The organism is Mycobacterium branderi (assembly GCF_010728725.1).
Classification (GTDB): domain Bacteria; phylum Actinomycetota; class Actinomycetes; order Mycobacteriales; family Mycobacteriaceae; genus Mycobacterium; species Mycobacterium branderi.
Map to the genome: position 1 here is coordinate 49,130 of NZ_AP022606.1, position 108,365 is coordinate 157,494.

General features: G+C 66.0%; 131 protein-coding genes, 1 other RNA gene and 2 pseudogenes (2 of these 134 running past the window's edge). 61 read left to right on the forward strand and 73 right to left on the reverse strand.

Going from position 1 to position 108,365, the window contains the following annotated elements:
- The 7 genes in view from G6N47_RS00365 to G6N47_RS29470 are tightly spaced (each overlapping or abutting the next) and all read right to left on the reverse strand, a layout consistent with a single transcriptional unit that may run on beyond the window.
- A protein-coding gene (locus tag G6N47_RS00365) for a hypothetical protein (RefSeq protein WP_163659486.1) crosses the window boundary here: on the reverse strand, positions 1-135 show its start. It extends 228 nt beyond the left edge of the window; 135 of the gene's 363 nt are visible here — the first part of the coding sequence; it begins with the start codon at positions 133-135; the stop codon falls past the left edge of the window.
- Positions 57-329, reverse strand: coding sequence for a hypothetical protein (locus tag G6N47_RS00370; protein WP_163659488.1), 273 nt, complete (start codon positions 327-329; stop codon positions 57-59). Before G6N47_RS00370 ends, G6N47_RS00365 begins: the two co-directional genes overlap by 79 nt.
- Positions 326-664, reverse strand: a complete 339-nt coding sequence (locus tag G6N47_RS00375) for a hypothetical protein (protein ID WP_003921289.1) — start codon at positions 662-664, stop codon at positions 326-328. Before G6N47_RS00375 ends, G6N47_RS00370 begins: the two co-directional genes overlap by 4 nt.
- On the reverse strand, positions 661-1,500 hold the full coding sequence (locus tag G6N47_RS00380) for a hypothetical protein (protein WP_083129694.1): 840 nt from the start codon (positions 1,498-1,500) through the stop codon (positions 661-663). The genes G6N47_RS00375 and G6N47_RS00380 overlap by 4 nt, the downstream gene beginning before the upstream one ends.
- On the reverse strand, positions 1,497-1,781 hold the full coding sequence (locus G6N47_RS00385) for a WhiB family transcriptional regulator (protein WP_003921291.1): 285 nt from the start codon (positions 1,779-1,781) through the stop codon (positions 1,497-1,499). The genes G6N47_RS00380 and G6N47_RS00385 overlap by 4 nt, the downstream gene beginning before the upstream one ends.
- The gene (locus G6N47_RS00390; protein ID WP_157139271.1) at positions 1,778-1,933 is read right to left on the reverse strand and encodes a hypothetical protein; all 156 of its coding nucleotides are present in this window, start codon (positions 1,931-1,933) and stop codon (positions 1,778-1,780) included. Before G6N47_RS00390 ends, G6N47_RS00385 begins: the two co-directional genes overlap by 4 nt.
- On the reverse strand, positions 1,930-2,337 hold the full coding sequence (locus tag G6N47_RS29470) for a hypothetical protein (RefSeq protein ID WP_232080082.1): 408 nt from the start codon (positions 2,335-2,337) through the stop codon (positions 1,930-1,932). The genes G6N47_RS00390 and G6N47_RS29470 overlap by 4 nt, the downstream gene beginning before the upstream one ends.
- 196 nt (positions 2,338-2,533) lie before the next feature.
- Between G6N47_RS29470 and G6N47_RS29475 the strand changes: the two genes are divergently transcribed.
- Positions 2,534-2,752 carry a hypothetical protein gene (locus tag G6N47_RS29475; protein WP_232080083.1) on the forward strand — a complete coding sequence of 73 codons (219 nt, stop codon included), beginning with the start codon at positions 2,534-2,536 and terminating at the stop codon, positions 2,750-2,752.
- 163 nt (positions 2,753-2,915) lie between these two features.
- Here the strand turns inward: G6N47_RS29475 and G6N47_RS29110 are convergent, their stop codons facing one another.
- The 34 genes from G6N47_RS29110 to prfB form a co-directional block, all read right to left on the reverse strand.
- Positions 2,916-3,089: a hypothetical protein gene (locus tag G6N47_RS29110; protein ID WP_169717227.1), complete on the reverse strand. Its 174-nt coding sequence runs from the start codon at positions 3,087-3,089 to the stop codon at positions 2,916-2,918.
- A complete protein-coding gene (locus G6N47_RS00400) occupies positions 3,089-3,691 on the reverse strand; it encodes a hypothetical protein (RefSeq protein WP_083129696.1) in 603 nt (200 codons plus the stop codon). The genes G6N47_RS29110 and G6N47_RS00400 overlap by 1 nt, the downstream gene beginning before the upstream one ends.
- Positions 3,691-3,909, reverse strand: coding sequence for a hypothetical protein (locus G6N47_RS00405; protein WP_083129697.1), 219 nt, complete (start codon positions 3,907-3,909; stop codon positions 3,691-3,693). The genes G6N47_RS00400 and G6N47_RS00405 overlap by 1 nt, the downstream gene beginning before the upstream one ends.
- Complete coding sequence (locus G6N47_RS00410) at positions 3,906-4,088, reverse strand: hypothetical protein (RefSeq protein WP_163659459.1); 183 nt, start codon at positions 4,086-4,088, stop codon at positions 3,906-3,908. The genes G6N47_RS00405 and G6N47_RS00410 overlap by 4 nt, the downstream gene beginning before the upstream one ends.
- On the reverse strand, positions 4,085-4,261 hold the full coding sequence (locus G6N47_RS00415; protein ID WP_163659490.1) for a zinc finger domain-containing protein: 177 nt from the start codon (positions 4,259-4,261) through the stop codon (positions 4,085-4,087). Before G6N47_RS00415 ends, G6N47_RS00410 begins: the two co-directional genes overlap by 4 nt.
- Positions 4,258-4,500: a DUF3310 domain-containing protein gene (locus G6N47_RS00420; RefSeq protein WP_139799360.1), complete on the reverse strand. Its 243-nt coding sequence runs from the start codon at positions 4,498-4,500 to the stop codon at positions 4,258-4,260. The genes G6N47_RS00415 and G6N47_RS00420 overlap by 4 nt, the downstream gene beginning before the upstream one ends.
- A 113-nt stretch (positions 4,501-4,613) precedes the next feature.
- On the reverse strand, positions 4,614-5,438 hold the full coding sequence (locus tag G6N47_RS00425; RefSeq protein ID WP_163659461.1) for a DUF2303 family protein: 825 nt from the start codon (positions 5,436-5,438) through the stop codon (positions 4,614-4,616).
- 10 nt (positions 5,439-5,448) lie between these two features.
- Positions 5,449-5,790 (reverse strand): hypothetical protein, encoded by a 342-nt coding sequence (locus tag G6N47_RS00430; protein WP_139799291.1) that lies wholly within the window; start codon positions 5,788-5,790, stop codon positions 5,449-5,451.
- A complete protein-coding gene (locus tag G6N47_RS00435; RefSeq protein ID WP_083129700.1) occupies positions 5,783-6,919 on the reverse strand; it encodes a recombinase RecT in 1,137 nt (378 codons plus the stop codon). The genes G6N47_RS00430 and G6N47_RS00435 overlap by 8 nt, the downstream gene beginning before the upstream one ends.
- Positions 6,916-7,476 carry a PDDEXK family nuclease gene (locus tag G6N47_RS29480; protein ID WP_232080084.1) on the reverse strand — a complete coding sequence of 187 codons (561 nt, stop codon included), beginning with the start codon at positions 7,474-7,476 and terminating at the stop codon, positions 6,916-6,918. The genes G6N47_RS00435 and G6N47_RS29480 overlap by 4 nt, the downstream gene beginning before the upstream one ends.
- Before the next feature lie 70 nt (positions 7,477-7,546).
- Positions 7,547-7,792: a YqaJ viral recombinase family protein gene (locus tag G6N47_RS29485; RefSeq protein WP_232080085.1), complete on the reverse strand. Its 246-nt coding sequence runs from the start codon at positions 7,790-7,792 to the stop codon at positions 7,547-7,549.
- 8 nt (positions 7,793-7,800) lie between these two features.
- The gene (locus G6N47_RS00445; protein ID WP_083129702.1) at positions 7,801-8,082 is read right to left on the reverse strand and encodes a hypothetical protein; all 282 of its coding nucleotides are present in this window, start codon (positions 8,080-8,082) and stop codon (positions 7,801-7,803) included.
- Entirely contained in the window at positions 8,079-8,429 is a 351-nt protein-coding gene (locus G6N47_RS00450) for a DUF7368 family protein (protein WP_428839051.1), read from the reverse strand. The genes G6N47_RS00445 and G6N47_RS00450 overlap by 4 nt, the downstream gene beginning before the upstream one ends.
- Positions 8,426-8,995, reverse strand: a complete 570-nt coding sequence (locus tag G6N47_RS30245; protein ID WP_372517489.1) for an NUMOD4 motif-containing HNH endonuclease — start codon at positions 8,993-8,995, stop codon at positions 8,426-8,428. The genes G6N47_RS00450 and G6N47_RS30245 overlap by 4 nt, the downstream gene beginning before the upstream one ends.
- On the reverse strand, positions 8,926-9,114 hold the full coding sequence (locus tag G6N47_RS00460) for a hypothetical protein (protein WP_163659465.1): 189 nt from the start codon (positions 9,112-9,114) through the stop codon (positions 8,926-8,928). The genes G6N47_RS30245 and G6N47_RS00460 overlap by 70 nt, the downstream gene beginning before the upstream one ends.
- 6 nt (positions 9,115-9,120) lie before the next feature.
- Complete coding sequence (locus G6N47_RS00465; protein ID WP_163659492.1) at positions 9,121-9,585, reverse strand: hypothetical protein; 465 nt, start codon at positions 9,583-9,585, stop codon at positions 9,121-9,123.
- Positions 9,582-9,722, reverse strand: a complete 141-nt coding sequence (locus G6N47_RS00470) for a hypothetical protein (RefSeq protein WP_163659467.1) — start codon at positions 9,720-9,722, stop codon at positions 9,582-9,584. Before G6N47_RS00470 ends, G6N47_RS00465 begins: the two co-directional genes overlap by 4 nt.
- A complete protein-coding gene (locus G6N47_RS00475) occupies positions 9,719-10,030 on the reverse strand; it encodes a hypothetical protein (protein ID WP_083129706.1) in 312 nt (103 codons plus the stop codon). The genes G6N47_RS00470 and G6N47_RS00475 overlap by 4 nt, the downstream gene beginning before the upstream one ends.
- A 243-nt stretch (positions 10,031-10,273) precedes the next feature.
- The gene (locus G6N47_RS00480; RefSeq protein WP_197945461.1) at positions 10,274-10,531 is read right to left on the reverse strand and encodes a helix-turn-helix domain-containing protein; all 258 of its coding nucleotides are present in this window, start codon (positions 10,529-10,531) and stop codon (positions 10,274-10,276) included.
- A 76-nt stretch (positions 10,532-10,607) separates the two neighbouring features.
- Positions 10,608-10,862 (reverse strand): phage antirepressor KilAC domain-containing protein, encoded by a 255-nt coding sequence (locus tag G6N47_RS00485; protein ID WP_163659494.1) that lies wholly within the window; start codon positions 10,860-10,862, stop codon positions 10,608-10,610.
- On the reverse strand, positions 10,817-11,413 hold the full coding sequence (locus tag G6N47_RS00490; protein ID WP_163659496.1) for a BRO family protein: 597 nt from the start codon (positions 11,411-11,413) through the stop codon (positions 10,817-10,819). Before G6N47_RS00490 ends, G6N47_RS00485 begins: the two co-directional genes overlap by 46 nt.
- Positions 11,394-11,522, reverse strand: coding sequence for a hypothetical protein (locus G6N47_RS30030; RefSeq protein ID WP_269476092.1), 129 nt, complete (start codon positions 11,520-11,522; stop codon positions 11,394-11,396). The genes G6N47_RS00490 and G6N47_RS30030 overlap by 20 nt, the downstream gene beginning before the upstream one ends.
- The gene (locus G6N47_RS00495) at positions 11,522-11,758 is read right to left on the reverse strand and encodes a helix-turn-helix domain-containing protein (protein ID WP_083129709.1); all 237 of its coding nucleotides are present in this window, start codon (positions 11,756-11,758) and stop codon (positions 11,522-11,524) included. The genes G6N47_RS30030 and G6N47_RS00495 overlap by 1 nt, the downstream gene beginning before the upstream one ends.
- A gap of 686 nt (positions 11,759-12,444) precedes the next feature.
- Positions 12,445-13,038 (reverse strand): tyrosine-type recombinase/integrase, encoded by a 594-nt coding sequence (locus G6N47_RS30125; RefSeq protein WP_332108264.1) that lies wholly within the window; start codon positions 13,036-13,038, stop codon positions 12,445-12,447.
- Positions 12,951-13,904 carry a tyrosine-type recombinase/integrase gene (locus G6N47_RS00505; protein WP_332108265.1) on the reverse strand — a complete coding sequence of 318 codons (954 nt, stop codon included), beginning with the start codon at positions 13,902-13,904 and terminating at the stop codon, positions 12,951-12,953. Before G6N47_RS00505 ends, G6N47_RS30125 begins: the two co-directional genes overlap by 88 nt.
- An 86-nt stretch (positions 13,905-13,990) precedes the next feature.
- Positions 13,991-14,359: a transfer-messenger RNA gene (gene ssrA, locus G6N47_RS00510) on the reverse strand.
- Between the two features lie 163 nt (positions 14,360-14,522).
- Positions 14,523-15,338 (reverse strand): maleylpyruvate isomerase family mycothiol-dependent enzyme, encoded by an 816-nt coding sequence (locus G6N47_RS00515; protein ID WP_139799292.1) that lies wholly within the window; start codon positions 15,336-15,338, stop codon positions 14,523-14,525.
- A 22-nt stretch (positions 15,339-15,360) separates the two neighbouring features.
- Positions 15,361-16,209 (reverse strand): EamA family transporter, encoded by an 849-nt coding sequence (locus G6N47_RS00520; RefSeq protein ID WP_083129712.1) that lies wholly within the window; start codon positions 16,207-16,209, stop codon positions 15,361-15,363.
- Positions 16,206-16,700 (reverse strand): SsrA-binding protein SmpB, encoded by a 495-nt coding sequence (gene smpB / locus G6N47_RS00525; RefSeq protein ID WP_083129713.1) that lies wholly within the window; start codon positions 16,698-16,700, stop codon positions 16,206-16,208. Before smpB ends, G6N47_RS00520 begins: the two co-directional genes overlap by 4 nt.
- Positions 16,701-16,702: 2 nt before the next feature.
- Positions 16,703-17,596, reverse strand: a complete 894-nt coding sequence (gene ftsX / locus G6N47_RS00530) for a permease-like cell division protein FtsX (RefSeq protein WP_083129714.1) — start codon at positions 17,594-17,596, stop codon at positions 16,703-16,705.
- Entirely contained in the window at positions 17,597-18,286 is a 690-nt protein-coding gene (gene ftsE / locus G6N47_RS00535) for a cell division ATP-binding protein FtsE (RefSeq protein WP_083129715.1), read from the reverse strand. It lies immediately after the preceding gene.
- A gap of 45 nt (positions 18,287-18,331) precedes the next feature.
- Positions 18,332-18,799 (reverse strand): hypothetical protein, encoded by a 468-nt coding sequence (locus tag G6N47_RS00540; protein ID WP_083129716.1) that lies wholly within the window; start codon positions 18,797-18,799, stop codon positions 18,332-18,334.
- Entirely contained in the window at positions 18,796-19,752 is a 957-nt protein-coding gene (locus G6N47_RS00545) for a mechanosensitive ion channel family protein (protein WP_083129717.1), read from the reverse strand. Before G6N47_RS00545 ends, G6N47_RS00540 begins: the two co-directional genes overlap by 4 nt.
- Positions 19,742-20,848, reverse strand: a complete 1,107-nt coding sequence (gene prfB, locus G6N47_RS00550; protein WP_083129718.1) for a peptide chain release factor 2 — start codon at positions 20,846-20,848, stop codon at positions 19,742-19,744. Before prfB ends, G6N47_RS00545 begins: the two co-directional genes overlap by 11 nt.
- A 69-nt stretch (positions 20,849-20,917) precedes the next feature.
- On the opposite strand from prfB, the gene G6N47_RS00555 reads away from it, so the two are divergent.
- The 6 genes from G6N47_RS00555 to G6N47_RS00580 all read left to right on the forward strand — a co-directional run bounded on the left by G6N47_RS00555 (position 20,918) and on the right by G6N47_RS00580 (position 30,182).
- On the forward strand, positions 20,918-22,285 hold the full coding sequence (locus G6N47_RS00555) for an FAD-dependent oxidoreductase (protein ID WP_083129719.1): 1,368 nt from the start codon (positions 20,918-20,920) through the stop codon (positions 22,283-22,285).
- Positions 22,286-22,483: 198 nt separating this feature from the next.
- Positions 22,484-26,164: a nitrate reductase subunit alpha gene (locus G6N47_RS00560; RefSeq protein ID WP_083130449.1), complete on the forward strand. Its 3,681-nt coding sequence runs from the start codon at positions 22,484-22,486 to the stop codon at positions 26,162-26,164.
- Positions 26,164-27,711, forward strand: coding sequence for a nitrate reductase subunit beta (gene narH / locus G6N47_RS00565; protein WP_083129720.1), 1,548 nt, complete (start codon positions 26,164-26,166; stop codon positions 27,709-27,711). The genes G6N47_RS00560 and narH overlap by 1 nt, the downstream gene beginning before the upstream one ends.
- On the forward strand, positions 27,708-28,346 hold the full coding sequence (narJ, locus tag G6N47_RS00570; protein ID WP_083129721.1) for a nitrate reductase molybdenum cofactor assembly chaperone: 639 nt from the start codon (positions 27,708-27,710) through the stop codon (positions 28,344-28,346). Before narH ends, narJ begins: the two co-directional genes overlap by 4 nt.
- Positions 28,334-29,083 carry a respiratory nitrate reductase subunit gamma gene (gene narI / locus G6N47_RS00575; protein WP_232080086.1) on the forward strand — a complete coding sequence of 250 codons (750 nt, stop codon included), beginning with the start codon at positions 28,334-28,336 and terminating at the stop codon, positions 29,081-29,083. Before narJ ends, narI begins: the two co-directional genes overlap by 13 nt.
- Positions 29,070-30,182, forward strand: coding sequence for a tellurite resistance/C4-dicarboxylate transporter family protein (locus G6N47_RS00580; protein WP_264007069.1), 1,113 nt, complete (start codon positions 29,070-29,072; stop codon positions 30,180-30,182). Before narI ends, G6N47_RS00580 begins: the two co-directional genes overlap by 14 nt.
- Here G6N47_RS00580 and G6N47_RS00585 read toward each other — a convergent pair.
- Complete coding sequence (locus G6N47_RS00585; RefSeq protein ID WP_083129723.1) at positions 30,106-30,426, reverse strand: hypothetical protein; 321 nt, start codon at positions 30,424-30,426, stop codon at positions 30,106-30,108. The two genes, G6N47_RS00580 and G6N47_RS00585, sit on opposite strands and share 77 nt — an antisense overlap.
- Before the next feature lie 23 nt (positions 30,427-30,449).
- On the opposite strand from G6N47_RS00585, the gene hisN reads away from it, so the two are divergent.
- The 4 genes from hisN (at position 30,450) to G6N47_RS00605 (ending at position 35,055) form a co-directional block, all read left to right on the forward strand.
- A complete protein-coding gene (hisN, locus tag G6N47_RS00590; protein WP_083129724.1) occupies positions 30,450-31,232 on the forward strand; it encodes a histidinol-phosphatase in 783 nt (260 codons plus the stop codon).
- A gap of 23 nt (positions 31,233-31,255) precedes the next feature.
- On the forward strand, positions 31,256-32,344 hold the full coding sequence (amrS, locus tag G6N47_RS00595; protein WP_083129725.1) for an AmmeMemoRadiSam system radical SAM enzyme: 1,089 nt from the start codon (positions 31,256-31,258) through the stop codon (positions 32,342-32,344).
- Positions 32,345-32,436: 92 nt separating this feature from the next.
- Complete coding sequence (locus tag G6N47_RS00600; RefSeq protein ID WP_083130451.1) at positions 32,437-33,819, forward strand: acyl-CoA dehydrogenase family protein; 1,383 nt, start codon at positions 32,437-32,439, stop codon at positions 33,817-33,819.
- A gap of 27 nt (positions 33,820-33,846) precedes the next feature.
- Entirely contained in the window at positions 33,847-35,055 is a 1,209-nt protein-coding gene (locus G6N47_RS00605; RefSeq protein ID WP_083129726.1) for an acyl-CoA dehydrogenase family protein, read from the forward strand.
- Between the two features lie 22 nt (positions 35,056-35,077).
- Here the strand turns inward: G6N47_RS00605 and G6N47_RS00610 are convergent, their stop codons facing one another.
- The 7 genes and pseudogenes from G6N47_RS00610 to G6N47_RS00640 all read right to left on the reverse strand — a co-directional run bounded on the left by G6N47_RS00610 (position 35,078) and on the right by G6N47_RS00640 (position 40,396).
- Positions 35,078-35,365: a WXG100 family type VII secretion target gene (locus G6N47_RS00610; protein WP_083129727.1), complete on the reverse strand. Its 288-nt coding sequence runs from the start codon at positions 35,363-35,365 to the stop codon at positions 35,078-35,080.
- A 52-nt stretch (positions 35,366-35,417) separates the two neighbouring features.
- Entirely contained in the window at positions 35,418-36,356 is a 939-nt protein-coding gene (locus G6N47_RS00615) for a fumarylacetoacetate hydrolase family protein (RefSeq protein WP_083129728.1), read from the reverse strand.
- On the reverse strand, positions 36,353-37,483 hold the full coding sequence (locus G6N47_RS00620; protein WP_083129729.1) for a VOC family protein: 1,131 nt from the start codon (positions 37,481-37,483) through the stop codon (positions 36,353-36,355). Before G6N47_RS00620 ends, G6N47_RS00615 begins: the two co-directional genes overlap by 4 nt.
- Positions 37,480-38,490 (reverse strand): 4-hydroxy-2-oxovalerate aldolase, encoded by a 1,011-nt coding sequence (dmpG, locus tag G6N47_RS00625; protein WP_083129730.1) that lies wholly within the window; start codon positions 38,488-38,490, stop codon positions 37,480-37,482. The genes G6N47_RS00620 and dmpG overlap by 4 nt, the downstream gene beginning before the upstream one ends.
- Before the next feature lie 11 nt (positions 38,491-38,501).
- Positions 38,502-38,939, reverse strand: a pseudogene (locus G6N47_RS00630) (acetaldehyde dehydrogenase (acetylating)); the annotation flags it as partial.
- A gap of 39 nt (positions 38,940-38,978) precedes the next feature.
- Positions 38,979-39,764: a 2-keto-4-pentenoate hydratase gene (locus tag G6N47_RS00635; RefSeq protein ID WP_083129732.1), complete on the reverse strand. Its 786-nt coding sequence runs from the start codon at positions 39,762-39,764 to the stop codon at positions 38,979-38,981.
- Positions 39,761-40,396, reverse strand: a complete 636-nt coding sequence (locus G6N47_RS00640; protein WP_083129733.1) for a TetR/AcrR family transcriptional regulator — start codon at positions 40,394-40,396, stop codon at positions 39,761-39,763. The genes G6N47_RS00635 and G6N47_RS00640 overlap by 4 nt, the downstream gene beginning before the upstream one ends.
- 83 nt (positions 40,397-40,479) lie before the next feature.
- Between G6N47_RS00640 and G6N47_RS00645 the strand changes: the two genes are divergently transcribed.
- The 5 genes from G6N47_RS00645 (at position 40,480) to G6N47_RS00665 (ending at position 45,389) form a co-directional block, all read left to right on the forward strand.
- Entirely contained in the window at positions 40,480-42,003 is a 1,524-nt protein-coding gene (locus G6N47_RS00645; RefSeq protein WP_083129734.1) for a bifunctional 3-(3-hydroxy-phenyl)propionate/3-hydroxycinnamic acid hydroxylase, read from the forward strand.
- Positions 42,000-42,872 carry an alpha/beta fold hydrolase gene (locus tag G6N47_RS00650; RefSeq protein WP_083129735.1) on the forward strand — a complete coding sequence of 291 codons (873 nt, stop codon included), beginning with the start codon at positions 42,000-42,002 and terminating at the stop codon, positions 42,870-42,872. Before G6N47_RS00645 ends, G6N47_RS00650 begins: the two co-directional genes overlap by 4 nt.
- Positions 42,869-43,867, forward strand: coding sequence for a VOC family protein (locus G6N47_RS00655; RefSeq protein ID WP_083129736.1), 999 nt, complete (start codon positions 42,869-42,871; stop codon positions 43,865-43,867). The genes G6N47_RS00650 and G6N47_RS00655 overlap by 4 nt, the downstream gene beginning before the upstream one ends.
- Before the next feature lie 12 nt (positions 43,868-43,879).
- The gene (locus G6N47_RS00660; protein ID WP_083129737.1) at positions 43,880-44,911 is read left to right on the forward strand and encodes an amidohydrolase family protein; all 1,032 of its coding nucleotides are present in this window, start codon (positions 43,880-43,882) and stop codon (positions 44,909-44,911) included.
- A gap of 61 nt (positions 44,912-44,972) precedes the next feature.
- On the forward strand, positions 44,973-45,389 hold the full coding sequence (locus G6N47_RS00665; RefSeq protein ID WP_083129738.1) for an EVE domain-containing protein: 417 nt from the start codon (positions 44,973-44,975) through the stop codon (positions 45,387-45,389).
- Here G6N47_RS00665 and G6N47_RS00670 read toward each other — a convergent pair.
- On the reverse strand, positions 45,384-45,983 hold the full coding sequence (locus tag G6N47_RS00670) for a TetR family transcriptional regulator (protein ID WP_083129739.1): 600 nt from the start codon (positions 45,981-45,983) through the stop codon (positions 45,384-45,386). The two genes, G6N47_RS00665 and G6N47_RS00670, sit on opposite strands and share 6 nt — an antisense overlap.
- Positions 45,984-46,065: 82 nt before the next feature.
- Here G6N47_RS00670 and G6N47_RS00675 point away from each other — a divergent pair, with 82 nt between their 5' ends.
- The 4 genes from G6N47_RS00675 to G6N47_RS00690 are packed head-to-tail and all read left to right on the forward strand — an operon-like array spanning position 46,066 to position 49,947.
- The gene (locus G6N47_RS00675; RefSeq protein WP_083129740.1) at positions 46,066-46,896 is read left to right on the forward strand and encodes a mycofactocin-coupled SDR family oxidoreductase; all 831 of its coding nucleotides are present in this window, start codon (positions 46,066-46,068) and stop codon (positions 46,894-46,896) included.
- Positions 46,893-47,696, forward strand: coding sequence for a mycofactocin-coupled SDR family oxidoreductase (locus G6N47_RS00680; RefSeq protein WP_083129741.1), 804 nt, complete (start codon positions 46,893-46,895; stop codon positions 47,694-47,696). The genes G6N47_RS00675 and G6N47_RS00680 overlap by 4 nt, the downstream gene beginning before the upstream one ends.
- On the forward strand, positions 47,693-48,496 hold the full coding sequence (locus tag G6N47_RS00685; protein ID WP_083129742.1) for a carboxymuconolactone decarboxylase family protein: 804 nt from the start codon (positions 47,693-47,695) through the stop codon (positions 48,494-48,496). The genes G6N47_RS00680 and G6N47_RS00685 overlap by 4 nt, the downstream gene beginning before the upstream one ends.
- Positions 48,493-49,947 (forward strand): aldehyde dehydrogenase family protein, encoded by a 1,455-nt coding sequence (locus G6N47_RS00690; protein ID WP_372517490.1) that lies wholly within the window; start codon positions 48,493-48,495, stop codon positions 49,945-49,947. Before G6N47_RS00685 ends, G6N47_RS00690 begins: the two co-directional genes overlap by 4 nt.
- Here the strand turns inward: G6N47_RS00690 and G6N47_RS00695 are convergent.
- On the reverse strand, positions 49,940-50,779 hold the full coding sequence (locus G6N47_RS00695; protein ID WP_083129744.1) for a mycofactocin-coupled SDR family oxidoreductase: 840 nt from the start codon (positions 50,777-50,779) through the stop codon (positions 49,940-49,942). The two genes, G6N47_RS00690 and G6N47_RS00695, sit on opposite strands and share 8 nt — an antisense overlap.
- A 63-nt stretch (positions 50,780-50,842) precedes the next feature.
- Complete coding sequence (locus G6N47_RS00700; protein ID WP_232080291.1) at positions 50,843-51,388, reverse strand: TetR/AcrR family transcriptional regulator; 546 nt, start codon at positions 51,386-51,388, stop codon at positions 50,843-50,845.
- Positions 51,389-51,523: 135 nt separating this feature from the next.
- Here G6N47_RS00700 and G6N47_RS00705 point away from each other — a divergent pair, with 135 nt between their 5' ends.
- Both G6N47_RS00705 and G6N47_RS00710 read left to right on the forward strand, forming a co-directional pair.
- The gene (locus G6N47_RS00705; protein WP_083129746.1) at positions 51,524-52,816 is read left to right on the forward strand and encodes a cytochrome P450; all 1,293 of its coding nucleotides are present in this window, start codon (positions 51,524-51,526) and stop codon (positions 52,814-52,816) included.
- Between the two features lie 22 nt (positions 52,817-52,838).
- Positions 52,839-54,041, forward strand: coding sequence for a cytochrome P450 (locus G6N47_RS00710; protein WP_083129747.1), 1,203 nt, complete (start codon positions 52,839-52,841; stop codon positions 54,039-54,041).
- Here G6N47_RS00710 and G6N47_RS00715 read toward each other — a convergent pair.
- On the reverse strand, positions 54,021-55,352 hold the full coding sequence (locus tag G6N47_RS00715; protein ID WP_083129748.1) for an amidohydrolase family protein: 1,332 nt from the start codon (positions 55,350-55,352) through the stop codon (positions 54,021-54,023). The genes G6N47_RS00710 and G6N47_RS00715 overlap by 21 nt on opposite strands.
- 12 nt (positions 55,353-55,364) lie before the next feature.
- A complete protein-coding gene (locus G6N47_RS00720; protein WP_083129749.1) occupies positions 55,365-55,919 on the reverse strand; it encodes a pyridoxamine 5'-phosphate oxidase family protein in 555 nt (184 codons plus the stop codon).
- A gap of 155 nt (positions 55,920-56,074) precedes the next feature.
- Here G6N47_RS00720 and G6N47_RS00725 point away from each other — a divergent pair, with 155 nt between their 5' ends.
- Positions 56,075-56,671, forward strand: a complete 597-nt coding sequence (locus G6N47_RS00725; RefSeq protein WP_232080087.1) for a TetR/AcrR family transcriptional regulator — start codon at positions 56,075-56,077, stop codon at positions 56,669-56,671.
- A 27-nt stretch (positions 56,672-56,698) separates the two neighbouring features.
- On the opposite strand, the gene G6N47_RS00730 is transcribed toward G6N47_RS00725, so the two are convergent.
- Together G6N47_RS00730 and G6N47_RS00735 are read right to left on the reverse strand one after the other, a co-directional pair.
- Positions 56,699-57,136, reverse strand: coding sequence for a type II toxin-antitoxin system VapC family toxin (locus G6N47_RS00730; protein WP_083129751.1), 438 nt, complete (start codon positions 57,134-57,136; stop codon positions 56,699-56,701).
- Positions 57,133-57,387, reverse strand: a complete 255-nt coding sequence (locus G6N47_RS00735) for a ribbon-helix-helix protein, CopG family (protein ID WP_062539743.1) — start codon at positions 57,385-57,387, stop codon at positions 57,133-57,135. Before G6N47_RS00735 ends, G6N47_RS00730 begins: the two co-directional genes overlap by 4 nt.
- Before the next feature lie 66 nt (positions 57,388-57,453).
- Between G6N47_RS00735 and G6N47_RS00740 the strand changes: the two genes are divergently transcribed.
- Positions 57,454-58,452 carry an acrylyl-CoA reductase family protein gene (locus tag G6N47_RS00740; RefSeq protein ID WP_083129752.1) on the forward strand — a complete coding sequence of 333 codons (999 nt, stop codon included), beginning with the start codon at positions 57,454-57,456 and terminating at the stop codon, positions 58,450-58,452.
- Here the strand turns inward: G6N47_RS00740 and G6N47_RS00745 are convergent.
- Entirely contained in the window at positions 58,449-58,931 is a 483-nt protein-coding gene (locus G6N47_RS00745; protein WP_083129753.1) for a hypothetical protein, read from the reverse strand. The genes G6N47_RS00740 and G6N47_RS00745 overlap by 4 nt on opposite strands.
- A 158-nt stretch (positions 58,932-59,089) precedes the next feature.
- Here G6N47_RS00745 and G6N47_RS00750 point away from each other — a divergent pair, with 158 nt between their 5' ends.
- From G6N47_RS00750 to G6N47_RS00785, 8 genes are read left to right on the forward strand one after another with little or no spacing between them, the layout of a single operon-like run.
- Entirely contained in the window at positions 59,090-60,181 is a 1,092-nt protein-coding gene (locus G6N47_RS00750) for a homogentisate 1,2-dioxygenase (RefSeq protein WP_083129754.1), read from the forward strand.
- A gap of 12 nt (positions 60,182-60,193) precedes the next feature.
- Positions 60,194-61,369: an alpha/beta hydrolase gene (locus tag G6N47_RS00755; RefSeq protein ID WP_372517509.1), complete on the forward strand. Its 1,176-nt coding sequence runs from the start codon at positions 60,194-60,196 to the stop codon at positions 61,367-61,369.
- The gene (locus G6N47_RS00760) at positions 61,366-62,565 is read left to right on the forward strand and encodes a CaiB/BaiF CoA transferase family protein (protein ID WP_083129756.1); all 1,200 of its coding nucleotides are present in this window, start codon (positions 61,366-61,368) and stop codon (positions 62,563-62,565) included. Before G6N47_RS00755 ends, G6N47_RS00760 begins: the two co-directional genes overlap by 4 nt.
- On the forward strand, positions 62,562-63,455 hold the full coding sequence (locus G6N47_RS00765; RefSeq protein WP_083129757.1) for a hydroxymethylglutaryl-CoA lyase: 894 nt from the start codon (positions 62,562-62,564) through the stop codon (positions 63,453-63,455). Before G6N47_RS00760 ends, G6N47_RS00765 begins: the two co-directional genes overlap by 4 nt.
- On the forward strand, positions 63,455-64,066 hold the full coding sequence (locus tag G6N47_RS00770) for a TetR/AcrR family transcriptional regulator (protein ID WP_083129758.1): 612 nt from the start codon (positions 63,455-63,457) through the stop codon (positions 64,064-64,066). Before G6N47_RS00765 ends, G6N47_RS00770 begins: the two co-directional genes overlap by 1 nt.
- Positions 64,067-64,078: 12 nt before the next feature.
- Positions 64,079-65,317 carry an acyl-CoA dehydrogenase family protein gene (locus tag G6N47_RS00775; protein WP_083129759.1) on the forward strand — a complete coding sequence of 413 codons (1,239 nt, stop codon included), beginning with the start codon at positions 64,079-64,081 and terminating at the stop codon, positions 65,315-65,317.
- A 14-nt stretch (positions 65,318-65,331) separates the two neighbouring features.
- On the forward strand, positions 65,332-66,291 hold the full coding sequence (locus G6N47_RS00780; RefSeq protein ID WP_232080292.1) for a phosphotransferase family protein: 960 nt from the start codon (positions 65,332-65,334) through the stop codon (positions 66,289-66,291).
- Positions 66,288-66,623, forward strand: a complete 336-nt coding sequence (locus G6N47_RS00785; protein ID WP_083129761.1) for a DUF6285 domain-containing protein — start codon at positions 66,288-66,290, stop codon at positions 66,621-66,623. Before G6N47_RS00780 ends, G6N47_RS00785 begins: the two co-directional genes overlap by 4 nt.
- Here the strand turns inward: G6N47_RS00785 and G6N47_RS00790 are convergent.
- Positions 66,620-67,327, reverse strand: a complete 708-nt coding sequence (locus G6N47_RS00790) for a hypothetical protein (protein WP_139799293.1) — start codon at positions 67,325-67,327, stop codon at positions 66,620-66,622. The genes G6N47_RS00785 and G6N47_RS00790 overlap by 4 nt on opposite strands.
- Positions 67,324-68,571, reverse strand: a complete 1,248-nt coding sequence (gene thiI / locus G6N47_RS00795; RefSeq protein ID WP_083130453.1) for a tRNA uracil 4-sulfurtransferase ThiI — start codon at positions 68,569-68,571, stop codon at positions 67,324-67,326. The genes G6N47_RS00790 and thiI overlap by 4 nt, the downstream gene beginning before the upstream one ends.
- A 256-nt stretch (positions 68,572-68,827) precedes the next feature.
- On the opposite strand from thiI, the gene G6N47_RS00800 reads away from it, so the two are divergent.
- On the forward strand, positions 68,828-69,289 hold the full coding sequence (locus G6N47_RS00800; protein WP_139799294.1) for an Hsp20/alpha crystallin family protein: 462 nt from the start codon (positions 68,828-68,830) through the stop codon (positions 69,287-69,289).
- Between the two features lie 177 nt (positions 69,290-69,466).
- On the opposite strand, the gene G6N47_RS00805 is transcribed toward G6N47_RS00800, so the two are convergent.
- Entirely contained in the window at positions 69,467-69,901 is a 435-nt protein-coding gene (locus G6N47_RS00805) for an Hsp20/alpha crystallin family protein (RefSeq protein ID WP_083129762.1), read from the reverse strand.
- Between the two features lie 160 nt (positions 69,902-70,061).
- Here G6N47_RS00805 and G6N47_RS00810 point away from each other — a divergent pair, with 160 nt between their 5' ends.
- The 18 genes from G6N47_RS00810 to G6N47_RS00895 all read left to right on the forward strand — a co-directional run bounded on the left by G6N47_RS00810 (position 70,062) and on the right by G6N47_RS00895 (position 87,661).
- Entirely contained in the window at positions 70,062-70,463 is a 402-nt protein-coding gene (locus tag G6N47_RS00810) for a nuclear transport factor 2 family protein (protein WP_083129763.1), read from the forward strand.
- Between the two features lie 71 nt (positions 70,464-70,534).
- A complete protein-coding gene (locus G6N47_RS00815; protein ID WP_083129764.1) occupies positions 70,535-71,068 on the forward strand; it encodes a YceI family protein in 534 nt (177 codons plus the stop codon).
- 10 nt (positions 71,069-71,078) lie between these two features.
- On the forward strand, positions 71,079-71,480 hold the full coding sequence (locus tag G6N47_RS00820; RefSeq protein ID WP_083129765.1) for an Rv3143 family two-component system response regulator: 402 nt from the start codon (positions 71,079-71,081) through the stop codon (positions 71,478-71,480).
- A 184-nt stretch (positions 71,481-71,664) separates the two neighbouring features.
- Positions 71,665-72,042 (forward strand): NADH-quinone oxidoreductase subunit A, encoded by a 378-nt coding sequence (locus G6N47_RS00825; protein WP_083129766.1) that lies wholly within the window; start codon positions 71,665-71,667, stop codon positions 72,040-72,042.
- Positions 72,043-72,050: 8 nt separating this feature from the next.
- Positions 72,051-72,605 (forward strand): NuoB/complex I 20 kDa subunit family protein, encoded by a 555-nt coding sequence (locus G6N47_RS00830; protein WP_083129767.1) that lies wholly within the window; start codon positions 72,051-72,053, stop codon positions 72,603-72,605.
- Positions 72,602-73,288 carry an NADH-quinone oxidoreductase subunit C gene (locus tag G6N47_RS00835; protein WP_083129768.1) on the forward strand — a complete coding sequence of 229 codons (687 nt, stop codon included), beginning with the start codon at positions 72,602-72,604 and terminating at the stop codon, positions 73,286-73,288. Before G6N47_RS00830 ends, G6N47_RS00835 begins: the two co-directional genes overlap by 4 nt.
- Positions 73,288-74,589, forward strand: coding sequence for an NADH dehydrogenase (quinone) subunit D (gene nuoD, locus G6N47_RS00840; RefSeq protein WP_083129769.1), 1,302 nt, complete (start codon positions 73,288-73,290; stop codon positions 74,587-74,589). Before G6N47_RS00835 ends, nuoD begins: the two co-directional genes overlap by 1 nt.
- On the forward strand, positions 74,586-75,341 hold the full coding sequence (gene nuoE / locus G6N47_RS00845) for an NADH-quinone oxidoreductase subunit NuoE (protein ID WP_083129770.1): 756 nt from the start codon (positions 74,586-74,588) through the stop codon (positions 75,339-75,341). Before nuoD ends, nuoE begins: the two co-directional genes overlap by 4 nt.
- Positions 75,338-76,663: an NADH-quinone oxidoreductase subunit NuoF gene (gene nuoF / locus G6N47_RS00850; protein WP_083129771.1), complete on the forward strand. Its 1,326-nt coding sequence runs from the start codon at positions 75,338-75,340 to the stop codon at positions 76,661-76,663. The genes nuoE and nuoF overlap by 4 nt, the downstream gene beginning before the upstream one ends.
- Positions 76,664-76,712: 49 nt before the next feature.
- Complete coding sequence (locus G6N47_RS00855) at positions 76,713-79,100, forward strand: NADH-quinone oxidoreductase subunit G (protein ID WP_083129772.1); 2,388 nt, start codon at positions 76,713-76,715, stop codon at positions 79,098-79,100.
- Positions 79,097-80,323 (forward strand): NADH-quinone oxidoreductase subunit NuoH, encoded by a 1,227-nt coding sequence (nuoH, locus tag G6N47_RS00860; RefSeq protein WP_083129773.1) that lies wholly within the window; start codon positions 79,097-79,099, stop codon positions 80,321-80,323. Before G6N47_RS00855 ends, nuoH begins: the two co-directional genes overlap by 4 nt.
- Positions 80,313-80,840 (forward strand): NADH-quinone oxidoreductase subunit NuoI, encoded by a 528-nt coding sequence (nuoI, locus tag G6N47_RS00865; protein ID WP_083129774.1) that lies wholly within the window; start codon positions 80,313-80,315, stop codon positions 80,838-80,840. The genes nuoH and nuoI overlap by 11 nt, the downstream gene beginning before the upstream one ends.
- Positions 80,837-81,592 (forward strand): NADH-quinone oxidoreductase subunit J, encoded by a 756-nt coding sequence (locus tag G6N47_RS00870; RefSeq protein ID WP_083129775.1) that lies wholly within the window; start codon positions 80,837-80,839, stop codon positions 81,590-81,592. Before nuoI ends, G6N47_RS00870 begins: the two co-directional genes overlap by 4 nt.
- Entirely contained in the window at positions 81,589-81,888 is a 300-nt protein-coding gene (gene nuoK, locus G6N47_RS00875; protein WP_083129776.1) for an NADH-quinone oxidoreductase subunit NuoK, read from the forward strand. The genes G6N47_RS00870 and nuoK overlap by 4 nt, the downstream gene beginning before the upstream one ends.
- A gap of 4 nt (positions 81,889-81,892) precedes the next feature.
- The gene (nuoL, locus tag G6N47_RS00880; protein WP_083129777.1) at positions 81,893-83,767 is read left to right on the forward strand and encodes an NADH-quinone oxidoreductase subunit L; all 1,875 of its coding nucleotides are present in this window, start codon (positions 81,893-81,895) and stop codon (positions 83,765-83,767) included.
- A complete protein-coding gene (locus G6N47_RS00885; RefSeq protein WP_083129778.1) occupies positions 83,761-85,320 on the forward strand; it encodes an NADH-quinone oxidoreductase subunit M in 1,560 nt (519 codons plus the stop codon). Before nuoL ends, G6N47_RS00885 begins: the two co-directional genes overlap by 7 nt.
- The gene (gene nuoN, locus G6N47_RS00890; RefSeq protein WP_083129779.1) at positions 85,317-86,903 is read left to right on the forward strand and encodes an NADH-quinone oxidoreductase subunit NuoN; all 1,587 of its coding nucleotides are present in this window, start codon (positions 85,317-85,319) and stop codon (positions 86,901-86,903) included. Before G6N47_RS00885 ends, nuoN begins: the two co-directional genes overlap by 4 nt.
- Positions 86,900-87,661, forward strand: a complete 762-nt coding sequence (locus G6N47_RS00895; RefSeq protein WP_083129780.1) for an enoyl-CoA hydratase — start codon at positions 86,900-86,902, stop codon at positions 87,659-87,661. Before nuoN ends, G6N47_RS00895 begins: the two co-directional genes overlap by 4 nt.
- A 49-nt stretch (positions 87,662-87,710) precedes the next feature.
- Here the strand turns inward: G6N47_RS00895 and G6N47_RS00900 are convergent, their stop codons facing one another.
- From G6N47_RS00900 to G6N47_RS00925, 6 genes are read right to left on the reverse strand one after another with little or no spacing between them, the layout of a single operon-like run.
- Positions 87,711-88,181, reverse strand: coding sequence for a hypothetical protein (locus G6N47_RS00900; RefSeq protein ID WP_139799362.1), 471 nt, complete (start codon positions 88,179-88,181; stop codon positions 87,711-87,713).
- Positions 88,181-89,434 carry a DUF58 domain-containing protein gene (locus tag G6N47_RS00905; RefSeq protein ID WP_083129782.1) on the reverse strand — a complete coding sequence of 418 codons (1,254 nt, stop codon included), beginning with the start codon at positions 89,432-89,434 and terminating at the stop codon, positions 88,181-88,183. Before G6N47_RS00905 ends, G6N47_RS00900 begins: the two co-directional genes overlap by 1 nt.
- A complete protein-coding gene (locus G6N47_RS00910; RefSeq protein ID WP_083129783.1) occupies positions 89,431-90,390 on the reverse strand; it encodes an AAA family ATPase in 960 nt (319 codons plus the stop codon). Before G6N47_RS00910 ends, G6N47_RS00905 begins: the two co-directional genes overlap by 4 nt.
- Positions 90,387-90,869: a hypothetical protein gene (locus tag G6N47_RS00915; RefSeq protein WP_083129784.1), complete on the reverse strand. Its 483-nt coding sequence runs from the start codon at positions 90,867-90,869 to the stop codon at positions 90,387-90,389. Before G6N47_RS00915 ends, G6N47_RS00910 begins: the two co-directional genes overlap by 4 nt.
- Positions 90,866-91,813, reverse strand: a complete 948-nt coding sequence (locus G6N47_RS00920) for a DUF4129 domain-containing protein (RefSeq protein WP_083129785.1) — start codon at positions 91,811-91,813, stop codon at positions 90,866-90,868. Before G6N47_RS00920 ends, G6N47_RS00915 begins: the two co-directional genes overlap by 4 nt.
- Positions 91,814-91,863: 50 nt before the next feature.
- Positions 91,864-92,490, reverse strand: coding sequence for a TetR/AcrR family transcriptional regulator (locus tag G6N47_RS00925; RefSeq protein WP_083129786.1), 627 nt, complete (start codon positions 92,488-92,490; stop codon positions 91,864-91,866).
- A gap of 78 nt (positions 92,491-92,568) precedes the next feature.
- On the opposite strand from G6N47_RS00925, the gene G6N47_RS00930 reads away from it, so the two are divergent.
- Genes G6N47_RS00930 through G6N47_RS00950 form a run of 5 tightly spaced genes read left to right on the forward strand, consistent with a single transcriptional unit; the run spans position 92,569 to position 98,408 of the window.
- A complete protein-coding gene (locus G6N47_RS00930) occupies positions 92,569-93,984 on the forward strand; it encodes an ABC1 kinase family protein (RefSeq protein ID WP_083129787.1) in 1,416 nt (471 codons plus the stop codon).
- A complete protein-coding gene (locus G6N47_RS00935) occupies positions 93,968-95,389 on the forward strand; it encodes an ABC1 kinase family protein (protein ID WP_139799295.1) in 1,422 nt (473 codons plus the stop codon). Before G6N47_RS00930 ends, G6N47_RS00935 begins: the two co-directional genes overlap by 17 nt.
- Complete coding sequence (locus G6N47_RS00940) at positions 95,376-96,797, forward strand: ABC1 kinase family protein (protein WP_083129789.1); 1,422 nt, start codon at positions 95,376-95,378, stop codon at positions 96,795-96,797. The genes G6N47_RS00935 and G6N47_RS00940 overlap by 14 nt, the downstream gene beginning before the upstream one ends.
- Positions 96,784-97,965: a cytochrome P450 gene (locus G6N47_RS00945; protein WP_083129790.1), complete on the forward strand. Its 1,182-nt coding sequence runs from the start codon at positions 96,784-96,786 to the stop codon at positions 97,963-97,965. Before G6N47_RS00940 ends, G6N47_RS00945 begins: the two co-directional genes overlap by 14 nt.
- A complete protein-coding gene (locus tag G6N47_RS00950) occupies positions 97,962-98,408 on the forward strand; it encodes an SRPBCC family protein (RefSeq protein ID WP_083129791.1) in 447 nt (148 codons plus the stop codon). Before G6N47_RS00945 ends, G6N47_RS00950 begins: the two co-directional genes overlap by 4 nt.
- 4 nt (positions 98,409-98,412) lie before the next feature.
- On the opposite strand, the gene G6N47_RS00955 is transcribed toward G6N47_RS00950, so the two are convergent.
- From G6N47_RS00955 to G6N47_RS00965, 3 genes are read right to left on the reverse strand one after another with little or no spacing between them, the layout of a single operon-like run.
- Positions 98,413-99,189 (reverse strand): PhzF family phenazine biosynthesis protein, encoded by a 777-nt coding sequence (locus G6N47_RS00955; protein WP_083129792.1) that lies wholly within the window; start codon positions 99,187-99,189, stop codon positions 98,413-98,415.
- Position 99,190: 1 nt separating this feature from the next.
- The gene (locus G6N47_RS00960; protein ID WP_083129793.1) at positions 99,191-99,646 is read right to left on the reverse strand and encodes an SRPBCC family protein; all 456 of its coding nucleotides are present in this window, start codon (positions 99,644-99,646) and stop codon (positions 99,191-99,193) included.
- On the reverse strand, positions 99,643-100,296 hold the full coding sequence (locus tag G6N47_RS00965; RefSeq protein WP_083129794.1) for a pyridoxamine 5'-phosphate oxidase family protein: 654 nt from the start codon (positions 100,294-100,296) through the stop codon (positions 99,643-99,645). The genes G6N47_RS00960 and G6N47_RS00965 overlap by 4 nt, the downstream gene beginning before the upstream one ends.
- 39 nt (positions 100,297-100,335) lie before the next feature.
- On the opposite strand from G6N47_RS00965, the gene G6N47_RS00970 reads away from it, so the two are divergent.
- Together G6N47_RS00970 and G6N47_RS00975 are read left to right on the forward strand one after the other, a co-directional pair.
- Positions 100,336-101,652 (forward strand): aminotransferase class I/II-fold pyridoxal phosphate-dependent enzyme, encoded by a 1,317-nt coding sequence (locus G6N47_RS00970; protein ID WP_083129795.1) that lies wholly within the window; start codon positions 100,336-100,338, stop codon positions 101,650-101,652.
- Between the two features lie 9 nt (positions 101,653-101,661).
- Complete coding sequence (locus G6N47_RS00975) at positions 101,662-102,078, forward strand: hypothetical protein (RefSeq protein WP_083129796.1); 417 nt, start codon at positions 101,662-101,664, stop codon at positions 102,076-102,078.
- Here the strand turns inward: G6N47_RS00975 and G6N47_RS00980 are convergent.
- The 3 genes and pseudogenes from G6N47_RS00980 to G6N47_RS00990 form a co-directional block, all read right to left on the reverse strand.
- Complete coding sequence (locus tag G6N47_RS00980) at positions 102,068-102,403, reverse strand: VOC family protein (RefSeq protein ID WP_083129797.1); 336 nt, start codon at positions 102,401-102,403, stop codon at positions 102,068-102,070. The genes G6N47_RS00975 and G6N47_RS00980 overlap by 11 nt on opposite strands.
- Positions 102,404-102,473: 70 nt before the next feature.
- Positions 102,474-103,325 (reverse strand): annotated as a pseudogene (locus G6N47_RS00985) (SDR family NAD(P)-dependent oxidoreductase).
- Entirely contained in the window at positions 103,322-103,924 is a 603-nt protein-coding gene (locus G6N47_RS00990; protein WP_083129798.1) for a TetR/AcrR family transcriptional regulator, read from the reverse strand. The pseudogene G6N47_RS00985 and the gene G6N47_RS00990 overlap by 4 nt, the downstream one beginning before the upstream one ends.
- A gap of 37 nt (positions 103,925-103,961) precedes the next feature.
- On the opposite strand from G6N47_RS00990, the gene G6N47_RS00995 reads away from it, so the two are divergent.
- From G6N47_RS00995 to G6N47_RS01005, 3 genes are all read left to right on the forward strand, one after another.
- The gene (locus G6N47_RS00995) at positions 103,962-105,071 is read left to right on the forward strand and encodes a phosphotransferase family protein (RefSeq protein WP_083129799.1); all 1,110 of its coding nucleotides are present in this window, start codon (positions 103,962-103,964) and stop codon (positions 105,069-105,071) included.
- The gene (locus G6N47_RS01000) at positions 105,071-106,186 is read left to right on the forward strand and encodes a hypothetical protein (protein ID WP_083129800.1); all 1,116 of its coding nucleotides are present in this window, start codon (positions 105,071-105,073) and stop codon (positions 106,184-106,186) included. The genes G6N47_RS00995 and G6N47_RS01000 overlap by 1 nt, the downstream gene beginning before the upstream one ends.
- Before the next feature lie 79 nt (positions 106,187-106,265).
- Positions 106,266-107,627 carry a flavin monoamine oxidase family protein gene (locus G6N47_RS01005; RefSeq protein ID WP_083129801.1) on the forward strand — a complete coding sequence of 454 codons (1,362 nt, stop codon included), beginning with the start codon at positions 106,266-106,268 and terminating at the stop codon, positions 107,625-107,627.
- Here G6N47_RS01005 and G6N47_RS01010 read toward each other — a convergent pair.
- Positions 107,595-108,365: the 3' portion of an alpha/beta fold hydrolase gene (locus G6N47_RS01010; protein ID WP_083129802.1), read on the reverse strand. It continues 186 nt past the right edge of the window; only the last 771 of its 957 coding nucleotides appear in the window; the start codon falls outside the window, past its right edge; it ends in the stop codon at positions 107,595-107,597. The two genes, G6N47_RS01005 and G6N47_RS01010, sit on opposite strands and share 33 nt — an antisense overlap.

Consider the following 108,365-nt stretch of genomic DNA (forward strand, 5'->3'; position numbering starts at 1 on the left):
GACGATCTGCACCGCCGATAGCGGCTCGTAGAGCAGGTGGTTGCGCAGCAGCTCAATCAGATGGTCGACCTGGTGCAGCGTGCCGCAGGTTGGGCATCGGACTTCGGTTGCGTCGCGTGGCGCGACGAGTTGCATGCGCAGGCTTGGCGCCTGGTGACCAGGTGTGGGCATGGGCCGAGGAAGCGTGGGGGTTTGGGCCGGTTGATGCGGTATTCGATGTCGTCGATGAGTTTCTGGATTTCGCGGTAGCACCGGCCGGCGTCTTGGTGTGCTGCGATCGCGGTGACGTTGTCGGCGAGTGTGCGGGCCATCTGGACGGCGGTGGTCACGGCTGGTCCTTTCCTAGGATGGCGAGTGTTTCGGCGTTGCGGTTCACGATTTCGACCCAGCGGGCGAGCATTGCGTGCGCTTCGTTGAGCAGGTCGGATGCGGTCTTGTTGAACGGCAGCGGTGTCGTGTAGTCGGTGGAGTGGCGTACTGAGACGCCGAGCCGGGTTTGGCCGAGTGCGGCGTCGGTGAGGTATTGCAGCCAGCTTGCGCCGCGGTGACCGGATGGGAGCTCTTGGCCTTCGACGAGGCCGCGGAGCATGTCGCGCAGGTCGCTGGTGCAGCTCTGGCAGAGGAAAAGCTGTGCGCGGCAGCCGCAGTGCTGGCATTCGCTCATCGAAACCCCTCCTCGGTGTAGCCGAGGAAACTCAAGCCGGGCGCGAACTCAGGGAAGCGGGTAAGCGTCATATCGGTGACGCCGGTTTCCTCGTCGGTTTCGACGTTGGCCACGGTTCCTGTGATGATGCGGCCGCGGACGTCCACGAAGCTGACACGTGAACCCCGCTGCGGAATCTGCGCAATTGCGCGGCGCTGGTTTTGCGGCACCACGGGATGGGTTACCACGCCGGGCGCTGTCAGCGGCTCCCATGTGCCGCCGATGCTGGGCGCAAAGTCGGCCAGGACGTCGACGACGTTGCCGTTGCGGCGGAGGTGTTCGGCTTTGAACGTCTGCGATGCGTCGCCGACCACCACCGTGAACTCGAATCGCTCCATGTCTTCGGTGATTTCGGCGTTGTCGGGGAGCGTGGTTCGCCACCAGCGGCGGTTCACGTTGAGCTGGAGTTCGGGCGTCAGCGCCAGACGGTAGCCGCTGAGCAGGTCGTGGATGGCTCGTCGGTGCGCGAGGGCGATGTCCCGCTGGATCCACTGCTCGAGCCACTCGAGGCCCGGTGGTATTTCGGCCGGCATGGGTCCGATGAAGTCTGAGCCTTGGCAGAGCACGCGGCTGGTGTCGGTGTCGGCGCGGTAGTCCTCGTCGTAGATCCCATTGGCGTACATCGCGGCGATGCGTTCGGTGATGGGCAGGCCGTGCCAGTGGCGGTCGCAGTGCGGGCAGCGCGGGTAGGTCGGGTCGCCGAAGTCGTAGCCGACGCGTGGTTCGCCATCGGCCATCTGCTCGTCGACGAGCCGGTCAATCTCGTCGAGGATCCGGTCAGCGTCGCGGATCGTCATCGCTGCGGCCGCTTTCCGATGGCGGCTTTGTGCTTGAGCTGGCGTTGGGCGTCGGCGTATCGCCGGGCGCGTTTGCGTTCGGGCACGTAGACGCCTGCGCAGACGACGGTTTCGAGTTGCTCGGACAGCGTGTACCAGGCGCATTGGGCGATGACCGGGCAGCCGTCGCAGATGGCTTGCATTGCCGCCATTTCGGCCGCGTGTGGCTCGCTGGCGGGCGTCCAGGCGGGGTGTGGCCGGCAGGCGGCGTGCTCGGTCCAGGCCAGCAGTGTGGCGCTCATCTGGCCTCCAGTTTGTCGAGCATGGCTTTGAGGCTGGCGATGGCTTTGTCCCAATCGAATTGGGGCTGGTCGCGTTGGTGGCGTTCGCGGGTGGCTTTGGCCGAGTTTCGGCGGGCGTTGGCGATCTGCTGAGCGGAGTGTCGAAAAGTCACTTGGCGCTGCCTTTCGCGAGTGCTGCCCGGACTGCGGCGATGCCGGCTTTGGTGGTTTCGGTTCGGTCGATGTGGTCGCAGACGTGGGCGCCGCGGTAGCCGTTGTCGTCGCAGAGATCGCAGTCGGTGATGGCGAGTTGTCGGTCGACGGCGAGTTGTGCTCGGCGGCTGGCTTCTTCGCGGGCTGCGGCTTGCTGGGCGCGTTTTTGCTCGATGTCGGCGTTGGCTAGCCAGCGGTCGTGTCGCTGCCGGTGCTCCTTGCAGGCGCCGCACGGGTCGAGGTGCCGCCGGGCATGTGCTTTGGGCAGTGTCGGGGTGGGGGGTCGTTCGAGTCGGGTGGCGGTTCGTTGTCGGCGTTGGGTTCGCGCTCGCGCAACGAGAACTACCCAAGGTAACTGATCCATATCCAGATCCATATCCCTGGGGTTCCGTTGGGGTTTCGGAACCGTTCAACCGTTCAGGAACCGTTGCCGGAACCGTTTGCGGGAGGGTTTCGGAAGGGTTCGGCAGGGTTTCGGAACCGTTCAGTTGAGGTTCATCAAAATCGGGCTCAAAACCGGGTGGATCGATCGCGTCTGCAACCTGGTCAGCGTCAGCCTTATGCAGCCGGCGCAGCTCGCCAGCGAGCTCGTGACGCAGCTTCTCCGACGCCACCATGCGGGCGCAGCGCAACGCGTTCTTGAGAATGTTCGGATACCGCGCAACGTCGCAGTGCCGCATATACGAGCGAACGAACAACTCGTCGGTGTCCTCGTCGACGAACACAAACCTGTGCTGCTCGAGCACCTTCAGATCCGCGCACAGATCCTCAGCGGTTAGGTCGTTGCAGCCCTTCGCCCACTTCGCGACCTGCAGCGGCTGTATGCCGGCGCGGTCGAGCTCCTTCTGACTGATCAACTGCACATAGGTGGCCTGCGCGGTGCGCGGCAGCAGGCGCCAATCCTTGTCGCGCCAGATCGACTCCTTCAGCATCCCAGCCGAGTTAGCCACAGACTCCCTCCATCTCTTCGTCGTCGCCAGGCTCGTATCCCGGGCAGTCGCAATCGACATGCCCGAATTTGGTCGCGTATTCGCGAGCTCGGCAGCGCCGGCCGGGGTCGATGTCGGCCGGTGTGTGCTCGCTCTCGTAGTGCAGGCACAGCGCGCATTCAGGCATCAGGCACTACCTACCTCGAACAGCGCGTCCATCTGGGCTTCGAGCGCAGCGGTGCGCGTGCGCTGGGCGGTCTGTGCGTGATGCTCGCGGTGGGCGCTCAGGATTTCGGGCAGTAGTTGGTCGAATGGCACGCGATACGGAGAGAATCGGGAGCGGCTATCGCCTACTGCGCGGTCCGGGTTGTTCAGCGTGCAGGCGTCCGTATCACCGATCACCGCGGTTGGGATGACCCAGGCGTGGATGAGGTCGCGTCGGTCGAGGCCGATCAGGACTACGACGGTCGACGCATTGCTGCGGGAGCTCCCGCGCAGTGAGACGAACCGGAACACCTGGCGAGCGCCTTGGCCGAATCGCATTATGCATTCGGCGGCGAATTTAACCTCGACGCGGATGCTGCCGAGCTGCACGTCCCAGCCGTGTCCTGTTGGCGTGAGCCGGCCGCCAGTGTGTCGTGCGACGACACCTTCCCACAGTCCATAGAACCGTGCTGGGTCTCCAAGCTGGCCGGCGCGGAGCGTCTCCACCGATCGGTATTCCGATGGCGAGAGCACATCGCGAAGCGGAACGCTTAAGCCGCCGCGGTTCTCGGGGCGGATCGGCATCAGCGGCCCTCCCTGATCATCCGCTGCAGCGCGTAGGCGCAGTCGACGTAGGAGTCGCGTTCGGCGATTTCTTCGGCCGTCAGTGGTGGCGCGTTGGGGTTTTGGCGCAGTATCGGCCCGAACGCGCGTAGGCATTCGCCGCATGGCTCACCAACCTGGCCGACAGGGTTCCGGCAGCCGGGCAGTACGCAGCTTGGGAGGGCGAGTTGAGCGGTCATGATGCGCCATCCATGAGGCTTGTTTGTTGCGGTGTGTCGATGTGGTTGCGGCACCAGGCGGCGAAATGCCCGTCGCGCCAGGAGATGTAGCCGATGGCGGGCGCGCCGCATGTGGAGCATGGCGGGGTTGGTGGGAGGCCGGCGCGGGTGCGGGCATCGAGCACGCGGTCGAGTGTCATGCGGTGGATCTCCCGTAGTGGACTATGCGGCCGTGTAGGGGGTGTCCGTTGATGGGCAGGTTTGTGCAGTCGTCGCCTGGCAGGGCGCCGCATTGTTCGCATTTGCGGGTGAGCGCAGCTTGGACGATGTCGCTGTTGCGGTCGCCGAGCTGGTCGAACAGGGGTCGGCTCATGGCGTCTCGCTGGTCGGGTTGTCGAGCCAGTCACGCAGGTACCAGCAGGCTTTTTCGATGTCTTCGCGGTCGTTTGCTTTGCCGCCGAAAGCGACGCGCCAGATGTATTTCATGGCTGTTGCGAGCCGAAAGTCGCTGATGTGGCGGATGACTTCGATGCACTCGACGACTCTGGCGCCGCCAGTCGTCGCCGCTTTGATCCGCGGCCCGCGTGTGTAGTGCGGCGGGTGGTTCACCATGTCAGGCGCCGTGGCGGCGTGTTTCTGGCAGTAGCAGACGTCGCCGCGTTGCACAGGTGCGGCCGTCGGCCGGCCGCACTCTGCGCACTTGCGAAGTTTGACGGTTGGGTTTGTCACGGCTGCGCGTAGACAGGCTTGCCAGTCTGCTCGATGACCTTCGCGGCCAGGTCGAACCAGGCTTTGCGCAGGATCTGCCGGGTGGGCTTGAGCTTGATCGCCAGGAACAGGTCGCCGTCGGAGACACGGACCCGGAAATAGCCGTCTACGGGGTAGGTTTCGTGGTGGCCTTCCCACGGGCGCAGCTCGAGGCCGATGATTTGCGGTACTTCGAGTTGTCCTGTGCGGCCGGCTTTGACGGTGTGTTCTTGCTTGTAGACGAGTCGTTGACCGCCGTTGGCGCGTTCGATGCCTGACTCGAATTCGCCTTTGCTCGAGGCGCGGACGCTGTCGATGACTTCGAGTAGTTCAGCTTGGTCGGGGCTGGTGACAGTGTGCAGCAGTTCCTCGACCTTGTCGCCGAATTCCTCCTGCCGGAAGTACTTGCCCGACAAGGCGTGCCAGGCCGTCCAGTCCTCGTCGGCGGCGAGTTGGAGTTCGAGGCGGTCGTCACGCCAGCCCGCGGTGTCGCCGCGGTGGTCGTTGTAGATGGCGGTGAGTCGGCCGCGCTGCGCGTTACCCCACAGGGTGCCTTCGCTGGCAAGTGGCCGGCGTTCCAGCTCGTCGAGGAACGAGTCGAGCTCGGCGACGGTGCGGGTTCCGCTGACGCGGTACGGGTTCGGCAGCAGGTCTTCACGGGCGACGATTTCGTAGACCTGCATGCCATGCTCGGCCGTGGTCCCGACAGCCCATGAGACGCGGGGTTCATCCGGCTTGCGAACAATGACGATCTGCTGCTGGTCACGCGAGTGCTGAATAATGGTGGGGCCGTTGTCGGTCATGGCGGTCCTTTCAGTTATCTGCGGCGGCGGTCTTGTTGTCGGCGGGTTCCCACAGGGAGCCTTGGTTGGGGTCGTTGCGGTGCAGGCCGCCCTGTTCGTCGGCGAACCACATCGACGTGCGCGGGTCATCGGGGATCTTCGCGGTCACCTTGTCCTCGATGCGGAATGCGTTGGGAATCTTGGGAACCGGCTTGATTGCGAGCTCGACGATCACCTTGGCGTCCTTGCCGGTGCGCTTCACCGCTTCGACGGCCTCGCGCATCTTCTCCGACGCCTCATCGTGGGCGCGGCCTTTCGCGTGCTGGAGCAGCACGGCGGCGAATTCATCTGGGGTGTTGGGTGTTTCAGGCATCGGCGTTCCCTTCGGTGGTGGTGTCCTCTTCCGCGGCGAGTGTTGCGGCGTTGAGGATTTCGGTGATCTGCTGGCCGAGGACGCCTGCCTTGTTCCAGGCGTTCATCTGGTTGACGACGGCGCGCAGCTCGTCGTCGCTGATGGCGTCTCGGTGCTCGATCTCCCCGACCGGCAGGCCGGCCAGCGCGGCGATGACGATGAGCTGGTCCTGGCGGTCGTTGCAGTCGCCTTCGGACAGCAGAGCGAACATGCGGTTCAACCACTTGCGGCGCGCAACGTCTGACATGCCGGTTTGGTCCTGGTCACGCGAGTCGGGGGGAAGAGTGGCGCCCGACGACGGCTCAGCGTCCTGACTCGCGTCGTTACCGCCGTCCTGACCAGGAGCGGCATCATCGGCGCCCAGCGCGGCGCGTAGGCCGTCGACGCCGCGGCGCTGGCTGGGTACGCGGACCGGCGCGCCGTCGCTGTCGATGACCTGTCCTTGGTCGGTGCCTTCGAGGATGATGTCGGAGAAGTCGGCCGGGAAAGCCTTCTTCCATGCCTGCGCCTCAGCGCATTTGGCGAGCTGGTTGGCCGACATCTTGTTCCACATCGAGTTGAGCTCGCCGTTCTTGGTGTACTGGGCGAATTCCTCGAACATGACCGTCGCGGTGTTGGGCGCGCCGTCGACGCGGATGGTGTACTTCGCGGCGACTGGCTTGCCTTCTGACTTCGGCCAAAAGTCGCGCCACACACCGTCTTTGCCGCACCACAGCGGGTCGTCGTTGGAAACCACGACGCCTTCGCGGCGGGCGGCGCGCTTGCCGATGACGCGATAGCCCTCAATTCCGGTCTGGATCGTGTACTTCATCACCCGCTGCTTCTCGATACGGGTGTTGCCGTTGTCGAGTTGCACTCGGACGTTGACGTCGGTTTCGCGGCCGATCATGTAGATCTGGCGGGCGAACGGGTCCAGGCCGGTGCGCCGGCAGTGGTGGAAGAACACCTGCAGGTCGGCGTCGGTGGCGTCCTCGATTCCGATCTGCCGCAGCGCGGCGACCTGGGTTTCGGTGAAACCGGTTTGGCCGCCGGCGATGGCGAGTTCGGTGCTGGCCTGGTCGGCCAGGGCGGGGGCGTGAGCTGTGGTCATGCGATCAGTTCCTCCAGTTCGGGCAGGTTTTTGACGGAAAGGTTGAGCGCCACACTGCCTTTGGCGTGTTGGCGGCGGTCGGCGATGCGGAGCTCGCCGACGCAGGCGTATTGTGCGTTGCCCATCTGGTCCAGCAGCCGGGTCTTCATTCCCCGAAGCCGGGTTTCCATGCTCTTGCCAAGGGCCGATGCTCTGAGCAGAGCCAGCGCATCGTCGGGGTCGACTTGGACCGTCTCGCCGGGGTTGATTTCGGGGTGGAGCTTGCGCACGCACTCGTAAGTTGGCACGGAGTCGTCGAGATCCGGCGGCTCACTGCCCTTCAGGGAATGCCAGAACTCGCTGCAGCGCTTGTGCATCATCGCCACGACCTGCTCGTCGTATTCGATGACGTAGGTGTGCGCCTCGAAATACGGGCCCAACACCATCAGGTGCGCCGGGTGCTTGGTGTAGCCGGTGAACGCCATCAGCGCGAGCACCTGCGCGACATAGTCGGCCGGCGCCTGATCGGTGCCGAAATCTCCCCAATCCTCCAGGCGGCGCGCGGTTTTGAACTCCACGACCCTGCGGGCCCGACCGCGCCGACCGCGGCGGTCCAACGTCGCCGCGGCCGGATAGCCGAACTTGGCGTCAGCGACTATCTGAACCTCGCCGGGCGAGCTGCCAACCCGGGTTGCGGCGCTTCCACATCGCCGCCATCGCCGGCTCGAAGTCGTGGCCCACGTCGAAGATATCCTTTGGCGGCTCGGGGTCAACGAGTCCCTTCATGCGATGCCACAGCCTGTATGGCGACTCCCAGCGCGAAACACCAAGGATGGCCGCCACCTTCGACGACGTGATGATCCGATGCCACTCCGGCGAACCTGGTTCGATCACGACCCCGCTCACTCTGGTTCACCCGTTTCGAAGTCGCAGACGGCCCCCAGGCCCCGGCTGTCGAAACCGGCGACAGGCTCTCCGTGCTCGTCGTAGACGATCGTGGTCTTGACGTGTCGGCGTTCACGCTCATCCCAGAGCCGTTGCCGCATCGCGACTACGTCGTCGAGCGTGTACCCCGGAGCTGGGAGGCCGGCCCGGCGTGGGCGCCATCGACGCCGCAACGCGATCACATTCGCCACGAGCACCACCACCGCAGCGGCGCAGACGAGCACAGTCTCCGCAATCATGCGACAGCCTCGACGTCGCCGCGCAGACCCTCGACCCAGGCCAGCAGTTCGCTCATCGGTCGGTCGACGTCAACCGCGGCCAAGGCGATGACGAGCCATTCGCGCAGCTGCGCGTTGGTGGCGTCGGCCAGCACGTTGTGGAAGGCGTCGAGGTCGTCGCGCAGCTCGGCGGCAAGCCGCATCACATGCGCCGCTGATTCCTCCAGCTCGGCCTGGCGTAGCGAACTCGGCGGCACGGGACGGCGCGACATCGGGCATGGCATAAACGCCGTGTCCACATGAGCTTTCACTATGCCATCAGAGGCCCCGACAACGCGCCAGCAAACCGGGCAATTCAGCTGAATCATGAGGCAGCCTTCAGCTTCCGACGGCCGATGCGTTTACGCTCAGCGTGTTCGGCTTGCTGACGCTCATAACAGATTCGGCAACGCCGCGCCTTCGGGGCGTGTCGCAGCCTGAGTGTGTTCTCGTCGTCGTAGGGATGGCCAGCGGGGCAATGCGTCTTGTTTGCATTCGCATGTGTGCCATGTCGAACCAGGTCGAAGTTGTTCGTAGAGGGGCTGTCCCATCGCAGATTGTCTGCACGGTTGTTCGACGTGTCGCCGTCGTTATGGCAGCCAACAAACCCTGGTGGACAAGGGCCCACGAACGCCTCAAGGACGAGTCTGTGCACCTTGTGTGTGCGGTGATGGCCGTTCTTAGCCAAGGTGACCTGTCGATAACCACCCCTAGGATGGACAGCCTGCTTCAAAATCCGGAAGCGCCGCTTCAAACTGCGAACGCGGCCATCGCTACTAACTTCGTAGAAGCCTTCATAGCCGACAACGGGTAGCCAACGGTCCGTCACGCTGGCACCGCCCAGCGCGCGTCGTCGCGCACGTAGTCGAGTGCTGCGTCGAGCATCTGCGACCACGACGGGTTCAAATCCCTTGGTGTGGCGTCTGTTTCGTGCCAGACGATTTCGGTGAAGTCGAGCAGCACGGCCAGGTGGTCGTCCTGTGCGGGCGGTCTTGCTAAGCTGCTGTCTGACATTGGGAATCATCCCTTCCTGTTGTCGGCGCCCTCGGCCGTGGACCCGGCCGGGGGCGATTTACTGTGGTGGACGATCTGTTCTGCCGCGTCCTCGAGCTGCTTGGACAGCGACCGGCAGTAGTGCGGCGCACCGCATCCGGCGTCGGCGGCCCAATCGCGCAACTGGTGCGCTGCGGCGCGCAGGAGGTTTGGATGCCCCGCCGGAGCAGCGCCGGGAGTGTCAGCGCTGGCGATCTCTCCGGCGGGGCGTTCCGCTGCAGCATCGGGAGGCGTCACCGGCGCAGCGGAAGAATCGGCAAGGTCTCGGATTTCGGCGACGAGGGCGTCGAGTCGATCGAGCGCGCTCTGCACAGCCAGCAGTTCGTCGTAGCTGGGCAGCGTTTCGCGCGGGCAGCAAACGTCCAATCCCATGCCGACACCGCGTAACAACTCGCGGCCGAGAGCGAACGGGAACGTCAACAGGGCTTTCACGCCGCCTCCTTGGTGCGCGCCAACGTGATTCGCATCCCCCGCTTGCAGCGCGGGCATTTGCCGCGTTCGGCCAGCCGGCATTTGTCGCCGCCGCAGCGGCGCCACTGCGCAATCAAGCTGTCGAGAAGAGCGCTCATGGCGCCATCCGATCCGCGTCCCGAAGCGCCCGGGCGGTCGCGAGCTGGTTTTCCAGCCGTGCGTTGTCTGCCGCGAGCTGGTCGGCGCAGGCGCCGTAGTGGCGGCCGAGCCAGCGGTTGAGCGCCGCATACTCCTCCAGCGTCGAATCCTCAGCGAACTCGAACTGGGCCCCACACGGGCAGCTGTAGTAGCCGACCGCAGCGGCGAACGCCTCACGCACCGAGTCGTTTTCGGCGCGCAGCTCATCGACCTGCGCCACCACGCTAGCGATAGAATGCTCCAGCACAACGGTGCGTTGCGTAGTCACCTCATCCTCCTCACTAGTTGGCGTCGCGCATGCTTGCCTTGCTGGCGGCGCGCAAACACCTGGAACTCAGCCGTGTCACGAAACCCGAACACCGCCGCCAGGATTCGACATTCGTCAGCCGTCAACGCCAACGCATCTAAACCAGCCAGGCGCTCACCGGTCACGATGTTCTCCGCAGCCACTCGAACCCGATCAACGACGCCAACGCGGCCAGCAGCGCGGCAACAGCAGTCAAAACATCAATCACGACGCGCTCCTTAGCTTCCGGCGCGACGTCGGAGTAAAAGACAACTGTCTCGACGGCCGCTCAGCCCGAACAGTGGTGTTGCGGTGCTTAGCGATCAGGTCATCGACGTCGTCTTGAGTCATCCGCCACGTGTGGCCGACCTTGTAGCCGCCGATCAACCCGCGCCGCAAACGCCGCTGCAACCAGCGCTCGGAGTCCTTCCACTCCGGCGGCAGCACCATCGCCGCCACCTCAGCCAGCGAATACGTTTTCACCGCGAAACCCCCAGCAAGAAAACAATCAACAGCCCGTACGGCGCCACCGCGGCCAACGTCCACCAGAAATCGCCGCTCATGCGTCGAATCCCTCCGCGGCCAGCTCCCACACCCACTTGCGCAGGAACTCCAACCCGGGCGGCCGAACATAGGTTGTGGCCGTGGGTATCTGCTCCCCGGTTTTGGGGTGCGTGTAGGTTCCTGGCACGACTTTGAAGTGGTGCGCGTAGCGCTGGTAGGGCAGGTTGTTGCCCTGCAGCACGCCGGCTCTGCGCAGTTCGCGCATCATGACGTTGCGGCCCCAGCCGAGGATCTTCGACGCCGCGAGCATGGGTAGGTGCCGTCGGCTTCCATCAGCGCGTCGTAGAACTCGGCCTTGGGCTCGAGCTCGGCGATCCGTTCGTCCTTGGCGGCGAGCATCTTCTGGGCCTCGATGACGGCGTGGGCCAGCAGTTCGGGGCCGGAAAGTGCGGGCGTGACCGTCTCGGCCTCGCGGGTTCGGATCGCGAAATACGCCTGTGCGGCGGCGACTTCGGGCTTGTTCGGGTCGCCGTTCATCGCCACGAGGTAGGCGGCGAAGCGGGACAGCTCGCAATCTTCGGCATCAGGCCCCGACGCTGCGACTTTGCGGGATCGCGCAAAGTGGCGCTGCACGTCGTGTCCTTGGTTCTGCGCGGTCATCATGGCGCGCTGAAGCGGTACGCCGAAGTTGCGCCACGCGCTGTAGCCCATGAGTGGCATCAAGTCGCGAGCCGACCAGTACTCGGAGCCGTCTAGGCGGACGCGGCGGATGCGGTCGAACGGCGATGCGCCAGGCTGCGTCTTTTCCAGCGCGGCGAAGTAGCCGGTCGGCGGCGTGGACTCAGGCATGCGGATGCTCATCTGGCACCGCCTTCGGGGTGGGCCGCGCCAGAGGTGTGAGCCCGAATCTCTGCCCCTGGCGCGGCCCGTCTCCTACGCCCAGCGGGTCGCCGTAGTAGTCGGCGCTCATCACGCAACCTCTTCGGCTGTGAAGCTGGTCGTGATGGCGGCGAGCGGGACGCCGAGGGTATCGGCGATCTTGCGGGCCATCTCCGGGGTGCACCGCTTACGGCCGGCCTCAATGTTGGACAGGTGCGGGTGTGTTGTTCCGATGGCGACGGCGAACTTGCCTAGTTTCCAGCCGTATGCCTCTCGGAGTGCCTTGATTGTGGCCCCGGTCCTCACCGGATCGTCGTTCCGCTCCATGCCGACCAACGGTAGGAACCGATTGGAACTATGTCAAGAACTCGGTGGAAACGATTCCGTGTCGCTCCTATTCATGCTGGTCAGAGCGGAAGTGCAATCCTGTAGTTTCCGGCGTGTGTTTCCGGTCTTGAGTGGTATCTCGCGTAGATCAGCTACTAGATGTTTCTCAATGTTTCCCTCACGATGGGGGGTATGACCGGCGCGGAATGGAAACGGGTGGGTGCGCACATCGTTCAGCGACGCATCGAACTCGGGATGAAGACGACGAAGTCCCTGGCCGAGAGGACGGGCTTGACGCCGCGGATGCTCGGAGACATCGAGAACGCGCGACGAACCAACTACTCAGCGGGAACGATCGCGCAGATTGAACTCGCTCTGAAGTGGCGCCCCGGCAGCATCACCGACATCCTCGCCGGCGGCGAGCCGTCTCCTGTCGAGGAACTGGAGGCAGCTCCGGGGCGTCGTTATGGTTTTCGTGCACGTTCTGAACTTGCGGGTGGGCCCGACCTCGCCACTGTGGAGCAGCTGCTGAGAACGGCTGTGGCGTTCGCTGATTTGGTGGAGAGACTTCATGATGCCGAGTTGTCCGCGCGGTGGAAACAGCTCGACCAAGCCATCACAAAGACCGCTGTCGAACAATTGAGCGACACAGGCAAGCAAACTCAATGGCTGCTGGACCAGCTAGCTCAGCGAATGGCTGATTTACCGCCTGATTGTGACCGTCCGGGTGGCGCGGCGTCGCCGGCGGGATCATCGGACGATGTGGAGTCTGGGCTTGCCGACCGGTTCCGGCGGTGGCGCGCTGGCATACCACACATCGAAGACCGCGATGAGGGCACGTAGCAGTGGTTCCGGCCACGACATGAACGGATGCTGGTCGAGACGGTCCAGCAGTTCGCGGCGCAACACATTGATGTCGGTGTAGTCCACGTGTTGAATAAGCGGCACGGGGGGAAGCTGACGACCGAAGCGGCCCCCGCGGGGGCGCACCTTTGTCGGCGAACATGCGGAGTTTTGTCGGCCAGTGCCGGTAGATAGCTGATCACGCGGTTGGGCCCAGCAGTCTCCCGATCGCATCCGCTGCGGCTTGGGGCGCTGCTGCGGTCCAGGTGCCCGTACAGGTCGATGGTTGTTTTGATCGACTCGTGGCCTAGGTGGCGCTGGATCACCGGCAGCGGAACCCCGGCGGTGATCATCCATGACGCGCACGTGTGCCGCAGGTCGTGGATGCGCGGCCGTGGCGGTGCGAGCTGAGCCCGCTCGACGGCCGGCCACCACACGTTGGCGCGGAAGTTCGGCGCCCGGACCGGGCCGCCTGCGGCGCGCGCCGGCCGCGGCCGGGGTTGGTGAACAGCCACTCGCCGCTGTAGTCGAGGTCGTCGAGCACGGAGGCCGGGACGTCGATGGTGCGCACCGACCGCTTGGTTTTCGGCGCCCCGAGGTGGTAGCCGCCGCCTCCGCGTTTCCATGCCCGGCTGATGCGGACGGTGTGCTCTGTGCGGTTGACGTCGTATGGTCGCAGCGCGGTGACTTCGGAGAGCCGGGCGCCGGAGGCGACGAGGAACCGCACCATCGGCCGCCACGGCTCGGTCACTTCCGCTAGGAGGGCGGCGAACTCGTCGCGGCTCAGGAATCGCATCTCGTCGCGTTCGGTGCGCGGCAGCCTCACGCCAACAGCGGGGTTGGCGGCGATGTGGCCGGCTTCGACGGCCGCGTTGAGTGCCGACGACAGGAAGCCGTGGCGGTTGGCGACGGACTTGCCCGACGCGCCGTCGTCGCGCATCTTCTCTACCCATCGGGCGACGTCGTCGCGCGTCAGCGACGTGAGCGGGATGTGGCCAAGCGTCGGCGCGATGTGGTTGCGCAGGTAGCTGCGATAGTCCTCCGGTGTGCGGCGCTCGACGCCTGAGAGGTGCTCGATGTGGTGCTCAAGCCATTTCGTCACGGTCGGGCCGCCGCGGATCGGGCGATCGATGCCGTGAACCTGCCGCGCCCGGGCACCGCCGACCGCTTCGACGAGGCGGCGGAACTCCTCGGCGTCGTTCGGGTCGTCGAGGGAGGTTGAGGTTTCTTGGCCGTCTACGCGGTAGCGGACTTGCCAGTAGGTGCTGCCGTCGATGCGTTGGCGGCGCCTGATTGTGGCCACGAATATGGACCGTATCACGCCCGAAATGTGGACTGCGGTGTGGACGGCTGCTATTCTCCATTTTTATAGGGTTTGACCTGCGGTTTTGGTGGAGCTGCCGGGAATCGAACCCGGGTCCTACGGCATTCCCTCAAGGCTTCTCCGTGCGCAGTTCGCCTTGCCCTTACTCGGATCTCCCGGTCTCGCGAACTAGCCGGGACGGCGATCCCAGTCGCTGTTTGGTGTCCCGATAGGTCCCGCGACCGAACCTATCGGTTGATCCCTCTAGCTGACGCCAGGCTCCGGGTCGAGGGAGTTCCCGGTCTGACGGACTAGCTGTCGCTTAGGCAGCGAGAGCGTAGTCGCGCTGATGTGAATCGGCGCTTATCTAGTTGCAACGACGCTTACGGTGGTCTCTTGCCTGCACCGGCACGCTTCCCTTGATTCGATGCGCGAAGTCGAAACCGTTCAGCCCCATGTCTTCGAGCATCCCCACCGACTTTCGGCAGGACAATCAATGGTACGCGGTCTACAACACGAAGCCAGCGAATATTCATCCCTCATCGCGGCCGACACTGCGGTTTCGTACGCGACACGCGGCTCAGGCGTACGAAACCGCAGTCTCGACGCGTCGGTGGCTCAGATCACGTAGTTCAGGTGCTCGACGATCCGCGCGCCGACCTCGCGGTCGCCGTCCAGCTCGACCGGAGCGCCGACCACCCGCCCGCCGGCCAGCCGGGTGAACAGCAGCCCGTCCATCCGAAGAGTCGCCGTCGGCTCCAACCCACCGAAGTCCTCGACCACTCGCCCGCGCCCGTCGACAACTACCCGGATAACCCGCGCCAGCGGCCCTGTCAGCTGAATGACAACCCGCGACCCGTCAGGCGCTCCGCCGAGTTTGCCGACCACGTAGCCCATGCTCGCCGCCATCTCGTCCAGCGCCAGCCGCGCCGCCGGCGAAGCCAGCTTCGCCTTGGACGCCGGCAGGCCCAGCGCCTCGCGGATGTCGTGCTCGTGCATCCAGCAGTCGAAGGTCCGGATCCGCATGAACCTGCCGTAGCTGTCCGCCCCCGCCGGCGTCGGCGTCACCGCGTTCCAGTCCTCGTCGGACATGTCCGTCAAACGTTTGCGCCGATCCCGCGTCACCGCCAGGAACCGCTGGTGCAGATCGGCGCCCGGCTCGCCGCTGAAAAACCGCACCCAGCACTCGTTCGTCGCACCAAAGTCGTTGCGAATATGCGCAAGATCCGACACGTCGACGTCGGGCGTGGGCACCCCCGACAGTGCCGACTCGGTACCGATGATGTGCGCGATCACCGCGTGCACGTCCCAGCCGGGCAGCGGCGTCGGGCTTCGCCACTGCTCCTCCGACAGCCCGGTCAGCAACCGGTCCAGCGCATCCCACGACGCGAACAGCCCCGTCAGCACGTCGGATTTGTCGAGTTCGGTGACCACGGCACCTGATGCTAGACGCGCGTCAAGAAGCGGTGATCATCGCCACCGCGACCATCGCCAGCACCATGCCGGTCGCCTGCCAGCGAGTCACTCGCTCCCGCAGCACCACCATGGCCAGCACGACGGTGGCCGCGGGGTACAGCGAGATCAGCATGCTCGCCAACGACAGCAACCACGCGTGCAACGCCATCAGCATGGCGACGTTGGCGAAGGTGTCCAGCGCCGCGGCGGTCATCGCCAGCCGCAGCGGCGTCTTCGTCGGCAACTGAAAATTTCCGGTGGCCGCCGCCACGGCGAATACCAACACGCTCGCCGACGCTCGCGCGAAAAACAGCGGCCACAGCCGGCATTCCACCGGCGCCTGGTGCAGCAGCACGAAGTCCAGCCCGAACGCCACCCCGGCACCGACCGTCAACCAGGCCACCCGCCGGGTGAACCGGTGGGTGCGGACGTCCTCGTCCTCCGGCGATTCCCGGCCGACCAGAAACACCGCGATCATCGCCAGCACGACACCGACCGACGCCGTCTCGCCCGGTCGTTCCCCGAGCGCCACGCCGACCGCGATCGGCACGGCGGCGTTGAGCACCGCAGCCAACGGTGAGACCACCGAGATGGGTCCGGAACTCATCGCCGCGTAGAACCACCACACACCGATCGCTTGGCTGAGCCCATACAGCGAACCCCACAGGATGGCGCCCGGGTGAATCGGACCGCCGGCATGGACCGCCAGCAGGCCAAGAAAGACGGACGCGACGGGATACGAGACCAGCATGACGCGCAACGCAGCCACGCGCCGCGCAGCTACACCCCCGACGAAGTCGCTGACGCCGTAGCTGACCGCGGACAGCTGGGCGTACGCCGCGCCGATCAGTTCATGCCCCTGGCGCGCCGTCCCAGTGCGCGCGCTACCTCACGTTGCGCGTCGCGCCGGGCCAAATCCTGACGTTTGTCGTGCGCCCGCTTCCCACGTGCTAAAGCGAGTTCTACCTTCACTTTTCCCTCGGAGAAATAGAGCGACAACGGCACCAGGGCGAGGTTACCATCACGTATCTTGCCGATCAGGCCATCGATTTGGCGCCTGTGGAGCAGCAGTTTGCGGGTACGACGCGGTTCATGATTTGTCCAGGTCCCGTGGTGATACTCAGGAATATGCAGGTTGCGGAGCCAGACCTCGCCGTCGTCGACGGTGGCATACGCGTCGACCAATGACGCTTTGCCCTCCCGCAGGCTTTTTACCTCAGTGCCGAGCAAAACTATCCCGGCCTCGAACACTTCAAGGATCGAATAGTTGTGCCGCGCCTTGCGGTTGGTCGCCACCACATGCCTGCCACCTGCCTTGGCACCAGAGGGCTTCTTGGCCACCGTTACCGCCGCACGTACACGCGCAAGGTTGCATACGCCGTCAGCCCGGCCATCGCCACGCCCACCAAGAACAGCCACGGCGAGATGTAGAGGATGTCGGCGTAGTCGATCCGGGCGATCAAATTGGCTTGGTAGAACTGGTTGAGCGCGTTCTCCAAGAACATGGCCCGGACCACGATCAGGCCAATAACGGCGATGATCACACCGATGGTTGCCGCCACCATCGCCTCGACCAGGAACGGCAGCTGCGTGTACCAGCGGGTGGCGCCGACCAGTCGCATGATCCCGATCTCGGTACGCCGCGTATAGGCCGCCACTTGAACCATGTTGGCGATCAACAGGATCGCCCCGATCGCCTGCACCAGCGCGACAGCAAACGCGGCATTGGACAGCCCGTCCAACACGGCGAACAGCCGGTCGATCAAATCCTTCTGGTTGAGCACGTTGAGCACACCGGGCTGGCCCTGCATGGCAGCGTCGAAATCCTTGTGCTGCTCCGGGTTTTCCAGCTTGACAATGAACGAGGCCGGAAACGAATCCTTGCCGGCCACGTCTTTGTATTGCGGAAACTTGCGGATCGCGTCCTGATAGGCGTCCTCGCGGTTGAGGAACCGCACCGATTTGACGTCGTTACGCGCCTCGATCTTTTCGCGTAGCGCCTTACACGGGGCGCTGTCGCACGTCGGGTCGTTCGCAGACACGTCGTCGGTCAGGAAGACCTGCGTCTCTACCCGGTCCAGATAGATGTTGCGGGAATTGTCGGCCAATCGGACGACCAACAGACCGCCGCCGAACAGACCGATCGAGATGGCGGTGGTCAGGATCATCGCGACGGTCATGGTGACGTTGCGACGAAGACCGGTCAGGACCTCGTTGAGCAGGAATGTGAAGCGCACTCAGCGGTCCATCCCGTAGACGCCGCGCTGCTCGTCGCGCACCAGCCGGCCCAGTGACAGCTCCACCACCCGCTGGCGCATCGAGTCGACGATGTGGTGGTCGTGGGTGGCCATCAGCACGGTGGTGCCGGTGCGGTTGATCCGCTCGAGCAAGTCCATGATGTCCTGGCTGGTGTCGGGGTCGAGGTTCCCGGTGGGCTCGTCGGCCAGCAGCACCAGCGGCCGGTTGACGAAGGCACGGGCGATCGCCACTCGCTGCTGCTCGCCGCCGGACAGCTCGGCCGGCAGCCGGTTGGCCTTACCGGACAGGCCGACCATCTCCAGCACGTCGGGCACCACCCGGTTGATCACGTCGGGCTTCTTGCCGATGACCTCCAACGCGAACGCGACGTTTTCGAACACCGTCTTCTGCTGCAGCAGCCGGAAATCCTGGAAGACGCAGCCGATCACCTGACGCAGCTTCGGGATGTGGCGGCCGGGCAGCGTGTTGACGTGAAACTTCGACACGCGCACGTCACCGGTCGTGGGATTCTCGGCGCCCAGCAGCAGCCGCATGAACGTGGACTTGCCGGAGCCGGACGGACCGATGAGGAAGACGAACTCACCCTTGTCGATCTTGACGTTGATGTTGTCGAGCGCTGGTCGCGCCGACGACTTGTACTGCTTGCTGACATGGTCGAGGGTGATCATCACGGCACGCCAGTGTAACCGTGCGTTTCGAAAAGGCCGACCACGCTACGGGGGAGGCGGCGCCGGCGCCGGACCTGGCGGCGGTGGCGGCGGCGTCGACGTTGTCGTGGTTCCCGGGCCGAACGGCGGCGGCAGCACCGGCAGCTGGAACGGCGGCGGCGGTGTGGTCGTGGTCGTCGTCGTAGTCGGTGGTGTGGTGGTCGTCGTTGTGGTCGTGGTGGTCGTCGGGGTCCACGTCCGGGTGGGCGGCTGCTGCAGTCTGCTGCGCGGCACCCAGGTGTAGTTGGGGTCGGGCACGTAGCCGGGCGGCACCACCTGCGTGGCGGGCACCTGGGTCGGGGTCGACGACTGGGTGGCGTGCTTGTTGGTGTCGTAGACCCACCACACCGCCACGAACGCGACGACAAGCACCACCGTGGACGTGCGCACATGACCGCCGAACAAGTAGCCCGGCCAGCCGCGCTCGGCGTCCTGGCCGATCTTTTTCAATCGGTCGAGGGAAAAGAACTTCACTTGGTCGGTTCCTGCGTCTCTTGTTCGGCGGTGCTGGCGATCGCGCCGACCGTCGGCCGCGTGTCGACCGCGGTGACGATGCCGGCGCGAGCCAGTGCCCGCACAACCAGCACGCGCAGCTCGCGGCACGCCTGGAATTGCTTGCCGGGCAGCGTGCGGGCCACCAACCGCAGCGTGACCGTGTCGACCTCGATGCTCTCCACGCCCATCACCGTGGGGGCGTCGAGCAGCAACTCCCCCAGCACCTCGTCGTCACGGGCGTGCTCGCACTCCTGGCGCAGCACGTCGTTGACCAGGTTCAGGTCGGACGTGGTGGATACCGGGATATCGACGACGGCGCGCGCCCAGTCCTTGGACAGGTTCACCGATTTGACGATCTGGCCGTTGGGCACGGTGAACACTTCGCCGTCCGGCGAGCGCAGCTTGGTCACCCGCAGCGTGACGTTCTCGACGGTGCCGGCGGCGTCGGTCGGCGACCCCAGGATGGTCAGCTCCACCAGATCGCCGAAGCCGTACTGCTTTTCGGCGATGATGAAGAATCCGGACAGCAGATCCTTGACTAGCTGCTGGGCGCCGAAACCCAGCGCGGCCCCCACCACCGTCGCGGGCGCCACCAGACCTTTCACCGAAATGTTGAGGATGTCGGCCAGCTGGACGACCACCGCGATCGCAATGAGGACGACCGACACCCACGAGATCACCGACGCCACCGCCTGCCGGTGTTTGGTGGCCTCCGACCGCACCAGCGCGTCGCTTTCGGCGAAGCCCACGTCGAGGCGCTCGGTCACCTTTCGGGCCAGCCAATTGACGAACCGGGCCGCCAGCACCGCGCCGATCAGCAGCAAGACGATGCGCAGGCCACTGGTGAGAATCCATTGGCGGATGTCGCCGCGCCAGATGTCATGCCACGGCTGGGCCGCCACTGTCGCGAAAAGCCTTGGATCAGTCGTCATCTCGCCTATTGCGCCACCGGATCCCTGCCTCCAGGAATCCGTCGATGTCGCCGTCCAGCACGGCCGTCGGATTGCCCACCTCGTAGTCGGTGCGCAGGTCCTTGACCATCTGGTACGGGTGCAGTACGTAGGACCGCATCTGGTTACCCCAGGAGCTGCCGCCGTCACCCTTCAAGGCGTCGAGCTCCGCGCGTTCTTCTAAGCGCTTACGCTCCAACAACTTTGCCTGAAGAACCCGCATCGCCGCCACCTTGTTCTGCAGCTGCGACTTTTCGTTCTGACACGTCACGACGATCCCGGTCGGGATGTGGGTCAGCCGCACCGCCGAGTCGGTGGTGTTCACCGACTGTCCCCCGGGTCCGCTGGAGCGGTACACATCCACCCGCACGTCGCCCTCGGGAATGTCGATGTGGTCGGTGGTCTCCACCACCGGAAGCACCTCGACCTCGGCGAACGACGTCTGGCGTCGGCTCTGGTTGTCGAACGGGCTGATCCGCACCAGCCGATGGGTGCCCTGCTCGACGGACAGCGTGCCGTAGGCGAAGGGGGCGTGCACGGCGAAGGTCGCGCTTTTGATCCCGGCTTCCTCGGCATAGGAGGTGTCGAACACCTCGACGGGATAGTTGTGCTGCTCGGCCCAGCGGATGTACATCCGCATCAGCATCTCGGCCCAGTCGGCGGCGTCCACCCCGCCGGCGCCGGAGCGGATGGTGACCAGCGCCTCGCGCTCGTCGTATTCGCCGGACAGCAGGGTGCGGACCTCCATGGCCTCGATGTCGGCGCGCAGCGATTTGAGTTCGGCGTCGGCCTCGGCCAGCTCGTCCGCGCTGCCCTCCTCGGCGGCCAGCTCGTAGAGCACCGGCAGATCGTCGAGCCGACGGCGCAGCTCTTCGACACGCCGCAACTCGCCCTGGGTGTGGGAGAGCTCGCTGGTCACCTTCTGCGCCCGGGACTGGTCGTCCCATAGGTGCGGGTCGGAGGCCTCGTGTTCGAGCTTCTCGATGCGACTGCGCAGACCCTCGACGTCGAGCACCCGCTCCACCGTGGTCAGGGTGGAGTCAAGGGCAGCGATGTCGGCCTGACGGTCGGGTTCCACAGCTGCTCACGTTACCGGCCCTGGCACTCTGCGGGCCTACGCGGTAGTAGCCGTTTAGCATCGGGGTGTATGCGCCCCTACCACGTCGCGATCGTCGGCTCCGGCCCGTCGGGCTTCTTCGCCGCGGCATCACTGTTGAAGGCCGCCGACGCGTCGGACCAGCTCGACGTCGCCGTGGACATGCTCGAGATGCTGCCTACGCCGTGGGGGCTGGTGCGCTCGGGCGTTGCACCCGATCACCCCAAGATCAAGTCGATCAGCAAGCAGTTCGAAAAGACCGCCGACGATCCCCGCTTCCGGTTCTTCGGCAACGTAGTGGTGGGCGAGCACATAGAAGCAGCAGAGCTCGCCGAGCACTATGACGCGGTGATCTACGCCGTCGGCGCGCAGTCGGACCGGTCGCTGAACATTCCCGGCGAGGACCTGCCGGGCAGCATCGCCGCCGTCGACTTCGTCGGCTGGTACAACGCCCACCCCCACTTCGAGCAGATCAGCCCCGATCTGTCCGGTGCGCGCGCGGTCGTCATCGGCAACGGCAACGTCGCCCTCGATGTGGCCCGCATTCTGGTGAGCGACCCCGACGAGCTGGCCCGCACCGACATCGCCGACCATGCGCTGGAATCGCTACGCCCGCGTGGCGTCGAGGAAGTCGTGATCATCGGCCGGCGCGGTCCGCTGCAGACTGCTTTCACCACGCTGGAACTGCGTGAGCTGGGCACTCTGGCCGCATTGCAAGGCGTCGACGTGGTGGTCGATCCAGCAGACCTCGAGGGCATCAGCGACGAGGACGCGGCCGCGGTGGGCAAGACGTGCAAGCAAAACATCCAAGCGTTGCGGGACTATGCGAGCCGCGAGCCCCGCCCGGGTCACCGCCGACTTGTCTTCCGGTTTTTCACCTCTCCGATCGAGATCAAGGGCGACGGCAAGGTCGAGCGGATTGTGCTCGGGCGCAACGAGTTGGTCACCGACGACAGCGGGCGGGTGGTGGCCAAGGACACCGGCGCGCGCGAGGAGCTGCCGGTCCAGCTGGTGGTCCGCTCCGTCGGCTATCGCGGCGTGCCGACGCCGGGGCTGCCGTTCGACGAGCGCAGCGGAACGATTCCCAACACCGACGGCCGGGTGGACGGCAGCCGCAACGAATACGTCGTCGGCTGGATCAAGCGCGGTCCGACCGGGGTGATCGGCACCAACAAAAAGGACTCCCAGGACACCGTCGACACCCTGCTCGACGACCTGTCGCGGGCCAGCCTCGCCGATTTCGGTGCCGACCACGCCGACAAGCTCGCCGAGTGGCTGGCGTCGCGGCAGCCGAAACTCGTCACCGATGCGCACTGGAAGCTGATCGACGAGTACGAGCGCTCGGCCGGCGAGCCGCACGGGCGGCCGCGGGTGAAGCTGCCCAGCCTGGCCGAGCTGTTGCGCATCAGTCACGGTTAAGACGCGCAATCGGCGATCCTGCCAGCACAGGGGGCCGTCCGGTGGTATCACGGACGGGGAGGCGTAGGTGTAATCCATCGTCCCGGGTCGGGCTAGGAGCACAGGCGCGTGGTTGACACGGCAGACGTCAGGACTCAACCGTCGCCCGGTGATGAGCGTGTCGACGCCGCCACCGCCGAGCAGTCGCCACGCGCCTTGCTGGCACCGCTGCTGCCTGGCGGCGAACCCGTCGAATCGCTGCTGCGCAAGGCGCAGTACTTCACCGCCGGCACACCCACTCCTGACCATCGCGAAGTGCACCGGCGGGGCGGTCGCGGCGCCGAGGAGTTCTACCGCGAGCGCTGGCGGCACGGCAAAGAAGTGCGCTCGACGCACGGCGTGAACTGCACCGGCTCCTGCTCGTGGAAGGTGTTCGTCAAGGAAGGCATCATCGCCTGGGAGACCCAGGCCACCGACTACCCATCGGTCGGCCCGGACAGTCCCGAGTACGAGCCGCGCGGCTGCCCGCGGGGCGCGTCGTTTTCCTGGTACACCTATTCGCCGTCGCGGGTGAAGTTCCCCTACGTCCGGGAGCCGCTGCTTCAGATGTGGCGGGAAACCCGTGCGCGCCTTGCCGATCCGGTCGAGGCGTGGGCGGAGATCACGTCCGACCCGCAACGGACCGCCCGGTACAAGCAGAATCGCGGCAAGGGCGGGTTCCTGCGCGCGACGTGGCAAGAAGTGAGCGAGCTGATCGCGGCCGCCCACGTGCACACGATCAAGACCTACGGCCCGGACCGGGTAGTGGGCTTTTCGCCGATTCCGGCGATGTCCCAAGTCTCCTACGCGGCGGGCACCCGGTTCCTGTCGATGATCGGCGGCACGATCCTGTCGTTCTACGACTGGTACGCGGACATGCCGCTGGCCTCGCCGCAGGTCTACGGCGACCAGACCGACGTGCCGGAGTCCGGTGACTGGTGGAACGCCGCCTACCTGATCATCTGGGGCACCAACCTGCCGATCACCCGCACCCCCGACGCGCACTTCATGGTGGAGGCCCGCTACCGCGGGCAGAAGGTCGTCGTCGTCAGCCCCGACTACTCCGACCACACCAAGTTCGCCGACGACTGGCTCGCCTGCGCGCCCGGCGCCGACGGCGCGCTCGCGATGGCAATGGGCCACGTCGTGCTCTCGGAGTTCTTCCGCGACCGCCAGGTGCCCTATTTCCAGCAGTACGTGAAGACCTACACCGACCTGCCGTTCCTGGTGACCCTGCGCGAACACGGCGACGCCTACGTGCCCGACCGGTTCCTCACCGCTGCCGATCTCGGCCATGCCGACGAGCGCGCCGTCCACCAGACCGTGCTGCTGGACGCCAAGACGGGAGAACCCGTCGTGCCCAACGGCACGCTGGCCGACCACTACACCGACGCCGGCAGGGGCAAGTGGAACCTCGACCTCGGCGACGTCGACCCGGTGCTGACCCTGCACGGCCATGGCGCCGAGGCGGTCGCAATCGACTTGCCCCGCTTCGACATTGGCGACACCGAGGGCGGCACCGCGATCCGCCGCGGTGTTCCAGTCATGCGGCTGGGCGAGAAGCTGGTGACGACGGTGTTCGACCTGCTGATGGCCCACTACGCGGTGCGCCGCGACGGGCTGCCGGGTGAGTGGCCCACCGGCTACGACGACGCGTCGCAACCGTACACACCGGCATGGCAGGAGGCGATCACCTCGGTGCCCGCCGCCGCAGCCGCGCGGGTGGCACGCGAATTCGCCCGGAGCGCAGAGCTTTCCAAGGGGCGGTCGATGATCGCAATGGGCGCGGGAACCAACCACTGGTTCCACTCCGACCAGATCTACCGCACCTTCTTCACGCTGACCATGCTGTGCGGCTGCCAGGGCGTCAACGGCGGCGGCTGGGCGCACTACGTCGGGCAGGAGAAGGTACGCCCGCTCACCGGCTGGCAGCAGGTCGCATTCGCGCTGGACTGGCAACGGCCCACCCGGCAGATGACCGGCACGTCGTTCTTCTACCTGCACACCGACCAGTGGCGCTATGAGCAGTTCGGCGCCGCCGAACTATCAACCCCACTGGGCCGCGGCCTGTTCCGTGGCAAGGCGATGGTCGACGCGCTGGCGCAGGCGTCCCGGCTGGGGTGGACGCCGACGTTTCCGACCTTCGATCGCAACACCCTGGAACTGGCCGACGCGGCCGAAGAAGCCGGCAAGAGCATCGGCGACTATGTGGTCGACGAACTGCAAAGCGGCCGTTTGCATTTCGCTGGCGAGGATCCGGACAATCCCGTGAACTTCCCGCGCGTGCTCACGGTGTGGCGGGCCAACCTGCTGGGGTCCTCGGGCAAGGGCATGGAGTACTTCATGAAGCACCTGCTCGGCGCGGAGAATGCCGTGCGAGCCGACGAGACGCCCAGCGCGCTGCGGCCGGCCGAGGTGCGTTGGCGCGACGAAGCACCTTGCGGCAAGCTGGATTTGGCCGTGGCCATCGACTTCCGGATGACCAGCACTTGCACGTATTCCGACATCGTGTTGCCGGCGGCCACCTGGTACGAGAAGTACGACATCTCCACGACCGACATGCACCCGTTCGTGCATTCGTTCAACCCGGCCATCCCCCCGCCGTGGGAGGCCCGCACCGACTTCGACGCGTTTGCCACCATCGCCCGTGACTTCTCCCGGCTGGCCGCCAAACACCTGGGCACCCGCACCGACGTGATCGCCGCGCCGCTGCTGCACGACACCGCCGACGAGATGGCCCAGCCCGGCGGAGTGGTGCGCGACTGGCGCTACGGCGAATGCGAGCCGCTGCCCGGCAAGACGATGCCGAAGCTGGTGACGGTCGAGCGCGACTACGGCGCGGTCGCCGAAAAGATGGCCGCGCTGGGTCCGCTGGTCGAGACGGCCGGCACTCAAGTCAAGGGGGTGGCCTGGAAACCGGTTGCGGCCGTGGACTTTCTGGCCCGCAAGAACGGCACCGCACACGGCGGCGTGACCGACGGACGGCCGTCGCTGGCGCGCGACGTGCATATGGCCGAGGCCATTCTGGCGTTGTCGGGCACCACGAACGGCGCGGTCGCGCTGCAGGGCTGGCAGGCGCTTGAGGAGCGCACCGGCATGCGTCTGGCGGACCTGGCCGAGGAGCGTGCCGGTGAGCACATCACGTTCGAGGACACCCAGATCCAGCCGCGCTCGGTGATGACCTCACCGGAGTGGTCGGGCAGCGAGACCGGCGGGCGCCGCTACTCGCCGTTCGTCGTCAACGTCGAACGCCGCAAGCCCTGGCACACGCTGACCGGGCGGATGCATTTCTTCCTCGACCACGACTGGATCGCCGAATACGGCGAATGGCTGCCGGTGTATCGGCCGCCGCTGAACTATCCCCGGCATTTCGGCAACCAGGAACTGGGTGAGCAAGGCCGACCGGACATCACCGTGCGCTACCTCACCCCGCACTCCAAGTGGTCGATTCACTCGGAGTATCAGGACAACCTGCACATGCTGCGGCTGTTCCGCGGCGGGCCGGTGATCTGGATGAGCCCCGAGGACGCCGCCACCATCGGCGTCAAAGACAACGACTGGATCGAGGCCTACAACCGCAACGGCGTGGTGGCCTGCCGGGCCGTCGTCACCCACCGGATGCCCAAAGGCACGGTCTTCATGTACCACGCCATGGACCGGCACCTGATGACCCCGAAGTCGGAGGTGTCGGGATGGCATGGCGGCGGCGACAATTCGCTGACCCGGTTGGCGATCAAGCCGACGCACATGATCGGCGGCTATGCCCAGATGTCGTTCGGCTTCAACTATTACGGCCCCACCGGCAACCAGCGCGACGAGATCACCGTCATCCGCCGCCGCTCGCAGGAGGTGCAGTACTGATGCGAGTGATGGCACACGTGGCGATGGTGATGAACCTCGACAAGTGCATCGGCTGCCACACCTGCACGGTCACCTGCAAGCAGGTGTGGACCAACCGGCCCGGAACCGAGTACGTCTACTTCAACAACGTCGAAACCAAGCCGGGAATCGGCTATCCCAAACGCTACGAAGACCAGGAGCAGTGGCACGGCGGCTGGACGCTGGACCGCAAGGGCCGCCTGCAGCTCAAGGCCGGCGGGCGGCTGCGCAAGCTGCTGTCGATCTTCTACAACCCGGACCTGCCCAGCATCGACGACTACGGCGATCCGTGGACCTACGACTACCAGACCGTCATCGACGCGCCGCTGGGCTCGCACAACCCGACCGCGCATTCGATCTCCTCGCTGACGGGGCGGGATATGCCGGTCAAGTGGGGCAGCAATTTCGACGACGACTTGGCCGGCGCGCCGGAACTCGCGGTCGATGATCCGAACCTGGCCGGGCTCGAGGACCGGGTGAAGATGGAGTTCGAGCAGGTGTTCATGTTCTACCTGCCCCGCATCTGCGAGCACTGTCTCAACCCGTCCTGTGTGGCGTCGTGTCCGTCGGGGGCGATGTACAAGCGCGCCGAGGACGGCATCGTGCTGGTCGACCAGGACCGCTGCCGCGGCTGGCGCTTCTGCGTGTCCGGATGTCCTTACAAGAAGGTGTATTTCAACCACCGCACCGGCAAGGCGGAAAAGTGCACGTTCTGCTACCCCCGCGTCGAGCAGGGCATGCCGACGGTCTGCTCGGAAACGTGCGTGGGCCGCCTGCGCTATCTCGGTCTGTTCCTCTACGACGCCGACAAGGTGCTGAACGCGGCCGCCACACCCGACGTCGGCGACCTCTACGAGGCCCAGCTCGGCGTGTTCCTGGACCCGAATGACCCGACCGTGCAGGCCGAGGCGGCCCGGGCCGGAATCCCGCACGACTGGATTCAGGCCGCGCAGCGCTCCCCTGTCTACGAGCTGGCGGTGCGGCACAAGGTTGCGCTGCCGCTGCACCCGGAATTCCGCACCCTGCCGATGGTGTGGTACATCCCGCCGCTGTCGCCAGTGGCCGACGTGGTCAATGCCGCCGGCTACGACGACAATCCCGACAACGTGTTCGCCACGATCGACGCGCTGCGCATCCCGATCGAATACCTGGCCAACCTGTTCACCGCCGGCGACGCCGAGGTAGTGCGCACGGTATTGCGCAAACTGGCTGCGGTGCGGGCGATTCAACGCGCCGGGCAGCTCGGCCTCGACGTCGACGAGAACCTGCCCGCCTCGGTCGGCGCCACCACCGACGATCTCGCCGACCTGTACCGGTTGCTGGCCATCGCGAAATACGAAGAGCGCTACGTGATTCCGCCTGCCCACACCGAAGAGGCCGGCAAGCTGATGGGCCAGCACGAGCAGCTGTTCTGCAGCCTCGACACCGATGGCGGGCCGGGCATGGGCGGCTACGGTCCGCCCAAGACCGGTCGCCTCAACTTGCTGAATTGGAATGGCCGGGACCGCGATTCGAGGATGTTCCCATGAACACCCAGACGATGAAGCTGGCCTCGGTGCTGCTGCAATACCCGACGGCGGCGTTGTTCGACGGGCTCGACGCGCTCGAGAAGTTCGCCGCCGGCACCACGCCGAAGCCGGCGCGGGAATCGTTCGGCAGGTTCCTCGGCTGGCTGCGCGCCACACCGCCCAACGAAGTGGCGCAGCACTACGTGCAGACGTTCGATCTGCACCGGCGCTGCACGCTGTACCTGACCTACTACCGCTATGGCGACACCCGCAAGCGCGGCATGGCGATGGTGATCTTCAAAACCGCTTACCGCGACGCCGGTTTCGTTCCATGCGACGACGAGCTGCCCGACTACCTGCCGATGGTGCTCGACTTCGCTGCGCTGTGTCCCCGCGGCCAGCGGCTGCTGACCGGACACCGCGCCGATCTGGAGTTGTTGCGGCGCAACCTGACCAAGGCCGAGTCGCCCTACGCCGACGTGGTGGCCGCGGTGATCGCCGACCTGCCCGGCCTCGGCAAGCGCGAGCTGGAGCAGGTGCGGGCCGCATGGGAGTCCGGCCCGCCCCGCGAGGACGTCGGGCTCGAGCCGTTCGCCCCGCCCGAATATCTGTCCGGCTACGGAGCCGCAAGTGGGAGCGCTCAATGGCAACGATGACCACGTGGAACATCTGGTGGTGGGTGATCCTGCCCTACATCGCGCTCGTCGTCTTCGTCGTCGGCCATATCTGGCGCTGGCAGTACGACCAGTTCGGCTGGACCAGCCGCTCCACGCAACTGCAGGAGCGCCGGCTGCTCAAATGGGGCTCGCCGCTGTTTCACTACGCGACCTTCGCCGCGATCGCGGGACACATCCTGGGCATCCTGGTGCCCAAAGAGTTCACCGACTGGCTCGGCATCCCCGAAACCTGGTACCAGGATTTCTCCGCCGTCGCCGGGTCGACCGCCGCGGTCGGCATCCTCATCGGCGCCGGCATCCTGACGTTTCGCCGCACCGCCATCCCCCGCGTGCGCGCCACCACCAGCGCCGTCGACTACCTCGCGCTGATCCTGCTCGGAATCATCGTGCTGCTGGGCATTTTCCTGACCCTGGGCATCGAGGACACCTCGCACTACGAGTACCGCAACACCGTCGGCGTCTGGTTCCGCAGCCTGTTCGCCTTCCACCCCGACGTCAAGGCGATCACAAGCGCACCGTGGCTCTACCAGGTGCACGCCGTCGCGTCGTGGGCGATCTTCATCGTCTGGCCGTTCAGCCGGCTGGTACACGCGTGGAGCTATCCGCTGTGGTACCTGTGGCGGCCCTATATTGTCATCCGCAGCCGCGTCGCGAGGCCCCCGGAAGAGCCGGGCACCGGCGGGCGGAAGTGGCGAAAGATTGGTGTCCCTTACTGAGACCGACCGGGCAACCGGCATCGGCGAAGCGGTACGAACGCTGCATCCCGGCTATTTCGCGCTGGTGATGGCCACCGGCATCGTGTCGATCGGGATGCACAACCACGGCATGTACGCCCTGTCGGTGGTGTTGCTGTGGCTGGGCTTCATCGCGTTCGCCGTCCTGGTGGTTGTCACCGCGGCACGGATCGTCGTTTTCCGCGCCGACTTCGCCGCAGACCTGCGCGACCCTCGACGCGCGTTCGGGTCCTTCACCTTCGTCGCCGCCGCCGACGTGCTGGGTACCCGGCTGGCCGTCGACACGCATTACCGGATTGCGTTGGTGCTGTTGCTGGTCGGCTCGCTGGCCTGGCTGGTTCTGGGCTATGTGGTGCCCTGGGCCGCGGTGTTGCGCACCACGCACCGGCCGGTGCTGCAGCACGCCAACGGCACCTGGTTCATCTGGGTGGTGGCCAGTGAGTCGGTCGCGGTGCTCGCGGCCGCGCTGGAGCCCGAACTGGAAACCGGGCGGCGCGAACTGGCATTGCTGGCGGTGCTGTGCTGGTCGGTCGGAGTGTTTCTCTACGGTGCCGCCGGCATCTTCGTCGGCGCGCGCATGCTGCTGTACGGGCTGCGACCCGAGGACCTCACCCCGCCGCTGTGGGTGTCGATGGGCGCCACCGCGATCACCGTGGTCGCCGGCGCCCGGATCGTGGAGATGGCGCACGCGCCCATGGTCGACGCCACCAGCGGCCTGATCGCCGGAATGTCGGTGGTGTTCTGGGCCTTCGGAACCTGGCTGATCCCGCCGCTGATCGGCGCCGGCATCTGGAAGCACGTGGTGCATCGCATCCCGCTGCGCTACGAGGCGCCGCTGTGGAGCGTGGTGTTCCCGCTGGGCATGTACGGGGTGGGCGGCGACTACCTGGGTAAGGCCGACCGCCTGCCGATCGTGGAATACATCGGCGCCGACGAAAGCTGGATCGCGCTGGCGGCGTGGGTCGTCACGTTTGTCGCGATGCTGCACCATCTGGCGACCACGCTCAGGCGTCCGGAGGCGCAAAGCTCCAGTTGTCCGGATTCTTCTGCGAGTACACCACCGGCAGCAGCTGACCCATAGTCGGCCAGTCGTCGACGTTGACGGCCATGCGCTGATAGACGGGGTGCTCGTTGACGGTGGGCCCGTTGATCACGCCGGTGATCGTGACGAACTGCTCGCCCGTGGCATCAGGCCGCGGGCTGACGCCGGTCACCAGCAGTGTGCCGCTGACCGCGTCGGCGGCGCGTCGTTGGCGAAGCCTGGGCGCCAAGAGCACCAGCACCGCCCCGACCAGCAAAAGAAGCGCACCGATGTCCCAGCCCACCTGGCCATGGTAGGACTACCACCATGACGCGCCCCGACGATCTCGCGGTGGCGCTGGCGCTGGCCGACCGTGCCGACGCGGTGACCTTGGCGCGGTTCGGCGCGCTGGACCTGCAGGTCGACACCAAACCAGACCTCACACCGGTGACCGACGCGGACCGGGCCGTCGAAACCGAGCTGCGTTCTGCGCTGGCCCACGACCGCCCCGGTGACAGCATTGTCGGCGAAGAGTTCGGCGGCTCAACGACTTTCAGCGGAAGGCAGTGGGTTGTCGACCCGATCGACGGCACCAAGAATTTTGTGCGCGGCGTACCGGTGTGGGCCAGCCTGATCGCGCTGCTCGACGACGGCGTCCCGCGCGTCGGGGTGATCAGCGCCCCGGCGCTGCAGCGGCGGTGGTGGGCGGCCAGCGGCGCGGGCGCGTTCGCGACGGTCGGCGACTCCACGCCGCGACGCCTGTCGGTGTCCTCGGTGGCGGAGTTGAGCGCGGCCAGCCTGTCGTTTTCCAGCCTGTCCGGGTGGGCAGATCTGGGGCTGCGCGACCGCTTCGTCGCACTGACCGACGGCGTGTGGCGGGTGCGCGCCTACGGCGACTTCTGGTCGTATTGCCTTGTTGCCGAGGGCGCTGTCGACGTCGCTGCGGAACCGGAGGTGTCGGTGTGGGACCTGGCCGCGCTCGACGTCCTGGTGCGCGAGGCGGGCGGGACGTTCACCAGCCTCGACGGCACGGCCGGCCCGCACGGCGGCACCGCGGTGGCCACCAACGGCCTGTTGCACGAGCAGGTGCTGGACCGACTGCGGGCGTAGCCTGAGCGTCGGGAGCTTTGGCGATGACCGATCCGTTCACGATCCCGACGCAGCACTGGCATCGCCTCGGCGACGGCCGGATTCAGTGCGACGTGTGTCCGCGGGCCTGCAAGCTGCACGAGCGTCAGCGCGGGCTGTGCTTCGTGCGCGGCCGCTTCGACGACCAAATCGTGTTGACCAGTTACGGCCGCTCCAGCGGGTTTTGCGTCGATCCGGTCGAGAAGAAGCCGCTCAACCACTTCCTGCCCGGCTCGGCCGTGTTGTCGTTCGGCACCGCGGGGTGCAACCTCGCCTGCAAGTTCTGCCAAAACTGGGACATCTCCAAGTCCCGCGAGACCGACACACTGGCCAGCCGCGCCACGCCGGTCGACATCGCCCGGGTAGCCGACGAATTAGGTTGCCGCAGTGTGGCTTTCACCTACAACGACCCGACCATCTTCTGGGAATACGCCGCAGACGTCGCCGACGCCTGCCACCAGCGGGGCATCAAGGCCATCGCGGTGACCGCGGGCTACATGTGTGCCGAACCGCGCGCGGAGTTCTACCGCCACATCGACGCCGCCAACGTCGACCTCAAGGCGTTCACCGAAGACTTCTACCGCAAGGTGTGCGTCGGGCACCTCGCCGACGTGCTGGACACGCTGGCCTACCTGTGCCGCGAAACAGACGTGTGGGTGGAGATCACCACGCTGCTGATCCCGGGATACAACGACAGCGACACCGAGATCGCCGCGGAGTGCGCCTGGATCGCCGAGAACCTGGGCGTCGACGTCCCGGTCCACTTCACCGCGTTCCACCCGGACTACAAGATGACCGATACCCCGCCGACGCCGCCTTCGACCCTGAGCAGGGCGCGGCGGATCGGCATCGGGGAAGGTCTGCGCTACGTCTACACCGGCAACGTTCACGACCCCGACGGCGGGACCACGGTGTGCCCGGGGTGCGGATCGGCGGTCGTGGTTCGCGATTGGTACGCGATGCGGCGTTACGCGTTGAGCGACGACGGCCGATGCCGCGGGTGCGGTTTCCAGTTGGCTGGTGTGTACGACGGGCCGGTCGGGCATTGGGGGCAGCGGCGGTTGCCGCTGCTGACCAGCCTCTCCCAGATGTGAAGTATTTAACAGGCGCCTTCTATCTTACTCCGGAGTAAGATCAGCGGTACCGCATTGGCCCAATGACCGTGCTCAATCAAAAGGCTGCTGACATGACCAACACCGCCACCAACGGGCGTCCCAAGCGAACCGGCCGCAAGACCGCCGTCGGCGAGCACAAACACAAGCGAACCGGGATCGACATCAGCCTGGCGCTACTCACCCCGATCGTCGGCCAGGACTTCCTGGACAAGTACCACCTGCGTGATCCGCTGAACAAGACGTTGCGCTACGGCGTCAAGACAATGTTCTCCGCCGCGGGCGCCACCAACCGGCAGTTCAAGAAAGTTCAGGGTCTGCGCGGCGGGCCAACCCGGCTCAAGGCCAGCGGCAAAGACTACTTCGACCTGACGCCCGACGACGACCAGAAGCTGATCGTCGAAACCGTCGAAGAGTTCGCCGAAGAAGTGCTGCGGCCCGCCGCGCACGACGCCGACGAAGCCACCACCTATCCCCCGGACCTGATCGCGAAGGCGGCAGAGCTGGGCATCACCGCAGTCAACGTGCCGGAAGACTTCGAGGGCATCGCCGAACAGCGCTCCAGCGTGACCAACGTGCTGGTGGCCGAGGCGCTCGCGTACGGCGACATGGGTTTGGCGCTGCCGATACTCGCGCCCGCCGGCGTGGCAGCAGCACTCACCCATTGGGGCAGCGCCGACCAGCAGGCCACCTACCTCAAGGAATTCGCCGGCGACAACGTTCCGCAGGCCTGCGTGGCGATCGCCGAGCCGCAACCGTTGTTCGACCCGACGGCCCTGAAGACCACTGCCGTGCGTACCCCGAGTGGCTATCGCCTGGACGGGGTGAAGTCGTTGGTGCCGGCGGCCGCCAACGCCGAATTGTTCGTCGTCGCAGCACAATTGAACGGCAAGCCAACGATGTTCATCGTCGAGTCGTCGACGCAGGGCCTGACCGTCAAGCCCGACCCCAGCATGGGCATCCGCGCCGCCGCGATCGGTCAGGTCGAGTTGGACAAGGTGTCGGTGCCGTTGAGCGCCCGCCTCGGCGAGGATGACGCCAGCGACGCCGACTATTCCGAGGCGATCGCGTTGTCCCGGCTGGGTTGGGCGGCGCTGGCGGTTGGCACCTCGCACGCGGTGCTCGACTACGTCGTCCCCTATGTCAAAGAGCGCGAGGCGTTCGGCGAGCCGATCGCCCATCGGCAGTCGGTGGCGTTCATGTGCGCCAACATCGCCATCGAACTTGACGGCCTGAGGATGATCACCTGGCGCGGCGCGGCGCGGGCCGAACAGGGCCTGCCGTTCGCCCGGGAAGCGGCGCTGGCCAAGCGCCTGGGCGCCGACAAGGGCATGCAGATCGGCCTGGATGGCGTGCAGCTGCTCGGCGGTCACGGCTACACCAAGGAACACCCGGTCGAGCGCTGGTACCGCGACCTGCGGGCAATCGGCATCGCCGAGGGTGTCGTCGTTATCTGAGTTTTTCCGACAACCGAAAGACCCATCATGGCAATCAATTTGGAACTTCCCAAGAAGATGCACGCCGTCATCGACAAGGCGCACCAGGGCGCTGCCGAGATGATGCGGCCGATCGCCCGTAAATACGACCTGAACGAGCACGCCTACCCCGTCGAGCTCGACACGCTGGCCAACCTGTTCGAGGGAGCCGTCGAGTCCAACGGCCTGGGTCTCTCTGGCGCCGAGGCATTCCGGGCAGGCGAAAGCAAGGACGAAAACCGCAACGGCGCCAACATGGCAGCGGTGCTGCAAGCGTTGGAAGCCAGTTGGGGTGACGCCGCGATGATGCTGTCGATGCCCTATCAAGGGCTGGGCAACGCGGCGATCTCCGGTGTGGCCACCGACGAACAGCTGAAACGCCTGGGCAAGGTGTGGGCGGCGATGGCCATCACCGAACCGGGCTTCGGGTCCGATTCGGCGGCCGTGTCGACGACCGCCAAACTGGACGGCGACGAATACGTGATCAACGGCGAGAAAATCTTCGTCACCGCCGGTTCGCGGGCCACGCACATCGTGGTGTGGGCGACGCTGGACAAGTCGAAGGGCCGCCCGGCGATCAAGTCGTTCATCGTTCCGCGCGAGCATCCTGGTGTCACGGTCGAACGGCTCGAGAACAAGTTGGGTATCAAAGGCTCCGACACCGCCGTGATCCGGTTCGACAATGTGCGCATCCCGAAGGAGAACCTGCTCGGCAACCCGGAAATCGAGCCCGGCAAAGGGTTCGCCGGGGTTATGGAGACCTTCGACAACACCCGGCCGGTCGTCGCCGCCATGGCCGTGGGTGTTGCCCGCGCCGCGCTGGAAGAGCTGCGCAAGATCCTCACCAACGCGGGCGTCGAGATCTCCTATGACAAGCCGTCGCACGCCCAAAGCGCCGCGGCCGCAGAGTTTTTGCGGATGGAGGCCGACTGGGAGGCCAGCTACCTGCTGACGTTGCGCGCGGCGTGGCAGGCCGACAACAGCATCCCCAACTCCAAAGAAGCGTCGATGGCCAAGGCCAAGGCCGGCCGAGTAGGCAGCGACATCACGTGTAAGGCCGTCGAGTTGGCCGGCACCGCAGGCTATTCCGAGCAGAGCCTGCTGGAGAAGTGGGCGCGCGATTCGAAGATCATGGACATCTTCGAGGGCACGCAGCAGATCCAGCAGCTGGTGGTGGCGCGACGGCTGCTGGGGCTGAGTTCGGCCGAACTCAAGTGAGCGGCAGGCCGCACACTCGGGGCTAGCTGAAGAGTCCGGTGACCGCGCCTTCGGTCTGGGCCATTGCCTGGCCCGCCTCGCTGATCGTGTTCGCCAGGTTCTGCAGCGCGTCGTTCAGTTCGGTCGCGGTGCGATCCCATCTGGTCTGCACCGCCTGGTAGGCCTCCGAACCGGACCCGGTCCACGCCGCCATCAGCGTGGTGAGCGAACCCCTGCCCTCGTCGAGCAGGCCGTGGGTGGTCTGGACCGCAGCCTGAAGATCACTGGCTCCGCCTTCGATGCCGGCGAAGTTCCATACCTGCTCACTCATGGTTCTCAATGCTACGACGCACACAGCGGTGGTCAGGACACTTTTCCGTGAGTTAGGCGTATCTCACCGTGTTGCGCTGTATGCCCAGGTCAATCGTGTGGTCGTCGGTCGCGACGCTGGTCTCGACGACGTCGCCGTCGCGCAGGTACTTCGGGTTTTTGGCTTGCCGGCTGAAGAACGCCTTCCATTTGACCGCGGGCGGTAGTAGCGAGCCGACGATCTCGATCGGTTTGGGCGGGGCACTGAGCGCGGTGCCGACGGGAGTTCCGGTCAACACCAGATCGCCTGGGTCGAGGCGCTGAAACCGCGTCAACGCTTGAAGCGCCTGCACCGGCGGGTAGAGCATGTCACCGTCCACGACCATGTCCTGACGGAGCTGGCCGTTGACTTTCAGTCGAAGCCGCAAGTCCGCGAAGCGCTTGAGTTCGTCGCGGTCCAGCAGCAGCAGGCGGGGACCGACCGGGGTGAACGTCGGGTACGACTTCGACTCGTAGAACTGGGTTTTGGGAAGCTGCACATCGCGCGCGGACACGTCGTTGGTGACGACGAGTCCCGCGACGTAGTCCGGCAGGTCCGCGTCGGTGATGGTGGTGCCCACCGGCAACTCACGCCCGATGACCAGGCCTATCTCCACCTCGTAGTCCAGGAACCGGACGTGTTCCGGCTTGACGATGTCGTCGAAGGGCCCGCTGATCGAACCTGAGGTCTTACGGAAGAACGTCAAGGGAATCGACTTGGGATCCATCCCGGCGTCTTTGACGTGGGAAGCGTAGTTGGTCATCTGCGCCACTACCCGGCACGGAGCCGTCACCGGGGACAGCAGTTTCAAAGTATCGAGCGGCACCGTTTCGGCGCCCGATGCTGCGGCATCAATGGCCGCGCGGTCGGCCAGCAGCTCGCGGGTCGTGGCGGCCCGGGTGGCGATCTTGGCCGCCCCGCTCGCCGTCGCGACCCACCAGGCGTCGTCGGTGCGCAGGATCGAGATCGTCATGAGTTGGCTACTTTCATCAGCCCGATGAGGCGCTTGATGTCGAATTCGTTGTCGTGGCGAAGTCCGTTGATCATCGAGAGCGCCTCGTGCGGAATGGCTTTGGGGTTGATGCCGAGAAAGTCTTTGGTCACCGGAGGGCCCCACTGCGCTAGCCCGGACGCGGTGAACGGTGCCCAGCCCGGCTCAAGCGTGCAGTCGAACATGTCGCCGTCGGTGAAATGCTCCACCAGGAAGCCGTCCGGATCACGCCAGTAGTCGAATATCTGGCTGCCCTGGATATGGCGGCCGATGCCCCAGGATCGTTGATAGCCATGGCCTTTCAGATACTCACCGCCCGCTGCCAGCGCGTCGAGGTCGCAGACCTGGTAAGCAGAATGCACATAGCGGTTGCCCGGCCCCAGCGCGATGGCCAGCGTGTGATGGTCGGTGGGCATCTGTCCGCGGTCGCAGCGGATGAAACTCATCGCCGGGCCGCGGTCACGCTCACCGGGGAAGTACAGGAAGTCGCTGACGATCATCCCCAGGTGATCCAAATACCAGTCCAGCGCCTCGCGATACTTCGTCGTCTGCAAGACCAGATGCCCGAGCCGTTGCACCCGCGCGGGTTCGCGGGGCGGCCGCTGGGTGCGGTTGGCGCGCCGCAGCTCGTGACCGAAGTTGAAGGTGTGCGCCGTTTGTGCCGGAAGCGCTTCGGCTTCGTGGATGTCGGCGACCACCTTAACCGGAATACCGCTTGGATCAACCAAATCCACGGCAAGTCCGCCAAGGGTCTCGGGCAATGTTCGCGTTGGCGCGCCGGTGGCGTTGGCCAGCCGCCGGACGTCGGCCTCGTCGGCAGCCCTGAAGGCCATTCCGGCAAACCGCGACCGATGGCCACGCCGGATGAGCACGCAGGGACCGCCGGCGTCGGTGCCGCGCAAGTGCAGCTCGTCGTCGGTGCGCAACAGCGTCGTGAAGCCGAACGTCCGCGCGAACGCCTCGGCGCGAATCAGATCCGGCTTCTGAAATTCCAGCCAGGCAAGGTCGTGGACTTTGATTACCGGGCTTCGGGCTCGGCCCGGGTGTTCGCCTCGTCGGGGACCGTGTTCGCTGTGCAGGTCGTGGTGGCCGTCGACTATGCCGCTCATCTGCTACTCCTCTCGGCGGTCAAGTCAAGTGCGATGTCGATGAGCATGTCTTCCTGTCCGCCGACCAGTCCGCGGCGACCGGCCTCTTCGAGAAGGGTCCGGGCGTCGATGTCGTAACGTGTTGCGGCAGTTTCGGCATGGCGCAAGAAGCTGGAGTACACGCCGGCGTAGCCGAGTGTGAGAGTTTCGCGGTCGACGCGCACCGGTCGCTGTTGCAGAGGGCGGACGATATCGTCGGCGGCGTCCTGAAGGGCATGAAGATCGCAGCCGTGCTGCCAGCCCAGCCGGTCGGCCGTCGCAATGAACACCTCCAGCGGTGCGTTGCCGGCGCCGGCGCCCATGCCCGTCAGTGAAGCGTCGACGCGGGATGCGCCGTGCTCGACGGCGACGATCGAATTGGCGACACCCAGCGACAGATTGTGGTGAGCATGGATACCGATTTCCGTTGTGGGTAGCAGGCTTTGGCGCAGCGCGTCGACGCGGTCGGCGACGTCGCCCATGGTCATGGCGCCGCCGGAGTCGACGACATAGATACAGGTGGCGCCGTATCCTTCCATGAGCTTGGCCTGACCGGCCAGTGCCGTGGGCGGGGCCATGTGGCTCATCATGAGGAATCCGACGGTATCCATCCCGAGTTCGCGCGCCGCAGCAATGTGCTTGGCGGAGATGTCGGCTTCGGTGCAGTGCGTGCCCACCCGCACGACGTCGGCACCCGCGCTGTGTGCGTCGTTCAGCTCGCGCACGGTGCCGATGCCGGGCAACACCAGCGTGGCGATCTTCGCGTTTTGAACAACGGCGGCAACGGCTTCGATCCATTCCAGATCGGTGTGGGCGCCGAAACCGTAGACACAGCTGGATCCGCCCAGCCCGTCGCCATGCGCGACCTCGATGGAGTCCACCCCGGCGGCGTCCAGCGCCGCGGCAATGGTTACGGCTTGCTCGATGCTGTATTGGTGGCGCACAGCATGCATGCCATCGCGCAGGGTGACATCGCTGATGTAGATCATCACGTGGCTCCGGCACCCGTGAGTTCGAGCAGAACGCTCACCCGGGAGCCCGTGAACTTGCCGGTCTCGGGAATGTGCAACGGGTTCGCAGAGCTGAACGTTTCGAACTGAATACGCTGCTTCAGCCGGTAACCGGGCACGGACTTTCTCACACTTTCGACCGTCGCGAGCACGTCGCTCTCGATCTGCTGATGGTCAGCGTCCCCGTTGACGAGGCAATAGACCGTGGTGCGCATCATGATGGGCGGGTCGGCGGAGTTGAGGACCATGACCGCCTTGGCGCGCTGCGCTCCCCCGACGACTTGCAATGCGGCCGCGGTGGTTTCGATGAAGTCGTCGACGTTGGCGCGAGTGCAGGGGCTGGCCGACTTCGAGGAAATCGACGACACGATCTCCGCATACGACACAGTTCCGCTGCGCGCCACCGCGGTGACGATCGGCGCGGTGGCTGACAAAGTGAGGTCAAGCTCGGTACCCATGGTTTTGCCTTACGTGAAGCTCAGCGACACCGCGCCGAGGCCGCTGATGGTGGCGGCGACGTCGTCGCCGGGGTGTACGAACGGAGCACAGGTGATCGATCCGGAGATGACGAATTGCCCGGGTAGGATCTCGGTGCCGAAGGGTGCCAGTGCGTTGGCCAGCCACGCGACGGCCGCGCCCGGATCCCCCATCACCGCAGTGCCTAGACCCGTATCTATTTCGGATCCGTTGAGCCACAACGATGCCCGCGCACTGGGAAGGTCAAGCCTCTCGTAGGGCATCCAGTTACCGAGGACGACGGCGCCCGAGCTGGCGTTGTCGGCGACGGTGTCGGGCAAGGTCAGTTTCCAGTCGGCGATGCGGCTGTCGACGATCTCGAGCGCGACGGCGACCGCTTCAGTTGCCGCTTGTACGTCATCGACCGTGACCCCGGGTCCACGCAACGGCGCACGGAGCAGGAAGGCGACCTCGGGCTCGACCCGCGGCGCGCAGAATTGAACGGCCGGCACCGCCGATCCGTTGGCGAGCACCATGTCGTCGAGGAGGTGGCCGAAGTCGGGTTCGTCGACTCCGAGCAACGTTTGCATGGACTCGGAGGTGAGGCCGATCTTGTGGCCCACCAGTACGCGCCCGTCGCGGAGCCGGCGTCGCAGATTGACCTGCTGGATGGCATAGGCATCGGCCACGGTTAGCCCCGGATGGCGCTCAGTGAGCGGACCAATCGGCGTTCGACTGGTTTGGGCCGCATACAGCAGATCGGCAGTCTCTTGGATCACGTTGCGTGTCAGGGTCATTGGCTGGCGCTCTCGGATAGCAGCCGCGCGGCGGTGTCGTAAAGCGCGTGGGCATGCAATTCGAACAGCGCGATCAGGTCCACAGCGTCGCCGCCGATCTCCTTGGCGATGAACAGCCCGTCGGCGCCGGCAATCGCGTAGGTGACCAGTTGGTCGATCTGGGCGTCGGTGAGCCCTGGGCCGAGTTCCGCCAGGGTGGCGGCAAGCTGATCCCGCGTTTGCGCCCGGACTTGGAGGAACATCGCCCGCGCTCGCGGCTCGACCGGGCGGCGTTCCAGCGCCAGCATCAGCCCGAGGCGAATGAAGTCGGGCGAGTCCAGCAGGGCCTTCGCGATTTGCATCGCCATGCTCACAACGCGGTCATCTGCGGCGCCTTCGTCGGGGACCTGCCAGGCCTTCAGCCAGCCGGCGAAGCTGCGCTCGATGACCGCGGCGATCAGGTCGTCTTTGTCCTTGAAGTGCCAGTAGATGGAACTGGCAGGCAAGCCGCACTTGGCGCTGACCAGTGCGATGCTGGTGCCTTCATAGCCACGCTCCGCGGCGATCTCGGTGGCGGCATCGAGGATTCGCTCACGCGACAATGCCCCGTCGGCCCGCTGCCGACGGCGCTTCGGCTGGTCCTTTGGTGCCATTCAGGTCTCCTCTTGACTCCGTAGTGATCGCTACATTACCGTAGTGATCACTACAGAACAAGCCCTCGACGACGAGAGACATCGTGACCACTTCAGATAGCTATGACGTAGCGGTGATCGGCTACGGGCCCACCGGTGCCACCGCCGCGAACCTGTTGGGCCAGGCCGGCCTGAAAGTCGTTGTGATCGAGCGTGATTCCGATGTGTATGGCCGCGCGCGGGCGATCTCGACCGACGAGGAAGTGATGCGGATATGGCAGTCCGTCGGTCTGGCGGACCGATTGCAGCAGGACATGCTGCCTGACCGCCCGCTGAATTTTGTCGACGCCGACGGTGTGCCGTTCATCGACTTGAAGATCGCTCCTCGCGGCGCGGGGCATCCGCCGCAACAGTTCTTGTATCAACCCGCGGTCGACCACGTCCTGCGCGAGGGGGTGCAGCGCTTCGCAGGTGTCGATGTGCTCTTGGAGCACGAATGCCTGCGCGTGCTGCCTAAGGGCGACGAGGTCGAGCTCATGCTGGCCGACTTACGTACCGACACCTTCAAGCGGTTTCGCGCGTCTTATGTGATTGCCGCCGACGGTGGGTCCTCGCCAACCCGCGGCCAGCTAGGCGTCGGCTACACCGGGCGCACCTACGCCGAGCGTTGGGTCGTCATCGACACCAAGGTCCTCAAGGAATGGGACGCCCACGACCGGTTGCGGTTCCACTGCAATCCGGCCCGGCCGACGGTCGACTGTCCGACGCCGCTCGGCCACCACCGCTGGGAATACCCCGCACGCACAGGCGAAGACGATGACGAGCTGCTGCGCGAGGAGGCCATCTGGAAAGTGTTGGAAGATCAGGGCGTCACCCGCGAGAACGTCAAGATCCTGCGGGCCGTGATCTATAGCCACCACGTCCGTGTCGCAGACCGCTGGCGGGTCGGCCGCGTGTTTCTGGCCGGGGATGCCGCGCACGCCATGCCGCCATGGATCGGCCAAGGTATGTCCGCCGGAGTCCGCGACGTCGCCAACTTGTGCTGGAAACTAGCCGCCGTCGTCCAGCGACGAGCGCCCGAGTCGCTCCTCGACTCCTATCAATCCGAACGCAAACCCCACGTCATCGAGGTCACCCGGCGGGCGTGCTTCGCCGGCCGGATCATCACCGAGCGCAATCGAGCCATCGCCGCGGTGCGTAACCATGTATTGCGGGCGCTCACCCGCCTGCCCGGTCTGGACGTCCGCGTTCAGCGACTGACCTGGATCCCCGACGCCCGCTACCGAGAAGGTTTCTTCGCAGCACCCACGCACCCGGCCGTCGGATGGCAGATCCCACAGCCGTGGGTGACGGACGCGACCGGCGCCACCGTTCGCCTCGACGACGTCCTCGGTGGGCGGTGGACGCTCCTGCATGTCGGTGAGCTCCCGGCGGGCGCGCACCCTTGGGCCGACCTGGGCGTCCCATCTCTTCAGATCACCGAACCCATACTGGTCGATTGGCTACGACGAAAGAAGGCCGCAGCCGTCGTACTGCGGCCCGACGGATTCATTTATGCCGCAGCCGAATCCGGTCAACCGCTGCCCCTACCGCCCGACATCCGCATCGCGACTGAGGCCACCGCATGACGGCCTACAAGTTGACCGAACGCACCATCACCGTCGCCGGCAAGCCGATCTTCGTAGCCGAAACCGGCAGCGGGCCCGCCGTGGTCATGCTGCACGGCGGCGGGCCCGGCGCCTCCGGTGTTTCCAACTACTCCAGCAACATTGACGCGCTCGGGGCACGCTTCCGGCTGATCGTGCCCGACATGCCGGGCTACGGCCGATCATGCAAAGGCGTCGACCAGGACGACCCCTTCGGCTACCTCGCCAACATGATCCGCGGCATGCTCGACGAACTCGGTATCGACACAGCACATTTGGTCGGCAACTCTTACGGTGGCGCGGCCGCGCTACGACTAGCGCTGGACACTCCGCACCGTGTCGAGAAGCTGGTGCTGATGGGTCCCGGTGGCATCGGCACCACACGCGGTGTCCCGACTGCCGGGCTGAAGAGCCTGCTGTCGTACTACGGTGGCGACGGACCGAGCCGCAGCAAATTGGCAGCGTTCATCCGCAATTACCTTGTCTACGACGGGGCTTCGGTTCCGGACGAGCTGATCGACCTGCGCTATAAGGCCTCGATCGATCCGGAGGTGGTGACGAATCCACCGCTGCAACGCCCTTCCGGGCCGACGGCGCTGCGAACCCTCTGGCGCATGGACCTCACTCGGGACTCCCGGCTCAAGCAGCTGCGGACACCGACCCTGGTGTTGTGGGGTCGCGACGACAAGGTCAACCGGCCGACCGGCGGACCGATGCTGCTCAACCTGTTACCCAACGCCGAGTTGGTCATGACCTCGCACACCGGCCACTGGATGCAGTGGGAACGCGCCGAGCTCTTCAACAAGCTCGTCACCGAATTCCTCAGCTCACCTTCGGTTTTCGACCAATGAGCATCTTCGGCAAGGTGCACCTCGGCTACGTCGTCATCGAAACGGACAAGTTCGCGGACTGGCGCCGTTTCGGCCGCGACGCCATCGGCCTGCACCTCGACGAGACACTATCCGACGTGATCCGATTTCGCCTCGACGAAAACGAATGCCGCTTCCTCCTGCGACGCGGCCCGGCCGAAGACGTCACAGCGCTGGGTTGGCAACTCGACGACCACAACACCTTCGACGAAGTCATCGCGCGGGTCACCCGGCAGGGAGCGCCCGTGACCGAAGGCACGGCGGAGGAAGCCGCGCTGCGAGGCATCGAGCGGCTGGTGCGATTCCCGGGACCCAACGGGCTGGCACAGGAAGTCTTCACCCGGGCTCGAGCCGGTGAGACCCCGTTGAACATGCGCGTCGGCGGCGGTTTCGTCACCGGCGAAGCCGGGATCGGACACGTCGCGGTCACGACGAAAAACCCACACCAGGTACGTGGCTACTACGACACGGTGTTCGACGCGCGCCTGTCCGACTACATCGACGAGACGATCAGTGGGCTCAAGTTCAAAATCCGGTTCCTGCGGGTTAATCAGCGCCACCACTCGATGGCCATAGCGGCAGTCAACCGACTGCCCGTCAACCCAATTCGCACCCGTGTTCAGCACCTCAACATCCAGGTCGCCGACCTCGACGACATGACGGCCTCCTATCAACGGGTCAAAGAACTCGGTTTCCACATGGCGCTGGCCGTCGGTCAGCACACCAACGACCGTGAGCTGTCCTATTACGCGATGACGCCGTCGGGTTTCGAATGGGAAGTCGGGTGGAACCCGATCGTCGTCGACGAAAAGACCTGGGAACCCACCACCTATCAAGGGATCAGCATCTGGGGCCACACCCCGGAAGGTCAAACGATCATCGACAAGCTCGCTCAGTTCAAGACCGCGGCCACCTCGCTTGTACACCGCGAAGACACCATCCCGGCGCTATCCGGCACAGGAATTCCCGACGACTAACGGAAGGCGATCATGCTGCGCATCGACACCCACCACCACCTGATCCCGCCCGATTATCGAAAAGCTCTGCAGAAAGCCGGTATCGACGAAGCCGGTGGGCGCGCACTGCCCGACTGGACCGCAGAGGCGGCACTGCAAACCATGGCTGAACTTGACATCGCCACCGCCATCCTGTCGGTCTCCACTCCGGGCACGACGTTCCTGCCCGGATCCGCCGATGCCGCCAGCCTGGCTCGTGACCTCAACGACTACACCGTCGAACTCGTCGCCGCCCAACGTGATCGGTTCGGCTTCTTCGCCACCGTGCCGATGCCGCACATCGACGAGTCCGTTACCGAAACGGTTCGCGCACTGGACGAGTTGAAAGCCGACGGCGTGGTGCTCCTCGCCAACAACGCCGGCACCTACCTGGGTCAAGACGGCCAGGACCCGCTGTTCGCTGCACTGGATGCGCGCTCTGCCGTGGTGTTCATCCATCCGGCCGACCTGCCCGGTCCCACGGTTGCAGGAATCTCTCCCTTTGCCGCCGACTTTCTGCTGGATACAACTCGTGCGGCATACCTATTGGTGCGCAACGGGATCCGCCGTCGCTACCCGAACATCCGGTTCATCCTCAGCCACGCCGGCGGCTTCGTTCCGTACGCCAGCCATCGGATGGCGCTGGCCATCACCGCCGACACGGGTGCCAGCCCCGCCGACTGTCTCGACGACTTCTCCAGCTTCTACTTCGACACCGCACTGTCGTCGAGCGCCGCGGCACTGCCCACGCTGCTCGCCTTCGCCAAGCCCGGCCACATTACGTTCGGCTCGGACTGGCCGTTTGCGCCGGTTGCCGCCGGGAAGCTGTTCGCCGCCGGTCTGGAAACCTACCCCGGTCTCGACAGCGGATCGCGCAACGCTATTGAGCGCACCAACGCGCTCGCGTTGTTTCCGCGACTCGGTGCGGCGCCACAACGGATCTCACGGTCACCCATGAAACGAGTTCGGCACGAGGTAAGCCGCTCGGTGATGCGGGGCATCGCGCGGTTGACGAACGCCGGCTGAGTTATCCACAGCCCCGCCACAAGCGGACAGATGTGTCGGAGGTCCCGCCTAGCATGCGGTCATGACGAACTGGATCAATACGGTCAGCCGTGACCATGTCGAACAGGGTGTGCTCGGCCGCTTCACGCAGGCCAACCACGGCAAGCCACATATGCTGCGCAAGATGGCCCGGGGTGACTGGATCATCTTCTACTCACCGAAAACCAACTACCCCGACGGCGAGCCGCTTCAGGCCTTCACCGCCATCGGCCAAGTCGCCGATGACCAGCCGTATCAGGCGAAGATGACGCCTGACTTCGAGCCGTGGCGTCGCAACGTCGACTTCCTCGAGTGCACCGAAACGCCGATCCGGCCACTGATCGACCAACTCGACTTCATCGAGGATAAGGCTCGGTGGGGCTACAAGTTTCGCTTCGGGGTGTTCAAGATCGACGATCACGACCTGGAGGTGATCCGCTCGGCGATGACCGGCTCATGAACTAGCGCGCGACGCTTCATAACCTGCGGTCAACCGGAACACGGCGCGGTCGATAGCCGGCACGATTTCCGTCACCTCGATCTCGCCGGCGGCAAACCGTCCCACGAGCCCGTACACCAGACTCGAAACGACGGTATCGAGGTCGTGGACGAATTCGGCGTCCACATCGGCGAGCACTGCCATCGCTACCGGTAGCACGGCGTCGAAACCACGGCGGATCAGTCGCTCGCCGCCGGGCGCGGTCCGTGCCCGAAAATACGCCTCGAGCATGGCGGGATGCTGCTCCCACGGCTCGAAGATCGTGCGCAGCACCCGCATCAGCCCGGCATACAGCGACTCGTCGCTGTCGTGTGTCTGCGCCGTCAACCCGGCGTACCGGTTCTCGTCCATCCAGCAGTCGAGCGCGGCGAGGATCAGTTCGTCGCGAGTGGCGTATCGCTTGTAGATGGTGGCCAGCGACGTCCGGGCTCGCCGTGCCACTTCTCGCAGTTGTACCGCGTCGTAGCCGTCGGTTTCCAAGATGTCGACGACGACGTCGAGCACCCGATCTCGCTGCCTGGCCGATTCGTCGCTGCTCAGCGCTGCACTGGTCATTGAAATGCCCTTGCCCTCTTGGAGTAACCCGGTTACTCTACCCCGGTAACCCGGTTACCCAAACGCAACGAAGCGAGGACCGATGGGCGGTTTGGACGGCAAGGTCGCCTTCATCACCGGTGTGGCGCGCGGCCAGGGCCGCAGCCACGCTGTCCGGCTGGCCCGCGACGGCGCCGACATCATCGGCATCGACATCTGCGCGGACATCGAAGCCAACCACTACGCGATGGCCAGCCGCGAGGAACTCGACGAAACCATCGGGCTGGTCGAGGCCGAAGGCGGCAAGATGCTGGGCAGCGTCGCCGATGTGCGCGATTTCCACCAAGTCAAGGCGGCGCTGGATGCCGGGGTGGAGCATTTTGGTCGGCTCGACATCGTGTGCGCCAACGCGGGAATCGCGCCGGTGGCGTTTCGTCAGCTGAGCATCGAGGAGGAGCTGGCGCAGTGGCGGGCGGCGATCGGGGTGAACCTCGACGGCGCCTACCACACTGCCTGGGCGGCCATCCCCCATCTTCTTGCCGGCCAGCACGGCGGCGCGATCGTGTTCACCAGCTCGACGGCCGGGCTGCGTGGGTTCGGCGGTCTGCAGGGCGGCGGGCTAGGTTATGCCGCCTCCAAGCACGGAATCGTGGGGCTGATGCGCACCCTGGCGAACACGTTGGCGCCCTTCAGTATTCGGGTCAACACGGTCCATCCCACCGCAGTCCGCACCATGATGGCCGTCAATCCAGCGATGACCGAGTTCTTGGAGAGCTTCCCCGAAGGCGGTGCGCACCTGCAAAATCCGATGCCGGTCGAGATGCTGGAACCCGAGGACATCAGCGCGGCGATCGCATACCTGGTCTCCGATGAGGCCAAATACGTCACCGGGGTGACATTCCCCGTCGACGCCGGCTTCTGCAACAAATTATGACAGGACGGGTAGTCGGCAAGCGGGTCCTGATCACCGGCGCGGCACGCGGCATGGGCCGCAGCCACGCCGTACGCCTCGCGGAGGAGGGCGCCGACGTCATCCTGGTCGACATCTGCGAGTCACTGCCGGAACTGGAATACCCGTTGGCCTCCGAAGAGGATCTTGCGGAGACGGCTCGGCTCGTCGAAAAGCATGAACGCCGTGCCGTCACCAAGATCGTGGACGTGCGCGACGCGGCAGCGCTGGGGGCGACCGTCGACGAAGCGATCGCCGAACTCGGCGGGCTGGACGGCGCGGTGGCCAATGCCGGTGTGCTGACGGTGGGAACGTGGGACAAGACCACGGCCGAACAGTGGCGCACCGTCGTCGACGTCAACCTGATCGGGACGTGGAACACCTGTGCCGCGGCACTTCCGCATCTGGTCGATCGCGGCGGCAGCCTGGTGAACATCAGCTCGTCGGCCGGCCTCAAGGGCACACCGCTGCACCTGCCCTATACCGCGTCCAAGCACGGCGTCGTCGGGTTGAGCCGCGCGCTGGCCAATGAGCTTGCCGCACAGAATGTTCGGGTCAACACGGTGCACCCGACCGGTGTCGAAACCGGTATGCGCCCGCAGTCGCTGCAGAGCCTGCTCGCCGAGGAGCGGCCCGACCTGGTGCCCATCTTCCTGAACGCCCTTCCCGCGATCATGGCGGAGCCCGTCGACGTCAGCAACGCGGTGCTGTTCTTGATCTCCGACGAGTCTCGGTATGTGACGGGGCTGGAGTTCAAAGTCGACGCAGGTGTCACCCTCAGATGACGACGGAACGTTCTGAGCGCGGCCGGCGGCTGTTCACCGAGGTGATGACATTTGCGCCGCCCGATGATTCCAGTGCGACGGCAACCGGGCTGATCGACTTCGTCTTCGGCGACGTCTGGTCGCGTCCCGGACTGAGCCGACGGGACCGGCGGTTCGTCACGCTCCCCTGTGTCGCGGCCGCCGACGCCCAAGAACCGCTCGACCAGCACGTCTACGCAGCACTCAACAGCGGTGACCTCTCAATCACCGAAATACGGGAAACTGTCTTGCATTTCGCGGTCTACGCCGGCTGGCCCAAGGCGTCGCGGTTCAACATGGCCGTCGACGCGCAGTGGGACCGCATTCATCGCGAACGCGGGCTACCGGTGCCGCCCGCCGAACCACTGCTGCCGCTCACCACGCCGAGCGAGCCGGAGGCGCGGCTGGCGGGCGGCGAACACTCGTTCCGGGAGATCAACTGCGTCCCCTATGTGCCACCGCGCGACAACCCCTACTCCGGAGCGGGCATCCTCAATTTCGTCTTCGGCGAGATGTGGCTGCGGCCAGGGCTCGGCATGAAGGAACGCCGGCTGATCACGGTGACGTGTGTCGCGATTCAGGATGCGCCGATTCCGATCATGTCCCACGTCTACGCCGCGCTAAAGAGCTGCGATGTGAGCTTCGACGAAATAGACGAAGTAGCACTGCATTTCGCCGCTTACTACGGATGGCCGAAGGCCATGCACCTCAGCCAGGTCGTCGCCGAACAGAAACAACGCGTTCTCGACGAGGCCGGCAACGACGCGTCGGTGATCCGGTGATCGAGCTTCCGTCCGGTGCGCTGCTCATCGGAGACGAGCGCATAACGGGCGCCTCGGGTGGCACTCACGCGCACATCTACCCGGGGACCGGCCAGCCGAATGCCACTGTCGAGCTTGCCGGTTCCGCTGAGATCGACCGCGCCGTCACCGTTGCCCGCGACGCGCAGCGTCAGTGGGTCGGCTACTCGGTGGACCAGCGTCGCGATCTGCTGGTGGGGTTGGCAGACCTGGTATCAGAGCACGCCGCCGAGCTGACAGCGATCAACGCCTGCGATTACGGGGTGCCGGTGGCGATGGCGGGCAATTCGATCGTCACCGAGCGGTTTCTGCGTTATTACGCCGGCTACGTCGACAAAGCCCACGGGTTGAGCACCCCGGTCAGCGGCAGCTTCGACGTCAACATTGTCGAACGCGAATCCTACGGCGTGGTCGCGGTGATCACACCGTGGAACGGACCGTTGGTCGTCATCGGTTCCGGTGTGGCACCAGCTCTGGCCGCCGGTAACGCCGTCGTCCTCAAGCCATCCGAGCTGGCACCGTTGGCGCCGTTGCGCTTCGGCGAGTTGTGTCTCGAGGCGGGCCTGCCGCCGGGATTGGTCAATGTCGTGCCGGCGAAAGCCGAGGGCGGGCAAGCTCTGGTCGCCCACCCCGGGATAGGAAAGATTCACTTCACCGGCGGGCATGACACCGCCCGTCAGGTACTGCGGACCGCCGCAAGCAATCTCACCCCGGTGATCGCCGAACTCGGTGGGAAGTCGGCCAACATCGTGTTCGCCGACGCCGACCTTGATGCCGCCGCCACCCTGGCCGCGTTCCAGGGGCCGCTGACCCAGTCTGGTCAGAGCTGTGCCTGCGCGAGCCGAATTCTGGTCCAGGACAGCATCTACGAGACGTTCCTGGATAAATTCCTGACTGCGGTGCAGTCCGCGCCGATCGGCGATCCGCTGCGCCCCGACGTGCTGTTCGGGCCGGTTGTCAGCGAATCTGCAGCGACGCGGATCATGGAGGTCATCGACGACGCAATCACCCAGCGGAGCGGTGAACTCGTCGCGGGCGGGCACCGGATCGGCGATGAACTCGCCGAGGGTTTCTACATCGAACCGACCGTGTTCGCCGACGTCGACAACCGGTCTGCCTTGGCTCAGAAGGAGACATTCGGACCGGTCGTCTCAGTGATGCGGTTTCGCGACGAGAACGACGCCGTTAACTTGGCCAACGACACGCGATTCGGACTCAACGCCTTTATCCAGACGAACGATCTGCGCCGCGCTCACCGCGTCGCGCGGAGACTCGAGGCCGGCTCAATTTGGATCAACACCTTCAGCGACATCCAGCCCCAGGGACCGTACGGCGGTTACAAACACAGCGGTTTCGGTCGCACGGGCGGCCTCGAGGGGCTCTACGAATTCCTGCAGACCAAGAACATCCGCATCGGGATGCCCGCTACTTGAGCATGCTGCCCGCGTCGACGGTGACCGGAAGGCCGGTGATGTAACGGGATTCATCGGATGCCAGGAACAACACCGCGTTGCTGATGTCCGCCGGCTCGACCCATCCGACCGGCAGCACGTGCATGAATTGGGCGGCCACTTTGAGGTCGTCGGCGCCGGGGTTTTCCAGGTCCGGCCGGAACAGCTTCATCGTCCCCTCGTTCATGAACATCGGCGTGTTCACGTTGGTGGGGTGAACGGAATTGACCCGGATGAAGTGCTGGCCAAGCTCGACCGCAAAGGTCCGCATCAGGCCCACCACCCCATGCTTAGCCGCGATGTAGTGACCGGTGTGCGGGTAGGCCTTGAGCCCACCGACCGAACTGGTCAGGATGATCGAGCCGCCCTGGCCCTGGGAGATCATTTGCGGTACACCGGCTTTCACGGTTTTCCAGACTCCGGACAGGTTGACGTCGATCATGTCGCACCAGTCGTCCTCGCTGGTCTTGTGCAGGGTCTGCCCGCCGTTGCCGATACCGGCGTTGGCGCAGATGATGTCCAGCCGGCCCAACTGCTCGACCCCGCTGTCCACCGCCGCTTTCAGGGCGTCGTAGTCACGCACATCGACCTCCGCGGTCACGACGCGACGGTCAAGCCCCTTGACGAGGTCGGCGGTTTCGGCCAAATCGTCCGGCGTAGACGGCGGAATCTCGCTGCTGCTGCTAATCGGCTTGCAGATGTCGACCGCGATGATGTCCGCGCCTTCCTGGGCCAGACGCACCGCGTGGCTACGCCCCTGGCCTCGGGCCGCACCGGTGATGAACGCAACCTTGCCCTCGACTCGTCCGCCCATGCCCGCACCTCGCTAATTTATTGGTCGATCGATCAGGAAGCGTCGCACTAATCGGCCGGAGTGTCAACCGTGTGCCGATGCGGGCGCCTTGAGCAGGTCCAGCTGGCGTTCGACGAATGCGCGCAACTCGTCGTGCCCCTGGGTGACACCGACGGCGCTCTCGTTGCACAGGCTGCGGGCCGTCTGTGTGATCAGCATCGAGATCGCGACCGGTGGATACTCGGCGATATCGATTCCGTTGGCCCGCAGCACCATGGTCACCGCGGCGGTCTCGATGTCGCGCACGCGTTCGGCGTATGCCTTGAGTTCAGCGCCGATTGCCTTGCGGTGGTTGGCCAAAGCCATGAACTCGGCGTTCAGCGTTGTCGCGGCGGGATCGCTGTTCAGCAGCCAGAGCGCGTGGATCGGATCGTCGTCGGTCAACACGGCGCGCATCCGCGTCAACGCCGCCTCCGCGCCGGTGCGCAGCACTTCCACGAACAGGTCGTCCATCGTCGGAAAGTAGTAATAGACCAAGGCTTGCTTGACGCCGGCCTCGGCGGCCACCCGACGGGAAGTGGCTGCGGCGTAGCCTTCTTCGCGCATGACCCGGGCTGTCGCCTCGATCAGCTTGCGGCGCGCGCTCACCTCGCCGTTCTTCTTGCTCCGCGGACTCGCGGATTTGCTTGACCGTCGGCTGCGATCCGTGGTAGGCATACCTCATCCTACCAATTTGGTCGATCGATCAGTGAAGGGTTTGAGCTCATGACCGATCTGGCCGACGTCGACTACTTCACCGACGCCGACATTGCGCAAGACCCGTACGCGTACTGGGATTTTCTGCGCAGTCAGGGGCCTGTGTTCCGGGAGCCGCACTACGGGGTGGTGGCCGTCACCGGCTACCAGGAAGTGCAGGCGGCGTTCAAAGACGTCGAATCGTTCTCTGCAGTCAACGCGATCGGCGGCCCGTTTCCGCCGCTGCCGTTCATGCCGGAGGGCGACGACATCACCGACCAGATCGAAGCACATCGCCACGAATTCCCGATCTTCGAGCACATGGTCGTCATGGACCCACCTGAGCACGACAAGGCGCGGTCGCTGTTAGGCCGTCTGCTGACTCCTCGCCGGCTGCAGGAAAACAAGGACTACATCTGGCAATTGGCAGACCGGCAGCTCGACGAGTTCGTCGGCAATGGCCGATGCGAATTCCTCGGGGAATACGCCAAACCGTTCGCGACGCTGGCAATAGCCGATCTGCTCGGGGTGCCCGACGAGGATCGCGCGGAGATTCGTCGCAACCTGGGAGCCGGGACGGCGCCCGGCACCAGGGTCGGCGCCCTCGATCACGAGCCCGTCGGCAGCAATCCCCTGCAGTACCTTGACGATCTGTTCAGCGGCTACATCGCCGAGCGGCGAGAACGGCCCCGCGACGACGTGCTCACCGGCCTGGCCACCGCTACCTACCCCGACGGTTCGACGCCACCGCTGCTGGAAGTGGTCAGACCGGCCACCTTTTTGTTCGCCGCCGGACAAGAGACCGTGACCAAGCTGCTGAGTTCGGCCGTGCAGGTTCTCGGTGACCAACCCGAGTTGCAGGAGCGCCTGCGCGCCGACCGGAACCTCGTCGGCCCGTTCATCGAAGAGGCCCTGCGCATGCAGAGCCCCACCAAGGTCGACTTCCGGCTGGCACGCAAGACCACCACGCTGGGCGGGGTGGATATCCCGGCTGGCACGGTGCTCATGCTGTGCCTGGGCGCGGCCAACCGCGATCCGCGGAAGTTCGACGATCCCAACGAGTTTCGGGTCGACCGGAAGAACGTACGCGAGCACATCGCCTTCGGCCGCGGTATTCACACCTGCGCGGGTGCCCCGCTGGCCCGAGTCGAAGGGCACGTCACCATCAACCGGCTCCTCGACCGGACCCGCGACATCGCGATCAGCGAGGCCAAGCACGGCCCGGCCGGCGACCGTCAATACCACTACGCACCGACCTTTTTGCTGCGGGGACTGACCGAGTTGCACATCGAGTTCACCCCGACAGGTACGCTACGTCAGTAACCTGGTTACAGGAGAAGTGCTCATGACCATCTCCAACGAGACCGACGTCTACTACGACCCCTACGACGTCGGCATCGTCGCCAACCCCTATCCGGTGTACGCGCGGCTTCGTGAGGAAGCGCCGATCTACTACAACGAGCGCTACGACTTCTGGGCGCTGTCACGGCATTCCGACGTCGAGAAGGCGCTGGCGAACTGGGAAACGTTCTCCAACAGCCGCGGCGACATCCTCGAGCTCATCCAATCTGATTTCGACATGCCGCCCGGCGTCATGATGTTCGAAGACCCGCCGATGCACACGATGCTGCGCGGCCTGATGTCGCGGGTCTTCACGCCGCGACGGATGGCGGCGATCGAAGACCAGATCCGCCGATACTGTGTGGGCTGTTTGGACCCGCTGGTCGGCTCCGACGGCTTCGACATCATCGCCGAACTGGCCGCGATGATGCCGATGCGGGTGATCGGAATGCTGTTGGGCATTCCCGAGTCTGACCAGATCAGCGTGCGCGACGCCAACGACGCCAATCTGCGCACCAAGGCAGGCGCGCCGATGAAGGTGGCCGACCCGGACCGGATTGCCGACGGGCGCATCTACTCCGACTACATCGACTGGCGGGCCAAGAACCCTTCCGACGACTTGATGACCGCATTGCTCAACGTCGAATTCGAAGACGAGCACGGCGTGACACGCAAGCTGACCCGCGACGAGGTGCTGCGCTACACCCAGGTCGTCGCGGGTGCGGGCAACGAGACCACGGGACGGCTCATCGGCTGGCTGGCCAAGGTGTTCGCCGAGCACCCCGACCAACGCCGCGATGTATTCCAGGACCGCTCGCTGCTGACTCGCGCCGTCGACGAGACGCTGCGCTTCGAACCGACCGGGCCGCACGTCGCCCGTTGGATGGCAAGGGATTTCGAGTGCTACGGAACGACGGTGCCGGCCGGCAGCGCAATGCTGCTGCTGTTCGGTGCGGCCAACCGGGACCCCCGCCGATTCAGCGACCCAGACACGTTCAACATCCACCGCAACGACGGCTCACACCTCACCTTCGGTAAGGGATTGCACTATTGCCTGGGCGCGAACCTGGCCCGCCTGGAAGGCCGGGTCGCGCTCGACGAGTTACTCAACCGCTGGCCGGAATGGGACATCGACTACCAGACCGCGCAGCTGGCGCCGACGTCGACCGTCCGCGGCTGGGAGCGGTTACGCATCGTATTGCCCTGACATCGCATTCACCTGACGGAGAAGCCGTGTGCCCGATTCCCACAGCTTGTGCTTGACCTCGTCGAGGTCTGCGTCGATCAGGGAGTGGTCACGTTTGCGCCATCGGCCTGCGATCATCACCGCTTCGATGTTGGCAAGGCTGGCGTGCAGCGCAGTGGCGACGGGATCGTGTGCGGGCCAAAGGTTCAGCGCGTGGGCGTCGATAACGACCAGGTCGGCCCGCATGCCTGGCTCGAGGCGGCCGACCTCATCGGCCAGACCCAGTGCTCGTGCGCCCTCGACCGTCGCCCACGACAGCGCCTGCTTACTGGTGACCGACGCCGTTGCGGACATCATGCCCGTCGCTTGTCGGTGTTGCTGGTGGTCGAGACCGCGCTGATGCGCCAGCGCGATCCGTGCTGCAGTAAGGATTTCGCCAGATACCGCGGTCTCGGTGTCGGTGCCCAATGATGGTGCCGCGCCATGGCACAGCAGTTGTCCGGTGATCGGCGTGCAATGGCCATGACTGAGTTCGTTTTCCGGCGTGCTGGTAAAGCTGACGCCAGCACCCACCAATATGTCGACCCAATCGACGCTCAGGCTCGCGCCATGCACAATGTTGGTCCGCGGCCCGAACAGTCCGGCGCTGCGTACGGCTTCCCACGCAGCAGCCGGCTCGCCGCCACTTTGGTGCATCGACGCGACGAGGTCGCGCTCGTCGGCGGCACGCAAATCTGCCACCGCCACCTCGGAAGTCGAGTGTTGCGGGCCGGCGATCGCCATCCCGACGGTGAGCAACTCCTGCGCCCGAGCCGGGCCGTCAAGCAACCGGTCAACCTCAGCCAGCGGATGAGGGACGTCTGGCGCACGACTCGGCGTGCCGTGCAAGAAGACGGCGCGAATGCCGGACTTCTGCAACCCTTCGACGGCGGCATCGGTGTGCTCGGGTGTGGGGTTGTTATGACACCAGTCGCCGAGCGTCGTAGTACCGCAATTGATTTGATTCAGCGCCCCTGCGAGATTGCCGATGTAGATGTCGTCCGGGGTGTAATGCTGGGCGACGACACCGTGCATGCGGTGCAGGTATTCCAACAACGTCCAGTCGGCGCCCGCCAGACGCAGGGCACTCTGCCAGGTGTGCAGGTGTGCATTGATCAGCCCGGGAATGATGACGCGACCCGTCAAGTCTACGGTTTCGACGTCGGGCCGCTCGATCTGCTCGCCGATCTCGACGATGCGGTTGCCCTCGATCAGGACATCGACGCGTTCGGCGTCGGGCCTGCGCGGCGACATCGTGATCACCTGCGCCCCACGCAACAGCGTTCGGGTCACGGGCAAGCCGCCTCAGGCCGGGTCAGGCGCGTCCCATGGGACAACGCCCGAAACCCAATGGGTGATCTGCTCTTCCTGGTCGTTGCGGTACAGGTGCCGCGGCGGCTGGGCGAACGTCGCGTAGGGCCGACAGCGAACGACCACGCGGTCCTCTTTCTCGGCCATCGCCTCGACAACCGGGCGGCCTTCGTCGGGTAGCGGTTCGCCCGACATCCGCCCGGCGACGGCCATCATCACATCCACGACGAGGTCGCGGTCGTGCTCGATCACTGCGTCGGCGTACACCTGCAGATAGGCGAAGGGCCAACGTTCGTCGAGAACGCACAAGCTCACCTTGCCGTCGCGAGCGATGACCCGGGCCTTGCCGCGTCCAGCCATTGTGGACACCAGCAACTCGCCATCGTCGGTGGGAATGTAGTACACGACCGACATGGCGGGGCCGTCGTTTTTGCGGCGGTAGCCGAAGATGCACGTGCGATGTGTGCGAACGAATTCGCGCCGCTCCGAAGGGAGCATCTCGCGATCTGTCGGAGCGGTGAATGGCTCCTTGGCAAGTGGTAACAGCATGTAAAGCGTCCTCTCAGCGCTGACCCAGAGTAATGGATACAGCGTTGCCGATATTGCGCCCGCTGTCAAGAGCCGCAATACTGGGGCCCGTGACCACCGCACAAGCTCGTCGCTCCCGCGGGCGCCCGCCGGTTCCGGTCGACCGGATTGTGGACATGGCACTGCAGATCGTGGACGAGCAAGGCGCTGAAGCGTTGTCGATGAGAACGCTTGCGCAGCGGCTGGAGTCAGGGACGGCCACGCTCTACCGCCACTTCGCCAACCGGAGCGAAGTGATCGCACGGGTCGTGGATCGCGTCTTCGGCGAGGTGGATTTCAGCGCCGAAGAGCTCGCCGCCAAGGGGTGGCAACGGGCGTGCGAGTCGTTTGCGCACGCGATGTTCGAGACGTTTCGTCGCCACCCCAACGTGACGCCGCTGCTGAGCGAGCAGGCGCCGATCGGCCCTAACGCCATGGCTCAGCGCGAACGATTGCTAGCGGTGCTGCTCGACAACGGGTTCACGCCGCAGCTCGCGGCGCGCTCGTATGCGACCCTGGCCCGCTATGTATTGGGCTTCGCGATCCAGCTCGCCGGTCACGAATTCGATGATGCGAAGCTGGCGAACCACTTTGACACGCTGGACCCCCAGGCCTTCCCGGCGACACTCACCGTGGCGGACCACCTGCCCGTGCCGTTGGACGAAGAATTCGCGCTCGGACTCGAGCTGATAGTCGACGGCCTCGCCAAGATGCGTCGCCGCGCAAGGCGGTAGGGGCACGCGCACGTTTGCTCCTAAGCTTCAAGACAGCAATGCGTCGGGCGTCGTCCAGCGTGGGCCGTCGAAGCGCCCGAAGTCGCTGTCATAGCTGACGATGCTGGCCCGGTGCTCGACCGCAAGCGCCGCCAGGTGCGCGTCGTTGACCAGGTTCCCGCCGGTGCCCACCTTGGCCAGCAACCCCGCGAGCACGTCGGAGTGCCGCGGCGTCGGATTGACCACGACAGCGCCGGGAGCATGGCACCACTCCGTGACCTGTGCCGTTGCCTCCTCTGGACGAAGCGGTGACGGAAACAGGCCGTGCTTGGTGGCGAGCCGGATGAAGGCGAGCAGCGGAACCCACGCCAGGCCGACGATATCGCCACCCCCGAGTGCGCCGTCGAGCCAACGCTGGCTGGCTGCGTGATGCTCGGCAGACGAATTCACTGCGTAGAGAAGAACATTGGCGTCGACGATCTTCATGCGCCCCGACGCTGACGGCGGATCAATTCCTCGTCTTCAAGCTCTGCGGCAACCTGGAGTGCCCGGTCAAGGTTCACCGCCGGCACACCCAGGTCGGCGGTGCGGGTCTTGAATGCGGGCGGCTTCACACGCCGCTTGGCGCCTTCGCGGATGGCATCGTTGAGGGCTTTCTTGAAGGACACGCCACGTTCCTTCATCAAGCGGTGCACGAGCGCCACCGTGTCATCGTCGAGCGTCACCGTCGTGCGCATGATGACAGCATAGCATCGAAATTATTGATGCTTTGCTGTCAGACCGGGAGGGACTAGCGTCGAACCATGGACAGCTTTCAGGCACTGATGGCCCGCAAAGAGGGCGACGACATCACCACCTCGGTCGAGACGCTCACCGCAGCCGATCTGCCGCCGGGCGACGTGACCATTCGCGTGCTGTATTCCAGCGTCAACTTCAAGGATGCGCTGGCGCTGACGCCGGGCGGCGGTGTGGTACGCGACTACCCCGTCGTGCCGGGCATCGACTTGACCGGCGAGGTCGTCGAGTCGCAGTCACCCGATTTCAAGGCCGGTGATGCGGTACTGGCGCACGGGTACCAGATCGGCACCGGCCACCACGGCGGGTACGCCGAATACGCCCGGCTGCCCGCCGACCAGGTGGTCAAGCTCGGCGCGTTGAGTCCTTATGACGGCGCGGCGATCGGTACCGCCGGCTTCACCGCGGCGATGAGTGTGCAGGCGCTCATCGACTGGGGTATGGCGACAGACGCCAGCCCGGTCGTGGTGACCGGGGCGAGCGGCGGCGTCGGGTCGGTCAGCGTGGACCTGCTCGCCGGCGCCGGTTATCGGGTGGTGGCGTCGACCGGTAAGGCCGACGCTGCGGATCGCTTGAAAAGCCTTGGCGCGGCTGAGGTTATCGGCCGGCTGCCGGACGATCCCGACGCCAAACCGCGTCCGTTGGCCAAGGCCCGCTGGGCCGCCGGGGTCGACTGTGTGGGCGGCGCGACGCTGGCCGACGTGCTCAGCGCCGTCGACTACGGCGGCGCGGTGGCCTGCAGCGGGCTGACCGGCGGCGCGGCGCTGCACACCACGGTGATGCCGTTCATCCTGCGAGGTGTCGCGCTGCTCGGCATGGACTCCGTGCAGATGCCGATCGGCCCACGCCGCGAATTGTGGGTGCGCCTCGGCAATTCGCTACGGCCGCGCCATCTTGCAGAGATCACCACCGATGTCGACATCAAGGACGTCGTCGACGTGATCGACCGGGTTCGCGCCGGCGCGTTCTCCGGTCGCGCCGTGGTTCGGGTGGCCGGCGGCTTCTAGGCTGCGGCAGAACGGGATGCGTTGCGGTAGGCAAGCACTGCCACAACACCTGACGCCAGAACAGGGCCGAGGGCCACCGCCACGTTTTGCGGCCGGTCGGCCATCAGGAACGCAGCAGCCAATGTCGTTGCCGGCACTCCCCATTGGACGGCGCCGACCAGACCGGAGCGGCCCGAGGCGGCTCGCGTCAGCCGCAGCCGCAGCCACACCGACGCGATCCCGATGATCACGGTGGATAGCACGCCGGCACCCACCCACGGACCGCGCCTGCCGCCATCGGCCATGACGGCTACACCGGTGATGAAAGTGAGAATCGCCAGTATCGGCATCGCCACTAACGCAGCCCGCAAAGTTGGCACGACAGATTCCCTGGCTGCACCGCTTCGGATGCGCGCTAATTCGGCGGTTTGCACGCCGACGGCGATGGTGAGACCGATTGCAATGGTGATGTGGGTGGCCAGCACCAATGGGTTGGGCATGCTCCGATGTCCTCCAAATTCGGCGGCGAAACTCTGCCCTTACGACGGGTGGCGGAGCCGAAAAGTTACATCCCGCGGAGTCTTGCGCCGCCCAGAAAACAAAAGTAACGTTACTTTCAGTTCTTGGCCCGCTTCGACGCCAAATCCGGGAGCCTCCGATGGAATCCTTTGTCCACCTGCGCAAAGGCAAGACGCCGCGCCGGCTGCATGCTGATCTCGACGGCCTCAAGGATGACGAGCTCGGCAGGGGCGGCTTCACGGGGCGCACGGCCAACATGTATCGCCGCCACGACCCCACCGCCTACCGCGCGCAAGGCCCGCTGCGGCCCATCGACGTGCTGACGAGCGAGCTCAAACCGAGCGACGCCACCGACGCCCACGGCGGGCCGTTGCTGATGTTCTCCAATCCCGACTGCCGTATCTCGCTGTCGCGCCGCAGCGAACCGATGCCGTTCTACGTCCGATACGTCGACGGTGACCTGCTGTGCTTCGTGCATGCCGGCGCGGGGGAACTGCAGACCGAGTTCGGGCCGCTGTCCTACCGGCAGGGCGATTGGGTGTATCTGCCGAAGGCGACGACGTGGCGCCAGCTGCCGGACAGCGAGACCACGTTGTTGATGATCGAGGCCACCGACGAGTTTCGCGTCCCGCCGCCGGGCGCGCTCGGCCGGCACTTTCCGTTCGACCCGTCGCAGGCCACCATCCCCGAGCCGGCGCCGTTAGAGGACGACGGCCGCGACGAGTACGAAGTCCGCCTTGTCCACGACGGCGGCCCGACAACGCTTTACTACCAACACAATCCGCTCGATGTAGAAGGGTGGCGCGGCGACAATTTTCCGTTCACGTTCAACATCGCCGACTACAACGTGGTGACCTCCGACAGCGTGCACTTGCCGCCCACCGTGCATTTGTTCATGCAGGCCACCGGCGTCTACGTGATGAATTTCCTGCCCAAACCCGCCGAAGGCGTGCCCGGCACCGAACGCACCCCTTGGTATCACCGCAACGTCGACTATGACGAGATCGCGTTCTTCCACGGCGGGTCCCTCTACGGCATACCAATGCCTCCAGGGTTGGTTTCCCATGCGCCGCAAGGGGTTCACCACGGCGCACCGGAGAAGGCGCGGGAGCGTGCGCGCCGCAAGTTCGACGACTTCGACAGCGTCGACTGGCAGGTGATCGCCGTCGACACCCGCCGCCGTCTCACCCCGTCGGCCGAAGTGCTGGCACACGACCTAGGACAACACTAAATGACCACAGCTATCAAACACGAGTACGACCGGATCCCGTATCTGGTTGCGTTCCAGAACAATTCCGGGGTGCGCGACGTCTACGGCGGGCTGGCCGAGCTGGTGGTGCTGGAGAGCCACCTGCTCAAGCCGCGCACCAAGCCGTCGGACACCGTGCTGGTGTTCATGCATCCGATCGGCGGCGGCGCCTACCTGCCGATGATGAACGCACTGGCCCGCGCCGGACACCATGTCATCTACTGCAACAGCCGATTCCGCGGCACCGACTCCGCGCTGCTGATGGAGAAAGTGGTACAGGATCTCGGCGAGTGCATCAAGGACGCCAAGGAGCGGCTGGGGTATGAGAAAGTGGTGCTGGCCGGCTGGAGCGGCGGCGGCTCGCTGTCGCTGTTCTACCAGCAACAGGCCCAGCACGCGACCGTGACATCGAGCCCATCGGGCGACGGACCCGACCTCACCCAGCTGGACCTGCCCGCCGCCGACGGTGTCATGCTGCTGGCCGCACACATCAGCCGGCACGGCACGCTGACCGAATGGCTGGACGCGTCGATCCTCGACGAATCCGATCCCACCAAACGCGATCCGGAACTGGACCTCTACAACCCCGACAACCCGAACCAACCGCCTTACAGCGAGGAATTCCTTGCCCGTTACCGGCAGGCGCAGATCGACCGGAACCGCCGCATCACCGCGTGGGTCAAAAACAAACTGGCCGAACTCAAGGCCGCCGGTCGCCCGGATGATGAGTTCGCATTCGTCGTGCACGGCACCATGGCCGACCCACGCTGGCTGGACCCGAGCGTCGATCCGAACCAACGCACCCCGGGAACCTGCTATCTGGGCGATCCTCAAGTGGTGAACATGAGCCCCGTCGGGCTGGCCCGCTTTTGCACGCTGCGCAGCTGGCTGTCGCAATGGAGCTACGACGACGCCAACGGCGACGGCATCGCCTGCGGACACGACATTGCCGTGCCGGCGCTGGTGATCGGCAACCTCGCCGACGACGCCTGCACGCCCAGCCACACCCGGCGGCTCTTCGAGGCGATCGGACATCCCGATAAGGAGATGCACGAAATCTCCGGCGCCACACACTATTACGCGGGACCGGACCAGCGGGACAAGCTGCGCCGGGCCGTCGACATCGTCACCGACTGGCTGGTGCGGCACGACTTCGCGGAGGCGCAGTGAGCGGACCGCTGGAGGGTCTTCGGGTGCTCGAGCTGGGCACCCTGATCGCCGGCCCGTTCGCCGGCCGGCTGCTCGGCGACATGGGCGCGGATGTCATCAAGATCGAGCCGCCGGGTAGCCCCGACCCGCTGCGCACCTGGGGCCAGGCCGAACTCGACGGGCATCACTTCTTCTGGACCGTGCACGCGCGCAACAAGAAAGCCGTCACGCTGGATTTGCGCAAGGACCGCGGGCGTGAGCTGTTCCTCGATCTCGTCGAGAAGTCCGACATCGTGGTGGAGAACTTCCGTCCGGGCACCCTGGAAAAGTGGAATCTGGGCTACGACGCGCTGCGCCAACGCAATCGAGGCATCGTCCTGGTGCGGGTCTCCGGCTATGGGCAGACCGGGCCGGACGCCCACAAGGCCGGCTACGCCTCGGTCGCCGAGGCGGCCAGCGGACTGCGTCACCTCAACGGCTTCCCCGGCGGCCCGCCGCCCCGACTTGCGCTGTCGCTGGGCGACAGCCTGGCCGGCATGTTCGCCGCCCAGGGCGCGCTGGCCGCGTTGTATCGTCGCGGTGTGAGCGGCGAAGGCCAGGTGGTCGACGTCGCGCTGACCGAATCCTGTTTGGCCATCCAGGAATCCACCATCCCCGACTACGACGTCGGCGGGGTGGTACGCGGTCCGTCGGGCACCCGGCTGGAGGGTATCGCTCCGTCGAACATCTACCGCGCCGCCGATGGCAGCTGGGTGGTGATCGCCGCCAACCAGGACACCGTGTTCGCACGGCTGTGCCAGGCGATGGGCCGCCCGGAGCTCGCCGGCGACGACCGGTTCGCCACCCACGGCGCCCGAGGCCGCAACCAGGACGAGCTCGACAAGATCATCGGCGACTGGGCAGCGCAGCGACAGCCCGGCGAGATCATCGAAACCCTCAGCAACGCAGGCGTGATCGCCGGACACATCAATACCGTCGCCGAGGTCGTCGAAGACCCGCAACTGCGGGCGCGGGGCATGATCGCCGAGCATTGGGACGAACGCGTCGAGCGCGCGGTGCTGGGCCCCGGGATCGTGCCGGTGTTCACCGAATCCCCGGGCCGAATCCGCAACGCCGGCCCGGCCCGCCCAGGACAACACAACGACGACGTCTACATCGGCTTGCTCGGTAAGACCGCCGAACAACTCGAAAGGTTGCGCGCCGAGGGGGCACTATGAGCCATGTAACCATCCGTGAGGTAGCGCTGCGCGACGGGCTGCAGATCGAGCAGCCAATCCCCTTGTCCGCCAAGCTCGAACTACTCGAGGCGATAGCCGCCACCGGGGTACGCGAGGTCGAGGCATGCGCGTTCGTGTCGCCGACGAAGGTGCCGTCGATGGCCGATGCCGCCGAGTTGGCCGCAGAACTGCACCGCTTTCCGGACATCGAATTCTCGGCCCTAGTGGCAAGCCCCAACGGCGCCAAACGGGCGGTCGCCGCCGGCCTGCCCGCGATCGAGTACGTGGTAGCGGCCTCCGATTCCTTTAGCCAGGCCAACGTCGGGCGATCGGCCGCCGAGGCCACCGCGCAGATCGCCGACATCGTGACGATCGCCCACGCTGCCGGCGTGAAAGTCGAAGTCATCGTCGCCACCGCGTGGGACTGTCCGTTTGACGGGCCCACGCCGCCACAGCGGGTCGTCGACATTGCCTCCGCTGCATGTGAATACGGCGTCGACCGGCTCTCGATTGCCGATACCGTCGGAACCGCCGCGCCCGGCCGGGTCAGTTCGCTGATCACGACACTGCGTCCGGTGATCGGAGATCTGCCGCTAGGCGGGCACTTCCACAACACCCGCGGCGCCGGGCTGGCCAGTGCCTACACGGCGGTCAACGCGGGGGTCGATCGGCTGGACTCCTCGGTCGGCGGGCTGGGGGGCTGCCCGTTCGCGCCCGGTGCCACCGGAAACATCGCCACCGAGGACCTAGTCTACCTGCTGACCGACAGCGGAATCGACGTCGACGTCGACCTGGAGAAGGCGATCGCCGCCGCTGAGGTCGCGAGATCGGCAGTCGGCCACGATCTTCCCGGCGCGCTGCTACGCGCCGGCGACCGGAAACGTGTCTGATGCCGACTGAGGCACTGAGCGCGAAGGGCCGCCAGACCCGCCAGGCGATCGAGCAGGCGGCGCGCAAATTGTTCGCCGAGCGCGGCTTTCACGGCACCACCCTGGCCGACATCACCTCCGCGGCGGGCAAGTCGCCGGCAGTGTTCTACCGGTATTTCGCCGACAAGGAGGACCTGCTGGCCGCGCTGGCGGAATCGTTTCTGCACGACGTGGTCGCACCGTCAGGTCTCAGCCTTTCACTACCCGAATCGCCCTACGACACCGTATTTTTCACGTCGGTGGTGACCGGCTACTGGAATATGTTCAAGCAGAATATCGGCATCATGATCGCGGTTGCGCAGCTGGCGGCCACCCAGGAACGATTCGCCGCCGTACAGAACGAGTTTCGGCGCTTCGGAATGGACATCGTTGCCGCCTCCGTACGCCGCGCCCAAGAGCAGGGATATTCGCACGACCTTGATCCCAGGCACACTGCTGCGGCGATCGCGTTGCTGTTCGAGAACTTCACTACGGTGTTCGTGGGCCCGTCGGGACTGGGCCTGGAAATGAGCGACGAGGACGCCATCGCCACCCTGTCGACGATCTGGAAGAAGACGCTCTACGGCACTTGAGGAGAGATCAGAGTGGATTTCACACTGCCCGAACATCTTCCGCGGCTGCTGGCCGAGATGGACGCCTTCATCGAGGCCGAAATCGCGCCGCTCCAAGCCGAGAACATGAAGTACTTCGACCATCGTCGAGAACACGCCCGGACCGACTGGGATAACGGCGGCATCCCGCGCCGCGACTGGGAGGACCTGCTCGCCGAGATGCGCCGGCGGGCGGACAAGGCGGGCTGGCTGCGCTACGGGCTGCCGTCCTCGCTGGGCGGGCGCGACGGGACCAACCTGGACATGGCTGTCATTCGGGAACACCTGGCCGCCAAGGGCCTTGGCCTGCACAACGACCTGCAGGACGAGTCGTCGATCGTCGGCAACTTCCCGCAGGTCATCATGATGGAGCGGTTCGGCACGGACGCGCAGCGCCGGGACTGGTCGGAGGCACTGATCACCGGGGAACGTTCGATGGCCTTCGGGCTCACCGAACCAGCGCACGGCTCCGACGCCACCTGGCTGGAGACCCGTGCCCAACGCGACCGCGACGGCTGGGTGATCAACGGCGCCAAACGGTTCAACACCGGCGTGCACCGCGCCACCCACGACCTGGTCTTCGCCCGTACCTCCGGTGAGCCCGGCCAGGCCACCGGCATCACCGCGTTCCTGGTGCCCACGGATGCGTCAGGGTTTCGAGTCCCCTTCTACTGGTGGACGTTCAACATGCCCAGTGACCACGGCGAAGTCGAGCTCAAGGACGTCCGGGTGCCCGACGACGCCGTCCTGGGCGAGGTTGACCGCGGTTTGGAGGTTGCGCAGACCTTCTTGCACGAGAACCGGATTCGGCAAGCCGCCAGCAGCCTGGGCGCCGCCCAATACTGCATCGACCGCGCCGCCGACTATGCCGGCAAGCGCACCGTGTTCGGCAAGCCGCTCTCGGTCAACCAGGCGGTGCAGTGGCCGCTGGCCGAGTTGCAAACCGAGGCTCAAATGGTGCGGTTGCTGGTGTATTACGCGGCCTGGCACCTCGACCGCAACCACCACCTCGAGGTCTCCGACAAGGTATCGATGGCCAACTATCGCGCCAACAGGCTGGTGTGCGACGCCGCCGACCGCGCCATGCAGATCTTCGGCGGACTCGGCTACACCCGCCACGAGCCGTTCGAACACATCTACCGCCACCACCGCCGCTACCGGATCACCGAGGGCGCCGAGGAGATCCAGATCCGCCGAGTAGCCCAGCGGCTGTTCAAGTTCGGCAAGAAGTGACCGACGTCCGGGAGTTGTCCGCGGCGCTGGCCCGAGTCGTCGGGGCGGAACTGGACGCCGACGTCACGATCGAGAACCTGCGGACACTGACCGGTGGAGCCAGCCGCAGCACGTGGGCGTTCGACGCCGTCGCACCCGACGCGCGCCGCTCACTGATCCTGCGCATCGGGCCGCCCGACGACGTGCATGCCCCGATGGAGCTCGAGGCCCACGTTCAGGCCACCGCGGCGGCCGCCGGCGCGCCCGTCCCCCACATCCTAGTGGCCTCTAATTCTACCGCGGCGCTGGGCAATCCGTTTCTGATCTGCGACGAGGTCAAGGGCGAGACGATCGTGCGCCGCATCGAGCGCCAACTGGACGACGACGGTCGTGAACGGCTGCTGGGCCAATGCGCGCAGGCGCTCGCGGCCATCCACCGGGCCGAGGCGCGACACCCAACGTTGCAGACCCAGGACCAACTCGGCGAGTGGCGCGACCGGCTCGACGCCATGGGCGACACCACCGCCACCTTCGAGTGGGCGTTTCGCTGGCTTTATGCACATCGGCCAGCGCCGTCACCGACTCGGCTGGTGCACGGCGACTACCGGATGGGCAACCTCATTGTCGACGGATCCGACCTGGCTGCCGTACTCGACTGGGAACTCGTGCATTTCGGCGAAGTGTATGAGGACCTGGCCTGGTTTTGCATCCGCGCCTGGCGGTTCGGCGCGCCGGCCAGCCGAGCCGCCGGCGGACTGGGCAGCATCGACAGCTTTCTTCGCGCCTACGAGCGGGCGAGCGGGACTGCGGTCGACCGCAACGCGTTTCACTGGTGGCTGGTGCTGGCGACCCTGCGCTGGGGTGTCATCTGCCGCTACCAGGCCGAGCGGCACCTGAGCGGACAGACCCGGTCGGTGGAGCTGGCCGCGATCGGCCGGCGGGTCTGTGAAACCGAATGGGACCTGCTCACCCTGCTCGACGGGGCTGCGTCGTGACCGGCCCCCACGGCCGTCCCACCGCGGCCGAACTGGTCGCCGCGGTCGCCGAGTTTCTGGAAACCCATGTGCGGGAGGCAACTACCGGGCAAGTCAACTTCCACGCCCGCGTGGCCGCCAACGCGTTGCGTATCGTCGAGCGCGAACTGCTCGTCGGCTCCGACACAACCGTCTCCGAGGCGCTGGCAGCTCTCGGCTTCGCCGACGAAGCGCAGCTGGCGGCCGCCATCCGGGCCGGTGAACTAGACAAGGACACCGAGAAGGTGATGGCATGTCTGCGGACGCTGGTCGGGCATCGGCTAGCAGTTGCCCATCCCGGCTACGACCGCTAATTGTCGCTAAAAGGCTTCTGCCGCACCGCAGTAACGCGGTAACACTCGACGAAGTCGCCGTAGCCGCACGTTTCGGCCAGCGCCAGCTCGCCTTCCCGGTCGACTTCCTCGAGGTCGTCCATCCATTGGCGCACGTACACCGCGCCGGTCTGGGGCGCCGCCGGCAAGGCTTGCTGCGCAGCGCGCAACCGGCTAAGACAGCGAATGTACTGCTCGGCCAGCGTCAACCGATGAACTCCGGTAACCAAATCGATTGCCTCACCGGCCCATAACCGCACCATGCGGCGATAGGCGGTAATTTCTTCACCCGGTAGACCCGCGTCGCTGAGCACGAAACGGGCTTTGCCGACCTCGGCCAACAACTCGGCACGCCTTCGTTTCAGATTCTCCCGCGACGAAAGCAAATCCGCTCCGATCCGGTCTCCGGCGGTCGGGTCAGCGGGCCTGGTCGTGGTTGGCGGATGTATCGCGAGGCCGACGTCGACGCGTGCCCAGTCGCCGAAACTCTCTGCCCACAGGCCGAACTCGCCGATGGCGACGTTGAGCTCGGCGCGGTGAGAGTCGAGGTGCGCGGCGAATTTGCTTCGCCCCTTGGCCCTCATCAACTGTGACGCCTCGACGGCTGCCTGTGTGAACGCGCCGTGCGCCGCGACCAGAGCGCAAATCTGGTCTCGGCCGCGCCGCTTGCTATCGATGTCTCTCACTGGTCCTTTACCGCGGTAGTTGCGTCGTGCATCGCCATGGTCGAAGCGCTTCCCCCGCAGGAATCGAGATCGAATTCTTGGACGTGGCTCAACACATTATCGACCAGCTCGTCAAGGTCGGCGCGAGCCTCGATCTCCGCGAGTCGCCCGGCGTCGCTGTAGGTGGCCACCCGCCGGGGTTGGAAAAGCTGACAGCAGTCCTGATGCGGCAGCGCGGCGATGTCGGCGGTGCCGATCCGTCGTGCCTCCTCCAGAATCTCGAGCTTGTCGAAGGCGAGCAGCGGCCGCAGCACGGGCAAGCCCGCGGCCTGATCCGTGGCCGCCAAATTCGACAAGGTTTGACTGGCCACCTGCCCCAAGCTGTCACCGGTGACCAGGGCCTGCGCGCCGATACGGCGGGCCAGCGCGTCGGCCAGGCGAAGATACAACCGTCGCTGCGCCACAATTTGCGCCTGGCCGGCCCCGCTGGTGGCCAAGGTGCGCTGGGCGCGTCCAACGGCTGCCACGTACAGACGCGAACCGGGCTGGAACCGGCTCAGCTGACGCGCCAGCGCATAGGCCTTGTACGTCGACGTCGCATCGGTGTATGGGGCGCCCGTGCAGTGAAGGAAATCGCAGCGCAGTCCGCGACGCAATGCGCGGTAGGCGGCGACGGGCGAGTCGATGCCGCCGGAGAGCAGCACGAGTGCGTGACCGCTCGACCCGACCGGCAACCCGCCCTGACCGCGGTGCCGCTTTACGCCGAGGAAGATTTCGCGCCGGTCCACCTCCACCGTCAGCTCCACGTCCGGGTGGTTCAGGTCGACCGGCCAGCCGAGCTCGGCGCATACCTCGGCTCCGATGCGGGCGGCCAGCTGCTCCGAGGTCAAGCTGAAACGCCGGTCCCGCCGCCGGCAGCGCACTGCGAAACTCGGTTTCGACGGCTCGGAGATGTGCTCCCGCAGTAGCCGCACTGCGGCAACCTGTGCCACCGCAGCTGATTTGGCCACCCGCCACATCGGTTGCACGACGCTGATGCCGATCACGTCACGGCTCCGCGCGACCACATCCGCCTGGGACAAGGTTGGGGAGGAAACCACCATGACCCCGCTGCGCCGGCGTAATCGCACCTGCGGAGCCGGTTCGTATCCGCGGGCCAGGGCGTACCTGAGGTTGCGGAGCAGGTGCCGCTCGAACCACTCCCGGTTGCCGCGTTTGAGCGCCAACTCCCCGTACTTCAGCAATACGCAGGGCTCGACGCCCAGTCGGTTTGCGGTCGAAGTTCGGCTGACCGCAACCGAGTCAGAAGAGGCTGACGTCATTCTTCTGGAATGCCCACATTCGACACGATGTTACCAACGGTCCACTGTCGCGGTGTCGGGTCCGCTCCGGCCGGACGAGCCTAGGGGCCTGCTGCCGTCGACGCCGGCCGTTGCGCGTACTTGCATGAGTTTACGGGCTGTGATATTAAAAAATTATGTCATCAGACACAAATTATCTAAGCTGACAGCGAGGCAAGAGATGGTGTTAGTACGCACAGATTCGGCCCGCGAACTGGACTGGCTCACCCGGCAGGTGTTAGGCACCACTGCCATGCCGATGGACGCCTGGCGAGATGGCGAACAGTTCATCATCGAATTGGATTTGCCCGGGATGAAGGCGGATTCGCTCGATCTCAGCATCGAGCGCAACGTGCTCACCATCCGTGCCGAGCGGCCCGGCATCGACCAGGATCGAGAGGTGCTCTCCGCGGAATGCCCGCGCGGTGCATTCAGCCGTCAACTGATCCTTGACGACAACCTCGACACGGACCAGATTGCCGCCAGCTACCGCAACGGCGTGTTGCGGTTGACCGCTCCGGTATCCGCACAGGCCAAACCGCGGCGTATCCAGATCAACCGCGATGGCGTCAAACCCCGCGTTCAAGGCTTGGCGGCCGGCAGACGAGAGCCGTTGTGGCGACGCGTATTGCGTCGCCGGTAATCCGCTCCGTCAGCCGGCCCACTGTTGGACCGGCCGACGAGAAGCACGAGAAGCAGCCAAAAGCGCTGTGCCGCACCGCCTCACGTCACAGCGCGGTGATCTGATCGCCTCCCCAACCACCCGCAGCGGATGAGCCGTCCGCGCCAGCTCGCGCGGACGGCTTCCAACTGACCGGCGTCAGGCGGCGCTGATGGCTTGCTGAGCGCCTGACTGGATAGCGATCTTGCGTGGCTTGGCTTGTTCTGCCACCGGGACTGTCAGCCGCAGTACCCCGTCGGTGTAGTCGGCGCTGATGGCGTCGGTGTTCAGCTGGTCGCCAAGGAACAGCTGTCGGCTGAACACCCCGTGCGGGCGTTCTGCGGTCACCCAGTCGTGCCCCTCCTCGCCTGCGTAGGGGCGCTCGGCCTTGACCGTCAGCGCGTCGTGATCCACGGTGATGTCGATCGAGTCTGGCTTGATGCCCGGCAAATCGAGCTCCACGACGTACGTGTCGCCGTCACGCCAGACATCCATCGGCATCACCGCCGGACGCGTGGCGGTACCGGCCGTGTTGCCCCATAGCTGTTGGGTCAGTCGGTCCAGGTCACGGAACAGTGGTTCAAACCTCAGCATCGTTACCACCTCCTTGCATCTCCAAGGATCTGTTTTTGTCACCATAGAAAACTTGCTATTGGCGAGCCATATTCCCGATGGCGGAAAATTTTCGCCGCCCAGCCGGGGTACGGTCGTGGCTGCGCAGCTTGGTACCACCCGAAGCGACCCAGGACCTGCCATGCCCTCTGCCGACGCCGCCACCATCACCGCGGTGGCCGACCAACTGTTCACGGCGATCGAGAACAGCGACACGGCGACGGTGGCCCGGCTGTGGAGTGACGACATCGCGGTCTGGCGAGTCGGGGCCAGCCGCGATCGCGACAAGGTGCGGGCGCTGCGTGTCATCGACTGGTTCGTCGGCGCGACCGCACGGCGCCGCTACGAGATCCTGGATCGCCAGCTGTTCGCCGACGGATTCGTCCAGCAGCACATCCTGCATGCCACCGGCCACAACGGCGGCTCCATCGCCATGCGGGTGTGCATCGTGATTAAGTTGGAGAGCTCCCCTGGTTCTCAAACCCTGATCAGCCGTATCGATGAGTACTTCGACCCAGCCGAACTGGCCCCGCTGCTGGGTTAGCGGGCAACGGAGGTACCGATGACTCGCGTCGGCGACGATGCAGAACGACGTGATGAGGAGGAGCGGCGCCGATGACCACCGTGGAAACGCTGCTGAGCGATCCGGACACCGCCGGGGTGTGGAATCTGGTTCCGGACCGCTCGAGCTTCACCTTCAAGATCAGGAACTTCTGGGGCCTGATGAACGTCAAGGGCCAGTTCACCGACGTCAGCGCCGACGGGCAGGTCACCGGCAAAGGCGCGGTCTTCGGCCGCCTCGACATCCAGACGGCGTCGCTGAGCACCGGTATCCGCAAACGCGACGAGCACCTGCGCTCGGCCGACTTCTTCGACGTCGAGCGTTTCCCGGAGATGAGCGTGGTCGTCACCGCCATAGCGCCCACCACCGGCAACGCCGCCGACTTGCGGGCCACCTTCACCATCAAGGGGATCACTGAGCCGCTGCCATTGCCGGTCGAGATCACCGTGCTCGGCGACGGCTCGGTGCGCATCACCGCGAAGGTCAAGATCGACCGGGCGCAGTTCGGCCTGGGCTGGAATCGGCTTGGGATGATCGGTAAGGCTGCGACGGCGTCGGCCGACGCCTGCTTCGTCCGCGCGAAGTAGCATCTGCATCGTGCCCGCCACCACCGACGCTCTGCGGATCCTCGTCTACAGCAACAATGCGAAAACCCGCCAGGATGTGATGCTGGCACTCGGCAAGCGGGTCCACCCCGACCTGCCCGAGCTGAGCTATGTCGAGGTGGCGACCGGGCCGATGGTGATCAAACAGGTCGACGCCGGCAGCATCGACCTGGCCATTCTCGATGGGGAGGCCACGCCGGAAGGCGGGATGGGCATCGCCAAGCAGCTCAAGGACGAGGTCGCGCAGTGCCCGCCGATCGTGGTGCTCACCGGGCGCCTCGACGATGCTTGGCTGGCCAGCTGGTCGCGCGCCGAGGCCGCCGTCCCGCATCCGGTCGACCCGATTGAGCTGGGCCGCACGGTGGCGGGCCTGCTGCGCACGCCAGTCTCCTGACCCTTCGCAAGAAAACGCGAATCACCTTAGCGCCGTGGCTTTTTCGCGGTACCGCTGAAGCGTGTGCAGATCCTTGACCGGTTGTGGCCGAGGTCACATCCGAACCCGTGAGCGGAGCCACACACATCATCGCTAGGCTGTGGTTGAAGTCACAGGAGACAGCCAGGAGGAGCAGCGCCGCGCGATGAATCTCTACACGCCGATCCTGGTGCTCGGGGGGATCGCCGCCGCTTTCGCGATCTTCTCGGTGGCGGTGGCATTGGTGGTGGGCCCGTCGCGGTACAACCGGTCCAAGCTGGAGGCCTACGAGTGCGGGATCGAACCCGCCCACCAGCCGGCAAACGCTCCGCACGCCGGCAGCGGACAGCGGTTCCCGGTCAAGTACTACCTGACCGCGATGCTGTTCATCGTCTTCGACATCGAAATCGTGTTCCTGTATCCGTGGGCGGTCAGCTACGACGCGCTGGGCGTGTTCGCGCTCGTCGAGATGGTGGTGTTCATGCTCACGGTGTTCGTCGCCTATGCGTACGTGTGGCGCCGCGGCGGCCTGACGTGGGATTGAGGTAGGGCGTGGGCCTGGAAGAGAAACTGCCCAGCGGTTTCCTGCTGACCACCGTCGAGCGACTGGCGGGGTATTTCCGGAAGAACTCGTTGTGGCCGGCGACATTCGGATTGGCGTGCTGCGCCATCGAGATGATGTCGACGGCGTCGCCGCGGTTCGACATCGCGCGCTTCGGGATGGAGCGCTTCTCCGCGACGCCGCGGCAGGCCGACCTGATGATCGTCGCCGGTCGGGTCAGCCAGAAGATGGCGCCGGTGCTGCGCCAGATCTACGACCAGATGGCCGAACCGAAATGGGTGCTGGCGATGGGTGTGTGCGCGTCGTCGGGCGGGATGTTCAACAACTACGCGATCGTGCAGGGTGTGGACCACGTCGTGCCGGTCGACATCTACCTGCCCGGCTGCCCGCCGCGTCCGGAGATGCTGCTGTACGCAATCCTCAAGCTGCACGAGAAGATTCAGCAAATGCCGTTGGGTGTTGACCGGGAGCGCGCCATCGCCGAAGCCGAAGAGGCCGCGCTGGCGGCCAGGCCCACGATCGAGATGCGCGGACTGTTGCGATGAGCTCATCCGACAAGCACACAGGCGAAGAAGTGATCGACGTCCGGCGTGGCATGTTCGGGGTGTCGGACACCGGTGACACGTCGGGATACGGGCGGCTGGTGCGGCAGGTGACGCTGCCCGGCAGCAGCCCACGGCCCTACGGCGGCTATTTCGACGACGTGGTCGACCAACTGGCTGAGGCGTTGCAGGCCAACGGGATCGAATTCGCCGACGCGATCGAAAAGGTCGTGGTCTACCGCGATGAACTGACCCTGCACGTGCGCCGTGAGATGCTGCCGCAGGTCGCGCAGCGGCTGCGCGACGAGCCGGGGCTGCGCTTCGAGCTGTGCCTGGGCGTCAACGGCGTGCACTACCCGCACGAAACCGACCGCGAGCTGCACGCGGTGTACCCGCTGAAATCGATCACCCACAACCGTCGCGTCCGACTGGAAGTGGCTGCGCCGGATGCTGATCCGCACATCCCGTCGCTGTTTTCGATCTATCCCACCAACGACTGGCACGAACGGGAGACCTACGACTTCTTCGGCATCATCTTCGACGGCCACCCGTCGCTGACCCGCATCGAGATGCCCGACGACTGGCACGGCCATCCGCAGCGCAAGGACTACCCGCTGGGCGGCATCCCGGTCGAATACAAGGGCGCGCAGATTCCCCCGCCCGACGAGCGGAGGTCCTACAACTGATGAGCGAAACCGGCGAAACCGTCTTGATGGCCGGCGGCCAAGATTGGGAGAAGGTCATCGAAGCCGCCCGCAGCGGGGATCCCGGTGACCGCATCGTCGTCAACATGGGTCCCCAGCACCCCTCCACACATGGTGTGTTGCGGCTGATCCTGGAGATCGAGGGCGAGACGGTCACCGAGGCCAGGTGCGGAATCGGCTACCTGCACACCGGAATCGAGAAGAACCTCGAATACCGGTACTGGACCCAGGGCGTCACCTTCGTGACCCGAATGGATTACCTGTCACCGTTTTTCAACGAGACCGTATTCTGCCTGGGCGTCGAGAAGCTGCTCGGCATCACCGATGCGATCCCGGAGCGGGTCAACGTCATCCGGGTGATGATGATGGAACTCAACCGGATTTCGTCGCACCTAGTGGCATTGGCAACCGGCGGCATGGAACTGGGCGCGATGACGGCGATGTTCCTCGGCTTCCGGGAACGCGAACTGGTGCTCAACCTGTTCGAGTCCATCACCGGTTTGCGGATGAACCACAACTACATTCGCCCCGGCGGGCTGGCCCAGGACCTGCCGCCGAACGCGGAGAGCGAGATCGCCGACTTTCTGAAGTTGATGAGCCGTCGGCTCAACGACCTGGAGAACCTGCTCAACGAAAACTACATCTGGAAGGCCCGCACCCAGGGCATCGGCTACCTCGACCTCGCGGGCTGCATGGCGCTGGGCATCACCGGCCCGGTGCTGCGCTCGACGGGGTTGCCGCACGACCTGCGGCGTGCGGAGCCGTACTGCGGCTACGAGAACTACGAATTCGACGTGATCACCGACGACGGCTGTGATGCCTACGGCCGGTACATGATTCGCGTCAAGGAGATGAGGGAGTCGCTGAAGATCGTCGAGCAGTGTCTGGACAAACTCAAGCCCGGCCCGATTAGGGTCGAGGACCGCAAGATCGCCTGGCCCGCCGACCTGAAGGTCGGGCCCGACGGCCTGGGTAACTCACCGGAGCACATCGCCAAGATCATGGGCAGCTCGATGGAAGCGCTGATCCACCACTTCAAACTGGTCACCGAGGGCATCCGGGTTCCCGCCGGCCAGGTCTACGTCGCGGTCGAATCACCGCGCGGCGAGCTGGGTGTGCACATGGTGTCCGACGGCGGCACCCGCCCATACCGGGTGCACTACCGGGACCCGTCGTTCACCAACCTTCAGGCCGTCGCCGCGATGTGCGAGGGCGGCATGGTCGCCGACGTGATCGCCGCGGTCGCCAGCCTTGATCCGGTCATGGGTGGGGTCGACCGATGACGGGGCCACAGGGCGAGCCGGTGTTCCTCCACCTCGGTCCGCCGCCGGAGGAGCCCGGACAGTTCGTGGTGGAGGGTGCCCCCGAGTCATACCCGCCGGATGTCAAGGCGCGGTTGGAGGTTGACGCCAAAGAGATCATCGGCCGCTACCCCAACGGACGTTCGGCGTTGCTGCCGCTGCTGCACCTCGTGCAATCCGAGGACTCCTATTTGACGCCGGCGGGTTTGGAGTTCTGCGGCGAGCAGCTCGGACTGACCGGCGCCGAGGTGGCGGCGGTCGCGAGCTTCTACACGATGTATCGCCGCGGACCCACCGGCGACTATCTCGTCGGCGTCTGCACCAACACGCTGTGTGCGGTGATGGGCGGCGACGCGATCTTCGAGTCGCTCAAAGAACACCTCGGCATCGACAACGACCAGACCACCGAGGACGGCAAAGTCACGCTGCAGCACGTGGAATGCAACGCCGCCTGCGACTACGCCCCAGTCGTGATGGTCAACTGGGAGTTCTTCGACAACCAAACACCCGACTCCGCACGGGAACTCGTCGACGGGCTGCGCTCCGGCAAGCCGCCACGGCCGACCCGTGGCGCCGAGCTGTGTCCGTTCCGGCAGACCGAGCGGATCCTGGCGGGCTTTCCCGACCAGCGTCCCGACGACGGTCAGGGCGGCGCGGGCGCGGCCACGTTGGCCGGTCTGCGGGTCGCCCAGGAACGCGACATGCAGGCACCACCGACTGGGGACGGTGAATGATGGCCGCCCCCGTGCGTTTGACTCCGGTGCTCAGCCGCTACTGGGACGACCCCGAGTCGTGGACTCTTGACACCTACCGCCGCCACGACGGCTACCGCGCGCTGCAGAAGGCCCTCGAGATGGAGCCCGATGCGGTGCTGCAGACGGTCAAGGACTCGGGGTTACGTGGCCGCGGCGGTGCGGGTTTCGCGACCGGAACCAAGTGGTCGTTCATCCCCCAGGGCGACGAAGGGCCGGCCGCCAAGCCGCACTATCTGGTGGTCAACGCCGACGAATCCGAGCCGGGCACATGCAAAGACATGCCGCTGATGCTGGCCACCCCGCATGTGTTGATCGAGGGCAGCATCATCGCCGCCTACGCAATCCGGGCCAGCCATGCGTTCATCTACGTGCGCGGCGAGGTGCTGCCGGTGATACGCCGGCTGCACAACGCGGTCGCCGAGGCTTATGCCGCAGGCTTTTTGGGCCGCGATATCGCCGGCTCCGGCTACGACCTGGAGTTGGTGGTACACGCCGGCGCAGGCGCCTACATCTGCGGCGAGGAGACCGCGCTGCTCGATTCGCTGGAGGGCCGCCGCGGCCAGCCGCGGCTGCGTCCGCCCTTCCCGGCGGTATCGGGGCTGTACGCCTGCCCGACGGTGATCAACAACGTCGAAACCATCGCCAGCGTGCCGCCCATCATCCTCAACGGCGTCGACTGGTTCCGCTCGATGGGCAGCGACAAATCGCCTGGCTTCACGCTGTATTCGCTGTCCGGCCACGTGACCCGGCCGGGGCAATACGAAGCGCCGCTGGGGATCACGCTGCGTGAGTTGCTCGACTACGCCGGCGGGGTCCGCAAGGGGCATCGGCTGAAGTTCTGGACGCCGGGCGGGTCGTCGACCCCGATCCTCACCGACGAGCACCTCGACGTGCCATTGGACTACGAGGGCGTCGGCGAGGCCGGCTCGATGCTGGGCACCAAGGCGCTGGAGATCTTCGACGAGACGACGTGCGTGGTGCGTGCGGTGCGGCGCTGGACCGAGTTCTACAAGCACGAGTCCTGCGGTAAGTGCACGCCGTGTCGGGAGGGAACCTTCTGGCTGGACAAGATCTACGCCAGGCTGGAGACCGGCAAGGGCACCGCCGAGGATCTGGACAAGCTGTTCGACATCTCCGACACGATTTTGGGTAAGTCGTTCTGCGCCTTGGGCGATGGCGCGGCCAGCCCGGTGATGTCGTCGCTGAAATACTTCCGCGACGAGTACGTCGCGCACGTCGAGGGCGGCGGCTGTCCCTTCGACCCCCGCGAGTCCATGCTCACGAACGGAGCCGATGCGTGACACGCGCCGGCGACGATGCAGAGCGCAGCGATGAGGAGGAGCGGCGCCAATGACCCAGGCGGCCGACAGCAAGACCGGCGTGGCCCCGGAGATGGTGACGCTGACCATCGACGGCACCGAGATCAGTGTCCCCAAGGGCACCTTGGTGATTCGCGCCGCCGAACTGATGGGCATCCAGATCCCGCGGTTCTGCGACCACCCGCTGCTCGACCCGGTCGGCGCGTGCCGGCAATGCCTGGTCGAGATCGAAGGCCAACGTAAACCGATGGCGTCGTGCACCATTGCGGTGACCGACGACATGGTGGTGCGCACCCAGTTCACCTCCGAAGCCGCCGACAAGGCGCAGCACGGGGTGATGGAACTGCTGCTGATCAACCATCCGCTGGACTGCCCGATGTGCGACAAGGGCGGCGAATGCCCGCTGCAGAACCAGGCAATGTCCAACGGGCGGGCCGACTCCCGCTACACCGACGCCAAGCGCCGCTTCGCCAAGCCGATCAATATCTCCTCGCAGGTGTTGCTGGACCGAGAGCGCTGCATCCTGTGCGCCCGGTGCACGCGGTTTTCCGAGCAGATCGCCGGCGACCCGTTCATCGACATGTTGGAGCGCGGCGCGCTGCAGCAGGTCGGCATCTACGCCAACGAGCCCTTCGAGTCGTACTTTTCGGGCAACACGGTGCAGATCTGCCCGGTGGGCGCGCTGACTGGCACCGCGTACCGGTTCAGGGCCCGCCCGTATGACTTGGTGTCGAGCCCGAGCGTGTGCGAGCACTGCGCATCCGGCTGCGCGCAGCGCACCGACCACCGCCGCGGCAAGGTGCTGCGCCGGCTGGCCGGCGACGACCCGGAAGTCAACGAGGAGTGGAACTGCGACAAGGGCCGGTGGGCGTTCACCTACGCAACCCAGCCGGACCGGATCACCACTCCCCTAGTACGCAACGCCGACGGAGAGCTGGTACCCGCATCCTGGCCGGAGGCGCTCGCCGCCGCGGTCAACGGGCTCTCCGATGTCCGCACGGGCGTGCTGGTCGGTGGCCGGATGACCTGGGAAGACGCCTACGCCTACGCCAAGTTCGCGCGAATCGCGTTGGGCACCAACGACATCGACTTCCGGGCCCGGCCGCATTCGAGCGAAGAGGCCGAGTTCCTGGCGGCCCGGGTCGCCGGCCGCCCGGTCAGCGTCAGCTACACCGATCTGGAATTGGCGCCGGTGGTGCTGCTGGTCGGGTTCGAGCCCGAGGACGAGTCGCCGATCGTGTTCTTGCGGCTGCGCAAGGCCGCCCGCAAGCACCGGCTGCCGGTCTACGCGGTGGCGCCGTTCGCCAGCCGCGGGCTGGAGCGGATGAAGGGCACGCTCCTCAAGACCGTGCCCGGCGGCGAAGTGGCGGCGCTCGAGGGGCTGAGCGACGAAATTGGTGAGCTGCTGCGCAAACCCGGCGCGGTGATCGTCGTCGGGGAACGGCTGGCCACCGTGCCGGGCGGATTGTCGGCGGCGTCCCGACTGGCCGATACCACCGGTGCGCGGCTGGCGTGGGTGCCGCGTCGCGCCGGAGAACGCGGGGCGTTGGAGGCCGGCGCGCTGGGCGCACTGCTGCCCGGTGGCCGCCCGGTGTCTGACGAGGGTGCGCGCTCGCAGGTGTGCGCGGCGTGGCACGTCGCCGAATTGCCTTCTGCTCCTGGGCGAGACACCGACGGCATCCTGGCCGCAGCCGCGGACGGGACGCTGGGTGCTTTGCTGGTCGGCGGTGTGGAGCCGGGCGATCTGGCCGACCCGGACGCGGCGCTGGCCGCGCTGGACACCGCGGGCTTCGTGGTCAGCCTGGAGCTGCGGCACAGCGCGGTCACCGAACGCGCCGACGTGGTGTTCCCGATCGCGCCGGCGGCGGAGAAGTCCGGCACCTATGTCAACTGGGAGGGCCGCTACCGCGCCTTCCCCGTCGCGCTACAACAAGGCGCCACACCGGATCTGCGGGTGCTCGACGCGCTGGCCGACGAGATGGGCGTCGACCTCGGTCTGCCGACCGTCGAGGCGGCCCGCGCGGAGTTGAGCCAACTCGGCAGCTGGGACGGTGAACGCGCAGGCTGCCCGACGGTTGCGGCGACGCCGCCTGAGCAGCCGGGTTCGGGTGAGGCGGTGCTGACCGGGTGGCGGATGCTGCTCGACGCCGGCCGCATGCAGGACGGCGAGCCGCACCTGGCCGGCACGGCGCGGGCCCCCGTGGTGCGGTTGTCGGCCGACACCGCGGCCGAAATCGGCGCAGCCGAAGGCGATCCGGTCACCGTCAGCACGTCGCGCGGGGCGATCACGTTGCCGCTGGTGATCACCGACATGCCCGAGCGGGTGGTGTGGCTGCCGCTGAACTCGCCGGGTTCGGCGGTGCACCGGCAGTTGGGCGTGACGGCCGGCGAAGTCGTCAGAATCGGGGTGAGCTCATGACCGGCTTCGGGCACGATACGTGGTGGCTGATCGCCGCCAAGGCGGTCGCGGTCTTCGTCTTCCTGGTCCTGACAGTGCTGGCCGCGATCCTGCTCGAACGGAAGTTGTTGGGCCGCATGCAGTTGCGCTGGGGACCCAACCGGGTCGGCCCCCGCGGGTCCCTGCAGAGCCTGGCCGACGGGATCAAGCTGGCCCTGAAAGAGGCGATCATGCCCGTCGGCGTCGACCGACCGGTTTACCTGCTGGCCCCGATCATCTCGACTATCCCGGCGATCACCGCTTTCGCGTTCATCCCGTTCGGTCCCGAGGTGTCGGTGTTCGGTCATCGGACCATGCTGCAACTCACCGATCTACCTGTCGCGGTGTTGTTCATCCTGGCGCTGTCGTCGATCGGCGTGTACGGCATCGTGCTGGCGGGCTGGGCGTCCGGCTCGACCTATCCGCTGCTGGGCGGCGTGCGCTCCACCGCCCAGGTGATCTCGTACGAAGTCGCGATGGGCCTGTCGTTCGCGACGGTGTTCCTCTACGCCGGAACGATGTCGACATCGCGGATCGTGGCCGCCCAAGACCGCGTCTGGTTCGTCTTCCTGCTGCTGCCGTCGTTCCTGGTGTACCTGGTGTCGATGGTCGGTGAAACCAACCGGGCCCCATTCGATTTGCCCGAGGCCGAAGGCGAACTGGTCGCCGGCTTTCACACCGAGTACTCGTCGCTGCCGTTCGCGATGTTCTACCTCGCCGAATACATCAACATGACCACGGTGTCGGCGTTGGCCGCGACCCTGTTCTTCGGCGGATGGCACGCGCCGTGGCCGCTGAACATGTGGGCGGGCGCGAACAGCGGCTGGTTCCCGTTGATCTGGTTCACGGCCAAGGTCTGGACGTTCCTGTTCGTCTACTTCTGGTTGCGGGCCACGCTGCCGCGGCTACGCTACGACCAGTTCATGGCCCTGGGCTGGAAGACCCTGATCCCGGTGTCGCTGCTGTGGGTGATGATCGCCGCGGTCATCCGCACCCTGCGCAACAACGGCCTCGAGCACTGGACCGCCGTGCTGGTGATCGCCAGCGCCGTCACCGCCGTCGGCCTGCTGCTCTATCTGCGAAGACCGCTGTCCGGCTTGGAAACTCGTCCGGAGGAAGCGCCGGAGCCGGCTGCGGAACCGGCATTCCCGACGCCGCCGCTGCCGGACAAGGCGCCGACCAAGGAGGGCGCACGTGCCAGCTAAGTTCCTGGAGTCCATCGCCGGGTTCGGCGTGACGCTCGGCGCGATGTTCAAACGGCCGATCACCGAGGAATATCCCGAGAAGCCCGGCCCGGTGGCGCCGCGGTATCACGGCCGCCATCAGCTCAACCGGTATCCGGACGGCTTGGAGAAGTGCATCGGCTGCGAACTGTGTGCCTGGGCGTGCCCGGCCGACGCCATCTACGTCGAGGGCGCCGATAATACTGAGGAAGAACGGTATTCGCCCGGCGAACGCTACGGGCGGGTGTACCAGATCAACTACCTGCGCTGCATCGGCTGCGGCTTGTGCGTGGAGGCTTGTCCCACCCGGGCGTTGACGATGACCAACGACTACGAGATGGCCGACGACAACCGCGCCGACCTGATCTACGAGAAGGACCGACTGCTGGCGCCGCTGGAACCGGGAATGCAGCCGCCGCCGCATCCCCGGGCGCCGGGTACCACCGATGCCGACTACTACCGCGGCAACGTCAAACCCATAGCCGAGGCCAGCCAATGACCACGCTGCTGGCTGAGGGGATCGCCCGGACATCCACCGGTGAGGCGGTAATGTTCTGGGTCCTCGGCGCGCTGGCGCTCATCGGCGCGCTGGGGGTGGTGATGGCCGCCAACGCCGTGTATTCCGCGATGTTTTTGGCGATGACGATGATCATCCTCGCGGTGTTCTACATGGCACAGGACGCGCTGTTTCTGGGCGTGGTCCAAGTGGTGGTCTACACCGGCGCGGTGATGATGCTCTTCCTGTTCGTGCTGATGCTGATCGGCGTGGATTCTGCTGAGTCACTGGTGGAAACCATTCGCGGACAACGGGTTGCCGCGGTGGTGGCCGGCATCGGATTCGGCGTTCTGCTGATCGCCGGCATCGGCGGTGTGGCCCTCGGCGGGTTCACCGGGCTGACCCAGGCCAACGCCGGCGGCAACGTCCAAGGACTGGCCGCCCTGATCTTCTCCCGCTACCTGTGGGCGTTCGAGCTGACCAGCGCGCTGCTGATCACCGCCGCCGTCGGGGCGATGGTGCTGGCGCACCGCGAGCGGTTCGAACGCCGAAAGACCCAGCGCGAGTTGTCGATCGAGCGCTTCCGCAGCGGCGGATACCCGACACCGCTGCCCGGTCCCGGCGTATACGCCCGCCACAACGCGGTCGACATGGCCGCGCTGCTGCCCGACGGGTCGTTCTCGAAACTCTCGGTGCCCCCGGTTCTGCAGCAGCGGACGGTCGGCAACGGTTCCGAGCAGGACGGTGCCCAGTGAATCCCGCGAATTACCTGTATCTTTCGGCGCTGCTGTTCACGATCGGGGCGGCCGGTGTGTTGCTGCGGCGCAACGCGATCGTGATGTTCATGTGCGTCGAGCTGATGCTCAACGCGGTCAATCTGGCGTTCGTCACCTTCGCCCGGATGCACGGTCGGCTCGACGGCCAGATGGTGGCGTTCTTCACGATGGTGGTCGCCGCCTGCGAAGTCGTGGTCGGACTGGCCATCATCATGACGATCTTCCGTGCCCGCAGGTCGGCTTCGGTCGACGACGCCAACCTCCTCAAGGGCTGAAACCATGACGGCATACACCTGGCTGCTCGTGGCTCTGCCGGCGGCCGGCGCATTGATCCTGCTGCTGGGCGGCCGGCGCACCGACCGCTGGGGCCATCTGCTGGGCTGCGCGGCGGCGCTGGCCGCGTTCGCGGTGGGCCTGGCGCTGCTCACCGAAATGGTTGGCCGCACCGACCGCCTCATTCACCAGAACCTGTTCAGCTGGGTGCCGGTCGGCGGGCTGCAGGTCGACTTCGGATTGCAGATCGACCAGCTGTCAATCTGTTTCGTGTTGCTGATCACCGGCGTGGGCTCGTTGATCCACATCTACTCGATCGGCTACATGGCCGAGGACCCGGACCGTCGACGGTTTTTCGCCTACCTCAACCTGTTTCTCGCGGCAATGCTGCTGCTGGTGGTCGCCGACAACTATCTGGGCCTCTACGTCGGCTGGGAAGGCGTCGGTCTGGCGTCGTATCTGCTGATCGGCTTCTGGTATCAGCGGCCGACGGCGGCCACCGCCGCCAAGAAGGCGTTCGTGATGAACCGGGTCGGCGACGTCGGGCTGTCGCTGGCGATGTTCTTGATGTTCGTCAACTTCGGCACGCTGTCGTTCGCCGGAGTGTTCGCCGCCGCACCGGGCGCGAGCCGCGGGGTGCTGGCCGCGATGGGGCTGCTGATGTTGTTGGGCGCCTGCGCCAAATCGGCGCAGGTTCCGCTGCAGGCGTGGCTCGGTGACGCAATGGAGGGCCCGACGCCGGTGTCGGCGCTGATCCACGCCGCCACGATGGTGACCGCCGGTGTGTACCTGATCGTGCGGTCCAACCCGGTGTTCAACCTGGCGCCCGACGCGCAACTCGCGGTGGTGATCGTCGGCGCCGTGACGCTGCTGTTCGGGGCGATCATCGGCTGCGCCAAAGACGACATCAAGCGGGCGCTGGCGGCGTCGACGATCAGCCAGATCGGTTACATGGTGCTGGCAGCCGGCCTCGGCCCGGCCGGTTACGCGTTCGCGATCATGCACCTGCTCACTCACGGGTTCTTCAAGGCGGGACTGTTCCTCGGGTCCGGCGCGGTGATCCACGCGATGGACGACGAGCAGGACATGCGCCGGTACGGCGCGCTGCGCACCGTGCTGCCGGTCACGTTCGCCACCTTCGGGTTGGGCTATCTGGCGATCATCGGGGTTTTTCCGTTCGCCGGGTTCTTCTCCAAGGACGCCATCATCGAGGCCGCGCTGGGCTATGGCGGCGTGCGTGGCGCCATCCTGGGAGCGGCGGCGGTGCTGGGCGCCGGGATCACCGCCTTCTACATGACCCGGGTGATGTTGATGACGTTCTTCGGCGAAAAGCGTTGGGCGCCAGAGGCGCATCCGCACGAGGCGCCAGCGGTGATGATCTGGCCGATGATCCTGCTCGCCGTCGGCTCGGTGTTCTCCGGCGGTCTGCTGGCGATCGGCGGCACCCTGCAGCACTGGCTGGAGCCGGTGGTCGGCAGTCATGAAGCCGCTCACGCCGCGCCGGCGTGGGCGACCAGCGTCGTGGTGCTCGCCGTGGTAGGCGTCGGCGTCGTGGTGGCCTATCTGATGTACGGGCGGCGTCCGGTGCCCGAGACCGCGCCGGCCGGTTCGGTGCTGACCGTCGCGGCACGGCGGGATCTCTACGGCGATGCCTTCAACGAGGAGGTGTTCATGCGCCCCGGTGCGCAATTGACCGACGCGCTGGTCGAGATCGACAACCGCGGCGTGGACGGCTCGATCAACGGGCTGGCCGCGCTGGTGAGCCGCACCTCGGATCGATTGCGAGGGTTGCAAACCGGGTTCGCGCGCTCCTACGCGTTGTCGATGTTCGTGGGCGCGGCGCTGGTCGCCGCGGCGATCTTGGCGGTGCGACTGTGGTGAGCTTCCCGTGGCTTTCGCTGCTGTGGCTGCTGCCGCTGGCCGGGGCCGTGCTGGTGATCGTCATGCCGCCCAGCTGGCGCCAATTCGCGAAATGGCTCGGGCTGGTTGTCGCCGTCGCGGTGTTGGCCGTGTCGATCGTGATCACCGCCGGGTTCGACACCACCGGCGCTGCTTACCAATTCATTGAATCCCACCCGTGGATACCGGCATTCGGCGCCGGCTACACCCTCGGCGTGGACGGCATCGCGGTGGTACTGGTGCTGCTGACCACCGGTCTGGTGCCGCTGCTGATCCTGGCCGGCTGGAACGACGGCGGCTCGCGCAGCCGCGGACCGCACGGATACGTCGCGCTGACGCTGACCGTCGAGTCGATGGTGCTGATCTCGCTGGTGTCGCTGGATGTGCTGCTGTTCTACGTGTTCTTCGAGGCCATGCTCATCCCGATGTACTTCATGATCGGCGGCTTCGGCGAAGGAGCACACCGGTCGCGTGCCGCGGTGAAGTTCTTGCTGTACAACCTGTTCGGCGGGCTGATCATGCTGGCCGCGGTGATCGGGCTGTACGTGGTGACGGCCCAGCACGGTTCAGGCACGTTCGACTTCCGCACGATTGTCTCCGCCGTGTCGTCGGGTTCGCTCGGCGTCGATCCGGCGGTGCTCAAGGCGCTGTTCCTCGGTTTCATGTTCGCGTTCGCGATCAAGGCGCCGCTGTGGCCGTTCCACCGCTGGCTGCCCGACGCCGCGGTCGAGTCCACCCCGGCCACCGCCGTGTTGATGATGGCGGTGATGGACAAGGTCGGGACCTTCGGCATGCTGCGCTACTGCCTGCAGTTGTTCCCTGACGCGTCAACGTATTTCCGTCCGTTGATCGTCGTGCTCTCGGTCATCGGTGTGGTCTACGGCGCCGTCGTGGCGATCGGTCAGACCGACATCATGCGATTGATCGCCTACACGTCGATCTCCCACTTCGGCTTCATCATTCTGGGCATCTTCGTGATGACCAGCCAGGGGCAGAGCGGGTCGACGCTGTACATGGTCAACCACGGCTTGTCCACCGCCGCAGTATTCCTGATCGCGGGATTCTTGATCTCGCGGCGCGGGACTCGGTCGATCAGCGCCTTCGGCGGCGTGCAGAAGGTGGCCCCGGTGCTGGCCGGCACGTTCCTGGTCGCGGCGCTGGCAACGCTGTCGCTGCCCGGGTTGGCGCCATTCATCAGCGAATTCCTGGTGCTGCTGGGCACTTTCAACCGCTACTGGCTGGCCGCGGCGTTCGGTGCCACCGCCCTGGTGCTGTCGTCGGTGTACATGCTGTGGCTGTACCAGCGGGTGATGACCGGGCCCGTGCGTGACGGCAACGAAAAGATCCGCGACCTGGTGCCGCGCGAACTCGTCGTCGTCGCGCCGCTGATCGTGCTGCTGGTGCTGCTCGGCTTTTATCCGAAACCGGTGCTGGACATCATCAATCCGGCGGTCGGCCACACCATGACCACGATCGGCCAGCAGGATCCCGCGCCGACGGTGCCGACCGGGACGGCGGAAGGACCGCACCGATGAGCATGCCCACCCCCAGCGTCGAGTACGTCCTGCTCTCCCCGATGCTCATCGTCTTCGGGGCTGCGGTGGCCGGCGTGCTGGCCGAGGCGTTCGTGCCGCGGCGATTCCGCTACGGCGCACAGGTGACGTTGGCACTCGCAGGACTCGTGGCCGCCTTCGTCGCCGTCATCGCGGTGGCCCGGCGGACCCCGCCGTCGGGCGAGACCGCGGTGCTGCGCGCGCTCGCGATCGACGGGCCCACCCTGCTGCTGCAGGGCACGATCTTGGTCGTGTCGGTGATGGCCGTCATCTTCATCGCCGAACGTCGGAGCGGTGAGGGTGCACCCGTCGGGCCCGGTGCAGCCACAGCCGTTGCGGCCGCGCTGGATTCGTTCACCCCGCAGGCCTCGGCGGTGCCCGACAGTGTCGGCGAGCGGCACGCGATCCGGGCCGGGGCGGCACAGACCGAGGTCTTCCCGCTGACCATGCTCGCTGTCGGCGGCATGCTGGTGTTCCCCGCGGCGAACGACTTGTTGACGATGTTCGTGGCGCTCGAGGTTCTTTCTTTGCCGCTGTACCTGCTGTGCGGGTTGGCCCGCCACCGCCGGCTGCTTTCGCAGGAAGCGGGCCTGAAATACTTTCTGCTGGGCGCTTTCTCGTCGGCGTTTTTCCTCTACGGCGTGGCGCTGCTGTACGGCGCGACCGGCACCCTGAACCTGCCCGGTATCGCCGACGCTCTCGCTAAGCACACCGACGACTCGATGGCGTTGGTGGGCGTCGCACTGGTGGCGGTGGGCCTGCTGTTCAAGGTAGGCGCGGTCCCGTTCCATTCCTGGATTCCGGATGTGTATCAGGGTGCGCCGACACCGATCACCGGGTTCATGGCCGCGGCCACCAAGGTGGCGGCGTTCGGCGCGCTGCTGCGCGTCGTCTACGTCGCGCTGCCGCCGCTGCACGACCAGTGGCGCCCTGTACTGTGGGCGATCTCGATCCTGACCATGGTGGTGGGCACCGTCACCGCGATCAACCAGAACGACGTCAAGCGAATGCTGGCCTATTCGTCGGTGGCGCACGTCGGGTTCATCCTCACCGGCGTGATCGCCGACATTCCGGCCGGTGTCTCGTCGACGATGTTCTACCTGGTGGCCTACAGCTTCAGCACGATAGGCGCGTTCGCCGTCGTCGGGCTCATCCGCGGCGCCAACGGCGAAGAGAACGCGTCGATGTCCCGGTGGGGCGGCCTGGGTCGGCGTTATCCCGTGGTGGGCCTGCTGTTTTCGATGTTCCTGTTGGCGTTCGCCGGTATCCCGTTGACCAGTGGGTTCGTCAGCAAGTTCGCGGTGTTCAAGGCGGCGGCGCAGGGTGGCGCGGTGCCGTTGGTGATCATCGGTGTGATCGCCAGCGGGGTGGCGGCCTACTTCTACGTGCGGGTGATCGTGCTGATGTTCTTCACCGAGCCGCCCGTGGAGGAGCTGCACGTCGTCATGCCAAGCTTCTGGAGCAAGGCGGCGATCGCGGTGTGCGCGGCGGTCACCATCCTGCTCGGTGTTGTTCCGCAGCCGCTGCTGGATCTGGCCGAGCAGGCTGCCCAATTGGTCAGATGACCGTTCTTCGCGACGACGTCGGCGCGGTGCGGGTGCTGACCCTCAACCGCCCCGAGGCGCGAAACGCGTTGAACAGCGAGCTGATTGAAGCGTTGTATGCGGCTTTCTGCGAGGCAGACTCCGATCCGTCGGTGCGGGCGGTCGTGCTCACCGGGGCCGATCCGGCGTTTTGTGCCGGGGTCGATTTGAAGGAGGCGCAGCGCGAGGGCTCGGCGTATTTCGAGCGGTACCAGACGCACAACTGCATCACCCGGGTGGCCGAGATGCGCAAACCGGTGGTGGGCGCGATCAACGGCCCGGTGTTCACCGGCGGGCTGGAGATGGCGTTGGGTTGCGATTTCCTGATCGCCTCGGAGCGTGCGATATTCGCCGACACCCATGCGCGGGTCGGGATTCTGCCCGGCGGCGGGATGACGGCCCGGCTGCCGCAGGTGGTCGGTGCGGCGATGGCGCGACGACTGTCGATGACCGGCGAGGTGATCGACGCGGCGCGCGCCCTGCAGATCGGGCTGGTGACCGAGGTCGTCGCGCATGAGGGGCTCCTCGAACGGGCCGTCGAGTTGGCCGGCCAGATCACCGAGGTGCCGGCGCCGATCATGGCCGGGCTCAAGCAGATCTATGTTTCCGGGGCTGCCCCAGTCACCGATCCGGCGCTGGCCGCCGAGCAGGAGATCTCCGGTGCGCTGTCGGACGCCAGTGATCTCGGCGCCCGCTACGCCGAGATCAGCGAACGCAATCGCCGGCAGATCCGCCGCTGAGTTCTCCACAGCCGCCTCGGCTGGACAGACGGCACTGGCCCGCCCGAGATCAACCACGCCCACCATCCGGAGGAACTCCTGGGCGGAGACCCCGATCCCCCGGATGACTCGTGAACGGGCGGATGGCCAATACGTAGATCCCCAAGATGGCCAGCGGCGCCGCCAGCGGCAACCACGGCAATTCCAGCGGGAACGCGGTGGCGACCAAGCCTGCGAGCGTAAACCCAACGGCCCCAACGATGCTCGCATCGCTGACCGCATCGAGGCCGGCGGCGTGCCGCAGCAGCAGGTACCCGGCTGCTGCGAGACCCGAGACCGCGGCCACGGTGGCCGCGGGATTGGTCAACACGATGACCGCCACCGCCAGCAGCACTGCCAGTGTCGCGGCGGGTCGAAACAGAGTTCCGGCCGCCACCGCCGCCACGGCCAACATCGCGGCGACCAACGCCTGGCCATGCGTCCCGACGCCAACGGCTGTCACCATCAATAATCCGCAGGCGGTCGACAGGATGCGGAGCATCATCGGCGTCCCGTCACCGGGCGGCGGCGATCGGGCACCGCGTGCATCGACTGGTCCAGGGTGCGGTCGGGCTGCCAGGGCACCACGTCGACGCCGATCGTGGCCATGTCGCGATACATCGCCGACCGCTGCAACGCCCACAACCGGCCGATCAGCGGATCCTGATGATCGCCGAGCGGCGAGCCCTGCAGGACGTCGACCGCCACCACGAGGTGCCCGCGTTTGCGCAAGTCGATCAGCGCCAGCGCGAACTCCGTGTCGAGCAGCGTCGAGAATGCGACGATGATCGCGCCCGGCGGAACGGCGGCCCGCGGCGCGAGAGTGCCTGTGGTGGTTTCGAATCCGGCGCCAGAGCCGAGCACGGTGTCGAGCACCCGGTAGAACTGGCGCTGCCCGATGTCGGCGCCCAGCCAGCGCGGCTGGCGGCCGCCCAATGCCACGATGCCGGCGCGGTCGCCGTTGCGCAGCGCCGTCTGCACCACCTGGGCGGCGCCGCGCACAATGCGCTCGGTGGCATCGGTCGCCGGCCCCGGCGGTTGCGGATAGGTGTCGACAAGCACCACCACGTCGGCGGCTCGATCGGTCAACCGTTCGGTGACGTGCAGGCGGCCGCGGCGGGCACTCACCGCCCAGTTGACCGTGCGCAGCTGATCGCCGGGCACATACGCGCGGATGTCGGCGTATTCGACGCCGCTGCCGATGTGACGGGTGAGATGGGTGCCGATGCGATCCAGCAGTTCGGTCTGCGGAAGCGGCGTCGATTGCGGTGGCGCCAGCGGAAACACGGTGACGTGTGCGGCATCCGCGGTCGCCGTTCCCGCCAGCAATCCGCCGTGTGCGACGACGTCGACGCTGGCCCGGATCGGATAGCGACCCCAGCGGTCGGCCATGACGGCCACCGTCTGTCGTTGGGGAGAGCCGCCGTCGAGCGTGTCTAGTCGCATGCCCTCCACCGTCGTCACCCTGAGATCGACTGCCACGCCTGTGCTTTCCGTTGCCGCCGACACGTCCACCTGTGTCTCCTCGGTTTCGAAGCATCGTTGCGAACTGAGCTCGGCCTGGATCCGAACTTTCGGCAGCGGCCGCTGCCAGCCGATCGAACTCAACACGCCCAGCAGCGGTGCCGCGAACGCCAGCAGTTGCCAGCGCGAACTGAGCAGCGCGACAGCCAGCGCCACCCCCGCACAGGTGGCCACCGCCCGCGTCAACGTCGAGGCGCGCCAACGCAACTGGACTTCCTGCGGTTGGGTCACGACCGCGCCCGCGGAACCGGCAGGCGGCGCAGCAGTTCCTCGACGATGTCCGAGCCAACGATTCGCCGCACCCACATCTCGGGTCGAAGCGTGATCCGGTGTGCCACCGCCGGAACCGCGAGCGCCTTGACATCCTCGGGAATCACATAATCGCGGCCCAGCAGCAGCGCGCGGGCGCGGGCCAGCTGCACCAGATCCAGCTCAGCGCGGGGACTGGCCCCAACCGCGACCTGGGGGTGATGCCGGGTCGCGTTCGCCAACGACACCACATAGTGCAGGACGTCCTCGTGGACGCTGACCTGTTCCACCGATTCGCGCATGGCCAGCAGGTCATGAGCGTCGACGACCTGGTTCACCGTCGGCTCGGCCGATCCGCGGTCCAGCCGGCGGCGCAACATCGACGTCTCGTCTCGCTCGGAGAGGTAGCGCAGTTCCAGCCGAACCGCAAAGCGATCCAGCTGCGCCTCCGGCAACGGGTAGGTGCCTTCGTACTCGATCGGGTTGTCTGTGGCCAAGACGATGAAAGGTGTTGGCAGCCGGTGGGTTTCACCGTCGATGCTGACTTGTCCTTCGGCCATGGCCTCCAGCAATGCCGCCTGGGTCTTGGGTGGTGTGCGGTTGATCTCGTCGGCGAGCAGTAGGTTGGTGAAGATCGGCCCCGGGCGGAATTCGAAGCGTCCGGACTGCATGTCGTAGACGGTCGAGCCGAGCAGGTCGGCCGGCAGCAGATCGGGGGTGAATTGCACGCGGGTGAAGTCGAGACCCAGTGCGGCGGCGAAGGACCGGGCGATCAACGTCTTGCCGAGGCCGGGCAGGTCTTCGATGAGCACGTGGCCCCGCGCGAGCACCGTGGTGAGGATGAGGGTGAGCGCGGAACGCTTTCCGACCACCACGCGCTCGATTTCGTCGAGCACCGCCTCGCAGCGGGCCGTGGTGGCCTCAGCCGGCATCGTCATACCTGCTCCAACCGTTGCAGTATTTCCTCGAGTGCCGCCCGGCCCGGCCCGGGCTCGTGCCCACCGGATTGCGCGACGTTGTTGGGATCGACCAAAGCCCACAGTTGAGGCCCGAAGAGCATGCGGCCAGTGGCGTAAAACGCTTCCGGATCCTTGGATTGCCTTTGCCCCGTGGTCATTTCGAACCGCCGCGCCAGAATCGGCCGCAGGTGGCGGTCCCAGTCCGCCCGAGTGGAATCCGACCAGCGGATCAACGTCTCGGTGCGGGAAAGCCAATCACGCAACGGCTTCCCCAGCGCATCGGCGGCCGCTTCCGACGCCGGCTCGCCCTCATGGGCGAGGAACCGGCGGATGTTGAACAGCGCGAATGCCACCGCCCCACCCGAAATCCACAACACGAACCGGCGGTCGTGCACCGACAGCGCGATCAACTCGGCGCCGATGACGCCGAAGACGCTGAGAATTACCAGGCGCTTCATACCGCGCTCCGCAATTCGGCGAGCACGAGTTGCAGCACGCGTACCGCGGTTTCGCGGTGGCTTTCGTTCATCACATGCGGGCTGAACCGCGCCTCTTCGAAGAGGTTCACCAGTCGCGCGGCGTTATCTGCGTGCAGCGCATGGTGTTCGACGGCCCGGGTCAATACCTCGGTGGGTGTGTCGGAATCCTGCGGAACAGCCTCCGGCACATGGGCCAGTTCGCGCTCCATCGCGGCGTAGCACGCGATGATCGCCTCGCGCGGTTCGCGGCTGAGATCGCCGATCTCGGCCAGCCCGACTTCTGCTGCGCGAGCGAGTGATTCGGACGACGCCGTGGGTGCCGGCGGTTGGAATGGTTCCGCAGCGAGCACGTGCGGTTTGGCGGTGCGCCGTCCGCGCACAGCGGCGATGGCGCCCACCACGAGCAGCAGGGCCAACGTCACCGTGCTCGCGATCAGATAGCCCAGCACGTCCCCGTCGCCCCGGTCGTTGCGCGGCTCGGGCGGCGGCGAGGTGTCGGGCCGAGGCGTCGGAGTCGCCGTTTCCGTCGCGCCCGGCAGCTCGCCGGCGCGGATCCCGTGCGGCCCGATGAACCGCGCCAGCAGCCATACGATCAGCAGCCACACGACGAGCACCGCGGCGCCGATCAGCAGTATCCGCCAGCCCGGGCGGCCCATCCCGCGGCTGAATCGGTCGGGCAGACCGCCGGCGCTGGGCGCGGGCCTGCGCGGATCGCGCAACCGGACGATCAGGGATGCGCCGATGATCGCCAGCGAGACGGCCAGCAGCGCCACCACGTAAGGCAACGACGCCGAACTGCGCGGCGGCTCCTGCTGCGCCTGCTGCTCGACACCGGGCAGATATCCACGCAAAGACGCAGCAACAACGACCAAGAGCACGATCACGGCGACCACGCGGCCAGTCGCCTTGTCGACCCCGGGCATTGGCACACCAATCGACCGGTTACCTGCCGCTGTTGCGGCATTCCGTTTGCTCATCCTGGCACGTCGGCCTCCCGTGCCGCTAGCCGCAGCGATTCGAGCCGACTGGCGAGCATTGCCGTCCACTCCGCGATGTACTGCTCGTCAGGCATACCCGCTCCCGGCCCGTGGAATACGGTGCTCGTTGCTCGTTGGCCATGGAGCGCATTCACTCCGACGACGGCGATGGCCGCGGCATCCTGTTGGCTGATCGTTGGGATCCAGCCAGTCACCCAGTCGGCGAGTTCGGCGTAGAGCCCGTCGAACAATGCCGCGTAGGCGTCGGTGAGTCGAGCCGACTGACCTGATGGAACGCGGGACGCGATCCGGAGCAGTTGGGTTTCCTCGTCGAGCACCGTCAGCACGTACCGGCCCAGCATGGTCAGTTCGCTGCGTAGGTCCCCCAAGCCGGCGAAAAGTTTGCGCATATCGCGCATGGCGTGGCGGCGGTCCAGTTGCCGGTCGATGCCGGCCTCCAGCAGCGCCTCCTTCGATTTGAAGTGGTGGTAGAGGGCGCCCGATCCCGGCGCCAGGCCGGCCGCAGCTTCGATCTGCGCGACGCTGGTTGCCTGGTAGCCCTGTTCACCGAACAGGCGCAGCGCCTCGGTAACCAGCCGTTCTCGGGTGGGGATTGCCGGCATTGACCGCTCCCAAGTACTCACTTAGTATCGACAAGTGAATACTTTAGCGCCTGAATCGCGGTGCCGCTAGGAGTGGCTATGGCCAACCCAGTCCCTCACGGGAGGATCCGACGCACGATGCCGTTGGCCGGGTTCACCGCACGTGCCGCCGGCGGACGGATGGTGGCCGCCCTGCGGGAGAAGACCGGCGACACCGATGCCGTGCAGCGTTTCCGTGAGCGGACCGCGGAGCGCTATACCGAGTTGCTCGGCCATTCCAAGGGAGTGCTAATGAAGGCCGGCCAGATGTTGTCCATGGTGGATGCCAGCGCTATTGGCAACGGCGGCTTTTCGCCCTACCAGAAAGCGCTGGCTCGGTTGCAGGCCGATGCACCATCCATGGATCCGACGCTAGCCAAAGAAGTGCTGCATGCCGACCTTGGCCGACCCGCCGAGCAGGTGTTCGCTGAGTTCAGCGACGAACCGATGGCCGCCGCCTCGATCGGGCAAGTCCACCGTGCGGTGCTGTACGACGGCCGCGATGTTGCGGTCAAGATCCAGTACCCCGGTGCGGCCGAAGCGATCCACGACGATCTGGCCAATACCGAACTGCTGGCGACGTTCTTCCGGTTCGGCGCGTCGGCGTCGGGTACCGCGATGGCGGCGAATCCACGACAGATGACGCGCGAGATCGCAGCGCGTATCTCGGAGGAAATCGACTACCGCCATGAGGCTGCCAACATCTCCGCGTTCAGCGAGCTCTACCGCGACCACCCGTTCATCCGGGTACCAGACGTTATTGCCGAAGCCTCCGGCGATCGGGTGCTGACCATGACCTACCTGGACGGAATCGACTGGGCCGCAGCACAACAGGCCGACCAGGAACTCAAAAACACCTGGGCGGAGGTGATTCTGCGGTTTGCCTATGGTTCTTACCGGCACGGGAACATGTTCAACGCCGATCCACACCCAGGCAACTACTGTTTCGGCCCAGACGGCAGCGTGGGATTCGTCGACTTCGGCTGCGTCAAACTCCTGCCTGAGCGTGTGCGCCGCTCATTCGTCGCGATGGTGCGCGCAACAGTTGACGGTCGTAAACATGAGGTGCGCGACCTGATGGTCGAGTTAGGTTACTTCGCAGGCGATTCCACGCTGTCGGCAGACGAGGCCTACCAGTGGATGGCGGAGCTGGCCCACGAGGTGCTCGCACCGCAGCCGGTCACTGTTACCCACGCCAGCTCACTACGCGTCATCCGCAACCTGATTGATCTTCGCTCGCCGGATCATCCAGGGCGTCGCATGTCCGCGCCGGACGACCTGGCTCTCTTTCCGCGCATTGTACTTGCAGCTCCCCTGTTCGCCGCTCTGGGCGCCACTATCTACGCTCGCTCGACATTGGACGACCTGGACGGAGTCGCCGAACCCATCACACGGCTGGGCAAGTTGCACAAAGCCTGGGTCCGTGAGTGTGGACTGCCGTTTGGGTTGGAGCCCCATGATGCCGCCTCGGGATAATCCTTTGCCGCGTGGGCGAATCCGTCGCACGATGCCCTTGGCAGGGTTCACCGCGCGGGCAGCCGGCGGCCGGGTGGTAGCCGCGCTACGGGAGAAGACCGGCGATGCGGGTGCGGTAGAACGCTTCCACGAGCGCACCGCCGAGCGGTATGCCGACCTGCTCGGGCACTCCAAAGGCGTCCTCATGAAGGCCGGGCAGATCTTCTCGATGATCGACGGCAACTCCATTGGCAACGGCGAACTTGGGCCGTATCAGGGTGCACTGATGAGACTGCAGGCCGATGCACCGCCCATGGACCCGATATTGGCCAAAACCGTCTTGCACAACGATCTTGGCCGGCCCGCCGAGGAGGTGTTCGCCGAGTTCACCGACCAGCCGATGGCGGCCGCCTCCATCGGACAGGTTCACCGAGCGGTGCTGCACGACGGTCGTCAGGTGGCTGTGAAGATCCAGTATCCGGGTGCCGCCGAGGCCATCAGCGACGATCTCGCGAATACAGAGCTGTTGACAACGTTTTTCCGGTTGGCTGCCTCGGCGCGGCGAACTGCCATGCAGACCGACCTACAGCGGGCCACGCGGGAGATCGCCGCGCGCATCGCCGAAGAACTCGACTACCGCCATGAGGCCGCCAACATCTCCGCGTTCAGCGAGCTCTACCGGGGTCACCCCTTCATCCTGGTGCCGGAGGTCATCACCGAAGCATCCGGTGGTCGGGTGCTGACCATGACCTATCTCGACGGGCTCGACTGGACCGCGGCGCAACAAGCTGACCAAGAGCTGAAGAACACCTGGGCAGAGGTGATCTGGCGGTTTGCGGCGGGGTCGTACCGGCATGCGAACCTGTTCAACGCCGATCCCCACCCGGGGAACTATCGCTTCGGCGTGGACGGCACGGTCGGCTTCGTCGACTTCGGCTGTGTCAAGGTCGTGCCCGAACGGCAACGACGCAGAATCGTCGAACTGGACCGCGCAGCCATTGACGGACGCAAGCACGGCCTGCGCGACCTGATGATCGAATCGGGTTTCTTGTCAAGCGATTCCACACTGACAGTCGACGAGGCATACCAGTGGTGGGCCGAGATCCTCTACGAGCTGCTCGCACCTCAGCCGGTCACCTATACCAAAGAGACGTCGCAACGTACCATCCGCAGCCTCATCGATATCCGTTCGCCTGATCACCCGGTTCGTCGTATCTCGGTCCCCGACGACTTCGTCTTCTTCTCACGGCTCAACCTCAGCGTCAACGCGATATCCACTGCGTTCGGCGCCACCATCCATGCACGGGCGATGGTGGACGACATGGACGGCGTCGCCGAACCGATTACACCGCTCGGCAAGCAGCATGACGCGTGGGTGCGCGAGCGTGGCCTCCCCTACGGATTGGATCCTCATGACGCCCCCTAGGGATAACCCTTTGCCCCGTGGGCGAATCCGTCGCACGATGCCCTTGGCGGGGTTCACCGCGCGGGCGGCTGGCGGCCGGATGGTAGCTGCGCTGCGGGAGCAGACCGGCGATGCAAGTGCCGTAAAGCGCTTCCACGAACGGACCGCGGAGCGATACACCGAACTGCTCGGCCACTCCAAAGGCGTACTGATGAAGGCAGGTCAGATCTTCTCGATGGTGGATACCCGCGCGGTTGGCCATGGCGGCTTTTCGCCATATCAGACAGCCCTCACTCGACTGCAGGCTAATGCGCCACCAATGGATCCCACGCTGGCCAAAGAGGTACTGCATGCCGACCTCGGCCGCACACCCGACGAGGTGTTCGCTGAATTCAGCGACAAACCAATGGCGGCCGCCTCCATCGGACAGGTGCATCGCGCACAGTTGCACGACGGCCGCGAGGTAGCGGTCAAGATTCAGTATCCCGGTGCGGCCGAGGCGATCCGAGATGATCTGGCCAATACCGAACTGCTGGCGACGTTCTTCCGGTTCGTGTCCGCGGCCGCTGGTACCGCGATGCCCGACCTGCGACAGGCAACTCGGGAAATCGCCGCCCGCATCTCCGAGGAGATCGACTACCGCCACGAAGCCGCCAACATCACCGCATTCAGCGAGCTCTACCGCGGCCATCCCTTTATCCGGGTCCCCGAGGTCATACATGAAGCATCCGGTGATCGGGTACTGACCATGACCCATCTCGACGGAATAGACTGGGTCGCGGCGCAACAAGCCAGCCAGGAATTGAAGAACACCTGGGCAGAGGTCATCCTGCGGTTCCATGGGGGTTCGATTCGGCACGCGAACCTGTTCAACGCCGACCCGCACCCCGGCAACTACTGTTTCGGACCGGACGGCACAATCGGATTCGTCGACTTCGGCTGCATCAAAGTGCTGCCCGAGCATGTGCGCCACTCATTCGTCGCGATGACGCGCGCAATGCTTGACGGCAGGCAGCGCGATTTGCATTACCTGATGGTCGAATCAGGCTTCTTGACAGGGGATTCCACGCTTTCCGCGGACGAAGCCTACCGTTGGTTCGCGGGGCTCCTCCACGAGTATCTCGCACCCCAGCCGGTCAGGTTTACTCCACGTACCTCGGAGCGTGCCATCCGTGGCCTGATCGATATCCGCTCGCACGACCACCCTGTTCGTCGCGTGTCCGCTCCCGACGACCTGGTCTTCTTCGCCCGTATGCAACTCGAAATGAGCGCGATACTCGCCACACTGGGCGCCAGCGTCTACGTCCGGTCGGTCGCGGACGACATGGACGGTGTCGCCGAACCGATCACCCCGCTGGGCAAGCAGCATGACGCGTGGGTGCGCGAGCGTGGCATCCCCTACGGATTGGAGCCTCATGACCACCCCTAACACCACAGCGCCCCGCCTGCCGTGGGACGCCGCAGACCCCTACCCGTTTTACGAACGACGGCGCCGGGACGGTGACGTGGTGTGGGACGAAACCGCCCAGGGCTGGCTGGTTCTCGGCTACGATGCAGCGCGACAGGTGCTGGGCGGATCCGGATGGACCAGCAATCCGCTGGCCAATCCGAACGCCCGTGCGGCGATCGATTCCATGGGCTCGGAAATAGTCGACCGGTCAATGTTGTTCGCCGACGGCGCCAATCACGACCGGTTGCGCGGGTCGGTGCGCGACGTGTTCACCCGCTCCTTCATCACCGGCCTTAATGCCGGGGTGGAAGCCATCGCGGAAGCGGTGATCGGCCACCCGTCGGCGGCCGCGACGTTCGACTTCATGGCCGAAATAGCCTTGCCGCTGCCGATCGCGGTCGCCAGCGAGTGGCTCGGCCTTGATGCTGTGTGCTCTCGGCTGCTGCGTGAACAATCACCGGCGATCATCCGACTGCCGGGTACGCTGGCGGACGCGGACGATATCGCCGCCGGCGCAGCGGCCTTCGCGGCCCTGGTGACCGAGTTCTTACCCCTGGCGGCAGACCGTCGCTCGAACCCAGGCGACGACCTGCTCAGCTTCATCGCGTCCGACCCGGACCTGCAGCTCGACGACGTCGTCATAACCGCAATTCTCATCGCCGTCGCGGGTCATGAGACGACCGCGAACCTGCTGGGGGCAGCTATGATTCGGCTGCTCACCCCGGGTGCAGGGGGCGCCCGCATCGTCGATAGACTCGACGCAGCCGACGCGTCGCTAATCACAGAACTACTGCGGCTCGACGGTCCGGTGCAGGCAACGGCGCGTACCGCCACCGAGGATCAGCGCATCGGAGGCGTCGACATCGCCTGCGGCCAGCAAGCCCTGGTAGTCGTCGCCGCCGCCAATCGCGACCCCGCCGTATTCAGCGAACCCGACCAGTTCCGGCCCGACCGCACCGGCCCGGCGCCGCTGTCCTTCGGATACGGCACGCATTACTGCCTCGGTGCCGCCTTGGCGCGGCTGGAAACCAATGTGGCGCTGCGTGGAGTCCTCGCCCGCAACGCGGTATTGGCAGGCGCCGCTACTTGGCGCGACACCACCGCAATCCGCGGACCCCTTAATCTCCCAATGGTGTTCCGAGAATGAGCAAGCTGTATCGGTACCAGGTGTCGCGCCACGTGGCGGCCGACCCGCGGATTGTGTGGGATGTCGTCTCCGATCACGCTGGCATGGCCGAATGGACACCGTTTCGCAGATCGGTCGTCGAAAAGCCGGGCAAGCCGCACCCAAACGGGATCGGCGCCGTGCGAGCCCTCTACTTGGCGGGACCCCCGACACGAGAACGGATTATCGAGTTCGAGCCGCCGCGACGGCTGCGGTACACGCTGCTATCCGGGTTGCCATTTCGTGACTACATCGGCGAGGTGAACGTCGAGCCCGACGGGACGGGCACGCGGCTCGCCACCGAACTTGCCTTCCGAACACGCATTCCCGGCTCGCAGGTCTTTGGCCCGATCGCCATTCGACTCGGGACGAAGGGCGCCGCACGGCTGGCAGAGAAGCGCGCGAACCCGCACGTGTCGAAATAACGGTTCAAGCGTGAAGTTCGCCGCTGCAAACGGTAACCGCGTGGCCGGTGAGTTCGACATCGCTGCCCATGAGCCGTGTTCGCAGTAACCCGCCGCGAAGTGAGGCTTGTTCGGCGAGCAACTCCGTGACTCCCAGTCGGGGCGACCAAAAGCTGGCCAGCGTGCAGTGCGCCGATCCGGTGGCGGGGTCTTCCGCGATTCCCGAACCGGGAGCGAAGACGCGGCTGACAATGTCTGCGATGCCGTCGCCCTTTGCCGAGACAATCACTGCGCGGGCAGCGACAGTAGCCAATGCCGCAAGGTCGGGACGTAATCGCCGAACTTCCGCGGCCGATGCCACCTCAACCAGCACGTCCATGCGCCCACGCCAGATCGACCGCAGCGTGATACCGGGCAGCCCTGCGCTCAACTCGGCGCAGGGCGGCTCTGGATTTACTGGGTCAGCAGGAAACGTCATGCTGATCGCACCGCTGGACCCGACACTGCAGGCCAGCAGGCCGCTTCGAGTGTGGAAGACCTGGGCGCCGCCGAGGATGTGTGCGCTAGCCAGGGTGGCGTGCCCGCACAACGTCAGTTCGGTAGTGGGACTGAGCCAGCGCAACCCCTTCGCCCCGCCCCCGTTTCCTGACAGATCTACGAAAGCGGTTGCAGGATAGTTGAATTCCGCTGCAACGAGTTGCATCCAAACTGGGTCGGCTGGCCGATCGAGTAATACGACACCAGCGGGGTTGCCGCGGAACATCCCCTGGGTGAATGCATCAACCACAAAGACCTGCGTCATGTCAGGTATCTTCGGCGAGCTCCGCGAGCCGGTCCAGTGATGCCAGCAGCCGCTCGGCCGTAGTGCGGCGAGCACGCGGCAGGCGGTTCTTGTCGGTCAATCGCGTCCAGTCGTAGGTATGGGTGACCCGAGTGTGGGTTTCGTCGATGGGCTCGAGCTCCCAGCGCCACAGGTGCCCGGGCGGTCGCCGGCCCGGTTCGGACGGCCGCCAGGCGATCCGACGGCCCTCTTCGAACTCCACGACGTGGTTTTCACGGATTGTGCCGAGCGTGAGCTTCATCTCGAAGACGTCCCCGACACGTCGAACACGCTGTGCTGTAACGGCTTCGGCCAGATTGTCGTTGCCGTCCCAGCGCGGTTGCTGGGACGGGTCGGCAATCAGCTCGAAGATTCGTACCGCCGGCGCCGCTATGTCGCGGCTGGCGCTCACCACTCGGGAACCTTCCACACTTGTCATCCTCTCCGATAAGACGCAAGATACGACGGCAGCCCGACAGCCGGGTCCAGATCATCAGCCGGCACCGGATTGCCGGCCGTCAGGGTCAGCGGCACGACCCCGGCCCAATGCGGCAGCGCGATGTCCTCGGCGTCGTCGACGGGTCCACCGCCACGAACCTTCGCCGACACCTCGACGAGATCGACCGCGAGAACGGCGGTTGCGGCGAGCTCCCGCACGTTCGGGGGTCTGCTGTCGGCCGCCCGGCCGGGTGCGACGTGGTCGAGAAGCGCATCTAGGGCCCGCAGTTTCTCCTGCCGGTCCTCGACGACGCGGGCGGTGCCGTGCACGACGACCGACCGGTACATCAGCGAGTGGTGCAGCGCCGCGCGCGCCAGCACCAACCCGTCGACCAGAGTGACGGTGACGCACACCGGAAGACCAGACGGTGACGCGGCGAGCATCGGGCTGCTGCCCGTGGATCCGTGGAGATACAGGATCTCCCCCAGCCGCGCGTGCGTCGTCGGCAAGACCGCCGGACGGTCCGCGTTGAGGAAGCCGACGTGACAGATCAGGGCCTCGTCGAGGATGCGGTGGACCGTTTCACGGTCGTAGCGGGCACGTTCGCGATAACGGGTGGGCGTGCTGCGCGGGGTCGCTGGGTAATGCACCGTTGCTTCCGATCTTTGTAATAGTACATACTATTTTATGTGCCAGTACGATATATGATTAGTGGAACGGGCGCCGAGGCAATAGCGGCCAGCGTCGAGGAGGCCATCTCCACCGGCGCGCTGGCACCCGGCGCCGAACTGCCCCCGATCCGGCAGCTGGCCGCCGAGCTGGGCGTCAACGCGAATACCGTCGCCGCGGCCTACCGGCTGCTGCGCCACCGCGGAGCCGTCGAGACCGCGGGGCGCCGCGGCACCCGGGTGCGCGAGCGGCCCGCGACCACGCCCCGCTCCCTGCAGGGGCTGGCGATCCCCGAGGGGGTGCGAGACCTGTCGACCGGCAACCCCGATCCGGCGCTGCTTCCGATCGCCGGACGCCGGTTCGGCGCGCGGCGCACCCCGCTGCTGTATGGAGAGCCCGCCATGTCGCCCGAGCTGACGGAGCACACTCGGGCGTCGCTGACCGCCGACGGCGTCCCGGCCGAGCATCTCGCGGCGACCGCCGGGGCGCTCGACGGCATCGAGCGGGTACTCGTGGCCCACCTGCGGCCAGGCGATCGAGTGGCGGTCGAAGATCCCGGCTGGGCCAACCTGCTGGATCTGATTGCGGCCCTGGGCTTTTCGGTGGAGCCGGTCAGGGTCGACGACGACGGGCCGGTGGTCGCCGACGTGGCCCGCGCGCTGCGGCGCGGTGTCCGTGCGCTTGTGGTGACCACCCGGGCGCAGAACCCCACCGGCGCGGCCGTCTCCGCCGAACGCGCCGAGGAGTTGCGCCGCCTGGTCCGCGACGAAGACCTGCTGCTGGTCGAGGACGACCACTGCGCCGGTATCGCCGGCGTACCGCTGCACACGCTGGCCGGTTCGACACCCCATTGGGCGTTCGTGCGGTCGGCCTCCAAGGCGTACGGCCCCGATCTGCGGCTGGCGGTGCTCGCCGGTGATCGTCGCACCGTCGAACGCGTGCACGGGCGGCTGCGCCTCGGGCCGGGCTGGGTCAGCTACCTGCTGCAGGATCTCGCTCTCGCCATGTGGCGCGATACGGCGGCAACCCGGTTGGTGCGCAAGGCCGAAGCCACCTACAGCCGCAACCGGGCGCTGGTGCAGACGGCGCTGGCCGATCGCGGCGTAACCTCGCACGGCCGCTCGGGCCTCAACGTCTGGATTCCGGTGCCCGACGAGACGGTGGTGATCACCCGGCTACTCGGTGCGGGTTGGGCCGCCGCCCCTGGTAGTCGATTCAGGGTCGGCACACCACCGGGAATTCGTCTGACGATCGCGGAACTTGTTGCCGCCGAGGTTGATTCGTTGGCCGACGCGATCGCCGAGGCGATCAACGCCGTCGGGCGTGCCAGCGTCTAAGGTCGCAGTATGACGACGACGCCGACCCGCTCACGGTTTGTCGACGGGGTGCTGATTGGTTTCGGTGTGTATTCGACGCTCCTTGGGCTGTTCATGCTGGTGGCGCCAGGCACGTTCTTCGAGACCCTCGGCGCGTTCGGGCCACGCAACGATCACTACATCTTCGACAACGCCTCCTTCGAATTGCCGCTTGGCTTGCTGCTGCTCGCAGCAGTGCGCCGGCGGACATGGCAGGTGCCCGCGCTGGCGTTCGCGACGCTGCACTGGGCGCTGCATTCGCTCAGCCACATCATCGACACCGGCCACGCCGACGGCTGGCTGGTCGGCGTGCTCGAGTTCATCGGCCTGGCGCTCGGCACCACGCTGCTTGCGGTTGCCCTGCGCAGCGCGGCGATCGCAACCAAGCGCACCAGCTCTACCCTTTAGGCCGCCACACCCCAAACCGGTTGCCCTGCGGGTCTTGCAGGTGGGCGAATTCGAGCGGGCCGTTGTCGGTCAGCGGCACCACAACCTTCGCGCCGAGCTCGGCCGCCTTGTCGATGGTGGCCTGCACGTCGTCGACCTGGACATAGAAGATCGCCCAGGATCCGCCGCCGGTCTGCGAGCTGTCCCAGACTCCTCCCTTGTCGCCGTCGATCATGCGGTAGTCCCCGGAGTCTCCGATGTCCCAGCCGAACAATCCGCCGTAGAAGCCGCGCGTGGCGTCGGCGTCGGGGGTACCGACCTCGAAATAGTTCACAACATTGGCCATGTCTCGCCGTCCTTTCGCTTCACGATGTGGACCAACGACAGAAGTATTGCGCCGGGGTCCGACAAGCGGGTCAGGCCGACGTGAAGCTGCCGTCGAGCACCCGCGGATGGCCGATCGCGCGCCCGGTGACGGCAGCCGCGTCCACCAGCGCCAACTCCACCGCCGCCCGCGCGAACTCCTCCGCCGTCGCCACCTCGTCGAACTCGCGAGCGTAATACGAAAGCCCCGGCGTCAGAATCGGTTTGGACGGCGATAGGGCGTTCACCGCGATGTTGCGGTCCTGCAGGTCGTAGGCGGCACACCATGTCAAGTGCTCCAGCGCGGCCTTGGACCCGCCGTAGCCCGGCAGCACCCCGCCGCCTCGGTCGGCCTACGGCCCATCCCCGGGTAGCCGGGACGCGATCGAGGTGACGTTGATGATCGACCCGTAACCGGCCTCGATCATGTCGGGGCACACCAGCTGGATGAGTTCGTAGGCCGCAAACACCGAGATCTCGAAGTGCCGCCGGTAGGCGGCAAGCGGCGTGCCGAGCAGCGGCGGCCACCCCGGTTTAGCGCCCGCCTCTGGTTTGCGTTTCGCAGAGGCGCCGGCTCGCGGCGGGCGCCCCGGCGCGGTGAACGCGGCGTCGTTGACCAGAATTGTGATGGGGCCCAATGCTTCTCGTGCTTCATCGACCAGCCGGGCGATGTCGCCGCCCTCGAGCAGGTCGGCGCGGACCGCGACGGCCCGGCCGCCCGCCGCCTCGATGTCGGCGACGGTCTCGCCGATGGTGCCGGGCAGCCGCTGGTCCCACACCTGTTCGGTGCGCCCGACGACGGCCACCGCCGCACCCTCGGCCGCGAGCGCCAGCGCGATCGCCCGGCCCAGGCCGCGGCTGGCGCCGGTGACGATCGCGGCGCGACCGTCGAGTCGCCCGATCACCGCTGCACCCCGTGCACGAGGATCGCCGCGGTCTGATCCACCCACGCATCGTCGAGCTCTTCATCCGGACGCAACAGCAGCCGCAACAGCGTCGCGCCGCCGATCAATTCGACCAACCGATCGGGGTCCACGTCAGGATGCACCTCTCCGCGCTCGACGGCCTCGATCAGCCGCACCCGCACCGCGGTGAACACATCGGCGAACCGCGCCACCACCCTGGCGTTGAGCTCGGAGTCGGCGGTCATGTCGGCGACCAGCCCGGGCAGCGCGGCCCGCACTACGGGGCTGGTGAACACGTCGCGGGCGGCGGCGATCATGGCCCGCACATCGGCGGCGATGTCGCCGCCCGGGCCCGCCAGCGCGGTGGGCGCCACCGGGAATGCCGCCTCGTGCACCAGCTCGGCCTTGCTCGACCAGCGCCGGTACAGCGCCGTCTTGGTGGTCCCGGCCCGCTCGGCGACGGCGGCCAGGGTGAGGTTCGAATAGCCGATTTGCACAAGCAGTTCCGCGGTCGCCGCCAATATGGCAGCGTCGATGCGCGGGTCCCGCGGCCGCCCGGCGGCCGGGGCCTTGTCAACCGTGGACTCGTCTGCTTTCATAACGCTACCCACCGTATCGTAATTGTCGGAGGCGCATGTGGCCAACCAACCAGCAGTCGAAGACGTCGGCCGACTCCAGCGGTCCAGCCGTGACGTCAGCACAGTGCCGGCGGTGATGGCGCAGTGGCTCGCCACCGTGCTACCCGTGACGCCGCAGGTCACCGTCGAAAGTGGCGTCGACGCCACCGGCATGTCGTCGGAGACGATCATCCTGACCGGCCGCTGGGAGGATCAGGAGCAGCGCTGGGTCGCGAGGGTGGCGCCGAGCGCCGAGGACGTGCCGGTGTTCCCGTCGTATCGGCTCGACCACCAATTCGAGGTGATGCGACTGGTCGGCGAACTCACCGACGTGCCCGTCCCGCGGGTGCGCTGGATCGAGACCACCGGCGACGTGCTCGGCAAGCCGTTCTTTCTGATGGATTACGTCGAGGGCGTGGTGCCTCCTGACGTGATGCCATATACGTTCGGCGGCAACTGGTTTGCCGACGCACCCGCGGAGCGCCAGCGCGAACTTCAGGACTCCACGGTCGAGGTGCTGGCCAAGCTGCACTCGATTACCAACCCGGAGAAGACTTTTGGGTTTCTGTCTCCAGGCGATGGCACCGCACTGCGCCGCCACTTCGACTGGGTGCGGTCCTGGTACGACTTCGCGGTACCCGACATCGGCCGTTCGCCGCTGCTGGAACGTACCTTCGCCTGGCTGGAGTCGAATTGGCCGGAGCAGGCCGACGCCGGTCAGCCGGTGCTGTGCTGGGGCGACGCCCGGGTGGGCAACGTGCTCTACCGTGACTTCCGCCCGGTGGCGGTGCTGGACTGGGAGATGGTCACGCTGGGCCCACGGGAGCTCGATGTCGCGTGGATGATCTTCGCGCACATGGTTTTTCAGGAGCTCGCCGGGCTTGCAGGACTGCCAGGTCTGCCGGACGTGATGCGAGAGGACGACGTCCGCGACACCTACCAGCGGCTCACCGGCGCGAATCTTGGTGATCTGCACTGGTTTTACGTGTACTCGGGCGTGATGTGGGCGTGCGTGTTCATGCGCACCGGCGCGCGTAGGGTGCATTTCGGTGAGGTCGAAAGGCCCGACGATGTTGAGTCACTGTTCTACCACGCCGCGTTGATGAAAAGACTTATAGGAGAAGGATAATGCTTGGACCACTCGACGAATTCCCGGTACACCAGATTCCGCAGCCGATCGCCTGGCCGGGATCGTCGGACCGCAACTTTTACGACCGCTCCTACCTCAACGCCCACGACCGCACCGGCGACATTTTTCTCATCACCGGCATCGGGTACTACCCCAACCTGGGTGTGAAGGACGCGTTCGTGCTGATCCGCCGCGGCGACACGCAGACCGCGGTGCACCTGTCGGACGCCATCGACCAGGACCGGCTCAACCAGCACGTCGGCCGCTACCGGATCGAGGTCAGCGAGCCACTGCGCAAGTTGCGGGTGATCCTGGAGGAAACCGAGGGCATCGCCGTCGACCTAACCTGGGAAGGCCTGTTCGATGTCGTGCAGGAGCAGCCGCATCTGATGCGCTCCGGCAACCGGGTGACGCTGGACGCGCAGCGCTTCGCCCAGCTGGGCAGCTGGAGCGGGCGAATCGCGATCGACGGCGAGGAGATCCCCGTCGACCCCGCCACCTGGATCGGCAGCCGGGACCGGTCCTGGGGCATCCGGCCGATCGGCGAACCGGAACCGGCGGGACGACCGGCCGATCCGCCGTTCGAAGGCATGTGGTGGCTGTACGTGCCGATGGCGTTCGACGACTTCGCCGTCGTGATGATCATCCAGGAGGCACCCGACGGGTTCCGCTCGCTCAACGACTGCACCCGGATCTGGCGCGACGGCCGCGTCGAGCAGCTGGGCTGGCCCCGGGTGACCACTCGCTACCGGTCGGGCACCCGGATTCCGACCGGGGCGACAATCGAGGCCAGCCGGCCCGACGGCACGCCGGTGCACTTCGAGGTCGAATCCAAGCTGCCGGTACCGATCCATGTCGGCGGCGGCTACGGCGGCGACTCGGACTGGCTGCACGGCATGTGGAAGGGCGAGAAGTTCACCGAGCGGCTGACCTACGACATGACCGACCCGGCGATCGTCGCCCGCTCGGGCTTCGGCGTGATTGACCACGTGGGGCGGGCGATCTGCCGCGACGGCGACGCCGAGCCGGTGGAGGGCTGGGGGCTCTACGAGCACGGCGCACTGGGCCGCCACGACCCGTCCGGCTTCAAAGACTGGTTGAGCACGGCGCCTTAGCTTCGTCGAATGTGGACTTGATGTACGTTTCTCCCGAAAAAGCGTGTGATAAGTCCACATTCGACGGTAAGGATGGGGTATGGAGTCCGCCGATGCCGTAGTGGTGGGGGCCGGGTTCGCCGGGCTGACCGCCGCCCGTGAGCTCAAGCGTCTCGGACACGACGTGCTGGTGCTCGAGGGCCGCGACCGGGTCGGTGGACGTTCGCACACCGGCCATGTCGCGGGAATTCCCGTCGACATGGGCGGCACATTCGTCGGGCCCACGCAGGATGCGGTGCTGGCGCTGGCCGCCGACCTCGGCATCGACACCGTCCCGACCTACCATGACGGCGCCAACCTGATCCGCTGGCGCGGCATGGTCCGCCGGTATTCCGGCACCATCCCGCGACTGTCACTCGGCGGCTTGCTCGACATCGGTAGGGTGCGTTGGCAATTCGAGCGCATCGCCCGGCGGGTTCCGCTGGCCGAGCCGTGGACCACACGGCGCGCGCAGCAGTTGGACGGCCAGTCGCTGGGCGACTGGCTGCGCTCGGTGCACACCGGCGCCACCGCCCGCGATCTGCTGGCCATCATGGCGCGGGTGACCTGGGGCGCCGAACCCGACGACGTGTCGATGTTGCATGCCGCCCGCTACGTGCACGCCGCCGGCGGCCTGGACCGGCTGCTCGACGTGGAAAACGGTGCACAGCAAGACCGTTTCGCAGCCGGCACCCAGCAGATCGCCGACGCTATGGCGGCCGAGCTCGGCGACCGCGTGGTGCTGGACGCTCCGGTGCATCGCATCGACCAGCACGACGGCGGCGTGACGGTCGGCTCCGAAAAGAGCAGCGCCGAAGCCAGATTCGTCATCGTCGCGGTCGCGCCGGAACATCGTGCGCGCATCGAGTTCACTCCCCCGCTGCCCGCCGAATACCACCAGCTCGCCAGAAGCTGGCCGCAGGGCCGGCTCTCCAAGGCGTACGCCGCCTACCCCACGCCGTTCTGGCGGGCCAACGGGTTCTCCGGCCAGGCGTTGTCCGACGAGGGCCCGGTGTTCATCACTTTCGACGTCAGCCCGCAGCCCGACGGGCCTGGCATCCTGCTGGGGTTCGTCGACGCCCGCAGTTTCGACGAAATGCCCGCGGATCAGCGCCGGCGAAAAGCGCTGGACTGCTTCGCTTCGCTATTCGGCGAGGAGGCACTCAAACCACTCGACTATGTCGATCACCGTTGGGGCACAGAGAAATTCGCACCCGGCGGACCCACTGCCGCGGTGCCGCCGGGCTCGTGGACGCGGTACGGGCCGTGGTTGCGCCGCCCCGTGGGCCCGGTTCACTGGGCCGGCACCGAAACGGCGGACGAGTGGACCGGCTTCCTGGACGGGGCGGTGCGCTCCGGAAGGCGGGCCGCCGCGGAGGTCGCCGCGCGGTTACGAGCTGATCCGTCTGTCGCCCGAGACTGATTCGGCGAGCGCCCGCAATTCGCGGTTGACCTCGGCGGGGCGTTCCAGCATCGCGCAGTGACCGCCGGGCAGCACCACGAGCCCGACGAGATTCGGTGCGGCCGCGGCGATCCGGCGCGACTGACTCAACGGCGTCAACCGATCGCGTTCGCTGCCGATGACCAGCGTCGGCACCGTCAAACCGGTCAGGCTGATGTGCCGCGAGCCCAGCGAGTCGACCAGCGCCTTGCCGCAGCCGCCGCGCACCGCCGGGGACGTGGCGTCGAACAACTCGTAGATCAGCGCGCCGACATCGGGATCCGCGTCGGCGCCGACCGCCAGCAGCGACACCATCTCGCGGCTGGCGCGTCGCACCGCGGGTGGCACCGTGAACGAACCGAAGATGCTGACCAGTGCACGCCCGCCCAGCACCCGGACCGCGGCGAACGGCGCCGGCACCGGCAGGAACCGCACCTCGCGCAACAGGTCACCGGTGGTGGTGTTGACCAGGGCGACGGCGTCGGCACGATGGGAAACCTTGTGGCGGTACCGCTCCGACCAGGCGGCGATCGCAATGCCGCCCATCGAGTGCCCGGCGATCACGGCGCGCTCTCCCGGCGCGAGGGTGGCCTCGAGCACCGCGTCGACGTCGGAGGCCAGGTGATGCAGGCTGTAATTCCGCCGCGGCGGAATGCCGCTGCGGCCGTGGCCGCGGTGATCGAACGCGATCACCCGGTAGTCGCCGGCCAATTCCGCGAT

Excerpts from the sequence above, each read along its gene's own strand:
- G6N47_RS00950 (WP_083129791.1), top strand. The coding sequence starts at position 97,962 with ATGAGCAAGCTGTATCGGTACCAGGTGTCGCGCCACGTGGCGGCCGAC.
- G6N47_RS00955 (WP_083129792.1), bottom strand. The coding sequence starts at position 99,189 with ATGACGCAGGTCTTTGTGGTTGATGCATTCACCCAGGGGATGTTCCGC.
- nuoE (WP_083129770.1), top strand. The coding sequence starts at position 74,586 with ATGACGGGGCCACAGGGCGAGCCGGTGTTCCTCCACCTCGGTCCGCCG.
- G6N47_RS00805 (WP_083129762.1), bottom strand. The coding sequence starts at position 69,901 with ATGCTGAGGTTTGAACCACTGTTCCGTGACCTGGACCGACTGACCCAA.
- G6N47_RS01005 (WP_083129801.1), top strand. The coding sequence starts at position 106,266 with ATGGAGTCCGCCGATGCCGTAGTGGTGGGGGCCGGGTTCGCCGGGCTG.
- G6N47_RS29475 (WP_232080083.1), top strand. The coding sequence starts at position 2,534 with ATGCAGCCGGCGCAGCTCGCCAGCGAGCTCGTGACGCAGCTTCTCCGA.
- G6N47_RS00650 (WP_083129735.1), top strand. The coding sequence starts at position 42,000 with ATGACGGCCTACAAGTTGACCGAACGCACCATCACCGTCGCCGGCAAG.
- narJ (WP_083129721.1), top strand. The coding sequence starts at position 27,708 with ATGAACACCCAGACGATGAAGCTGGCCTCGGTGCTGCTGCAATACCCG.
- G6N47_RS00435 (WP_083129700.1), bottom strand. The coding sequence starts at position 6,919 with ATGACCACAGCTCACGCCCCCGCCCTGGCCGACCAGGCCAGCACCGAA.
- G6N47_RS00400 (WP_083129696.1), bottom strand. The coding sequence starts at position 3,691 with ATGCCGATCCGCCCCGAGAACCGCGGCGGCTTAAGCGTTCCGCTTCGC.
- G6N47_RS00655 (WP_083129736.1), top strand. The coding sequence starts at position 42,869 with ATGAGCATCTTCGGCAAGGTGCACCTCGGCTACGTCGTCATCGAAACG.
- nuoL (WP_083129777.1), top strand. The coding sequence starts at position 81,893 with ATGACGGCATACACCTGGCTGCTCGTGGCTCTGCCGGCGGCCGGCGCA.
- G6N47_RS00445 (WP_083129702.1), bottom strand. The coding sequence starts at position 8,082 with ATGATTGCGGAGACTGTGCTCGTCTGCGCCGCTGCGGTGGTGGTGCTC.
- G6N47_RS00620 (WP_083129729.1), bottom strand. The coding sequence starts at position 37,483 with ATGAGCGGCATAGTCGACGGCCACCACGACCTGCACAGCGAACACGGT.
- G6N47_RS29110 (WP_169717227.1), bottom strand. The coding sequence starts at position 3,089 with ATGCCTGAATGCGCGCTGTGCCTGCACTACGAGAGCGAGCACACACCG.
- G6N47_RS00895 (WP_083129780.1), top strand. The coding sequence starts at position 86,900 with ATGACCGTTCTTCGCGACGACGTCGGCGCGGTGCGGGTGCTGACCCTC.
- G6N47_RS00660 (WP_083129737.1), top strand. The coding sequence starts at position 43,880 with ATGCTGCGCATCGACACCCACCACCACCTGATCCCGCCCGATTATCGA.
- G6N47_RS00730 (WP_083129751.1), bottom strand. The coding sequence starts at position 57,136 with ATGAAGATCGTCGACGCCAATGTTCTTCTCTACGCAGTGAATTCGTCT.
- G6N47_RS00385 (WP_003921291.1), bottom strand. The coding sequence starts at position 1,781 with ATGAGCGCCACACTGCTGGCCTGGACCGAGCACGCCGCCTGCCGGCCA.
- G6N47_RS00735 (WP_062539743.1), bottom strand. The coding sequence starts at position 57,387 with ATGCGCACGACGGTGACGCTCGACGATGACACGGTGGCGCTCGTGCAC.
- G6N47_RS00425 (WP_163659461.1), bottom strand. The coding sequence starts at position 5,438 with ATGACCGACAACGGCCCCACCATTATTCAGCACTCGCGTGACCAGCAG.
- G6N47_RS00940 (WP_083129789.1), top strand. The coding sequence starts at position 95,376 with ATGACGCCCCCTAGGGATAACCCTTTGCCCCGTGGGCGAATCCGTCGC.
- G6N47_RS00495 (WP_083129709.1), bottom strand. The coding sequence starts at position 11,758 with ATGGAGCGGAACGACGATCCGGTGAGGACCGGGGCCACAATCAAGGCA.
- dmpG (WP_083129730.1), bottom strand. The coding sequence starts at position 38,490 with ATGATCTACATCAGCGATGTCACCCTGCGCGATGGCATGCATGCTGTG.
- G6N47_RS00920 (WP_083129785.1), bottom strand. The coding sequence starts at position 91,813 with ATGCCCGGGGTCGACAAGGCGACTGGCCGCGTGGTCGCCGTGATCGTG.
- G6N47_RS00670 (WP_083129739.1), bottom strand. The coding sequence starts at position 45,983 with ATGACCAGTGCAGCGCTGAGCAGCGACGAATCGGCCAGGCAGCGAGAT.
- G6N47_RS00675 (WP_083129740.1), top strand. The coding sequence starts at position 46,066 with ATGGGCGGTTTGGACGGCAAGGTCGCCTTCATCACCGGTGTGGCGCGC.
- G6N47_RS00470 (WP_163659467.1), bottom strand. The coding sequence starts at position 9,722 with ATGAGCGCTCTTCTCGACAGCTTGATTGCGCAGTGGCGCCGCTGCGGC.
- G6N47_RS00490 (WP_163659496.1), bottom strand. The coding sequence starts at position 11,413 with ATGAGCATCCGCATGCCTGAGTCCACGCCGCCGACCGGCTACTTCGCC.
- G6N47_RS00605 (WP_083129726.1), top strand. The coding sequence starts at position 33,847 with ATGGCAATCAATTTGGAACTTCCCAAGAAGATGCACGCCGTCATCGAC.
- G6N47_RS00640 (WP_083129733.1), bottom strand. The coding sequence starts at position 40,396 with ATGGCACCAAAGGACCAGCCGAAGCGCCGTCGGCAGCGGGCCGACGGG.
- G6N47_RS00870 (WP_083129775.1), top strand. The coding sequence starts at position 80,837 with ATGACCACGCTGCTGGCTGAGGGGATCGCCCGGACATCCACCGGTGAG.
- G6N47_RS00485 (WP_163659494.1), bottom strand. The coding sequence starts at position 10,862 with ATGCTCGCGGCGTCGAAGATCCTCGGCTGGGGCCGCAACGTCATGATG.
- narH (WP_083129720.1), top strand. The coding sequence starts at position 26,164 with ATGCGAGTGATGGCACACGTGGCGATGGTGATGAACCTCGACAAGTGC.
- G6N47_RS00460 (WP_163659465.1), bottom strand. The coding sequence starts at position 9,114 with ATGTCAGACAGCAGCTTAGCAAGACCGCCCGCACAGGACGACCACCTG.
- G6N47_RS00980 (WP_083129797.1), bottom strand. The coding sequence starts at position 102,403 with ATGGCCAATGTTGTGAACTATTTCGAGGTCGGTACCCCCGACGCCGAC.
- hisN (WP_083129724.1), top strand. The coding sequence starts at position 30,450 with ATGACGCGCCCCGACGATCTCGCGGTGGCGCTGGCGCTGGCCGACCGT.
- G6N47_RS00610 (WP_083129727.1), bottom strand. The coding sequence starts at position 35,365 with ATGAGTGAGCAGGTATGGAACTTCGCCGGCATCGAAGGCGGAGCCAGT.
- nuoD (WP_083129769.1), top strand. The coding sequence starts at position 73,288 with ATGAGCGAAACCGGCGAAACCGTCTTGATGGCCGGCGGCCAAGATTGG.
- G6N47_RS00695 (WP_083129744.1), bottom strand. The coding sequence starts at position 50,779 with ATGGGCGGACGAGTCGAGGGCAAGGTTGCGTTCATCACCGGTGCGGCC.
- G6N47_RS00415 (WP_163659490.1), bottom strand. The coding sequence starts at position 4,261 with ATGAGCCGACCCCTGTTCGACCAGCTCGGCGACCGCAACAGCGACATC.
- G6N47_RS00710 (WP_083129747.1), top strand. The coding sequence starts at position 52,839 with ATGACCATCTCCAACGAGACCGACGTCTACTACGACCCCTACGACGTC.
- G6N47_RS00405 (WP_083129697.1), bottom strand. The coding sequence starts at position 3,909 with ATGACCGCTCAACTCGCCCTCCCAAGCTGCGTACTGCCCGGCTGCCGG.
- G6N47_RS00705 (WP_083129746.1), top strand. The coding sequence starts at position 51,524 with ATGACCGATCTGGCCGACGTCGACTACTTCACCGACGCCGACATTGCG.
- G6N47_RS00960 (WP_083129793.1), bottom strand. The coding sequence starts at position 99,646 with ATGACAAGTGTGGAAGGTTCCCGAGTGGTGAGCGCCAGCCGCGACATA.
- G6N47_RS00740 (WP_083129752.1), top strand. The coding sequence starts at position 57,454 with ATGGACAGCTTTCAGGCACTGATGGCCCGCAAAGAGGGCGACGACATC.
- G6N47_RS00975 (WP_083129796.1), top strand. The coding sequence starts at position 101,662 with ATGACGACGACGCCGACCCGCTCACGGTTTGTCGACGGGGTGCTGATT.
- G6N47_RS00685 (WP_083129742.1), top strand. The coding sequence starts at position 47,693 with ATGACGACGGAACGTTCTGAGCGCGGCCGGCGGCTGTTCACCGAGGTG.
- nuoF (WP_083129771.1), top strand. The coding sequence starts at position 75,338 with ATGATGGCCGCCCCCGTGCGTTTGACTCCGGTGCTCAGCCGCTACTGG.
- G6N47_RS00900 (WP_139799362.1), bottom strand. The coding sequence starts at position 88,181 with ATGCTCCGCATCCTGTCGACCGCCTGCGGATTATTGATGGTGACAGCC.
- G6N47_RS00925 (WP_083129786.1), bottom strand. The coding sequence starts at position 92,490 with ATGCCGGCAATCCCCACCCGAGAACGGCTGGTTACCGAGGCGCTGCGC.
- G6N47_RS00855 (WP_083129772.1), top strand. The coding sequence starts at position 76,713 with ATGACCCAGGCGGCCGACAGCAAGACCGGCGTGGCCCCGGAGATGGTG.
- G6N47_RS00815 (WP_083129764.1), top strand. The coding sequence starts at position 70,535 with ATGACCACCGTGGAAACGCTGCTGAGCGATCCGGACACCGCCGGGGTG.
- G6N47_RS00765 (WP_083129757.1), top strand. The coding sequence starts at position 62,562 with ATGAGCCATGTAACCATCCGTGAGGTAGCGCTGCGCGACGGGCTGCAG.
- G6N47_RS00945 (WP_083129790.1), top strand. The coding sequence starts at position 96,784 with ATGACCACCCCTAACACCACAGCGCCCCGCCTGCCGTGGGACGCCGCA.
- G6N47_RS30030 (WP_269476092.1), bottom strand. The coding sequence starts at position 11,522 with ATGAGCGCCGACTACTACGGCGACCCGCTGGGCGTAGGAGACGGGCCG.
- G6N47_RS00375 (WP_003921289.1), bottom strand. The coding sequence starts at position 664 with ATGAGCGAATGCCAGCACTGCGGCTGCCGCGCACAGCTTTTCCTCTGC.
- G6N47_RS00990 (WP_083129798.1), bottom strand. The coding sequence starts at position 103,924 with ATGAAAGCAGACGAGTCCACGGTTGACAAGGCCCCGGCCGCCGGGCGG.
- G6N47_RS01000 (WP_083129800.1), top strand. The coding sequence starts at position 105,071 with ATGCTTGGACCACTCGACGAATTCCCGGTACACCAGATTCCGCAGCCG.
- G6N47_RS00545 (WP_083129717.1), bottom strand. The coding sequence starts at position 19,752 with ATGACGACTGATCCAAGGCTTTTCGCGACAGTGGCGGCCCAGCCGTGG.
- G6N47_RS00635 (WP_083129732.1), bottom strand. The coding sequence starts at position 39,764 with ATGACCCTGACACGCAACGTGATCCAAGAGACTGCCGATCTGCTGTAT.
- amrS (WP_083129725.1), top strand. The coding sequence starts at position 31,256 with ATGACCGATCCGTTCACGATCCCGACGCAGCACTGGCATCGCCTCGGC.
- G6N47_RS00800 (WP_139799294.1), top strand. The coding sequence starts at position 68,828 with ATGGTGTTAGTACGCACAGATTCGGCCCGCGAACTGGACTGGCTCACC.
- G6N47_RS00930 (WP_083129787.1), top strand. The coding sequence starts at position 92,569 with ATGGCCAACCCAGTCCCTCACGGGAGGATCCGACGCACGATGCCGTTG.
- G6N47_RS00680 (WP_083129741.1), top strand. The coding sequence starts at position 46,893 with ATGACAGGACGGGTAGTCGGCAAGCGGGTCCTGATCACCGGCGCGGCA.
- G6N47_RS00910 (WP_083129783.1), bottom strand. The coding sequence starts at position 90,390 with ATGACGATGCCGGCTGAGGCCACCACGGCCCGCTGCGAGGCGGTGCTC.
- G6N47_RS29470 (WP_232080082.1), bottom strand. The coding sequence starts at position 2,337 with ATGGATCAGTTACCTTGGGTAGTTCTCGTTGCGCGAGCGCGAACCCAA.
- G6N47_RS00380 (WP_083129694.1), bottom strand. The coding sequence starts at position 1,500 with ATGACGATCCGCGACGCTGACCGGATCCTCGACGAGATTGACCGGCTC.
- nuoH (WP_083129773.1), top strand. The coding sequence starts at position 79,097 with ATGACCGGCTTCGGGCACGATACGTGGTGGCTGATCGCCGCCAAGGCG.
- G6N47_RS00420 (WP_139799360.1), bottom strand. The coding sequence starts at position 4,500 with ATGGTGAACCACCCGCCGCACTACACACGCGGGCCGCGGATCAAAGCG.
- G6N47_RS00745 (WP_083129753.1), bottom strand. The coding sequence starts at position 58,931 with ATGCCCAACCCATTGGTGCTGGCCACCCACATCACCATTGCAATCGGT.
- G6N47_RS00935 (WP_139799295.1), top strand. The coding sequence starts at position 93,968 with ATGCCGCCTCGGGATAATCCTTTGCCGCGTGGGCGAATCCGTCGCACG.
- ftsE (WP_083129715.1), bottom strand. The coding sequence starts at position 18,286 with ATGATCACCCTCGACCATGTCAGCAAGCAGTACAAGTCGTCGGCGCGA.
- G6N47_RS00725 (WP_232080087.1), top strand. The coding sequence starts at position 56,075 with ATGGCACTGCAGATCGTGGACGAGCAAGGCGCTGAAGCGTTGTCGATG.
- G6N47_RS00720 (WP_083129749.1), bottom strand. The coding sequence starts at position 55,919 with ATGCTGTTACCACTTGCCAAGGAGCCATTCACCGCTCCGACAGATCGC.
- G6N47_RS00410 (WP_163659459.1), bottom strand. The coding sequence starts at position 4,088 with ATGACACTCGACCGCGTGCTCGATGCCCGCACCCGCGCCGGCCTCCCA.
- G6N47_RS00615 (WP_083129728.1), bottom strand. The coding sequence starts at position 36,356 with ATGACGATCTCGATCCTGCGCACCGACGACGCCTGGTGGGTCGCGACG.
- G6N47_RS00835 (WP_083129768.1), top strand. The coding sequence starts at position 72,602 with ATGAGCTCATCCGACAAGCACACAGGCGAAGAAGTGATCGACGTCCGG.
- nuoN (WP_083129779.1), top strand. The coding sequence starts at position 85,317 with ATGAGCATGCCCACCCCCAGCGTCGAGTACGTCCTGCTCTCCCCGATG.
- G6N47_RS00665 (WP_083129738.1), top strand. The coding sequence starts at position 44,973 with ATGACGAACTGGATCAATACGGTCAGCCGTGACCATGTCGAACAGGGT.
- narI (WP_232080086.1), top strand. The coding sequence starts at position 28,334 with ATGGCAACGATGACCACGTGGAACATCTGGTGGTGGGTGATCCTGCCC.
- G6N47_RS00810 (WP_083129763.1), top strand. The coding sequence starts at position 70,062 with ATGCCCTCTGCCGACGCCGCCACCATCACCGCGGTGGCCGACCAACTG.
- G6N47_RS00915 (WP_083129784.1), bottom strand. The coding sequence starts at position 90,869 with ATGAAGCGCCTGGTAATTCTCAGCGTCTTCGGCGTCATCGGCGCCGAG.
- G6N47_RS00750 (WP_083129754.1), top strand. The coding sequence starts at position 59,090 with ATGGAATCCTTTGTCCACCTGCGCAAAGGCAAGACGCCGCGCCGGCTG.
- G6N47_RS00770 (WP_083129758.1), top strand. The coding sequence starts at position 63,455 with ATGCCGACTGAGGCACTGAGCGCGAAGGGCCGCCAGACCCGCCAGGCG.
- G6N47_RS00555 (WP_083129719.1), top strand. The coding sequence starts at position 20,918 with ATGCGCCCCTACCACGTCGCGATCGTCGGCTCCGGCCCGTCGGGCTTC.
- G6N47_RS00430 (WP_139799291.1), bottom strand. The coding sequence starts at position 5,790 with ATGCCTGAAACACCCAACACCCCAGATGAATTCGCCGCCGTGCTGCTC.
- G6N47_RS00450 (WP_428839051.1), bottom strand. The coding sequence starts at position 8,429 with ATGATTCAGCTGAATTGCCCGGTTTGCTGGCGCGTTGTCGGGGCCTCT.
- G6N47_RS00825 (WP_083129766.1), top strand. The coding sequence starts at position 71,665 with ATGAATCTCTACACGCCGATCCTGGTGCTCGGGGGGATCGCCGCCGCT.
- G6N47_RS00600 (WP_083130451.1), top strand. The coding sequence starts at position 32,437 with ATGACCAACACCGCCACCAACGGGCGTCCCAAGCGAACCGGCCGCAAG.